Genomic DNA, 113,384 nt, shown 5'->3' with positions numbered 1-113,384 from the left:
CACGCCGGCAGCCCTGAGCCGTTCGGCGTCTCCATTCGGGATGATGCCACCGGCGATCACCGGGATGTCTGTGGCACCGGCCACACGCAGCCGTTCGAGGACGTCGGGCACCAGCTGGGCGTGCGAGCCGGAGAGGATGGACAGGCCCACGGCGTGCACGTCCTCCTCCAGCGAGGCGTCCACGATCTCCTCGGGCGTCAGCCGGATGCCCTGGTAGATCACCTCGAAGCCGGCGTCCCGGGCCCGCACCGCTATCTGCTCGGCGCCGTTGGAGTGCCCGTCCAGGCCCGGCTTGCCGACCAGGAAGCGCAGTTTGCCGACGCCCATGTCCTGGGCCGTCCGATCGACCTTGCGGCGGACCTCGGCCAGCGCCGAGCCCTCCTCGACGGGGACCGCGATCGGCGCCGACGACACGCCGGTCGGGGCACGGAACTCGCCGAACACCTCGCGCAGCGCCCCGGCCCACTCGCCGGTCGTGACCCCGGCGCGGGCGCACTCCAGGGTGGCCTCCATGAGGTTGGCGGTGCCCTTCGCCGCCTCCTTCAGCTTCTCCAGCGCCTTGCACGGGCGCGGGTGGTTGAAGGGCGGCTGGTAGCGCGTGTCGCGCCAGTGCTGGAGGGAGGCGATGACACGGGCCTCGACCGCCGGATCGACGGTCTGGATGGCCGTGTCGAGATCCGCGGTGAGCGGGTTGGGCTCGGTCGTCTCGAAGATGTTGACGCCGATGATCTTCTCCTGCCCGGACTCGATCCGGGCCCTGCGCTCGGCGTGCGAGGAGACGAGCTGCGACTTGAGGTAGCCGGACTCGACGGCGGCCATCGCGCCGCCCATCTCCTGGATCCGCTCGATCTCCGTGAAGGACTCCTCGACCAGCTCGCCCACCTTGGTCTCGATGACCTTCGAGCCCTCGAAGATGTCCTCGTACTCCAGCAGGTCGCTCTCCAGGGCGAGGACCTGCTGGATCCGCAGCGACCACTGCTGGTCCCAGGGGCGGGGCAGGCCCAGGGCCTCGTTCCAGGCGGGGAGCTGCACGGCACGCGCGCGTGCGTCCTTCGACAGCGTCACGGCGAGCATCTCGAGGACGATCCGCTGGACGTTGTTCTCCGGCTGCGCCTCCGTCAGGCCCAGGGAGTTGACCTGGACGCCGTAGCGGAAACGACGCTGCTTGGCGTCCTCGATGCCGTAGCGCTCCCGGGTGATCCGGTCCCAGATGCGGCCGAAGGCGCGCATCTTGCACATCTCCTCGACGAAGCGGACGCCCGCGTTGACGAAGAAGGAGATACGGGCGACGACATCGCCGAACTTCTCGGCCGGAACCTGTCCGGAGTCGCGGACGGCGTCCAGCACGGCGATCGCCGTGGACATCGCGTACGCGATCTCCTGGACCGGCGTGGCGCCCGCCTCCTGCAGGTGGTAGCTGCAGATGTTGATCGGGTTCCACTTCGGGATGTGGGAGACCGTGTACGCGATCATGTCCGTCGTGAGACGGAGGCTCGGCCCCGGCGGGAACACGTGCGTGCCGCGGGACAGGTACTCCTTGACGATGTCGTTCTGGGTCGTGCCCTGGAGCAGGGTGATGTCCACGCCCTGCTCCTCGGCGACGACCTGATAGAGCGCCAGCAGCCACATGGCGGTGGCGTTGATCGTCATCGAGGTGTTCATCTGGTCCAGGGGGATGTCCTGGAACAGCCTGCGCATGTCGCCGAGATGGGCCACCGGCACGCCGACCCGGCCGACCTCGCCGCGGGCGAGGACGTGGTCGGAGTCGTAGCCGGTCTGGGTGGGCAGGTCGAACGCGACCGACAGACCCGTCTGGCCCTTGGCGAGGTTGCGCCGGTACAGCTCGTTGGACGCCTCGGCCGTGGAGTGACCGGCGTACGTGCGCATGAGCCACGGCCGGTCCTTCTGACGCTCAGTCATCTATGACCCCGGGTGTCTCAGATGTTGCGGAAGCGGTTGATGGCGTCGATGTGCAGGGCGCGCTTCTCCTCGTCGCGCACGCCCAGCCCCTCCTCGGGCGCCAGCGCGAGGACGCCGACCTTGCCCTGGTGGAGGTTGCGGTGCACGTCGTAGGCGGCCTGGCCGGTCTCCTCCAGGGAGTAGACCTTCGACAGCGTCGGGTGGATCTTGCCCTTCGCGACCAGCCGGTTGGCCTCCCAGGCCTCGCGGTAGTTGGCGAAGTGCGAGCCGATGATCCGCTTCAGGGACATCCACAGGTAGCGGTTGTCGTACTCGTGGTTGTAGCCGGAGGTCGAGGCGCAGGTGACGATCGTGCCGCCCTTGCGCGTGACGTAGACGGAGGCGCCGAAGGTCTCCCGGCCGGGGTGCTCGAAGACGATGTCGACGTCCTCGCCGCCGGTGAGCTCGCGGATGCGCTTGCCGAAACGCTTCCACTCCTTCGGGTCCTGGTGGTGCTCGTCCTTCCAGAACCGGTAGTCCTCGGCGGTGCGGTCGATGATCGCCTCGGCGCCCATGGCCCGGCAGATCTCCGCCTTCTGGGGCGAGGACACGACACAGATGGGGTTGGCGCCGCCCGCCAGCGCGAACTGCGTGGCGTAGCTGCCGAGTCCGCCGCTGGCGCCCCAGATCAGGACGTTGTCGCCCTGCTTCATGCCGGCGCCGTTGCGGGAGACCAGCTGCCGGTAGGCGGTGGAGTTGACGAGCCCGGGGGCCGCCGCCTCCTCCCACGACAGGTGGTCCGGCTTCGGCATCAGCTGGTTGGACTTGACCAGGGCGATCTCCGCGAGGCCGCCGAAGTTGGTCTCGAAGCCCCAGATGCGCTGCTCGGGGTCGAGCATCGTGTCGTTGTGGCCGTCGGACGACTCCAGCTCGACGGACAGACAGTGCGCGACGACCTCGTCGCCCGGTTTCCAGGCGTTGACGCCCGGCCCGGTGCGCAGGACGACGCCCGCCAGGTCGGATCCGATGATGTGGTACGGCAGGTCGTGCCGCTTGGTGAGCTCGCTGAGCCTGCCGTAGCGCTCCAGGAAGGAGAACGTCGAGACCGGCTCGAAGATCGAGGTCCACACGGAGTTGTAGTTGACCGAGGAGGCCATGACGGCCACCAGGGCCTCACCCGGGCCGAGCTCGGGCAGGGCCACCTCGTCGAGGTGGATCGACTTACGGGGGTCCTTGTCACGGGTCTCGAGCCCGGAGAACATCTCCGTCTCGTCCTTGTGCACGGTGATCGCGCGGTACGACTCGGGGAGCGGCACAGCGGCGAAGTCGTCCGGGGTCGAGTCCGGCGACTGGATCGCGTCCAGGATCTTCTGCATGGTCACGGTGTTGCCTCCGGCGGTGAGCGCCCTGAGAGCGGGGCACTGAGGGTTACGTCGGTTGCTGCTGAGGGTGTGGGTGAACGTGCCGTCGGTTCGGCGGATGTGCTGTTCGGCAGCGCTTTGTGGCGCGGGAGGTTGCCTGTGACGCAGGCGTCCGGGCGCGCAGACCTTGAGTTTGCGGGGACAGCCGACGTACGAAAGGTCTCTGCACGCCGGCCGCCCGGACACCTTCAACGTATGACACCGCGTGTCACCCCGCAAGGCACTGAGTGCCAGAACTTGGTCTCAGCTGAAATCTTTACGTAACACATGAGCGATGATCGATCGAACGGCCTCTGAAATGTGCGTGAAAAGGGCCTCTGACATGCCAAAACGGCCACCCGGTGGGGTGGCCGTCGTCACAGCGTGAAAGGGGTTCCGCGGGCTGCTCAGCGCTCCTTGAGAGCCTGCTCGATGGTGCGCATGACCTCGTCCAGCGAGGCGTCGGTGCGGGCGACCGTCACCAGGACCTCGCCCTGTGCGGAGACCGCCGCCGGGGCGGGCTGAGGGGCGCCGGCGCTGCTGCGGCCGGCTCCGATGCCCGTCCCGAACGTCTTCCGCACGATCGCGAAGGCGTGGTCGAGCTGGGTCTCGACGTCGCCCTGGCCGCCGGCTCTGAGCCAGCGCCGCAGCACGTGGTTGTGGGCGGTGACCACGGCCGACGCGGCGACCTCGGCGAGCAGCGGATCGTCGTTGGCGTCGTCGTCGTGGGCGTGCTCGTCGAAGTGGCCGAGGAGGTAACGGGTGAAGAGGCGCTCGTAGCGGGCCACCGACGCGATCTCCGCCTCGCGCAGGGTGGGCACCTCGCGCGTCAGCTTGTAGCGGGCGACCGAGATCTCCGGCCGGGCCGCGTACATCTTCATGACCTCCTTGATGCCCCGGCACACCGTGTCGAGCGGATGCTCGTGCGCCGGGGCCGCGTTGAGCACGGCCTCCGCCCGGATCAAGGTGTCGTCGTGGTCGGGGAAAATCGCCTCTTCCTTGGAGCGGAAGTGACGGAAGAAGGTGCGACGAGCGACGCCGGCCGCGGCCGCGATCTCGTCGACGGTGGTCGCCTCGTACCCCTTGGTCGCGAACAGCTCCATCGCCGCGGCCGCCAGTTCTCGGCGCATCTTGAGTCGCTGGGCTGCCGCGCGGCTGCCCGCGGCACTCTCCGGCGCGTCGGGCGTGGCTGGCGTACGTGAGGACCTGGCGGGCTGGGGCATGACCCGAACGTACTGCATGTGCGCAGCTCGGTGCGCCTGTCCGGGGTTTCCCCCGCCCTGCGCGGGCGGGGGCCCGAGGACGGGGTCGAGCAGCCCGCCCCAGTCCTCGTCCGCGTGCAGCCGTTCGCCGGTCCCGTCAGCGGCGGGCATATTCGCGGAAGCCGCGGCCCGTCTTACGGCCGAGGCAGCCCGCGGCCACCAGGTGCTCCAGCAGCGGGGCCGGAGCCAGACCCGGGTCCCGGAACTCGCGGTGCAGCACCTTCTCGATCGCCAGCGAGACGTCGAGTCCGACGACGTCCAGCAGCTCGAAGGGGCCCATCGGGTAGCCGCCGCCCAGCTTCATCGCCGCGTCGATGTCGTCCAGGGACGCGTAGTGCTCCTGCACCATCTTGATCGCGTTGTTGAGGTACGGGAAGAGCAGCGCGTTCACGATGAAGCCCGCACGGTCTCCGCAGTCCACCGCGTGCTTCTTGATCCGCCCGCACACCTCGCGGACCGTCGCGTGGACGTCGTCGGCCGTCAGCACCGTGCGCACGACCTCGACCAGCTTCATCGCGGGCGCCGGGTTGAAGAAGTGCATCCCGATCACGTCCTGCGGGCGCGAGGTGGCGCGGGCGCAGGCGACGACCGGCAGCGAGGAGGTCGTCGTGGCGAGGACCGCGCCGGGCTTGCACACCTTGTCCAGCGTCGCGAACAGCTGCTGCTTGATCTCAAGGTCCTCGGCGACCGCCTCCAGCGCCAGGTCGACGTCGGCGAAGGCGTCGTAGGAGCCGGCCGGGGTGATCCGGTCCAGGATCTGGGCGGCGGCCTCCGCGGTCAGCCGGCCCTTGTCGACGGAGCGGGCGAGCGACTTGCCGATCCTCGCCTTGGCGGTCTGCGCCTTCTCCTCGCTGCGGGCGGCGAGGACGACGTCGTAGCCGGCCTTGGCGAAGACCTCGGCGATACCGGAGGCCATGGTGCCGGAGCCGGCGACGCCGACCGAGCCGACCGCACGGCCGGGCGTCCCGCCGGCGCCGGACAGGGGCGTCAGCGCGTCCGGGACGACCGTGGCGCTGCCCGGGGCGTCGTAGGTGTAGAAGCCGCGGCCCGACTTACGGCCGGTCAGGCCCGCCTCGCTGAGCTGCTTGAGGATCGGCGCGGGGGCGTGCAGCCGGTCGTGGGACTCGGAGTACATGGCCTCCAAGACCGTACGGGCCGTGTCCACGCCGATCAGGTCGAGCAGGGCGAGCGGGCCCATCGGCAGTCCGCAGCCCAGCCGCATCGCGGCGTCGATGTCCTCGCGGGAGGCGTACCGGGCCTCGTACATCGCGGCGGCCTGGTTGAGGTAGCCGAACAGCAGGCCGTCGGCGACGAAGCCGGGGCGGTCGCCGACCGCGACGGGCTCCTTGCCGAGGTCGAGGGCGAGGTTGGTGACGGCGGTGACCGCGGTGGGCGCGGTCAGCACCGAGGAGACGACCTCGACCAGCTTCATGGCCGGCGCCGGGTTGAAGAAGTGCAGGCCCAACACCCGTTCCGGACGCGCCGAGTCGGCGGCGAGCCGGGTCACGGAGAGCGCGTTGGTGCCGGTGGCGAGGATGGTCTCGGGCCGCACCAGCCCGTCCAGCTCGCGGAAGATCTGCTGCTTGATCTCGTACGACTCCGGCGCCACCTCGATGACGAGGTCGGCGTCGGCCGCCGTGCGCAGGTCGGTGGAGACGCGGACGCGGGCCAGGAGCGCCGTGCGCTCCTGCTCGGTGAGCCGCCCGCGCTGCACGGCACGGGCGGTGGAAGCCTCCACCGCGGCGAGGGACCGCGCGGCCTGGGCCTCGCTGATGTCGATGCCGATCACCTCGCGCCCGGCCTTCGCCAGGACCTCGGTGATGCCGGTGCCCATGGTGCCGAGGCCGATGACGGCGATCGTCTGGAGCGGGGACAGAGGGGTGTCGGACAGGGGAGCGGCCATCGCGGGACTCCAGGAATGAGTGACGACTGGGAACGCCCCCGGGTACGCCGAACGGCCTCTGCGAGGCCTGGGCGCACCGGGTGCGGTGAAGGAGTTGCGGGTGTTGCCGGGCTGACGAGCGCACACGCCCGGTGCCGTCGCCGAGGGCGTGCACACGCCCCGAGCGAACGGGAGATCCGACCGGCCCTGTCCCGTGGCCGGGTCGTACAGCGGTACCTGTGGCACCGAACCGACTTCTCGCGGCGACTGCGTCACCAGGCCACCGCGAGGAGGTGATGCGAGTGGGTAACTCGCTCGTATGAGCTTAACCGGTGGGTAACGAGCGCGCCAGCCCCTGGGGCTGTGACCTGTTTCGCTCGAACGTCCCCACCGGGCCGGGCGGACCGGGTGCCCGGTTTGCGCCTCCGGGCCCGGTCCAGCCCCTACGCTCGGCACATGGACGAAGAGTTGCGATCACTCACGGAGCGCTTACGGCGCGAGTCCGGCGCGACGGCGGCCTACGAGCGGCTGGCGCGCACCTCGGACCACGACGAACTGGCGGGCGTGCTCACCGAGTCGGGGCAGCCGCTCTGGGCCCGCGAGCTGGCCGCGTTCCGGCTGGGATGCGCCGGGGACCGCCGCGCCTTCGAGGCGCTCGTCCTGCTGCTCAACCACCGGGATCCGCCGCGTTGCGCCTCCGCCGCCCACGCGCTGACCCGGCTCGACGATCCCCGCACCGCCCGTGCCGCGGCCGCCCTGGCCACCAACGAACTGCGCGTCGCCTACGCCCTGCACCCCGTCCGGCTGCTGGTGGACCTGCGCGCACCCGAGTCCGTGCCCGCGCTGATCACGACCCTGCGGCGACGCCTGCGCCCGCACGATCCCCACCGCCGGGTGGCCCTCGCCTGCGTGGAAGGACTGGGCGCCCTGGCCGACGACCGCGCCCGACCGGTGCTCAACGACGCCCTGGCCCACCCGGCCCTGGCGGAGGCGGCGGTGCACGCACTGGCGCGCATCCCCGAACAGCGGTGAGGGGCACCGGCCGGCCCGAGGGCGGTCGCGGGAGTCATTCGCCCAGCACCGCGAAGGCCTCGATCTCCATCAGGAAGTCCGGGTGGACCAGGGCGGCGACCTGTACGGCCGAGGCGGCGGGGAGACGGTCGTCGGGTATGTGGGCGGCGCGGGCCGCCCGGATCGCGGGCATATGGGCCATGTCCGTGACGAAATAGGTGAGTTTGACGACGTCGTCGAAGGTCGCGCCGGCCGCGGCGAGGCAGCGGCGCAGGTTCTCGAAGACCTGTCGGGCCTGGGCCTGCGGATCGCCCTCGCCGACCAGCCTGCGGTGTTCGTCGAGCGGGAGCTGACCGGCGACGGCCACGAAACGGCCGCTGCCCATGACGACATGCGAGTACTGGGCCGCGGCGGCGACTCCGTCGGGGGCGGAGATCCTGGTCGGTTCGCTCATGTGCCCATGGTGGACCACGGGTCCGACAACGCCCCCGACGGGGTCGCCGCTCACCGCTCAGCCACGGAACCCCAGCAGCCCGTGCAGCGCCGAGCCGTGGGCGGTGCGTGCGGCGACCTTCGAGGCCGACGGCTTCGGGTCGGGCTGCGCCTTGCACACCGCGTCGACCCCGCCGGTCCCGCGCGGCACCGTGCCGTCGGCCAGGTACGCCGCCAGGTGCTTGTCCAGGCAGGTGTTCCCGCTCAGCGTGATGCCGTGGTTCTGGCCGCCCTCCTCGACGACGAGGCTCGAGCCGCGCAGCAGCGCGTGGACCGTCGCACCGCCCTCGTACGGGGTGGCCGCGTCGTCCGTCGCCTGGAACAGCAGGGCGGGCGGCAGTGCGCCGTTGATGAGGTTCACCGGCCCCACGGACCCGGTCGGCCAGAACGCGCACGGCGCGTTGTACCAGGCGTTGTTCCAGGTCATGAAGGGCGCCTTCGCGTACACCGACCAGTTGTCCGTGCGCCACTCGTCCCAGTCGCGCGGCCAGAGGGCGTCACGGCACTGCACCGCGGTGTAGATGCTGTAGCCGTTGTCGCCCGCGGCGTCGACGGCGGCGAAGTTCTCGTACGCCTCGACCAGCGGGCCGGTGTCCTTGCGGTGCACGTACGCCGCGAACGCCTCGGCGAGGTGCGGCCAGTAGCCGTTGTAGTAGCCGCCGGGCAGGAAGGTGTCCTCCAGCTCCGAGGCTCCCACCCGGCCGCCGGCCGGCTTCTCGCCGAGGGCCGCCCGCATCGCGTACCACTTGGTCTCGACCTGCTCCGGGTCGGTGCCGAGCCGGTACGTCGTGTCGTACCTGGCGATCCAGGCCATCAGGGCGCGGTGCCGGTCGTTGAAGGCCAGGTCCTGGGTGAGGTTGTCCTCGTACCAGACGCCCGTGGGGTCGACGATCGAGTCCAGGACCAGGCGCCGTACCCGCTGCGGGTAGAGCTTGGCGTACACCGCGCCGAGGTAGGTGCCGTACGAGTAGCCGAAGTAGTTCAGCCGCCGCGCGCCGACCGCGGCACGGATCGCGTCCATGTCCCGTACGGCGCTGACCGTGTCGATGTACGGCAGCACGCGCGCGTACTTCTTGGCGCAGGCCGTGGCGAAGGACCGCGCGCGGGCGACGTTCGCCTTCTCGATCGCCTCGGTGTCCGGCACCGAGTCCGGGCGCACGGAGGCGAAGTGGCCGGGCGCGCAGTCCAGCGCGGGCGTGCTCCTGCCCACCCCGCGCGGGTCGAAGCCGATGACGTCGTACTGGGCCGACACGGCCTTCGGCAGCGCCGAGGCGACGAAGGCGGCGAGGCTCAGCCCCCGGCCGCCGGGGCCGCCGGGGTTGACCAGCAGTGGGCCCTGGTACGTCTTCGCGGTGTGCGGGACGCGGGACAGCGTCAGCGTGATCTGCTCCCCGCTCGGCCGCGCGTGGTCGAGCGGCACCTTCAGGGACGCGCACTGGAGCGTCGGCTGCCCGGTGGTGGCACAGCTCTTCCAGACGGGCGCCGCCGCGCGGGTGGGCTCTGCGGGGTGCGAGGGGCTCGCGCCGGCGGGCGCGGCCGTGACCGTCCCGGCCACGACGAGGGCGGCAGCGCACAGCACGGCTGCGCGTGGGTTCATGGAGTGCTCCCGGAACGACGTGAGGGGCCGGAGGTGGTCGGACCGCACACGTCACGGCCCTTGCCGCATCGTCCCGAGAAGAGCGCCCGTCAGAACCCGTTCCGGCGTCGATTGACCCGTTCGGGTCGCCGGATGCGCTCGAACGCGCTCAGATCAGCGAGAGCTGGGTCGGCCCGGACCCGGCCGGCTCCTCCTCCGGCTCGGGCCGCGGGATCCGGCGGGGCATCCCCGCGCGCGTGGGGCCGATCCCGTACTCCTCGGCCAGTTCGTGGACCTGACGGGTGATCCGCCGCTGGTACCACTTCGGGGCGTAGGCGCCGTCCGCGTACAGCCGCTCGTACCGGCGCACCAGGTAGGGGTGGTGCTGCCCGAGCCAGGCCATGAACCACTCGCGGGCGCCGGGGCGCAGATGCAGCGCGAGCGGGGTGACGGAGGTCGCGCCGGCGGCCGCGATCGCCCGCACGGTGGCGCGCAGCTGCTCCGGCTCGTCGCCGAGGAACGGGATCACCGGCGCCATCAGCACCCCGCAGTCGATCCCGTGGTCGGTGAGGGTCCTGACGACGTCCAGGCGCCGCTGGGGGGCCGGCGTGCCCGGCTCCACGGTGCGCCACAGCTCGGTGTCGGTGAAGCCGACGGAGACCGAGACGCCGACGTCGGTCACCTCGGCGGACTGCCGCAGCAGGTCGAGGTCGCGCAGGATCAGGGTGCCCTTGGTCAGGATCGAGAAGGGGTTCGCCCGGTCGCGCAGGGCGGACAGGATGCCCGGCATCAGCCGGTAGCGGCCCTCGGCGCGCTGGTAGCAGTCGACGTTCGTGCCCATCGCGACGTGCTCCCCGTGCCAGCGCGGCGAGGCCAGCTGGCGCCGCAGCAGGTCCGGCGCGTTCACCTTGACGACGATCTGGGTGTCGAAGCCGGTCCCGGTGTCGAGGTCGAGATAGCTGTGCGTCTTGCGGGCGAAGCAGTAGACGCACGCGTGCGTGCAGCCCCGGTAGGGGTTCACCGTCCACTCGAACGGCATCCGGGAGGCCCCCGGCACCCGGTTGAGGATCGAGCGGGCCCGGATCTCGTGGAAGGTGATGCCGGCGAACTCGGGCGTGTCGAACGTCCTGGTCGTGACCGCGTCCGCGCCGAACAGCGCGGCATCGGCCGGCCGGTCGTGGCGGGTCTCCACGGTGAGGTTGTCCCAGCGCATGACGCCTCCTCGGTAGCACTGCCCCCACAATAGAACATGTGTTCCCATGATCGTGCGAGGGGCCTCTCGGCAGCCCTTTTCGATCGCCCCGCGATCGGTTCCGGGACCCCGATTTGGGCGGCCGTGGACCGGGGTGGTTGGCTTGCCCCGAACCTGAGGAACCCCGAACAACCCTGAGCAACACAGACGTGGAGGAACCCCATGGCGCAGGTCGAGGCCACCACCGAGCGGGTCGTCGCCGCTGACCCGGAGAAGGTGTTCGACACCATCGCCGACTACAGCGGCGCGCGCGGGAAGCTGCTGCCCGAGCACTTCAGCGAGTACGAGGTGCGCGAGGGCGGCGACGGCGAGGGCACCCTCGTCCACTGGAAGCTCCAGGCCACCAGCAAGCGCGTCCGCGACTGCCTCCTGGAGGTCGCCGAGCCGACCGACGGCGAGCTCGTCGAGAAGGACCGCAACTCCTCGATGGTCACCGTCTGGCGAGTCACCCCGGCGGGCGAGGGCCGGTCCCGCGTCGTCGTCACCACCACGTGGAACGGCGCCGGCGGCATCGGCGGCTTCTTCGAGAAGGCGTTCGCGCCCAAGGGCCTCAACCGGATCTACGACCTGATCCTCGCCAACCTCGCCACCGAGGTCGAGAAGTAGAGCAACACCCCTGCGCTCCGCGCGCGTTGTCTCCCTTCACCGGTTCGGGTGGATCTCACTTGTGACCGGGATGGCGGCGTAACTCGTCGCGCTTGCTCGTAGTTGTCGCTTTACGCGGGAATTGGGTGGCAGGCGCGACGAGGGGAACGGCACATGGGGCGGACCACGCCGGCACAGGACGAGCCGGTCACGGCACCCGTCGCGGAGGACCGGCCGCCGACGCCGGCCGGCACGACGGAACCCGCCCGCCCCCGGGTGCGGCTGATCTTCTTCTCCCTGATGCTCGCACTGCTCCTCTTCTCCCTGATGCTCGCACTGCTCCTCGCGGCCCTGGAGCAGATGATCGTCGCCACCGCCCTGCCGAAGATCGTCGGCGAACTGCACGGCCTGGACCGGATGTCCTGGGCGATCACCGCCTACCTGCTCACCGCCACCGTCGGACTGCCGGTCTACGGCAAGCTCGGCGACCTCCTCGGCCGCAAGGGCGTCTTCCAGTTCGCGATCGTCGTCTTCGTCATCGGCTCCGCGCTCGCCGGGCGGGCCCGGACCATGGACCAGCTGATCGCCTTCCGCGCCGTCCAGGGCGCGGGCGCGGGCGGACTCATGATCGGCGTGCAGGCGATCATCGCGGACATCGTGCCGCCGCGTCGGCGCGGCCGGTTCATGGGCCTCATCGGCGCCGCCTTCGGCCTCGCCTCGGTCGCCGGACCGCTGCTCGGCGGCTACTTCACCGACCACCTCTCCTGGCGCTGGTGCTTCTACGTCAACGTCCCCTTCGGCCTCGTCACCCTCGCCGTCGTCACCGTCGTGCTGAAGCTGCCGAAGCCGACGGCGAAGCCCCGATTCGACGTCCTCGGCGCCCTGTTGTTGGCCGCCGCCTCCACCTGCCTGGTCCTGCTCACCAGTTGGGGCGGCACCACCTACGCCTGGGACTCCGGCGTCATCCTCGGCCTCGGCGCGGGAGCGGCCGCCTCGGCCGTCCTGTTCCTCGCCGTGGAGCGCGCCGCCGCCGAACCCCTCATCCCGCCGAGGCTGTTCAGGGACTCCGTCTTCAACGTCACCGCACTGGTCGGCCTGGTGATCGGCGTCGCGCTGTTCGGCGCCGCGAGCTATCTGCCGACCTTCCTCCAGATGGTCGACGGGGCCACCGCCACCGAGTCGGGGCTGCTGATGCTGCCCATGATGGGCGGCATCGTCGGCGCCTCGGTGCTCTCCGGCCAGCTCATCACGCACACCGGCCGCTACCGGATCTATCCCGTCCTCGGCAGCGCCCTCGCCGCCCTCGGCATGTGGCTGCTGTCCCGGCTGGAGGTCGACACACCGCGGCTCCAGTACAGCCTGTGGATGGCCGTCCTCGGCGCCGGCATCGGGCTGGTCATGCCCGTCCTCGTCCTCGCCGTGCAGAACTCCGTGCGCCCCGCCGACCTCGGCACCGCCACCAGCGCCAACACCTACTTCCGGCAGATCGGCGGCAGTGTCGGCGCGGCGGTCTTCGGCACGCTCTTCGCCGACCGGCTCGCCGACGCCCTGCACACCCGCCTGCCCGCCCGCACCGGCGCCGGCCTGCCGGACCCCGAGTCCCTCACGCCGCAGCTCGTCCACGCCCTGCCACCGGAGCTGCGCGACGCCTACATCCGCGCCTACGCCGACGCGATGCCGAGGATCTTCCTCTACCTCGTGCCGGTGCTGGTCCTCGGCCTGCTCATCGCCTTCTTCCTCGAGGAGAAACCGCTGGCGTCCCACCCCGCCGCCGAGACGGAACCCGCGCCGGGGAGGACGGGGGTCCCGCAGACCCTCGCGCTGCACGTGCCGCACACCGTCGGCGTCCCCGTCCACGGCACGGTGCGGCACTCCGACAGGACCGCGGTGGCCCGCGCGGCGCTCACGCTCATCGACGTGAGCGGGCAGCAGATCGGCCGGGACGCCGGCGGCGAGGACGGACGGTTCGCGCTGGCCGCGCCCGGCCCCGGGGCGTACGTCCTGATCGCCGCCGCCGGCGGCCACCAGCCGCGGGCCGTCTCCGTCACCGTCGGCGAGTGTCCCGTCGAACTCGACGTCGTCCTCGGCGGCGCCGGACGCCTGGCCGGGAGCGTCGTGACCGTCGACGGCTCCCCGGTGCGGGAGGCCACCGTCACCCTCACCGATGTCCACGGCGAGGTCGTCGCCAGTACCCGCAGCGGCCGTGACGGCGACTACCTCATCACCGAGCTCGTCGCCGGGGAGTACACCCTCGCCGCCGGTGCGCCCGCCTTCCGCCCGGCCGCCGTCGCGGTCAGCGTCCAGGCCGCCCGCGAGACCCGCCAGGACGTCGAACTCGCCCACGGCGCCCTGCTGCGCGGCACCGTCCGGGCCACCGGCGGGCGGCCCGTCGAGGACGCGCGGGTGACCCTCCTGGACGCGGCGGGCAACGTCGTGGACACCCTCACCACGGGCCCCGACGGCACCTTCCGCTTCGTCGACCGCTCCTGCGGCGAGTACACCGTCATCGCCGCCGGTTACCCGCCGGTCGCCACGGCCTTCCAAGTGGCGGGCGGCGGACGCACGGAACGCGACCTCCAGCTCGGCCACGAGGGCTGATCCCGCCGGGAGCGGACGCCGGGACGTGCGGCGTACCCCGGCGCGCCCCGCCGAAACCAATTCCAGGATTGCCGCACATGCCGACCGACGTGCGCCGTACGGTGGTGACGGCGGGACAGATCTTGCACAGCTCTGGGGAGAGAGGGCCTGGGCCATGGACCGTGGCATCGAGAGGGACGTACCTCCCAGCCGCGGAGCCGGGAGCGGCGCGGCGAGCGAAGCGCGAGAGGCGTCCCCCCGCCCGGAGGGTGGGGTTGGGCCCGCCGACGCGGGGCGCGTCCCCCTGGCCGTGGTCGTGGTGGACCGTGAGGGACTCGTCTCCCACTGGAGCACCGGCGCACGCCGGCTCTTCGGCGTCGTCAAGGAGGAGGCGATCGGCCGGCCCGCGATCGACCTGCTCCCCGTCTCCGGCGCGCTTCCGGAGCCCGACGACGACCTTCCCGGCGGCGGATACGACGGCTACGGGGACTGGGCGGCCTACGACGGCCTCGGGCCCGGCCTCGACTCCTCGCTCGACCGGGGCCTCGGCTACCCGGCCGCCGGACGGGCCCGGCTGACCGTGCCCGGCCAGGACCGCGACCGTGGTCGGGTCGACGTGCTGTGGTGGGCGTACCCGTTGGTCGGGCCGGGCACGGAACGGCTGCTGGTGCTGGCTGCGGACGCGGCGGGACTGCACCAGGACGAACCGGTCGACCCGCTGGCCGTCGAACGCATCGCGCCCGCCTTCGCACTGCACACCGACTTCCCCGGCGCCGCGGACCTCGCCCGGCGGCTGCCCGAGATCCTGCCCAGCATGAGCGTCGGCGAAAGCGCCCGCATCGTCGCGCAGATCCTCGAACTCGGCTATCCCGTACTGGAGTTCAGCCAGAACGAGCGGGTGCCCGTGACCCCCGACTGGGGCGTGGCCCGGCGCGTCGAGCGCAGAGCGCGCCGCGAGCGGGCCGCCCGCGCCGTGGCCGAAGGGATGCCCCTACCGCAAGAGCTCGTCGACGAGGGCGAGGACCTCGAGTACGTCGCCGTCCGCGAGCGGCTGGAGTTCCTCAACGAGGTCAGCGGCAAGATCGGCACCTCCCTCGACCTCTCCCGCACGATCCACGAGGTCAGCAGAGCCGTCGTCCCGCGCTTCACCGACGTCGCCGGCACCTATCTGCGCGAACAGGTCGTCGCCGGCGAGGGCTTTCCCGACGGCGTGCCGGACACGACCACCATGTGGCACCGGGTCGCCCTCGAGCACACCGACGAACCCGGCCGCTGGGACGACGTCGTACCCGTCGGCGAGGCCATGCCGTTCCCCGCGCACACCCCGTTCTTCCAGTGCATGACGACCGGGCAGCCCGTGCTCGTGCCGCGCATCAGCGAGCAGATGGGCCACGCCATCGCCTCGCAGTTCGACAAGCGCGACATCCGGCCGCTGATCACCGGCCGGTCCATGCTGGTCGTCCCGCTGAAGGCCCGTAACGTCGTCCTCGGCTTCATGATCCTGCTGCGCCACCCCGAGCGCGCCCTCTTCAACGACATGGACCGCGTCACCGGCGCCGAACTCGCCGCCCGCGCGGGCCTCGTGCTCGACAACGCGCGCATGTACACCTACCAGGAGAGCGTCGCCGAGACCCTCCAGGACAGCATGCTGCCGCACATCCCGCCGCGCATGGCGGGCTGTGACATCGCCACCCGCTATCTGCCGGGCACGCTGCTCGGGCGGGTCGGCGGCGACTGGTTCGACTCGGTGAAGCTGCCCGGCGCCCGCACCGCCCTCGTCGTCGGCGACGTCATGGGACACGGGCTCAACTCCGCCGCCATGATGGGGCAGTTGCGGACGGCCGTGCAGACCATGGCCGCCCTCGACCTGCCACCCGCCCAACTCCTGCGCAACCTCGACGACTTGGCGCAACGGCTGGGCGACAGCTACCTCGCGACCTGCCTGTACGCCGTCTACGACCCGATCGTCGGCGAGCTGCACCTCGCCAACGCCGGCCACATCCCGCCCGTGCTGGTGCGTGCCCTCGACGGCCGCAGCGAACTCCTCGACCTGCCCACCGGCGCGCCCATCGGGGTCGGCGGGGTGCCCTTCGAGGCGGTACGCGTGCGCGTGGAGCCGGGCGACCGGCTGGTGATGTGCACCGACGGGCTGGTGGAGGTGCGCGGCGAGGACATCGGCGTGGGGCTCGCGACCCTCTGCGCATCCGCCGCCCACCCGGCCGCCTCCATGGACGACGCCTGCGACACCATCATCCGCGCCCTCGCCGTGACCTTCTCCAAGGCGGGCCGCGGCGACCGCAAGGACGACGTGGCCCTGCTCATGGCGCGTCTCAACGGCATCGAGCCGGACGACGTCGCCGAACGGCGGCTCCCCCTGGACCCGGCGGCGGTCGGCCGGGCCCGCGCGGTGGTGCGCGAACAGCTCCACGACTGGGGCCTGACGAAGCTTGCCGACGCCGCCGAGCTCATGGTGAGCGAGCTCGTCACCAACGCGGTACGGCACTCCCGCCGGAGCCCGGTGGCCCTGCGCCTCGTCCGCGGCGACACGCTGCGGTGCGAGGTCGAGGACGACGACCACGAACTGCCGACCCTGCTGAACGCCGGGCCCGGCGACGAAGCCGGCCGAGGGCTGCGCGTGGTGAGCGCGCTGGCCCGTGAGTGGGGCGCCAGCCGTACGGCCGCGGGGAAGTCCGTGTGGTTCGAGCTGACGCTCCCGCGCCGCCCCGCAGGGCGCTGAGCGCGACCGGCCGGGGTGCGCCGGGCGGCGGACGGATCTCGAACGCGGCGTGAAGGAATGCGCACCGCGCTTGTCGCGCCGACCCGGGAGCGATAGACCGTACTCGCCCGTCACTCACGACGGATCGGCCTTGCATCCTGGGGAGTTGTGCATGAGCGTGACGAGTCGGTACCGGGAGGCGTGGGAGGGCTTCTGGCGCGAGGCTCCGGAGGAACCGGGCGGGGTGTTCTGGGACGCGGACCCGAAGCTGACCGCCGCCCTCCACCTGGCCCTCTTCGAGCCCCATCTCGCCGACCCCGGACTGGCGTTGGTGGACCTCGGCTGCGGCAACGGCACCCAGACCCGGTACTTCGCCGACCGCTTCCCGCATGTCGTCGGCGCCGACCTGTCCGCGGCGGCGCTCGACCACGCCCGCCGCGCCGACCCCGCCGGACAGGCGACGTACCGGCTGCTGGACGCGGCCGAGAAGGGCGCGGCCGAGACGCTGCACGCCGAACTCGGGGACGCCAACGTCTACATGAGGGGCGTCCTGCACCAGTGCGAACCCGACGACCGGCAGTCGCTGGTGGACGGGATCGCCGCGCTGCTGGGGGAGCGCGGCCGGGTCTTCCTCGTCGAGCTGTCGGAAGCCGCCCGCCCCGTCCTCGGCGGTCTGGCGCAGAGCCCGGCCGGCCCGCCGCCGAAGCTCGCGCCGATCTTCCGGCACGGCATCGCCCCCGGCGAAGTGGCCGACGACGCGGTGCCCGCGTATCTGGCCGCCGCCGGTCTCACGATCCTGGCCTCCGGCGAACTTCCGCTCGTGACAACCGAGTTCGCCGCCGACGGCACCCGGATCGAGCTGCCGTCGAAGTGGCAGGTGGCCACCCGCGTGGAGTGACCGCCGTCACATCGAAAGCGGCTCGCGCGGCTGTCACACTTTTGCGGCACACCGTGTCAGGGGGGTGAAGGAACGCACGGAAACCCCTTGAGGAGCTGCTGAGATGTTCACCGACCACTCCACCGCCCACGTCGTCGTCACCGTCGTCGGAGCCGTCATGGCGGGCTTCTCGGCCGCCTCGATCTTCCTCGGCGCCGAGTGGACGGTGAAGCCGCTGGCCGACTACGGAGTGCCGCGCTCGTGGTGGCCGTGGCTCGGCGCGGCCAAGGCCGCGGGCGCGGCCGGTCTGCTGGCCGGACTGTTCGTGCCCGTGGTCGGTGTGCTCGCCGCGATCGGCCTGGTCCTGTACTTCCTCGGCGCCGCCGTCACCGTGCTGCGGGCCCGCTGGTTCGCGCACCTGCCGTTCCCGCTGGTCTACGCGGCGCCGGCGGTGGCCTCGCTGGTGCTGGCGTTCTGAGAACGGGCGCGGGACGGAGCGGGGGGTGGGGGACCACCGGAGTTCCCGGTCGCCCCCCCGCGCCGTCCGTCTGTCAGCCGTCGGCCCCCTCGGGTGCGGGGCCGACGAGCCCGGCGTCCATGGGGTCGGCGTCCATGGGGTCAAAGTCCATGGGCCCGGCGTCCATGGGCTCGGCCCCGATCGTGTCGAGCACCGCGATCTCGATGCCGTCCAGTCGCTCCCGATCCGCCACCACGTCGATCCGGGTGATCCCGCCTTCCGCGATCGTGAACAGCAGAACCAGCCGCAACCTGCCGTGCGGCGCCATCGCGAGGCCGATCCGGCCGTCGAGCAGGGCGAGGCCGGTGAACCGGGCCCGGCCGGTCGCCGCCATCGCTCCCTCGGCCACGGGACGGGCGCCGCTGACCGTGATCGACTCCGGCGTCGGGACGACGAACCGGTCGGCGGTGAGGACCACGTCCGGGTGCAGCAGGGCGAGCAGCGCCTCGAAGTCGCCGCGTCTCGTGGCGGCCAGGAACGCGTCGGCGACCCGGCGTTGCCGAGCCCGGTCGGCGGCGCCCGGAGCGTCCGGCCCGCCCGGAGCGTCCGGCCCGCCGCCCGTGACGCGGCGGCGGGCCCGGCTGGCCAGTTGCCGTGTCGTGGCCGGAGTCCGCTCGATCATCGGGGCGATCACGTCGAACGGCACGGCGAACAGATCGTGCAGCACGAACGCCAGCCGCTCGGCCGGGGCGAGCGTGTCCAGCACGACCAGGAGCGCCACCCCGACCGAGTCGGCGAGCAGCGCCTCCTCCTCGGGGTCGCCGTCCTCGGCCGTCCCGACCGCGGGCTCGGTCACCTGGGCGTCGAGCGGCACCTCGGGCCGCGTTCGTCGGGAGCGGAGCATGTTCAGGGACACCCGGCCCACGACCGTGGTGAGCCACCCGCTGAGGTTCTCCACGTCACCGACGTCGGCCCGGGTCGCCCTGAGCCAGGTCTCCTGCACGGCGTCCTCCGCCTCGCTGAGCGAGCCGAGCATGCGGTAGGCGACGGCCCGCAGACGAGGCCGGTCGGCCTCGAAGCGCTCCGGTGGCAGGGCGGTGTGCGTGGTCATGGAGCGGTCCCCGTTCGTGTCACTGCATGGCAGGCGTATGTGCCCAGATCACCACACGCCCGGGGTCGGCCGCACCCACGTCTCCTCGGACGAAGGGGACTGTCCGGGCGGGCGGTTGTGCGGCGGCCTGGCCAACAGGGCGCCCATGCCACAGGTGTGGGAGACCGCCGAGAGGACCAGGCCGGCGCCGATCGGCCCGGCCAGCAGGTGCCCGGCCAGCAGGTGCGCGGCCAGCAGGTGCCCGGACAGCCGGCGCGCGGCCAGGACGCGTGGGCCCCGGCCACCCGCGAGGCCGGGCGGGAGCGGCGGCGAGGGCGGCGGTCGAGGGCGGTGGGCGCCGTGGGGGAAGCTCCCGGGGGAGGGGAGTCGCTCCCCCGAGAACCGAGGTGCGGCCCGGTAGGCTCGGGTCTCCTTGAGAGGACGGGGGCCGGACGTGAAGATCCTCATCAGCGCCGACATGGAGGGCGCCACCGGCGTCACCTGGCCGGCCGACGTACTGCCCGGGACGCAGGAGTGGCAGCGGTGCCGGTCGATGTTCACCTCGGACGTCAACGCCGCCGTGCTCGGCTTCTTCGACGGCGGCGCGGACGAGGTCCTGGTCAACGAGGCCCACTGGACCATGCGCAACCTGCTCCTCGAACAGCTCGACGAGCGGGTGGAGATGCTCACCGGTCGGCACAAGTCCCTCTCCATGGTGGAGGGCGTCCAGCACGGGGACGTCGACGGCATCGCCTTCGTCGGCTACCACGCGGGCGCCGGCATGGAGGGCGTCCTCGCCCACACCTACCTGGCCAACTCCCTCACCGGCGTGTGGCTGAACGACGTACGGGCCAGTGAGGGGCTGCTCAACGCGCACGTCGTCGCCGAGTACGGGGTGCCGGTCGTCCTCGTCACCGGCGACGACATGGCCTGCGAGGACGCGCTCGGGTACGCGCCCGAGGCGCTGAAGGTCGCGGTCAAGGACCACGTCTCCCGGTACGCGGCCGTGTGCCGTACCCCGGCCCGCACCGCCGCCGACATCCGGGCGGCGGCGAAGGAGGCGACGCAGCTGGCGGTCCGTCAGGAGCCTTTGAGCGGCGGGCCGTTCACGGTCGCCGTGGAGTTCGATGCCGAGCACCTCGCGATGGCGGCCACCGTCGTGCCCGGCGTCGCCCGTGTCGGCGAGCGGAAGATCGCGTACACCAGCGGCACCATGTACGAGGGCATCCGTACCTTCAAGGCGGTCACCACGATCGTCTCGGCCGCGATCGAGGAGCAGTATGGCTGAGAAGCGGGATCGGGACCGGGGGCGGAATCCGGAGCGGCGGCAGAGGCGGGAGCGGCATGGCTGACGCGCAGGCGCGGGACGAGGTCGTCCGGTTCACCTCCGACCTCATCCGCATCGACACCACCAACCGGGGCGGCGGCGACTGCCGCGAACGGCCCGCCGCCGAGTACGCCGCCGCGCTGCTCGCCGAGGCGGGCATCGAGCCGACGCTCCTCGAACGCACCCCGGGGCGGACCAACGTCGTCGGGCGGATCGAGGGCGCCGACCCGGCCGCGGACGCGCTGCTGGTCCACGGCCACCTGGACGTGGTCCCCGCGGAAGCCGCCGACTGGAGCGTCCACCCCTTCTCGGGGGAGGTGCGGGACGGGGTCGTGTGGGGGCGCGGCGCCGTCGACATGAAGAACATGGACGCGATGATCCTGGCCGTGCTGCGGGCCTGGGCCCGGCAGGGCGTGCGGCCCCGGCGCGACCTCGTCATCGCCTTCACCGCCGACGAGGAGGCCAGCGCCGAGGACGGCTCCGGGTTCCTCGCCGACCGGCATCCGGGACTCTTCGAGGGCTGCACCGAGGCCATCGGCGAATCCGGGGCGTTCACCTTCCACGACGGCGCCGGGCGCGAGATCTATCCCATCGCCGCGGGCGAGCGCGGCACCGGCTGGCTGAAGCTCACCGCACGTGGCCGCGCCGGACACGGCTCCAAGGTCAACCGGGAGAACGCGGTGACCCGCCTGGCCGCCGCCGTCACGCGCATCGGCGAGTACGAATGGCCCCTGCGGCTCACCCCGACGGTGAGCGCCGCCCTCACCGAACTCGCCGCGCTGTACGGCGTCGACGCCGACCTCCACGACGTGGACGCTCTGCTGGCGAAGCTCGGCCCGGCGGCCTCCCTGGTCGAGGCGACCGTCCGCAACAGCGCCAACCCGACCATGCTGGGCGCCGGTTACAAGATCAACGTGATCCCCGGGGAGGCCGTCGCTCATGTCGACGGCCGCTATCTCCCGGGCGGCGAGGCCGAGTTCCGCGCGACACTCGACCAACTCACCGGCCCCGACGTCGACTGGGAGTTCCACCATCGCGAAGTCGCTCTCCAGGCACCCGTGGACGCCCCGCTCTTCGCCCGTATGCGCGCCGCCGTCGAGGAGTTCGCGCCCGAGGGGCACGTGGTGCCGTACTGCATGTCCGGCGGTACGGACGCCAAGCAGTTCTCGCGGCTCGGCATCACCGGCTACGGCTTCGCACCGCTGAAGCTACCGGAGGGCTTCGACTACCAGGCCCTCTTCCACGGCGTCGACGAGAGGGTCCCGGTGGAGGCGCTGCACTTCGGCGTCCGCGTGCTCGACCGGTTCCTGCGGACGGCCTAGGCGAACGGGGAGAACGTGCAGGTCCTGCCGTACGGTTCCTGGTCCTCACCCATCGACGCGACCCTCGCGGCGACCCACGACGGGCGCCCCGAGTACGTCGGGTTCGTCGGCGACGAGGTGTGGTGGACCGCCCCCCGGCCGGCCGAGCAGGGCCGCCGCACCCTCGTCCGGCGACGGCCCGACGGCACGGAGGAGTCCGTGCTGCCCGCCCCCTGGAACGTCCGCAGCCGGGTCGTCGAGTACGGCGGGCAGCCGTGGGCCGGTGCCGTGCACGACGGCCGGCTCCTCGTGGTGTTCGTGCACTTCGCCGACCAGCGCTTGTACGTGTACGAGCCCGGGTCCGCGCCCGACGGCGAGCCGCGCCCGCTCAGTCCCGTCTCGTCCGTGGGCGGCGGACTGCGCTGGGTGGAGCCGCAGTTGCTGCTGGAGCGCGGTGAAGTGTGGTGCGTGCTGGAGGAGTTCACGGGCGAGGGGCCGACCGACGTGCGCCGGGTGCTGGCCGCGGTGCCGCTGGACGGCTCGGCCGCCGACGATCGCGCCGCCGTGCGGGAACTCACCGACGACCGCCGCCGGTTCGTCACCGGAGCCCGCCTCTCGTCCGACGGCCGCCGGGCCGTCTGGCTGGCCTGGGACCATCCGCTGATGCCGTGGGAGGGCACGGAGGCGGTCGTCGCCGACGTGATGGGTGACGGCACTCTGAGCGACGCCCGGGTCGTGGCCGGCGGGCCGGGGGAGTCGATCGCCCAGGTCGACTGGATGCGGTCGGCGTACGACGGACAGCGGTCCGCAGGCGACTGCCTACTGTATACAAGCGACCGCAGCGGCTGGTGGAACCTGTACCGCGACCACCAGCCCCTCTGCCCCCGCGAGGAGGAGTTCGGCGGCGCCCTGTGGAAGCTCGGACAGCGCTGGTTCGCACCGCTGGAGAGCGGGCTCGTCGCCGTCGTGCACGGCCGGGGGGCCACCGTGCTCGGGATCCTCGATCCGGAGACCGGTGAGCTCGTCGACGCGGCCGGACCGTGGACGGAGTTCGCGTCCACCCTCGCGGTGCACGGTGAACGCGTCGTCGCCGTCGCGGCCAGTCCGCGCAGCGCGTACGAGGTGGTGGAGCTGGACGTCAGGACCGGCCGGACGCGGGTGATCGGCGCCGCGCACGACGACGCGGTGGATCCGGCCTACTACCCCGAGCCCCGGATCCGTACCTTCACCGGCCCCGACGGCCGTGACATCCACGCGCACGTCTACCCGCCCCACCACCCCGGGCAGGTCGCGCCCGGCCACGAACTCCCGCCCTACGTCGTCCGGGCGCACGGCGGGCCCACCGATCGCGCCCCGCTCGTACTGGATCTGGAGATCGCCTACTTCACCTCCCGGGGCATCGGGGTCGTCGAGGTCGACTACGGCGGCTCGACGGGGTACGGGCGGGAGTACCGGGAGCGGCTGCGCGAGCAGTGGGGCGTGGTCGACGTCGAGGACTGCGCGGCCGTGGCCCTGGCGCTCGCCGACGAGGGCACCGCCGACCGCCGGCGGCTGGCCGTCCGGGGCGGCAGCGCGGGCGGCTGGACCGCCGCGGTCTCGCTGGCCGGCACCGACGTCTACGCCTGCGGCACGATCCGCTACCCCGTGCTGGACCTGGTGGGCTGGGCGACGGGGGAGACGCACGACTTCGAGTCGCGCTACCCGGACAGTCTCGTCGGGCCCCTCGCTCAGGTGCCCGCCCGGTACGCGGAACGCTCGCCGATCGAGCACGCCGACCGGATCACCGTGCCGTTCCTGCTCCTTCAGGGGCTGGACGACGTGATCTGCCCGCCGGTCCAGTGCGAGCGGTTCCTGACCCGGCTCACCCGATCGGCCGGGCGGCCGGTGCCGCACGCGTACCTCGCGTTCGAGGGGGAGGGGCACGGCTTCCGGCAGGCGGCCACGACGGTGCGCGCGCTGGAGGCCGAGCTGTCGCTGTACGCTCAGGTCTTCGGGCTGCGCCCGCCCGGAATCCCCAGGTTGGAGCTTGTGCGGTGAAGGAACTCGTGCGGCCGTCCCGGCTCGCCCCCGGCGCCCGGGTCGCGGTCGTCGCGCCCAGCGGGCCGGTGGCGGAGGAGCGGCTACAGGCAGGCCTCGACCTGTTGCGCGGCTGGGACCTCGACCCGGTGGTCGCCCCTCATGTGCTGGACCGGCACGACCGGCTGCCGCACCTCGCGGGCACCGACGCCGACCGGGCCGCCGACCTCCAGCGCGCCTGGTGCGATCCGGGTGTCGACGCCGTGCTGTGCGCACGCGGCGGCTACGGCGCGCAGCGGATCGTCGACCTGCTCGACTGGGACGCGATGCGGGCGGCCGGACCGAAGGTGTTCGTCGGCTTCAGCGACAGCACCACCCTGCACGAGGCGTTCGCCGTCCGGCTGGGCCTGGTCACGCTGTACGGCCCCGCGGCCGCGGGCATCGACTTCATCAAGAGCGCCCGGGGACAGGAGCACCTCCGGGCCACCCTGTTCGCCCCGGAGACCGTCCGCACGCTCGCCTCCACCGGTACGCCCCTCGCCGCGGGCCGGGCGCGGGGCGTCACCCTGGGCGGCTGTCTGGCGCTGCTGGCCACCGGCTACGGCACCCCGCACACCCGGTCCGGGGCCCGCGGCGGGCTGCTGCTGATCGAGGACGTGGGAGAGCGGCCCTACAGCGTCGACCGGGCCCTCACCCAACTCCTGCGCACCGGATGGCTGGACGGCGTCGCGGGTGTCGCGCTCGGCTCCTGGGACGGGTGCGGCCCCTACGAGGAACTGCGCCCGGTCCTCGTGGACCGGCTCGGCGGCCTCGGCGTGCCCGTGGTCGAGGAGCTCGGGTTCGGGCACTGCGAGGGGGCGCTGACCGTGCCCTTCGGCGTGCCCGCCGTACTCGACGCCGACGAGGGCACACTGACCCTCGACATCCCCGCGCTGCGCTGAGCTCCCGGCCGCCTCACCCGGGGGCGCCTCTCACCGTGCGTGGGCGCGGCGCAGGGCTCACGCTGGTCGTATGAGCCCGAAGACCTCGAAGGCGTCCCGGAGCGGCGGCAGGAACGAAGCGCTGACGCCGGGCCGGATCGTCGTCCTGGCGCTCGCCGTCCTCACCCTGATCTTCATCTTCCAGAACACCCAGCCCACGAAGATCCGGCTGCTGATCCCCGAGGTGACGGTGCCGCTGTGGACGGCGCTCCTGGCGATGTGGGTCATCGGCGTCCTGTGCGGTGTCTCCTTCGCCTATTTCAGGAAACGGCGCAGGTGACCTCGTCGTAGGCTGTCCCGATGCCGCACACCGCATCCCGTTATCTCGCCGAGGGCCCCCGGGTGGGCATACGCCACTTCACCTACGAGGACGGGCCGGAGTTCACCGCCCGCGCGCGGGAGAGCAAGGACCTGCACCACCCGTGGCTGTTCCCGCCGGCCACCGCCGACGCGTACACGGCCTACGCGGGCCGACTGATCGAGGACCCGTCGAAGGCGGGCTTCCTGGTGTGCACCCTGGAGGACGGGGCGGTCGCCGGGTTCGTCAACATCAACAACATCGTCGAGGGCGGCTTCCGGTGCGGCGCCCTGGGCTACGGCGTCTTCGCGCACGCGGCCGGGCGCGGACTGATGCGCGAGGCGCTCGATCTGGTGGTGGGCCACGCGTTCGGACCGATGCGGCTGCACCGGCTGGAGATCAACGCGCAGCCCGGCAACGTCGCCTCGCTCGCCCTCGCCCGCGGCTGCGGCTTCCGCCGGGAGGGCTTCTCCCCGAAGATGATCTACATCGACGGGGAGTGGCGCGACCACGAGCGGTGGGCGATCACCGCCGAGATGCGGACTTGCGGTTGATCTTCATGGTGTCGAGGTCGGTGACCGTCGACCGCAGCCCGGTGAAGCCGTGGCCGAGTTCCCGCAGCGTCGCCTCGGCGCGCTCCTCGGCGAGCGCGCCCGCCATCTCCTCGCCGTCCGCCGCGTCCGACACCACCACGTAGCGCATCGAGAAGTGCTTCAGCGGCGACGGCTCGTACGACAGCGTGCCCTCCTCGGTGAACCGCATGCTCGTCAGACCGTGGTCGGCGGCCTCGGCGAGGAGACGGGCCCGGCCCTCGTCGCCGAGGCCGTCCCAGGTGCCCCGGACGATCACCCGGTAGGTGTGCTGCTCGGTCACTGCCACTCCTTCGTGCCTGCCGTCGAACGCCCGACTCTACGTCCGCGACGACCCACCGCACGCGGAATTTCGCCGCGCCCGACGCCTCACGATCCGCGCCGGTCGACGTACTCGTACACCGCTCCGTCCGGGTGCCGGGCGATCAGGTTGCGGCCCGCCGGCGTCGGCACCGGGCCGGCGATCACGTCCGCGCCCAGCTCGGTGAGGGTCCGGTGGGCCTCCTCGACGTCCGCGACGGCGATCGTCGCGGCCACCTTGCGCAGCAGCTCCAGCTCCGCCGGCGGTCCGCTCATCAGCAGGAAGCAGCCGACCGCGGCCACTTGTACGCCGCCCCGCTCGAAGCGGAGCGCGCCGGCGCCCGCCAGCCGCTCGTAGAAGGGGACCGAGGTCTCCAGATCGTCGACACAGACACGCAGTGTGGCTCCCAGAATGTCCATGCGGACGAGCGTAGTTGGGGCGGCCGCGGTGAGGTGATCCCTTCACCCGATCCCCGCCGCACCGCCGTTCCGGCGTGCCGGCGTGCCGGTCCGTGGAGTTAAGCGTCCATGACAGCGGGTACCCGAGGTCCATGGAGCGCATGGATCACCTGGAGCATCTGGACAAGCATCTGGTCGACGAGCTGGCGCAGGTGGCGCGCGAGACGATCCGCGAGGAACTGCGCGAGCAGACCCGCAAGCAGCGCCGTACGGCGATGCTCTACGCGGCGTCCGGCGCCGTCGCCCTCTACGCGGGCGCGGCCGTCGCCCTCGCGGTGGGGCTGGCCCTCGGCATCGGCCTGCCCGACTGGGCCGCGGCGCTGATCACCGCCGCGATCCTCGCAGTCGTGGCGTACCTGCTGCGCGGCGCCGCCAGGCCGCACGCCTCGTCCCCGCCCACGGCCGGACTCGAGGCCGCACCGGACAAGCACCCCGGGCGGGTCATCGGCGGTACGCCGCCGGCCGGGCCGCCCGGTGGTACCGGACTGCCCTACCCCCCGATGCCGCCGACCGCGCCCGGCGCCCATGTGCCGGCACCGGGCGATGCGCCGCGCGCCGACGACATCGATCCCGAGGGCCCGCACCGGGCCTGACAGGCGGAGCGCATCCGCCGAAGTGACGCACCCGCGTCACGTGTTCGGCATCCGGCCGGCCCCGCGGCACATGCTGCCGCGGGGCCGGCCGGTGTGCGCGGCCGTTCCCCGGTGCCGCCGGGGCGTCGCGCTCCGGACACCGGGCGGCCGCAGGGGACGCCGGCGCACGTTTGGCGGCTCCTGCCGGGGGGACGCGGAAACCTTCGTACGACAACCGCCCGCACCCCTTCGGAGGCCCACCGTGAGGCGTCCCCGCATCGTGATCGTCGGAGCCGGCTTCGCCGGGTACCGCACGGCCCGTACCCTGGCGCGGGCGGCCGGAGGACGGGCCGACATCACTCTGCTCAACCCGACCGACTACTTCCTGTACCTGCCCCTGCTGCCCCAGGTGGCGGCGGGCATCCTCGAACCGCGCCGGGTCACCGTCTCCCTGTCGGGGACCCTTCGTGAGGTGCGGCCGGTGCTCGGCGAGGCCGAACACGTCGACCTCGACGCGCGCACCGTCCACTACACGAACCCCGAGGGCGACCGGGGCACGCTCGGCTACGACCGGCTCGTGCTCGCCGCCGGCAGCGTGAACAAGCTGCTGCCCATCCCCGGGATCGCCGAGCACGCGCACGGGTTCCGCGGTCTGCCCGAAGCCCTCTACCTGCGCGATCACCTCACCCGGCAGGTGGAGTTGGCCTCTTCCGGCGACAACGCGGCCGAACGCGCGGCGCGTTGTACGTTCGTCGTGGTCGGCGCGGGCTACACCGGTACCGAGGTCGCCGCACAGGGACAGCTGTTCACCGACGCCCTGGTGCGAGCCCACCCCCTGCGCCGGGGCATCCGGCCGCGCTGGCTGCTCCTCGACGTCGCCTCGCGCGTCCTGCCCGAACTGGACGAACGGCTCTCCCGCACCGCCGACCGGGTGCTGCGCGAAAGGGGCGTCGAGGTGCGCATGGGTACCTCCGTCAAGGAGGCCACCCGTGACGGAGTCCTGCTGACCGACGGCGAGTTCGTCGACACCCGCACCCTGGCGTGGTGCGTGGGCGTACGGCCCGATCCGCTCGCGGAGTCGCTCGGGCTGCCCATGGAACGCGGGCGGCTGCTGGTCGAACCGACGCTTCAGGTGCCGGGCAGGCCCGAGGTGTTCGCGTGCGGCGACGCGGCCGCCGTGCCGGATCTGGAGAGGCCCGGGGAGTACACGCCGATGACCGCGCAGCACGCCTGGCGGCAGGGCAAGGTGGCCGGGCGGAACGTCGCCGGCTCTCTCGTCGCGGGCGGCGGTGCGACCGGTCTGCGGCCGTACCGGCACAAGGACATGGGGTTCGTCGTGGACCTGGGCGGGGTGCAGGCCGCCGCCAATCCGCTCGGCGTCCACCTGTCCGGCCCGGCGGCCGGCGCGGTCGCCCGCGGCTACCATCTCGCCGCCATGCCCGGCAACCGGGTGCGCGTCGCCGCCGACTGGCTGCTGGACGCCGTACTCCCGCGCCAGGACGTCCAGTTGGGCCTGGTCCGGTCCTGGTCTGTGCCGTTGGACACGGAGTCGCCGGAACTGGCACGGGTACCGGGAGACCACAGGCGCGATGCGGCGGCTTCCGGCCCCGGCGCGGCCACCGAGGAGGACGTGCACACCGGGAACGACGCGCATGACGCGGGCGGCATGAATCCGGACGACATGAATCCGGACGACATGAACACGGACCACAGGAACGAGGCGAACGACGTGAAGGACGTGAACGACGTGAAGGACGTGAACAAGGCGACCGGCGGGTCCGGCGAGAAGCACCCCGCCCCGGAGGACGGCTCCCAGTCGATCACCTCGCCGACACCCGAGGTGGGACGGCATTCGGGCGGTGGGAGCGGGTCCCGCGTGGGGCAGTCGTCGCCGGAGGAGGGCTCCCAGTCGATCGACTCGCCGACACCCGAGGTGGGCCGGCACAGTTCCGGACCGGCGACCCCGCACGACGACGAGTCCGCGGGCGAGCCGGGCGGGAACCGGCGGGACCCCGAGTCCGCGAGGAAGCAGTCCGGTCGGGGGGAAGCCGGGAACGAGCCCGGTGCCGCGGAACGCGGCGACAGCCGCGCAGAGGGAGACCGGTAGCCTGATGGACACCGTCGAACTCACCGAACTGGGACAGCAGTTGCGCGTCGACAGTGTGCGCGCCTCCGCCGCCGCGGGGTCCGGGCATCCGACGTCCTCGATGTCGGCCGCGGACCTGATGGCCGTACTGCTCGCGCACCACCTCCGCTACGACTTCGACCGCCCGGCGCACCCGGGCAACGACCGCTTCGTCCTCTCGAAGGGCCATGCCTCCCCCCTGCTGTACTCGGCCTACAAGGCCGCCGGGGCCATCGACGACGAGGAGCTCCTGACCTTCCGGCAACTCGGCAGCCGGCTCGAGGGACACCCCACCCCGCAGCGGCTGCCGTGGGTCGAGACGGCCACCGGCTCGCTCGGCCAGGGGCTCCCGGTGGGCGTCGGCATCGCGCTGGCCGGGAAGCGGCTGGACCGCACCGGGTACCGCGTGTGGGTGCTGTGCGGGGACAGTGAGATCGCCGAGGGCTCGGTGTGGGAGGCGGCCGAGCACGCGGGCCACGAACACCTCGACAACCTCACGGTGATCGTCGACGTCAATCGGCTCGGCCAGCGCGGCCCCACCCGGCACGGCCACGACCTCGGCGCCTACGCCCGCCGTTTCCAGGCGTTCGGCTGGCACACGATCGAGATCGACGGGCACGACGTGGACGCCGTCGACCGCGCCTACGGCGAGGCGGCCTCCACCCTGGGGCAGCCCACCGCGATCCTCGCCCGCACCCTCAAGGGCAAGGGCGTCCGGTCCGTCGAGGACCGTGAGGGCATGCACGGCAAGCCGCTGCCCGACGCCGACGAGGCGATCGAGGACCTGGGCGGCCTCCGCGACCTGCGGGTCCACGTGCACGAGCCGACCGACGCCCGCATGCTGCACTCCGTCCCGACCGCGCCCCTGGTGCTGCCCCGCTGGGAGGGGGAGGAGCGCGAGAAGGGCGTGGCGACCCGTGACGCCTACGGCAAGGCCCTCGCCGCCCTCGGCGCCGCCCGCGAGGACGTCGTCGCCCTCGACGGCGAGGTGAGCGACTCCACCCGCGCCGAGGCCTTCGCCAAGGAGCATCCCGACCGGTTCTTCGAGTGCTACATCGCCGAACAGCAGCTCGTCGCCGCCGCGGTCGGCCTCGCGACGCGCGGCTGGGTGCCGTACGCCTCGACGTTCGCCGCCTTCCTGACCCGGGCGCACGACTTCGTCCGGATGGCCGCGGTCAGCGGGGCCGGCATCAACCTCGTCGGCTCGCACGCGGGGGTCGCCATCGGACAGGACGGGCCCTCGCAGATGGGCCTGGAGGACCTGGCGATGTTCCGGGCCGTGCACGGTTCGACCGTGCTGTACCCGTGCGACCCCCACCAGACCGCCCGGCTCGTCGGCGCCATGGCAGGACTGGACGGCGTCCGCTATCTGCGCACCTCACGCGGGGCCTACCCGGTGCTCTACGGGCCGGACGAGGAGTTCCCCGTCGGCGGCAGCAAGGTGCTGCGCTCCTCCGACCGGGACCGGTTGACGATCGTCGCGGCCGGCGTCACCGTGCACGAGGCGCTGAAGGCCGCCGAGGCGCTCGACGGCGAGGGCATCGCGGTGCGGGTGATCGACCTGTACTCGGTCAAGCCCGTCGACCGGGCCACGCTGCGCCGGGCCGCCGAGGAGACCGGCCTGCTGCTGAGCGTGGAGGACCACCACGAGCAGGGCGGCCTCGGGGACGCGGTCCTCGATGCCTTCCTCGACGGGCGGCCGGTGCCCCGGCTGGTGCGGCTCGCCGTCCGGACGATGCCCGGTTCGGCGAGCCCGGCCGAGCAGCTGCACGCCGCGGGCATCGACGCCGAGTCGATCGCCGCGTCCGCCCGGCTGCTGGTGGAGCAGGCGATCGTGCCGTGAGCGGTGACGGCGTACGGAAGGTGCGGGTGGGCCGCCGCAGCGTCGAGATCCACCGGCCGGACAAGGTGCTCTTCCCCGGCGGCGGGGAGGCGAAGCAGTACACGAAGGGCGACCTCGTCGCGTACTACCGGTCGGTCGCCGCGTTCATGGTTCCGCAGCTGCGCGGCCGTCCGCTGATGCTGGAACGGCATCCGGACGGGATCGACGGGCCCCGCTTCATGCAGAAGAACACCCCCGAGCACTACCCGGAGTGGATCACGCGGGCCGAGGTGGCCAAGGAGGACGGCACCGTCCGCCACACCGTCTGCGACGACTCGGCCACCCTCGCCTACCTCGCCGACCAGGCGTGCCTCACCCTGCACCGCTGGCTGTCCCGGGTCGGCCGGGTCGACCGTCCGGACCTGATGGTCTTCGACCTCGACCCGGCCGACGGCTCCCGGTTCGCCGCGGTCGTGGACGCCGCCGAACGGCTCGGCGAGCTCCTCGACGAGCTGCGGCTGCCTTCGGCCCTGATGACGACGGGCTCGCGCGGACTGCACGTCGTCGTCCCGGTCGACGGGCACGACGACTTCGACGAGGTGCGCGGCTTCGCCCGGGACGCCGCCGAGCTGCTCGTCGCCGAGCACCCCGACCGGCTGACCACGGCCCCCCGTAAGAAGGACCGCGGCGACCGGCTCTACCTGGACGTCCAGCGCAACGGCTACGCGCAGACCGCCGTCGCCCCCTTCTCGGTGCGCGCGCTGCCGGGGGCGCCCGTCGCCACGCCCCTCACCTGGGAGCAACTGCGCGACCCGGAGCTCGGCCCGCGCCGCTGGACCATCGCCGACGCCGCCGAGCAGGCCCACGCCCGTCCCTGGTCGGCGCTGACGGGCCGCGGGCGCGCCCTGGGCCCGGCCCGGCGCCGGCTCGACGCACTCCGTTCCGCGTGAAGGTTTGACCAAGAGCCTTTGGGCCACCCGGAAGAAGAGGTGGCCATGGTGAACACAAAAAGCACATCACAGTCACATGCATCACGTAATTCACATGACACGCGTGAATCACGCGAATCGCCCGAATCCGGCGATACGCAAGGTTCACGAACTCGACAGACCTCACAGGTATCGAAGACGTCACAGGCATCAAAGACGTCGCAGACATCAAAGACTTCACAGAGACCGCAGAGACCGCAGAGATCGCGAAGTTCGCAGAGTCCGCAGAGCGCGCGGACTCCGACGAGCGAGGAAGGCAAGGACGACGTGGCGGACGACCGGCCGAGCCCCATGGAGGTGCTGCGCCAGGCGCGCGCCCAGCTCACGGAGCTGACGGGGATGACCGCCGAGAGCGTCTCCTCCTTCGAGCAGACGGAGGACGGCTGGTCCCTGGACGTCGAGGTCCTGGAGCTGTCCCGGGTGCCCGACACGATGAGCCTGATGGCGAGCTATCAGGTCGATCTCGATCCCGGGGGGCAGCTCACCGGATACCGGCGCGTTCGCCGCTACGAGCGTGGACGCTCCGACGCACACCGGCCGGGCGGCCGCTAGGCCGCCGGCCCGCAGACATTCCCGATCATCCAATCCCAGACAAGGAGGCGCGGTCGACATGACCGTTGTCCCGGCACAACAGTCCGGCGGTGGAGGCGGCTCCAGCGGCCTCTACGACGTGCTGGAGCTCGTCCTCGACAGGGGTCTCGTCATCGACGCGTTCATACGGGTCTCCCTGGTCGGAATCGAGATCCTCAAGATCGACGTACGCGTCGTGGTCGCCAGCGTCGACACCTACCTGCGCTTCGCCGAGGCGTGCAACCGGCTGGACCTGGAGGCGGGGCCGCGCAAGAGCCCGGGCCTGCCCGACCTGGTCGGCGAGATCACCGAGTCCGGCGCCCGCGGCAAGTCCAAGGGTGCGCTGTCCGGCGCCGCGGAGACCATCTCCGGCGCTTTCAAGCAGGCCCGTGACGAGGGCTCCTCCCAGGAGGAGCGGGAGTCCAGGCCGAGGGCGCGCAAGAGCACCACCGCGCGCAGGAAGGAGGAGCAGGAGTGAGCACCTACGTATACGGCATCGTCGCGAGCTCGCACCCCGACCTTCCGGAAAGCCTGGTCGGCGTCGGCGATCCGGCCCTGCCGGTGCGCGTCCTGAAGGAGGGCGCCCTGGCGGCGGTCGTCAGCGACGCCCCCGAGGGGCTGCGACCCAAACGCAGGGAGCTGCTCGCCCACCAGACCGTGCTCGCCGAGGCGGGCGCGGACGGCTGCGTGCTGCCCATGCGGTTCGGCAGCGTCGCCCCCGACGACAGTTCCGTCACCGGGGTCCTCGCCGAGCGCACCGAGCACTACGAGGAGCGCCTGCGGGCCCTCGACGGCAAGGTCGAGTACAACATCAAGGCCACGCACGTCGAGGAGGCCGTCCTGCACCAGGTGATGGCCGAGAGTCCCGAACTGCGGAGCCTCGCGGAGGCCAACCGGCAGTCGGGCGGCGGCAGTTACGAACAGAAGATCCAGCTCGGCGAGATGGTCGCCGCGGCGGTCAAGGCCAAGGAGGCCGAGGACGCGGCCGACGTGCAGCAGAACCTCGAGCCGCTGGCCGCGGCCACCAGTGTGGGCCCCGAGTCCACCGGCTGGCTGGTCAACGTCTCGTTCCTGGTGGACCGCGACTCGGCGGCCCGGTTCCTGGAGGCCGCGGAGGAGCTCCGCAAGGGCCGTCCGCACCTCGAACTGCGGGTCAACGGGCCGCTGCCGCCGTACAGCTTCGTCGAACCCGGCCCGGCCGAACCGGCGGGCACCACCACGGAGTAGGTGCGCCATGGGACTCATCTCAGAGGTGCTGTTGCTGCCGTTCGCCCCGGTGCGCGGTAGCGGCTGGGTGATCGGACAGGTGGTCCAGGAGGCCGAGCGGATCTACTACGACCCCGCCACGGTCCGGTCCGAACTCGCCCGTCTGGAAGAGCGGTTGGACGCCGGCGAGATCACTGCGGAGGAGTTCGACGAGCAGGAGGACGAACTCCTCGACCGGCTGGAGAGCGCGACGCGCAGAAGCACGGGAACGGACGACGGGTGGACAGGATGAACCGAACGGCATTGGGTCTCGCGGTCGGGGCCGGGTACTTCCTCGGACGTACCAAGAAACTGAAGCTGGCTTTCGCCGTCGGCTCCCTGGTGGCCGGCAAGCGGATGAACCTGACTCCCAAGGGCATCGCGGACCTGGTCTCCCAGCAGCTGAAGGACAATCCGCAGTTCAAGGAGATCGGGGACCAGCTGCGCCAGGACCTGCGCGGGGTCGGCAAGGCCGCCTCCGGCGCCATGGTCGAGCGGCAGATCGACGCGCTCGCTGACCGGCTGCACGGCCGCACCGCCGAGGTGCGCGACCAGCTCGAGGGCGTCGTGCCCGGCGGGCAGGACGCGGACGACGAGGCGGACGAGGAGTACGAGGAGCCTCAGGACGCCGAGGACGACGAGGACGCCGAGGACGACGAGGAGCCGCAGGACGCCTCCGAGGACGACGACGACGGCGAGGACGAGGGCGAGGACGAGGGGCCGCCGAAGAAGACGGCCAAGAAGGCGCCCGCGAAGAAGACGGCGAAGAAGGCGCCCGCCAAGAAGGCGCCCGCCAAGAAGGCTCCGGCCCGTGCCACGGCCGCGAAGAAGACCGCGTCCGCCGGCAAGCCGGGCGCGAGGACCGCATCGAGGGCCGCCTCGGGTACCACCTCCCGGGCCCGGCGGCCGAAGGGAGGCGGCGACCGATGACCGAAACCCTCGGATCCGCCAAGTCCGCGGCCGGCAAGGCGGCGGGCGGCAACCCGCTCTCCGGGGTCGCCCACAGCGACGCCGCGGACCGGCTCAAGGAAGAAGTGCAGGAGTACCTCGCCGCGCAGGCCACGCGTCTGCTGACCGGCGTCGGCCACAAGCTCGGGGACACCACGGCCAAGCTCAACGACATCGCCGAGGGCAACAGCCCGGGCTTCGCCAAACTCGCCCTCGAAGGCGGCCGCAAGGTCGCCGAGGGCAAGGGGCCGCTGCGCACCGCGCTGGAGCTCGGCGGGTCGCGGGTCAAGGACAAGGTGACCGGCGCGTTCAAGAACCTCGGTGGCAAGGGCGGCAAGGGCAAGAAGAGCGCGGGCAAGAAGCCGACCGTGATCATGGAGACGATCGACGTCGGCGTGTCGCTGCGCACCGCCTACGACCAGTGGACGCAGTACCAGGACTTCAGCACCTTCGCCAAGGGCGTCAAGAGCGCGAACCGCGCCGACGACACCACCAGCGACTGGCAGGCGAAGGTCTTCTGGTCCAACCGCAGCTGGAAGGCGAAGACCACCGAACAGGTGCCGGACGACCGGATCGCCTGGACCTCGGAGGGCGCCAAGGGCACGACGAAGGGCGTCGTCTCCTTCCATGAGCTCGCCGACAACCTCACCCGGATCCTGCTGGTCATCGAGTACTACCCGACCGGTCTCTTCGAGAAGACCGGCAACATCTGGCGTGCCCAGGGCCGCCGTGCCCGCCTCGACCTGAAGAACTTCGCCCGCTTCATCACCATCAAGGGGGAGGCGGAGGACAGCTGGCGCGGTGAGATCCGCGACGGCGAGGTCGTCAAGTCCCACGAGGACGCGGTCGCCGAGGAGGACGAAGAGAACGAGGAGAACGGCGAGCCCGAGGACGGCGAGCCCGAGGACGGCGCCGAGGCGCGGGATGCCGAGGACGACCGCCCGCAGGACGATGAGGAGTACGAGGACGAGGGCCCGTACGCCGAGGACGAGGAAGCGGAGGACGAGGAGGCGGAGCCCGAGGGCGAGTACGAGGAGGAGGAAGAGGAGGGCGAGCCGGAGGCCGCCGAGGACGAGTACGAGGAGTACGACGAGGAGGAGCCCGAGGAGGAGCCCCGGGCCGAGGACACGCGTGCCAAGGGCAGGAGCCGGCGATGAGCATGCCGAGCCGGATGCCGGAGCCGTACGGCCAGGGCGGCGGAGCCAACCTCGCCGACATCCTGGAGCGTGTCCTCGACAAGGGCATCGTCATCGCCGGCGACATCCGCATCAACCTGCTCGACATCGAACTGCTCACCATCAAGCTCCGCCTCATCGTCGCCTCGGTCGACAAGGCCAAGGAGATGGGCATCGACTGGTGGGAGGACGACCCGGCCCTCTCCTCCGGCGCCCGCCGCAACGAACTCGCGCGTGAGAACGCCGATCTGCGGGAGCGGCTGGCGCGGCTGGAGGAGCTGGAGCTGGGTCGCGCTCCGGAGGAGAGCCGGGCCCTGAAGGAGGGCCACACCCCGAGGGAGGGTCGCGCCCCGAGGGAGAGCCGCACCAAGGAGAGCCGCGCCCCCAAGGACGTCCGAGAGGAGTCACCATGACCGGACTGCGTTACGTGTACGCCGTCTGTCACCCCCTCGGCGCGCCCCTCCAGGCCGCCCTGTCGGGGGTGGCGGGCGATCCGCCCAGGCTGCTCACCCACCGCGGCCTCATCGCCGTGGTCAGCCATGTGCCGGAGCGGGACTTCGGTCAGGAGCCGCTCCGGCGCCGTCTGGAGGACCTGGACTGGCTGACGGAGACCGCCCGCGCCCATCAGCAGGTGATCGACGCCCTCACGGCCGTCACCACTCCGCTGCCGCTCCGGCTCGCCACGGTGTTCCGGGACGACAGCGGCGTCCGCGTGATGATGGAGGAGCGCGAGGAGGACTTCCGGCGCGTCCTGGACCGGCTCGCGGGGCGGGTCGAGTGGGGGGTGAAGGTGTACGTCGAGCCCGAGGCGCAGGAGGCCGGGCCGACGGCGAGCAAGCCCGCTTCGGGCCGGGACTACCTGATGCAGCGGCGCACGAAGGCGCGGGCCCACGACGACACCTGGCAGCGGGCCGAGCGGTTCGCGGGGAGTCTTCACGAGCGGTTGTCCGCGTACGCCGAGGACGCCCGCCTCCACCCGCCGCAGAACTCCGCCCTTTCCAAGGCGTCCGGACAGAATGTGCTGAACGCCGCCTATCTCGTTCCGCGCGCGGAGTCCGAGGAATTCGTGGAAATGGTGGACCGCACCAAGGGGGAGGAATCCGGAATGCGGGTGGAACTCACGGGGCCCTGGGCGGCCTATTCCTTCGTGGAGTCCGCCGGTGATCCGGGAGCCGTGGACCTGGGCGCCGTGCAGCCGGGGGAGGGCGTATGACCGTCGTGGAGCGCCGTGAGGTCGCCCTGGTCGACCTGCTCGACCGGCTGCTGGCCGGCGGGGTCGTCATCACGGGGGACATCACGCTGCGCATCGCGGACGTCGACCTCGTCCGCATCGACCTCAACGCGCTGATCAGCTCCGTCAACGAGCAGGTACCGTCGCCATGGGGGGAGTCGCTGTGACCGAACGCCGCAACCATCTCGACCTCGAACCCGACACCGTCGAGCGCGACCTGGTCAAACTCGTCCTGACCGTGGTGGAGTTGCTGCGCCAGCTGATGGAACGGCAGGCGCTGCGCCGCTTCGACACGGGGGATCTGAGCGAGGACCAGGAGGAGCGGATCGGGCTGACCCTGATGCTGCTCGACGACCGCATGGCCGAGCTGCGCGACCGCTACGGACTGCGGCCCGAGGACCTGAATCTGGACCTCGGGCCGCTGGGACCGCTGCTTCCCCGGGAGTGATAGCGCCCGCCCGGGGAAAGGCGGTGGTATGTCGTGGTCGTTGTTTCAGATCACCACCTGTACCAGCGCCCCCTGCCGCCCGCGGAATTGGTTCCGCGAGCCAGGAAGCCGATCAGCCAGATGACGAGAACCGCGAGGGCGATCCACCAGAGCAACTTCACCGCGAATCCGGCGCCGAAAAGAATCAGCACCAGGAGCAGAACCAGCAGAACGGGAACCATAGTGTCAACCTCCTGCACTGCGGGTTTCCCGGATTGCGGAAATCATTCGCAATTTTCATTGACGAACCACCCGAACCGCCCGCGGGTCAGGCGGCCTTTCGGCACAGGATCTCCGCGTGCAGGACGCTGAACCAGCCGTCCTCCCGCCGCCCCCACTCCCGCCAGGCCTCCGACACGGCGCGCAGTTCCGCCGCCGTGGCGTGCCCGCCCTGCGTGGCGCGCTCCGCGTACGCCGACGCCACGGTGCGGTCGGCCCACAGGCCGCTCCACCAGGCCCGCTCCTCCGCGGTGCTGAAGGTCCAGGTGGCCGAGGTGGCCGTGATGTCGGTGAGGCCGGCGGCCAGCGCCCAGGACTTCAGCCGGCGCCCGGCGTCCGGTTCGCCGCCGTTGGCCCGGGCCACCCGGCGGTACAGGTCCAGCCAGTCGTCCATCCCGGACGAGGCGGGATACCAGGTCATCGCCGCGTAGTCCGAGTCGCGGACCGCGATGTAGCCGCCCGGCCTCGTCACCCGCAGCATCTCGCGCAGCGCCTGCACCGGGTCGCCCACGTGCTGGAGCACCTGATGGGCGTGGACGACGCAGAAGGTGTCGTCCGGGTAGGCCAGGGCGTGTACGTCGGCGACCGCGAAGTCGACGTTGGTCAGACCCCGCTCGTCGGCCGTGGCCCGCGCCTGCTCCAGGATCCCCGGCGCGTGGTCGACGCCGGTGACGTGTCCGTCGGGGACCAGGGCGGCCAGGTCGGCGGTGATGGTGCCCGGGCCGCAGCCGATGTCCAGGACCTTCATATGGGGCTTCAGCGAACCGAGCAGGTAGGCCGCGGAGTTGGCGGCGGTCCGCCAGGTGTGCGAACGCAGCACCGACTCGTGGTGTCCGTGCGTGTAGACGGCCGTCTCCTGTGCTTTCGGCATGGCACTACCCCTTCTCGACGAACCGGGTCCCCGGTTCCCTCACCGTACGCCGATGCCCGGATCGTGAGACCATTCGTCTTGATATATGGGCTGACGGTGCGTCAGTCACCGTCCGTGTCCCGGTGGCTTCGCCGACGCAGGCGCGCAGCGTGCCGGACGGCGAACGCGGCGCCCACGCCCAGCGCCGCGCCCGCGAGCACGTCGCTCGGGAAGTGGACGCCCGTGTACACCCGGGACATCGCCACCGAGAACGCGACCGGCGCCACCACCGCGCCCCACGTCGGCGACTCCAGGGCGACCCCGGCCGCGAAGGCCGCCGCCGACGCGGAGTGACCGGACGGGAAGGAGGTGGTGATCGGCTGTCGCTTCAGCCGCCGCGCTCGGGGCACCGCGTCCAGCACGGGCCGGGACCGGCGCACCGAGCGCTTGCCGAGGGTGTTGATGGTGAGGGAGGCCAGGCCGAGGGAGGTCAGCCCGCGCACGGCGGCGCGGCGGGCCCGGGGCGTGCCGGACACGGCGAGGGCCGCCGCCGTCGCGAACCAGAGCACGCCGTGGTTCGCGCTGCGGCTCAGCCGCGGCAGGACCGGCTCGGCGGCCGGCCAGTGCCGCTCGGCGGCGAACGCGAACACCTGGTCGTCGAGGGCGAGGAACAGATCGCGCAGGCCGTGCCTGCCGGGCTTCAAGGCGGTGAGATCGACATCGGGCATCATGCGCTGCGGGTACCCTGAAGTGGCCGTTTCTTGTGCGGGGGCGGCACTCGACACCGGAGGGTCACTGCATGCGACTGCTGCTCGTCCGCCACGGCCAGACCCCCACGAACGTGGACTACCTGCTCGACACCGCCGTCCCCGGCCCCGGCCTCACCGAACTCGGCGCCCGGCAGGCCGCCGCCCTGCCGCAGGCCCTCGTCGACGAGGACGTCGAGACCCTCTACGCCTCCACCCTCGTGCGCACCCAGCTCACCGCCGCCCCGCTGGCCGCCGCCCGCGGCCTCGACGTCCTCGTCCGCGACGGCATCCGGGAGATCTCCGCGGGCGACCTGGAGATGGTGCCCGGCAACTCGGAGCGCGGCGAGCTCTACATGCGCACGGTGTTCGCCTGGGCGGCGGGCGACCTCGCACTGCGCATGCCGGGCGGGGAGAGCGGCGCCGAGTTCCTGGCGCGCTACGACGCCGTGGTCGCCGAGGCCGCGGCGAGCGGCGCGGGGACCGTCGCGATGGTCAGCCACGGCGCCGCGATCCGCGCCTGGGCGGCCGCCCGCGCCGTCAACGTCGACGTTCCCTACGCCGCCGCCCACCGCCTCGCCAACACCGGCACCGTCGTCCTCGACGGCTCCCCGGCCGACGGCTGGAAGGCCCTGTCCTGGGCGGGCGCGACGGTCGTGCCCGCGGGGGAGGGCGGCCCTGCGGGACAGCCGCTGGCCGGGGCCGGCGGCTGACGGGCGACGGCACGCCTGCCCCGGTCCCCGGCGCATAACGGTTTGCCGCATCCCGTGGGCGGCCCGCAGAATGCGTCCTCATGGGACACCTGGAAGCCGCGCACCTCGAGTACTACCTCCCCGACGGGAGGGCGTTGCTCGGCGACGTGTCCTTCCGGGTGGGCGAAGGGGCCGTGGTGGCGCTGGTCGGACCCAACGGCGCCGGCAAGACGACCCTGCTGCGGCTGATCTCGGCCGAGCTGAAACCGCACGGCGGGACCGTCACCGTGTCCGGCGGCCTCGGCGTGATGCGCCAGTTCGTGGGCTCCGTGCGGGACGAGACGACCGTCCGCGACCTGCTGGTGTCCGTGGCCCCGCCCCGCATCCGTGAGGTCGCGCAGGCCGTCGACAAGGCCGAGCACGCGCTGATGACGGTCGACGACGAGGCCGCGCAGCTCCAGTACGCGCAGGCCCTCGCCGACTGGGCCGAGGTGCGCGGGTACGAGGCCGAGACCCTGTGGGACATGTGCACGATGGCCGCGCTCGGCGTCCCCTACGACAAGGCGCAGTTCCGTCTCGTACGGACCCTCTCCGGCGGTGAGCAGAAGCGGCTCGTGCTGGAGGCGCTGCTGCGCGGCACCGACGAGGTGCTGCTGCTCGACGAGCCGGACAACTACCTCGACGTGCCCGGCAAGCGGTGGCTGGAGGAACGGCTGAAGGAGACCCGCAAGACGGTCCTCTTCGTCTCCCACGACCGCGAACTCCTCTCCCGCGCCGCCGAGAAGATCGTCTCCGTCGAGCCCGGCCCGGCCGGAGCCGACGCCTGGGTGCACGGCGGCGGCTTCGCCACCTACCACGAGGCCCGCCGCGAACGCTTCGCCCGCTTCGAGGAGCTGCGCCGGCGCTGGGACGAGAAGCACGCCCAGCTGAAGAAACTGGTCCTGAATCTCCGTCAGGCCGCTTCCATCAGCCATGAGTTGGCGTCCCGCTACCAGGCCGCCCAGACCCGGCTGCGCAAGTTCGAGGAGGCCGGCCCGCCGCCGGAGCCGCCCCGTGAGCAGGACATCACGATGCGCCTCAAGGGCGGCCGCACCGGCGTGCGGGCGGTCACCTGCAAGGGCCTGGAGCTCACCGGTCTGATGAAGCCCTTCGACCTGGAGGTCTTCTACGGCGAGCGGGTCGCCGTCCTCGGTTCCAACGGCTCGGGCAAGTCGCACTTCCTGCGGCTGCTGGCCGGCGACACCGTGACGCACACGGGGGAGTGGAAGCTCGGCGCGCGGGTGGTGCCGGGGCACTTCGCCCAGACCCACGCCCACCCCGAGCTGCTCGGCCGCACCCTCCTGGACATCCTGTGGAGCGAACACTCCCAGGACCGGGGAGCGGCCATGTCCCGGCTGCGCCGCTACGAGCTGACCCAGCAGGCCGAACAGAGTTTCGACCGGCTCTCCGGCGGCCAGCAGGCCCGGTTCCAGATCCTGCTGCTGGAACTTCAGGGCGTCACGGCCCTGCTCCTCGACGAGCCGACCGACAACCTCGACCTGGAGTCCGCCGAAGCCCTCCAGGAGGGCCTCGAGGCCTTCGACGGCACGGTCCTCGCCGTCACCCACGACCGCTGGTTCGCCCGCTCCTTCGACCGTTACCTGGTCTTCGGCAGCGACGGCCGGGTCCGGGAGACCGCGGAGCCCGTGTGGGACGAGCGGCGCGTGGAGCGGGCCAGGTAGGGATCCCGCTCAGGAGCCGGGCCGCACGGAGGCCCGGGGGCCCGAATGTTCGTACAGTGGATGCGGAGACGTGCTCCCGGGCGGGGTACCCGAACCGTATGGACGCACACGACGAGCGGGGCATGACCATGACCGGAGTCGACCCGGACCGGCTGGACGACCAGCAGCTGATGAAAGAGCTGGAGACGATCCACCGCACGCGCCACGACACCCTGCTGTACGGCTCGAACGACGCCCTGCGCGCCCACAACGGCCGCATGGCCCAGCTGGAGGGCGAGTACCTGCGCCGTAACCCGCGCCGCTTCGTCTCGCCGGGCCGCACCCGGGACGGGGCGAGGGAACGGGCCGTCGGTCCCGACGAGGTCCACGCGCGCCAGGCCCCGGCCGGGAGCCGGGCGGCCGGGGAGGGCGGCTCGGCGGGCGCTCCGGTCGGCAAGTGGGGCCCGGGAACGGGAAACGGCCCCGGCGGGGCCTGAGCCCACCGGAGCCGCCCTACCGCCGACCGGCGGTCAGCCCGCTTCTTGTGCGAACACGTCCAGGAACGTCTCGCGGAAGGCCTTCAGGTCGTCCGGCTTGCGGCTGGTGACGAGCTTGTTGGGTCCGTGGTCGCAGACCTTCACCTGCTCGTCGACCCAGGTGGCGCCCGCGTTGCGCAGATCCGTCGCGAGGCTCGGCCACGAGGTCAGGACACGGCCCCGTACGACGTCCGCCTCCACGAGGGTCCAGGGGGCGTGACAGATCGCGGCGACCGGGCGGCCCTGCTCGAAGAAGTCCTTGACGAACGCCACGGCCCTGCCGTCGGTGCGCAGGAAGTCGGGGTTGGCCACGCCGCCCGGCAGGACCAGCCCGCCGAAGGACTCCGCCGACGCCTCACCGACGACCTCGTTCACTTGGAACGTGTCGGCCTTGTCGAGATGGTTGAACGCCTGGACCTCGCCGGACTCGGTCGACACCAGGACGGGCTCGTGGCCCGCGTCCACCGCCGCCTGCCAGGGGTCGGTGAGCTCGACCTGTTCGACGCCTTCGGGCGCCGTCAGAAACGCGATGCGCATGAGGGTTCAACATCCTTTCCGTGTCGTTGCGGCCCTTGTGTCGGGGGGCCCGATCCCGTCGGCCGGGTCCCGCGCCGTCACCGGCCGCTCCCGACCAGTGCCTCGGCCAGCTCCTGGACCGTGGCGTAGCGGTCCTTGCCCGGCAGTCGCCGCACCGCTTCCACCAGCGCGTCCGGCGCGTTCTTGCGGCGCAGGCCCACGGCCAGCGCGCCCGCGCCCGCGGGGAAGGAACTCCGTCCCAGGGTCCGCGCCAGCTCCAGCCGCACGGTCTCCAGCGTCGCCCGGGGGCTCCCGGGCACCACCGGCCCGCCCCAGATCTCGGGGTCGTCCTCGGCGGACGGCTCGGGGTCGTGCCACTCCTCCACCCGCGTGGGGTGTCCGGACCTCAGCAGACCCTGCAATTCGTGCTTCATCTCGTCGTCCCGGTGCACGCTCAGCCGGTCGCTGCCTCGCTGCATGTCTCTCCCTCCGGGTCTTCTCTCGGCGTCGGTGGCCACCGCGTACCCGAGGACGGGGAGCCGACACGGGGTCCTCGCACTACTTCTCCTGCCGCCCCGGCAGGAACTCCTGCAGCTTCGCCCTGAAGCCCTGTTTGATCATGGATCCCCGGTCGGCGTCGCCCTTGAGGACCGAGGCGAGCGTGGCCTCGATCTGCTCCCAGGTGGCGTGCGGCGGGACCGGCGGCACGGCCGGGTCGGTGAGGAACTCGACGACCGCGGGGCCGTCAGCCTCCAGGGCCGCCCGCCAGCCCGGCTCCACGTCCTGCGGCGTCTCCACCCGCACCCCGGTCAGCCCCAGGGAGCGGGCGAACGCCGCGTACGGCACGTCCGGCAGCTCCTGCGAGGGCAGGAACGACGGGGCGCCGCCCATGGCGCGCATCTCCCACGTCACCTGGTTCAGATCGCGGTTGTTCCACACCGCCACCACCAGCCGCGGGTCGGACCAGCGGTCCTTGTACTTGGCGGCCGTGATCAGCTCCGCGAGCCCGTTCATCTGCATCGCCCCGTCCCCCACCAGCGCGATCACCGGCCGGTCCGGGTGGGCGAACTTCGCGCCGATCGCGTACGGCACACCGCAGCCCATCGTCGCCAGCGTGCCGGAGAGGGAGCCGCGCATGCCGGGGCGCAGCGCGAGGTGGCGGGCGTACCAGTTCGCCACCGAGCCCGAGTCCGAGGTGACCATCGCGTCGGGCGGGAGCAGCGGGGACAGCGCGCGGGCCACGTACTCCGGGTTGATCGGGTCGGCCGACAGCCGCGCCCGCCGGTCCAGCACGTCGTCCCAGCGCCGTACGTTGTCACAAACGGTTTCGAACCATTCCCGGCCGCGTTCCTCGCCCCTGATCATCGGGATCAGTCGGCGCAGGGTCTCGCGGGCGTCGCCGACGAGGTTCACCTCGTACGGGTAGCGCATCCCGATCATGTGCGCATCGACGTCGATCTGCACGCCCCGCGCCTTGCCGAACTCGGGCAGGAACTGTGTGTACGGGAAGGACGAGCCGATCGTCAGCAGGGTGTCGCAGTCGCGCATCAGCTCGTAGGACGGCCGGGTGCCGAGCAGGCCGATCGAGCCGGTGACGTAGGGGAGTTCGTCGCTCAGGACGTCCTTGCCGAGCAGCGCCTTCGCGACGCCCGCGCCGAGCAGTCCGGCGATCCGCTCCACCTCGGTCCGGGCCCCGGCGGCGCCCTGGCCGATCAGGATCGCCACCTTGTCGCCGGAGTTGAGGATGTCGGCGGCCCGCTCCAGGGACTCCTGCGACGGGACCGTCGTCCCACCGCTCAGGCCGAGACTGGAGGGCACCATCTTGAACTCGTGGGTGGGCGCCGCGTAGTCGAGCTCCTGCACGTCCCCGGGGATGATGACCGCGGTCGGGCAGCGGCGGGCGTAAGCGGTGCGGATCGCCCGGTCCAGGACGTTCGGCAACTGCTCGGGGACCGTCACCGTCTCCACGAACTCCGAGGCGACGTCCTTGAACAGCGAGTGCAGGTCCACCTCCTGCTGGTACGAGCCGCCCATCGCCGAGCGGTGCGTCTGGCCGACGATCGCGAGGACCGGCACATGGTCGAGCTTCGCGTCGTACAGGCCGTTGAGCAGGTGGATCGCGCCCGGCCCCGAGGTCGCCACGCACACCCCGAGGCGGCCGCTGAACTTGGCGTAGCCGACCGCCTGGAACGCGGACATCTCCTCGTGCCGCGACTGGACGAAACGCGGCTCGTCCCCGGCCCGCCCCCAGGCGGCGAGCAGGCCGTTGATGCCGTCGCCGGGATAGCCGAAGACCTGCTCCACCCCCCACTCCCGCAGGCGCTGAAGGACGTGGTCCGAGACCTTGACGCTCATGGGAAGTGACCTCCTGGGCAGGGGACATGGACACGGCGTGAAGGCCGTGTCGCGGTCCGGGTGACCCCCGGAGCCGCCGGAAAACCTGGGCGGGTGTTTGGAGGGGGGAGTCCGGGGCAGGCGCGTCACAGTGCTTCGGACCGGAGGCACGTCCGTGGGAGGGCGCGATCGCGCGACCCCGGCGGCCCGGTTCGGGCCGCTGTCGCGCCTCCCCGGTGACCGGCCAGCCCGAAGCACTGTCGAGGGAGTTGCCTCACCCCATGCCGAACCGAGCGAACACCAAGCGCCGTCCGCACGACGACGCCCCCGACACCGCCGACGCCTTCCGCAGGCTCGCCACCCTGCCCCCGGGGCCCCAGCGCGACACGCTCCGCTCCCAGATCGTGGAGGCCTGGCTGCCCATGGCCGACCGCCTCGCCGGCCGCTTTCGCAGCCGCGGCGAGGCCTTCGACGACCTGCGTCAGGTCGCCGCCCTCGGCCTGGTGAAGGCCGTCGACCGTTACGACCCGGAACTCGGAAACGCTTTCGAGAGCTACGCCGTCCCCACGGTCACCGGTGAGATCAAGCGGCACTTCCGCGACCACATGTGGACCCTGCACGTGCCGCGCCGGGTCCAGGAACTGCGCAACCGGGTGCGCTTCGCCGGCCAGGAGCTGGCCCAGACCGTCTCCGGGCGGCGGCCCACCGTCGCCGAGATCGCCGAGCGCGCGCAGCTGAGCGAGGAGGACGTCCGCACCGGGATGGAGGCGCTGGAGAGCTTCACCGCGCTGTCGCTGGACGCGGAGCTGCCGGGCAGCCAGGACGGCTACTCGCTGAGCGACGTGCTGGGGGCGGCGGACCCGGCGCTGGGCACGGTCGTCGACCGGGAGGCCGTCCGGGACCGGCTCGCCGCGCTGCCCGAGCGGGAGCGGGCGATCTTGTACATGAGGTTCTTCGAGGACATGACGCAGAGCCGGATCGCGGAGCGGCTGGGCATCTCGCAGATGCATGTGTCCCGGCTGATCAACCGCTGCTGCAATCGGTTGCGGGAACAGGTCCTGAACGACGCGGCGTAGCAGCCGCCGGCCGACGCGCGCAGGAGCCGGCGGTCACCCGGTCGGCGGCCTGTGTCCCGCCAATGGCGTCCGGCCGCGCGCGGGCGGCGGGCCCTCGGGCTCTGATGGCTGTGGGGCGGCAACGCCCCGCCCGCAGCCGTCGGCCGAAGGAACCGTCCCATGCGTCGCACCGCTCACCTCCTCTCCGCCCTCGCCGTGGTCGGCGCCGCTCTGGTCGCCGCAGCTCCGGCGGCGTTCGCGGACCCGGCGGCGGAGGTCAGCCCGGGCAGCGTCGCCCCGGGCGGCAGCGTCACCGTGTCCGTCTCCTGCGGTCCCCTCGGCACCACCGCGCCCGAGAGCCTCGACGCCACCTCGCAGGCCTTCGCCGAGGGCACCGTCAAACTGAGCAAGGTCCCGGGCGCGGACGGCGCGCAGTCCGGGTCCGCCTATCGGGGCACCGCCCGCATCGCGCCCGCCGCCGACCTCGAGGTGAGCCCGGAGGCGGTGGGGCCCGACGCGGCCTGGACCGTCGACGGCACCTGCCCGGCGGCGCCCGGCGGACAGGGCAAGCCGTGGAGCGCGACCCTGGACGTCGCGCGGGGCGTACCGCAGCCGTGCGGGTCGGCGGCCGTCGCGTCCTGCGCCACCGGCCGGCCGTGTCCGCAGGACCAGGGCGCCTCCACGGCGCACACCGACGCCTGCCGGACCGTCCAGCCGTGCGCCCCGCCCGAGCCCCAGCCCCGCGCCGCCCCGTCGCACCAGGCCGACTGCGCCCCCGCCACCGTCGAGCACGGCGTTCAGGCCGGTGAGGGCGGCGCCTTCACCGATTCCGTTCCCGCGCTCGCCGCCGGTGGCCTGCTGATCGCCGGCGCGCTCGGCGCCGCAGTGCACCGGCTGCGCCGCCGGGACCCCGAGGGCGGCGTCTGACCCGCCGCGGAGCCGGTCCGTCCGCGCTGTGACCGGCGCAACGCGCGGGGGCCGCCATGGGGCGCGGTCCCACGGGGTACTCAGAGCGCAGGGGCACGATCGGCCTCGTACGAGCGTCCGGCCCCGCAGGGCCGCCGGGCCCCGCGCGGGACGCGACGCCCCGCCCGGCCCACGACGACGTCCGACGGCCGGGCACGGCACCGCGCCCCGGGCGCACACCGGGCACGGCACCAGGACCAGGCAGGGCACCAGGGACGGACTGCGCGGAGGACGACATGCGGCGCACGGAAGCCGAGGACCACGGGCCCGTCCGCTACGGCCCGCCGCTGCCCTCGGACGGCCTGCCGGTGCTGCCGGAGCTCGTCTCGGTGCTCGCCGAGGCCGCCGGCCGCGCCGACGCCGAGCCGGTCGGCGGCGGCCCCGCCCTGCTCGACGCCGCCCGCGGCTACTGGGAGCGCCGCGGTGCCCCCGCCGAGCCGGGACGCGTCGTGGCCGGGCCCGGCGCCCCCGCCCTGCTGCTGGCGCTGACCGCCGCCCTGGGCGGCGACGTCCTGGTACCCCGGCCCTGCGCGGCCTGGTGGGCGCCGTACGCGCGCCTGTTGGGAAGGCCCGTCTTCCATGTGGCGACGCCCGCCGAGTGCGGCGGCGTCCCGGACCCCTACGCCCTGCTGGAGACGGTGCGCCGGGTGCGCGCCGAGGGCGGCGACCCGCGGCTGCTGGTGCTGTCCGTCGCCGACGACCCCACCGCGACCGTCGCGCCGCCCGAGGTGCTGCACGAGGCGGTGGAGGCCGCCGCGGGCGAGGGGCTGCACCTGGTCAGCGACGAGACCTGGCGCGACACCCTGCACACGCCGCAGGACACCGTGCTGGTCAGCCCCGCCGAGATGCTCCCGGAGCAGGTCACGGTCGTCAGCGATCTCGCCGGCGCGCTGCTGCCCACCGGCTGGCCCGCGGCCGTCGCCCGGTTCCCCGCCTCGGCCACCGGCGACGACCTGCACGCGCGCGTGCTCGACGTCCTCACCGCGCTCGGCGCGCGGGTGGCCGCTCCGGTCGCCGCCGCGGCCGGGTACGCGCTGGCCGAGCCCGAGCCGGTCACCGCGCGCGTCGCCGCCGCCGTACGCCTGCACGCGCGCGTGGCGGACGCCGTGCACGCCACCGTGGTCGCCGCGGGCGGCCTCGCCCTGCCGCCCCGGGCCGGCCGTCATCTGTACGTCGATCTCGGGCCGCTGCGCACCGCGCTCACCGCGTACGGCGTCGGCGACGCACAGGACCTGGAGGACTTCCTCGCCGCCCGGCTCGGGATGCCCGCGCCGGGCGGACACCGCTTCGGGGACGAGCTCGGCGCACTGCGCGTCCGGCTGTCCACCGGCATGCTGCTGGACGGTACGGACGCCCAGCGCGCGGCATGCCTCACGTCCCCCGCGCCGTTGGAACTGCCGCACGTGCAACGCGCGTTGATGCTCTTGAGGTCGGTCTTCGACGATCTCCGTGACGACGCTCAGCGATGGGAGCCTCCTCGATGACGCAGCAGTCCGAGTCGACCACCACCGGCACGGTGACCACGCAGGACGCCGACGCCCCGACCCCCCTGTCCCCGCTCGCACGCCCCGCCCCGCCGCTCGCCGAGCCCCGCCCCCTGGGGGAGCGACGGGTGTGGCCGCGGACCTTCCACGACCGGCTGACCTCGCCGCTGCCCGGCCTCAAGGCCCTCGCCCGGTTCGCCCGCGAAGGCTCCGTGCGGCCCGGCAGGGACGGACTCGCCGACATTCCCCGGCTGCCCTTCGCGCCCGCCCCGCTGCCCCGGGTGGACGCCCGTACCGTCGCCGTCTCCTGGGCGGGGCACGCCAGTTGGGTGGTGAGCGTCGGCGGCCTCACCGTGCTGACCGACCCGGTCTGGTCCCGTCGCATCCTCGGCACCCCGGCCCGGATCACCCCCGTCGGCGTCCCCTGGGAGGCGCTCCCGCGCGTCGACGCCGTCGTCATCAGCCACAACCACTACGACCACCTCGACGCCCCCACGCTGCGCCGACTCCCGCGCGACACGCCCGTGTTCGTGCCGGCCGGGCTCGGACGCTGGTTCCAGCGCCGCCGGTTCACCCGGGTCACCGAGCTGGACTGGTGGGAAGCGGCCGAACTCCGCGGCGTCCGCTTCGACTTCGTGCCGTCCCACCACTGGTCCAAGCGCTCCCTCACCGACACCTGTCACTCCCTCTGGGGCGGCTGGGTGCTCACCGCCCCCGACGGACAGCGCGTCTACTTCGCCGGGGACACCGGCTACGGCCACTGGTTCTCCCGCATCGGACAGCGCTACCCCGACATCGACCTCGCCCTGCTGCCCATCGGCGCCTACGACCCCCGCTGGTGGCTCAGTGACGTCCACTGCGACCCGGAGGAGGCGGTCCGCGCCACCCTCGACCTCGGGGCACGACGGATGGCCCCGATGCACTGGGGCACCTTCGTGCTGTCCGCCGAGCCGGTCCTGGAGCCCCTCACGCGCGTGCGTGCGGCCTGGGAGAAGGCGGGGCTGGACCGGGACGACCTGTGGGACCTGCCGGTGGGAGGCGCACGGGTGCTGGAGTAGTACGGGTACCGGAGCAGTACGGGTACGGGAGTAGTACGGGTACGGGAGTGGCGGTCCGGGTCCAACGCGCCACGGTCGCCCGTCCGTTGAAGCCTCCGGTCCGGCACGGCGGCCGGGGCTAGGCGGTCCTGGTTCCCCGGGCGCGGCGCCACAGGCTCGGGGCGGCGCCGATCACCACGGTCAGCGCGACCGCGGCGACCACGCCCTCCCAGGGCTCGGGGAACAGCGAACCGCCGAGTATCCCGATCAGCTGGTAGGTCAGCGTCCAGGCCAGACACGCCGGGAGATTGCCCCGCACGAAGCGGCGCAGCGGCCACTTCGCCATCAGACAGGCCAGCATCACCGGTATCCGGCCCGCCGGCACCAGCCGGGACAGCACCAGCACGGCCGTGCCGTGGTGGGCGAGCTTGTCCTGCGCCTGCTCCAGCCGCTCCTCGGGCGCCCGTGAGCGGATCGCCTCCAGCCAGCGCGAGCCGTTCTTCGACCGCATCCCGCGCCGCCCCAGCCAGTACAGCGTCGCGTCCCCGCAGAACGCCGCGAGCGACGCCGTCAGGAACACCATCGCCAGCGCGAACGGCACCGTCTGATGGACGGCGACCGCCGCCGCCGTACTCACCAGCGCCCCCGTCGGCACCACCGGCACCAGCGCCCCGATCAGCACCAGCAGGAACAACGACGGATAGCCGAGAGCCTGTTGCGTGGCCTCGGTCGGCACGACCGTCACGGTCGCGGCGAGCCACCATTTCACCGGAAGACCTCCGGGCGCACGCTCTCCCCGTGCCCGAGGCGGTGCACCGCCACGCCCGGCGCACGGTCCGCCGCGAGCCGTACGAACTCCTCGCCGGGAGCGTGGAATTCATGGGGGCGCACGGCGTCCATGCCGATCGGCCAGTACGTGCCGTAGTGCACCGGCACCGCGATGCGCGGCGCCAGCCGGACCAGCGCCTCGGCCGCGCGCCCGGCGTCCAGGTGCCCTTCGCCGAGATACGGCCCCCAGCCGCCCACCGGCAGCAGCGCCACGTCGACCGGACCGACCTCCTCGGCCATGGCGTCGAACAGGCCGGTGTCCCCGGCGAAGTACGTCCGGGCCTCGCCCTCGACGACGTACCCGAGCGCGGGGGAGTGGTGCCGTCCGACCGGCAGCCGCCGCCCGTCGTGGTGCGCGGGCACGGCCCGTATCCGCACGTCGCCGACGGTGGTCTCGTCCCCCGGCGCCATCTCGCTCAGCCGCAGATGCCGCAGGCGGCGCAGCCCGGGGACGGCGCGCGGCGCGCCCCGGGGCACCAGCAGGCGCGTGCCCGGCGCGAGGCGCGCCAGCGAGGGCACGTGCAGATGGTCGGCGTGCAGGTGGGAGACGAGCGCCACGTCCGCGCGCCAGGCGCCGGGCGGGGGCAGCGCGCCCCGGCGGCGGCGCAGATGCGCGAGGCGGCGCGCGAACAGGGGATCGGTGAGCACACGTACGTCCGAATCCTCGACCGTGCAGGTGGCGTGCCCCCACCACGTGATCTCCACCGCCACCTCTTTGCCTCCTTCGCGCGACTCCCCGAAGCCTACGGGCAGGAGTAGGGTCGGCGGCGAAACCCGGAGGTGAGGGGGACGCCATGGGACCGGTGCGGGTCATGCGGGTCACGGCGATCGCGAGTCTGACGCCGCTCGAGGAACTGGACGACGATCCCTTCCTGGTCGATTCCCGCAGCCAGCACGCGATGTGCGCGCGGTGGGCCGCGGAGCGCGGTTACGTCGTCGGCCGGGAACTGCTGGTCCGCGGGCTGCGCGCCGACCACTGCGTGCTGTGGGACGGGGTCCGGGCTGGCGTCGACCTGTTCGTCGCGCCGAGCCACCGGGTCCTCGAGAGCGCGCTGTCGTCCGTGGAGGAGTTCTCCGCGGAGTGCGCCCGGCGCGGCGTGCGGGTGGAGACGGTCGGCAGCGCCGAGCCCGCCTACGACGCGCAGATGAAGGCCCGGGTGCACCGGAGGCTGTCGATGCCGACGGCCGGCTACGACGGGCGATAGCCGGGGGACGGCCGGGCGATAGCCGGGGGACGGCCGGGCGATAGTCGGGGGACGGCCGGGGGACAGCCGGGGGATGGCCTTCACCGCGGTGTGACAGGGTGGAGGGCGGCCCCCGCGGGCGTCGGGGCCGGAACGTGAGGTGTACGGGGCGTGCGTGGGGTGCGTTGGCGGCGGGCCGCCAGTCAGATCGGGCGGAGCGTCGCGGTGTGGGCCGTCTCCACGCTCACGATGCTGGTGCTCGCGGGCATCCTGCCCGACTTCCGGCTCCAGTCCGCCGACGGGGACAGCGCCACCACCATAGCCAGGACCGCCGCCGTCGGCGCCGGGGTGTTCGGGGTGCTGTCGGCCCTGGTCTGGCCGCTGCTGGTGCGTCTGCTGCTGCTCGTACCCGCGCTGGTCCTCGGTCTGCTGGTGTTCTTCCTCAACGGCTCGCTGCTGCTGCTCGCCCTGCGTCTGAACCCCTCCGGGCAGAGCGAGGTGGCCCCCGAGACCGCCGTGATCGTCGCCGCCGTGATGTCCGCCGTCGCCTCCGCGACGGGCGGCGCCCTGGCCGTACGCGACGACGACGCCTACCGCCGCCGCCTGTACCGGCTCGCCGACCGCCGGCGAAGAGGCGGCGCCGCCTGCCCCGCCACGCCGGGCACCGTCTTCCTCCAGCTCGACGGCGTCGGCCACGACGTGCTGGCCGCTGCGGTGCGCAAGGGACTGGTGCCGACCGTCGCCAGATGGCTGGGCAGCGCCCCCGACCAGGACCGCGCGCAGAGCCGCGCGGCGAGCGCCGCCCCCCGCCCCAGCCACCGGCTCATCCCCTGGCACACCGACTGGTCCAGTCAGACCGGCGCCAGCCAGCTCGGCATCCTGCACGGCAGCAACCACGACGTGCCCGCCTTCCGCTGGTACGAGAAGGACACCGGGGAGGTAATGGTCTGCAACCGCCCCACCAGCGCCGCCGAACTCCAGCGCCGCGCGGTCGAACGCACCGGCGACGGCGGGCTGCTCTCCGCCGACGGCGCCAGCCGCGGCAACCTCTTCAGCGGCGGCGCCGACGAGCAGGCCCTCGTGCTGTCCATCGCCACCCGCCGGCGCAGCCGGGAGACGCGGTCCCGGGCCGGCTACTTCGCCTACTTCTCCGACCCGGCCAACGCCGTGCGCACCGCCCTGTCGTTCGTCGCCGAGGTCGTCCGCGAGACGGTCCAGTCCACCCGCGCCCGGCTGCGCAGGGAACGCCCACGCGTCGGACGCGGCGGCCTCTACCCGCTGGTCCGCGCCTTCGCGACGGTCGTCGAACGCGACGTCGTGGTGGCCGCCGTGACCGGCGACATGCTCGCCGGCCGCACCGCCGTCTACGCCGACCTGGTGGCGTACGACGAGGTCGCGCACCACTCCGGGCCGCTCGGCCGGGACACCGAGCAGGTCCTCGGCCGCCTCGACCGGGCGCTCGCGCTGCTCGAGAACGTGGCCGAGCACGCACCCCGCCCCTACCGGATCGTCGTGCTGTCCGACCACGGTCAGAGCCCCGGCGAAACGTTCCACGCCCGCTACGGCCTCACCCTCAACAATCTGGTGCGGGCCGGCTGCGGGCTGCCCGTGCCGCGCAGGGCCGAACGCACCCACAGCGGCGCCGAGGCACGGGCGGCCGTCCGCGCGGCGCTGCGCCGGCCCGTCGAGGAGGGCGGCGAACGCCACCACCCGTCCGGCCGCCGCTCGGAACCGATCGTGCTGGCCTCGGGCAACCTCGGCCTGATCTCCTTCCCGGACGTCCCGCACCGGATGAGCAAGGAGGAGATCGACGCCCGCCACCCCGCCCTGCTGACCACCCTCGCCAACCACGCCGGCATCGGGTTCCTCCTCGTCCGCAGCGAGGAGCACGGCGGGGTCGTCCTCGGCGCGTACGGCGCGGAGATACCGCTGGACCGACTCGACCGGACACCGGGCCCGCTGGCCGCCTTCGGGCCCGGCGCCGCCGACGCCGTACGCCGCACCCACTCCTTCCCGCACACCGCCGACATCATGGTCAACTCCTTCCACGACCCGGCCGACGGCGAGGTCCTCGCCTTCGAGGAGCAGATCGGCTCCCACGGCGGCCTCGGCGGCGCCCAGGCCAGACCGTTCCTGCTGTCCCCGCTGGCGCTGTCCGCGGCCGTCCAGGACGACGAGGAGCTGACCGGCGCGGAGCACGTGCACCGCGTCCTGCGCCGCTGGCTGCGCGAGTCCGACGGGCCCCAGGTGCCGCTCGAGACGGCGCCGGAGGAGCGCGCCGCCTGAAAATCGGCTGCGCCGCGGGAGCCGTACGCACACACTGTCCGTACCGGTCCGGTCGTCCGGATCCCGCGCGCTCGCGCCCCTTCCACATCCCTTGAGGAGCCTCTGTCTTGCAGGCTGCCGTCACCGTCACGCCCTCCCGTATCCCCGAACTGCTCCTCGGCCTCGCCACCGTGCGGCCGGTGTTCCTCTGGGGCGCCCCCGGCATCGGAAAGTCCTCCCTGGTCAGGGACTTCGCCGAGTCGCTGGGACTGGAGTGCGTGAGCCTGCTCGGCACCCAGCTCGCGCCCGAGGACCTGATCGGCGTCCCCCAGATCCGGGACGGACGGTCGGTGTTCTGCCCGCCGGAGGCCATCGCCCGTGACGAGCCGTACTGCCTGTTCCTGGACGAGCTCAACGCGGCGACGCCCGACGTCCAGAAGGCGTTCTACTCCCTCATCCTCGACCGGCGGATCGGTAACTACGAGCTCCCCAAGGGCTCGATCGTCATCGGCGCCGGGAACCGGGCCACGGACAACGCGCTCGCCCGGCCCATCGCCTCCGCGCTCGTCAACCGCCTCACCCACGTCCACCTCGAGGCGTCCGCGAAGGACTGGCTGAAGTGGGCCGCGGGCAACGACATCCACCCGTGGATCCTCGACCACCTCACCGACCGGCCCGACCACCTGTGGTCCAAGCCGCCGAAAACCGAGGAACCGTTTTCCACCCCCCGCTCCTGGCACATGCTCTCCGACGCGCTGCATTCCTTCGGGCCCGACCTCGACGAGGACACCCTCACGGTGCTCGCGCACGGCACGCTGACGCCCGCGCACGCCACCGCCTTCCGCGGCTACGTCAAGATCGTGCGCAGCCGGTACGGCATCGAGGCCATCCTCAAGGGCGAGGCCCCCTGGCCGCGCCGCGTCGAGGACCGCGACCTGCTCTACTACCTCGCCGACTCGTTCCGCGGCCGGCTCGTCAAGGAACTCCCCGCCGTCAGGGAGCACATGTCGCCGAAGGGCCGGCAGACCGCCTACCGCGCCAAGTCGCTGCTCGTACAGCTCGCCGAGATCTCCGTCGAGGTCGCCCAGACCGTCATCGCCTCCGACGCCGACGGCAACCCGGTGCTGCCCGCCTGGTTCCTGGTCGAGGCGGCCCGGGACATGCCCCGCCTGGTGGAGGCGCGCCGGTGAAGCGGGAGGACCGCGACAAGAAGAAGCGGGACCTCGCCGCGGAGGCGTTCGAGGCCGGGAGGCTGGCGCTGCGCGGCAACCCGGCGCTGGCCGCCGTCGACTTCGACATCTGCCGCCGCGAGGAGTGCACCATGGCCCCCCGCGACGGACTCGTCCGCGTCGACTCCAACGGCACCCTGCACGCCCATCCCACCCGGATCGCCGATCCCGCCGCCTGGGCCTGGTCCCTCGCGCACGCCGCCCTCCATCTCGGCTTCGGACACCTCCCGGCGTCCCCGACCGAGCGCGCTCAGCCCGACCGGTACGACCTCGCCGCGCGCTGCATGGTCGTCAACCGTTTTCTGCTGACGTTTCCGGTCGGCCGCGCCCCCGACGAGCTGCCGCCGTCGTACCCGGGCGGTGACGAGGAGCAGCTCTCCGCCCGCTGGCGGCGCACCGGGATCCCGGCCGCCTACGAGCACTGCGGCACCGCGGGGACGGCCGCCGACCAGGTGCTCGTGCGGTGGACCTGGTCCGGGCGCCCGATGCCGGACTGGCCGCTGGCCTTCGCCACCGCCCTGACCCGGACCGTGTCCGCCGCGATGGACATGGCGGGCGGCCGCCGCGAGTCCCTCACCGGCCAGGTGACCCCCCTGCGTCCCTGGGAGCGGGCGCTGAGCTGGTTCGTCTCGTCCTACCCGCTGCTCGGCGGCCTGGCGGCCGGCATCAAGCTCGTCGCCGACGCCGAACTCGCCCGCGCGCACGGCATCTCGATCGCCGCCGTGAACGCGGAGGCGGGCGAGATCTACATCAACCCGCTGCGCCGCTACGACGACGAGGAGTGGCGCTTCGTCCTCGCCCACGAGATGCTGCACGCCGCCCTGCGTCACGGCGACCGCTGCGGCACCCGCGACCCCTACCTCTTCAACGTCGCCTGCGACTACGTCGTCAACGGCTGGCTGCGCGAGATGCAGGTCGGCACCATGCCCGAAGGGCTGCTGTACGACGCCGAACTGGCAGGCCTGTCCGCCGAGGAGGTCTACGACCGCATCACCGTGGACCTGCGCCGGATGCGACGCCTGGCCACCCTGCGCGGCAAGGGCCTCGGCGACATTCTCGGCGCCCCGCTCGGGCCGTCCCGCGACTACGTCGACCTCGACGGCTTCTACCGCCGCGGTCTCGCCCAGGGCCTCGACCTGCACCAGCGCCAGGAACGCGGTTTCCTGCCCGGCGGGTTGGTGGAGGAGATCCGCGCGCTCAGCCACCCGCCGCTGCCCTGGGACGCCCGACTGGCGCGCTGGTTCGACGAGTTCGTGCAGCGCCCCGAGCCGGTGCGGACCTACGCCCGGCCCGCGCGCCGACAGGCCTCCACTCCCGACATCCCGCGCGCCGGCCGCTGGTTCCCGCCCGAGGAGATAGCCCGCTGCACCTTCGGCGTCGTCCTGGACACCTCCGGCTCCATGGACCGCACCCTGCTCGGCAAGGCGCTCGGCGCCATCGCCTCGTACGCCGAGGCCCGCGACGTCCCGGCCGCCCGGGTCGTGTTCTGCGACGCGGCCGCGCACGACGCGGGCTATCTGCCGGTCGCCGAGATCGCCGGCCGGGTCCGCGTGCACGGCCGCGGCGGCACGGTCCTCCAGCCCGGCATCGACCTGCTGCACCGCGCCGACGACTTCCCGCCGGGCGCGCCGCTGCTCGTGATCACCGACGGCTGGTGCGATGTGCTGCGCGTACGGCGTGAGCACGCGTACCTGATCCCGCAGGGTCGTCGACTGCCGTTCACCGCGCGGGGGCCGGTGTTCCGGGTGCGGTGACGCGGAGTGTGATCGGATGGGGCACGGAAACCCGTGCAACGGAATCCCGTGTGACGGGACCCCCTGCAGAACCCCATGCGAAAGGAAGAACCGTGGCTACCACGCGCTCCGCACACACGGTCTGGGAAGGCAACCTGCTCGAGGGCAACGGGGTCGTGACCTTCGACTCCTCCGGCATCGGTCAGCAGCCGGTGTCGTGGCCGTCGCGCGCCGAGCAGGCGAACGGCAAGACCAGCCCGGAGGAGCTGATCGCCGCCGCCCACTCCAGCTGCTTCTCCATGGCGCTGTCGCACGGCCTGGCCGGCGCCGGCACCCCGCCCACCAAGCTGGTCACGTCCGCGGACGTCACCTTCCAGCCGGGAGAGGGCATCACCGGCATCCACCTGACCGTGGAGGGCACCGTCCCCGGCCTCGACGACGACGCGTTCGCCGCCGCCGCCGAGGACGCGAAGAAGAACTGCCCGGTCAGCCAGGCGCTCACCGGCACGACCATCACCCTGTCGGCCAAGCTCGCCTGAGTCCGCCGCGTCGGGTCCGGGGCGCGGGAGCCGCACGCGGCCCCCGTGCCCCGTCGTGCCGTCCGGCCCTCGCCGGGCCGGGCCGCCCCGGCTCAGACGAGTCCCGTCAGCCCCCTGATCGCGGACTGCGCCCACTCCTGCGCCCCGACCGCCGTCCCGGCCGCGAGGCCGGTCGCGACGGGCGCCAGGGCTCCCTTGAGCATGGTCACCGAGCGGCGGAGCCTGCCCGGCTCGGCCGACTCCGGGCCGGTGATCTCCGCGAGGACCTCCTGGGCGGCGCTCTCGGCGTCCTCGCGCTCCCGGTCGCCGAGACCGGCCGCGGGCAGCTGCCGGAGCAGCTCGGTCACCAGCGTGGCGAGCGCCTCGTGCTCCGGGGCGACCGTGCTGTTGAGCTGCTGGTTCTGGGTGACCGTCTCGTTGTTCCAGGCGAACTGGGAGCCCGACACGGCCCCTTGGAACACCGGTCCGTCGTAGTGGTGCTCCTGCTGCGGGTCGTTCATCGGCCGGCTCCGTCCTGATCGCTCTCGCTGGTCTCGTTGGCCTGGTTGCTCTGCTGCTGGATGACGTTGGTGTTGTTCCACGCCAACTGGGCGCTGTGGACCGCCTCGACGAAGACCGGGCCGTGGTAGTGGTTGACGATCGTCGGCGGCGGGGCCGGCTCGGTGATCTCCCGGACCGGCAGCGACGACCGGAGCGAGTCCAGCTTGACGCGGCCGTTGTGCTGCACGGCCACCGCGGTCGTCCCGGTCACGGCGCAGCCCGCGAGCCGCCCGCCGCACGCGTCGTCGCAGCGCACGCCCGTGGCCGCACAGTCCTCGAACCGGCTGTCGGCGACGTCCAGATACGCGGAGCCCGTCCCGCACAGGCCGTACGACTCCGCACCGGTGACGGTGAGGTTCCTCGCGACGAGCCGCGCCGTGCCGAACGCCAGGGCCCCACCGGTGCTGACGGCCGAGACCTCGCAGTCGTGCACATGCAGCTGCGCCTCCTCACCGGCGCCGAACCCCAGCAGCCCGCGCTGCGCCGACACGCCTCGCAGCGTCACCCGGGACTGACCGACCGCGGCCACGGCCGCCATGTCGAAGTCGCGGATCCTGGCGTCGGTGAGCTCGGCCGTCGTGCCGCCGTTGCCCCGCGTCTCCAGGCCGAACGGGCAGCGCTCGACGGTGACCTGCTCGAACTCGGCCTTGCTCTCGTCCCAGACCCGCAGCGCGACGCCGGTCAGATCGTGCACGTCGACGCGGGTGAAGTGGCCTCGGGCCTTGTCGGTGACGGCGATGCCGACATTGCCCGCCGAGACGCGGCAGCCGGTCACCCGCGGGGCGCCGCCCCGGGTCGACAGCACGCCGACGTTGCCCGCGCCGGTGATCTCACAGTCCTCGAACGTGCCACGGCCCGAGTCCTGGACGTGGATGCCGGTGTCGCGGCAGTCGGCGAACACACAGCCGCGCACCGACGGGTCGGCGCCGCTCGCCACCAGGATCCCGTTCTCGGCGTCGGTGACGCGGGTGCCCCGCACGGAGCCCCGGGACTGCTCGACGAAGGCCAGGCCCGCCAGGTGCGTGGCGACGACCGTGCACCCCTCGACGGTCAGCTCCGCCCGGGTGTCCGCCATGACGGCCGCCTTCTCAGCGCCGGTGACCTCGCACCCGACGAGGTGGGCCCAGGCGTCGCTGACGCGTACGCCGTGGATCCGGCTGCCGTCGAACCGGCTGTCCCGGACCAGCACCCGGGCGTTCTCGATCACCGCGACCGCGTTGTCGGCGGCGTCGACGAACCGGCACCGCTCGATCTGCCCGGCGGCACCGGCGAAGACGGTCCGGCCGTAGCGGAACTCACTGTCCTTCAGCGCCACGGAGGTGCCCGGCCGGGCGTGAACACAGACCCCGTTGTGCGCCCGGATCGCCACCCGGTCCAGGGTGAGGGTCCCCGCGTGGCAGTCGACGACGCCGGCATCGGCGTTCCGGCCGACCAGCGCCAGACCGCGGACCACGACCGACCCCGAGGCGTCGAGCACGGTGCCCCCGGGAGCGCTCACCACCACCGAGCCGGCGTCACCGAGCGCGGCCAGCTCGATCTCGCCCTGGACGGTGAGCCGTTCCTCGTAGCGGCCGGGAGTGATCTCCACCCGGGCGGCCCGGCCCCGGGCGCTCGCGGCGCGCAGCGCGGACCCGATGTCGGGGTGGGTGCCACGACCCCCGTGCGGCGCGACCAGGTACCTCTTGACCATGCCCGCTTCCCCCGCAGCGCCCGCCCGTGACGAACCGTCGACTCCCGGTCACCGATGCTACCGGAGGGGGCGGTGGCGCCGGGGGTGCGGTCAGTGGCCTTCACCGGACCTCCCACCGGCCGGGGACGTGCCCCGCCACCGGCTCAGGGCTTGCGGGCGACTCCCGCGTACACCGGCACGATGCCCTCCGCCTGGACCGCCACGTCCTCCGGCTCCGGACGCCAGCCGGACACCGGGATCACACCCGGCCCGAGCAGCTCCAGACCCTCGAAGAAACGGGCGAACTCCGCCAGGGAACGCGGGTAGAAAGGGGTTCCACTGCGCCGGAAGCTCTCCGCGGCCTTCTCGATGGCCGCGGGGTTCAGGTCGGGGGTGACCTGGGAGAGGATCAGCCAGCTGCCCGGCGCGAGCGCGGCGACGTACTTCTTCAACAGGCCGTGCACGTCGTCGCCCGCCGGGTCGTCGCTCAGGTAGTGCGTGAGCGCCACCAGCGACAGCGCGACCGGTTGGGTGAGGTCCAGGGTGTCGGCGGCCCGGTGCAGCAGCGTGTCGAGGTCGCGGACATCGGCGTGCGCGTACCGGGTGGTGCCCTCCGCCGAACCGTGCAGCAGCGCCTCCGCGTGCCGCAGCACGATCGGGTCGTTGTCCGCGTACACGACCCTGGACTCAGGGGCCACGCCCTGCGCCACCTGGTGCAGGTTGGGTTGGGTGGGGATCCCGGTGCCGATGTCGAGGAACTGGCGTATCCCGGCCTCGGCGGCCGTGCGGACGGCCCGCTGCATGAACCGGCGGTTGGCCCGCGCCCCGCGCAGCACCGTGCCGTCCACGGCGAGGATCCTGCGGGCCAGCTCCTCGTCCACGGGGTAGTTGTCCTTGCCGCCCAGCCACCAGTCGTACACGCGGGCCGGATGCGGCCTGCTGGTGTCGATGCGGGCGGGTGCCTGCTCGGCCTCGGATCCGGTCATGCGGGTCTCGCCTCCAGGAGCGTCAGGGGGTCAGGGTCGGAAGTCGGAAGTGGGAACTCAGGCGACGGAAGTCACGGGTCGGAAGCCAGGAGTCGGAAGTCAGGCGTCAGGGAGAAGTCCAGGTGGCGGGGCGTGCTCACAGGCTTGCGCGAGCGTCCCGCAGGATCTTCTTGGTGTGCTGCGCGGACGCGGCGTGCGTCGTCATGTGGTCGAGGACCTCCAGGTGCCCGGAGACCTCCTTGCGGTCGTCGAGGTACAGAGCGCCGGTCAGGTACTCCGTGACGACCATGTCGGGCAGCTCGGGCTCGGCGAAACGGAACAGGGAGAAGGGCGCGGACGTACCCGGATGCGGGCCGGCCGCGAACTCGGAGACCTGCAAGGTGATCCGGTCGCGCTCGGCGAACTCCATCAGCCTGTCCAGCTGTTCGGACATGACGGCGGCGTCCACGCTCACCGGGCGACGCAGCACCGTCTCGTCCATCACCACCCACAGATGCGGCGGGTCGCCGGCCTCCAGCAGCCGCTGGCGGGCGAGGCGCAGCGCCACATGCCGCTCGATCGACTCCGGGGTCGTCTGCCCGACCGTCCCGGCCTCCAGCACGGCGCGCGCGTAGGCCTCCGTCTGGAGCAGCCCGGGCACGAAGTGCGGTTCGTACGAGCGGATCAGCCGGGCCGCGCCCTCCAGGCTCACGTACAGGCTGAACCACTCCGGCAGCACGTCGTGGTAGCGCTGCCACCAGCCGGGCCGGTTCGCCTCCTCGGTGAGCGAGACGAACGCCTCGGCCTCCTCGTCGCCGACGCCGTAGGTCTCCAACAGCACCTGCACATAGGGAACCTTCAGCGCGACGTCGGCCGTCTCCATGCGTCGCACGGTCGCCGGGGCCACACGCAGGGCGCGGGCCGCCTCCTCGCGGCCGAGGCCCGCCGCCTCACGCAACTCCTGCAGCCGCCGGCCCAGTACCACCTGGCCCACCGTGGGTGCGGGCCGTCGCTCACTCACCCCACGTCTCCCCTACGCGTCGCACGCGGGTCAGTGTGCCACGTTCGGGCTTCGTTGCCACAGGAACGGAGTCGAACGTTCATCTGAAAACGTCGGCCGGCCGGTCATCAGCCGATCAGCGAGTGCAGGTACTTGACCGTGGCCGGATCCGCCGGGAGGAACGTCTCGACGGCCAGCTCGGCGACCGTCACGTCCATGGGGGTGTTGAACGTGGAGACGGACGAGATGAAGGAGAGCACCCGCCCCTCGTGCTCGATCAGCATCGGCAGCGCGAAGTGCGGCACGGGCTCCTCCGGTTCGTCCGCTACCCCGCCCTCCGTCGCCCGCCCGCCTTCCGCCATCGGATACGCGGCGACCTCCTCGTACAACTCCCGCAGCGGCGCCGAGCGGTACAGGGCGATCTGCCGTTCCATCTGCGCGAGCAGATGACCGCGCCACTCACGCAGGTTGCGGATACGCGGGGCCAGACCCTGCGGGTGGAGGGTGAGACGCATCGCGTTGAGCGGGGGCGCGAGCAACGACTCCGGGACGCCGTCCAGCAGCATCGTGATCCCCCGGTTGGCCGCCACCACGTCGTACCGCGCGTCCATCACCAGCGCCGGATACGGCTCGTAGCCCTGGAGCAGCCGCTCCAGACCCGCGCGCAGCGCGTCCAGCGCCGGGTCGTCCAGCGGGGTCTGCGGGTAGCGCGGCGCGTAACCGGCCGCCAGGAGCAGCGCGTTGCGCTCACGCACCGGCACCTCCAGGTGCTCGGCCAGCCGCAGCACCATGTCCTCGCTGGGCCGGGACCGGCCCGTCTCGACGAAGCTGATGTGCCGGGCCGAGGAGTCGGCGCGCAGTGCCAGCTCCAGCTGACTCATCCGCCGCCGCTCCCGCCAGACCCGCAACAGCGGGCCGGCGCCCCGGTCGGCGGGGGCGGCGACAGCGGCGTTCGTACCGGTCGGGACAATGCTCATACGCACGACCGTAGTTGAGGAGCGCTTGGATGAACGACCGGCGGAAGTCTTCCCTGGAGTCGACGGCGGTGTACCGCGCCCGGGTGCGGGGCTGCCTCCTCGGCGGGGCGCTCGGCGACGCCCTCGGCTACGCGGTCGAGTTCTCCTCCCTCGACCAGATCCGCGCGGCCCACGGACCCAGGGGCCTCACCCGGCTCGTGCCCGACGGCGAGGGTGTGATCGGCCGCGTCAGCGACGACACCCAGATGACCCTGTTCACCGTCGAGGGCCTCCGTACGGCGGCCAGGAGGGCCCGGCTCAAGGGGATCGACGGGGCGGAGACCGCCCTGGTGCGCCAGGCGTACGGGCGCTGGCTCGAGACCCAGCAGCGGCCGGGGCCGGCCGAGGGAGTCGAGGGCGGCCTCCTCGCCGAGCGCTGGCTGTACGCCCGCCGCGCCCCCGGAAACGCCTGCCTGTCCGGGCTCGCCCAGAGCCACGTTCCCGACCCGTGGGCCGAGCTGAGCGGGGCGCCCGGGCCGGTCAACCCCGGCTCCAAGGGCTGCGGCACCGTGATGCGCTCGGCGCCCTTCGGCCTCGCCCACCCGTCCGCCGACATCGCCTTCGGCATGGCAGCCCGCTGCGCGCAGACGACCCACGGCCACCCGACCGGCTACTACGCGGCCGGAGCGCTGGCCGCGATCGTGGCGTACCTGACGCAAGGGGAGTCCGTCGAGGGCGCCACGCTGCGCGCCCTGCGGCTGCTCGGCCGCCACCCGGGCCACGAGGAGACCTCCGCCGCCCTGAACCAGGCCCTCGATCTGGCCGCCGAGCGCGATCCGAGCCCCGAGAAGGTGGAGCGGCTGGGCGCCGGCTGGGTCGCCGAGGAGGCCCTCGCCATCGCGGTCTACGCGGCACTGGCCACGCACCGGGTGGAGGACGCCCTGCTCCTGTCCGTGAACCACTCCGGCGACAGCGACTCCACGGGATCCGTCTGCGGCAACATCCTGGGCGCGCTGCACGGCGACGTCGGGCTGCCGCACGAGTGGCTGGAGCAGGTGGAGGGCCGTGCCGTGATCGCCGCGCTGGCCGACGACCTGGCGGCCGAGTGCCTCCGCGACTGAACCGGGAGCCGCCCTTGTGACCAGGGTCGTCGCGGCTTTCCTGTGGCACGCTGGACAGGTACGCGACATCAGGAAGGGAGCCGTGCCATGGCCGTGGAACCGCTGTCGCAGAAGGAGATCGAGGACCGTCTGACCGACTTGCCCGGCTGGTCCCTGGACGGCGACCGCCTCACCCGCGCCTACCGGCTCGACTCCCATTTCGCCGCGGCCTCCCTGGTCGTCCATGTCGCGCGCATCCAGGACGAGCTCGATCACCACTCCGAGCTCACTCTCGGCTACCACACGGTGTCCCTCGCCGTGAACACCCACAGCGCCGGCGGCTCCGTCACCGACCTCGACGTCGAACTCGCCCGCCGGGTGGAGGCCGTGGCCCCCGCCCACGGAGCGAGTTGACCGGCGCTCACCCGAGCCGACCCGCACTGATCCGTGCTGACCTCGCGCTGACCCGCCCTGACTCGTCCGACGGACGGAGCGGACGGTACGGACGGTACGGGCAGGGCGGCACGGTAGAGGCGGTGCGGTAAAGGCGGGCGCGGGACCGTACGGGCCGGGCGGAGCGGGTACGAGCAAGGGTGCGGCGGTCGACGAACGGGGAGCGCGGGTGCTGGACTACGACGAGGAAGCCGAACGCTACGACGCCTGGCGCGGCGGCGAGCCCAGGGCGGCGGCCGCCGCGGAGGGCGTCCTCGGTCTCGTACCGGACCGGGCGCGCAGCCTGCTCGACGTGGCCTGCGGCACGGGCATCGTCACCCGGCGTCTCGCGGCCGGGCGGCCCGGCCTGCGGGTGACGGGGCTCGACCGGGCGCCCGCCATGGTCAGACACGCGGCCGACCGGATGCCCGGAACGGTCGTCCTCGCCGACGGCCGCCGACTCCCCTTCAGGGACGGGGAGTTCGACGCCGTGACCAGCGTGTGGCTGTTGCACCTCGTCGAGGACGCCGGGGACGCGCGGCGGATCGTCGCCGAGTGCGCCCGGGTGTTACGGCCCGGCGGGACGTACGTCACCACGGTCGACAAGGGCGCCTCGCACAACGTGGGCAGCGACATCGATGTCGTGCTGGCCTCGCGCCCGCAACGGCCGGCCTCCGACACCGCGGCGCTGGTGGCGTCGTACGCCGTCGAAGCCGGCCTGGTCCCAGCCGGGCAGGCCCGTTTCACCGGGCGGGGGCAGGGCCGCAGCCCGCGCCGGGCCATCGCGGACCTGCGCCGCGGCTGGTTCGTCACCCTGCCGCCCGGTCACCCCCGGGCCGACGAGTTCGCCGACCGTCTCGCGGCCCTGCCCGACCAGGACCGGCCCCGCCCGGACCCCGCGTTCACCCTGAGAGCGTTTCGGAAACCACTTCCGGGTCCGCTTCCGGACGGGAAACCGCTTCCGGGCCCGTTTCCGGACCGGTAACCGCTTTCGGGCGGGGAACCGCTTCCCGGTCCGTTCCCGGACGAGTGAAGTCCATGATCCAGTTGGTCAGCCAGGTCTCCCCGCCGTCCAGCGAGAAGGCCTGCTCCCAGCGGGCGGAGGTGTCGCTCACCCCCGACCAGACGAACCGGGCCCGCACGTCCTTGCCGTCGTGCGTGTCGTCGCCGTAGAACTCGCCGCGGTCACGGCGGCCGTCGTGTTGTTCGTCGGCGTCGCCGAAGCCCCCGATCACCGGTGGGAAGAGCCTCCCGCTCCGGCTGGACGACCAGTTCAGCGACCACCGGCCGCTCTCCGGGTCGAAGAGTCTCAGCGTCAGCCCCTTCGTGCCGAGGTGCGGCATGTCGATCTCGTCGATGTTCGCGGCCCCGTCGAACAGCGGCCGGCAGCGGGCCGTGGACGGGAACTCCTCCCAGTCGCTGTCGGGGTCGAGGAACGCGGTGCGCCGACGGTGGTGGACCTCCCACGCACCGTGCAGGAAGTCGAAGTCGTGCGGGCTGCTCATGAGCGGTCTCCCGTCGTTCCCTCGGTCAGGGAATCCGTCAAGTAGGCGTCGAGATCGGGGACTTCGGGTGCACGGCGGGCAAGTAGGTGCCGTACCCACGCGTCCCGTTCGTGCAGGATCGGCGGCAGTTCCCAGACGCAGCCGATCCAGGGCCGGTCGGTCGTGACGAAGTGGCTCGGGTCGTCGTCCGGGCAGTCGAGCACCGGCTGGCCCGCGGCCGCGCCCCGGAAGTGCAGGACGTTGTCCCACACCCAGCTGTAGGCGTTGAGGTAGGCGCCGTCGTCGCCGCCCCGGTGCAGCACGACGAAGGTGGCGGGCGGTGTCCCGTCCGGCGCCGGCAGCAGTTCGGGAAGGATCGCGTACGCCGCACTCTGCACCTCGGGTGCGATGCCCGCCGGGTCGGAGGTGACGTGGTAACGCTTGATCCACCGTCCCGCCATCTCGATCGGCGGGTGCACGGTCAGCAGCTTCTCCGCGAACGGGGGCGTGGCGGAGGGGGAGAGGGAGGGAGAGGGGGAGGGGGCGGAGGAACGATGATCGTGGGAAACAGAGGTCATGGGCAGGACGCTAGGCCCGCTTCACTGACATCCTGTGTCAGTGAAGTCCAGCCGACTCGTGTCGATCCTGCTGCTGCTCCAGACCCGGGGGCGGATGACCGCCGCCCAGCTCGCGGAGGAGCTGGAGGTGTCGGTGCGCACCGTCTACCGGGATGTGGAGGCGCTGGGCGCGGCGGGCGTCCCGCTCTACGGCGACGCCGGTCATGCCGGCGGATACCGCTTGCTCGACGGTTACCGCACCCGGCTGACGGGACTGACCGCCGACGAGGCGGAGGCCCTGTTCCTCGCCGGGGTCCCGGGCCCGGCCGCCCAACTGGGCCTCGGTCCGGTCCTGGCCGCCGCGCAGCTCAAGGTCCGCGCCGCGCTGCCGTCGGAACTGCGGGTGCACGCGGACCGGATCAGCGGCCGCTTCCATCTGGACGCACCCGGCTGGTACACGGACGCGGGGGCGGACGAGGTGCCGTATCTGTCGGCGGTCGCCGACGCGGTGTGGAACAACAGGATCCTGCATGTCGTATACCGTCGTTGGCGGGAGCCCACCGATGTCGAACGCCGGCTGGAGCCCTACGGCCTGGTGCTGAAGGCGGGACGCTGGTACGTCGTCGCCGGCCCCGGCCCACGTACCTTCCGCGTCGACCAGATCCTCGAACTCACCTTGTCCGACGAGGTGTTCACCCGGCCGGACGACTTCGACCTGGCCGCCCACTGGACGGCGTACCAGCGGGGGTTCCACGAGCGGTTGTACAAGGACAGGGCGGAGGCCGTGGTGCGACTGGCGCCGGGAGTGACCCTCGCCCGTGCGGTGCGACGCGACGAGCCCGCCGGGGCGGACGGCTGGACGGTGGCCAGGGTCCCCATCGAGTCCGTGGAGCACGCCCACGCCGACTTCCTGCGCCTGGGCGCGGACATCGAGGTGCTCCAGCCGCCGGAGTTGCGTGAGCGGATCGCCCGGACGGTGGCGGAACTGGCCGCGTTGTACGGCAACTCGCCTGTCCGCGGCGGCAACTGAGAGGCGGAACCCATCCGTCCCTCCCAGGAGGTACGTCCCGTGCAGCACCCGCACCCGCAGCCGCATTCCCCTTCCCGTCCGCATGCGGAGCCTCATCCGCACTCGGATCCCTCTCCGCGCAAGCGCCGCGGGCGAAGGGCCGTCCTCTCCGCGCTGGCCGCGACCACGGCCCTGGTCGGCGCCGGACTGACCACACTCGGCGCCGGTACGGCCGAGGCCGCCACCGCCCGCCAGGTCGAAGCCCTCGACCGGGGCGTCGTCAGCGTGCACACCGACAGCGGCAACCTGGTCACCTGGCGCTGGCTCGGCACCGACCCCGACAGCGTCTCCTTCAACGTCTACCGGGCCGGCACCAAGGTCAACTCGGCGCCGGTCACCGGCTCCACGAACTACTTCCACTCCGGCGCCCCGGCGCAGGCCGACTACACGGTCCGCGCGATCGTGAACGGCGTCGAACAGGCCGACTCCGTCCACGCGATCCAGTTCCGCACCGGCTACAAGGACGTCCCCATCACCCCGCCGGCCGGCGGCACGACCCCGGACGGCGTCGCCTACACCTACGAGGCCAACGACGCCTCCGTCGGCGACCTGGACGGCGACGGCGCCCTGGACATCGTCCTGAAGTGGCAGCCGACCAACGCGAAGGACAACTCCCAGTCGGGCTACACGGGCAACACGATCGTCGACGGCGTCAAGCTCGACGGCACCCGCCTGTGGCGCGTCGACCTGGGCCGCAACATCCGCTCCGGCGCCCACTACACACAGTTCCAGGTGTACGACTACGACGGCGACGGCAAGGCCGAGATCGCCATGAAGACCGCCGACGCGACGGTGGACGGCACGGGCACGGTCATCGGCAGTTCCTCCGCCGACTACCGCAACTCCAGCGGCTATGTGCTGTCCGGCCCCGAGTACCTGACGATGTTCAACGGCCAGACCGGCAAGGCGATGAGTTCCGTCGACTACGTCCCGGCCCGCGGCACGGTCTCGTCCTGGGGCGACTCGTACGGCAACCGCGTCGACCGTTTCCTCGCGGGAACCGCTTACCTGGACGGTTCCCGCCCCTCGCTGATCATGGCACGCGGTTACTACACGCGTACCGTGATCGCCGCCTGGGACTGGCGGAACGGCGCCTTCACCCGCCGTTGGACCTTCGACACCAGCTCCTCCACCAACACCGGCAAGGGCTACGACGGCCAGGGCTCGCACAGCCTCTCCGTCGGGGACGTGGACGGCGACGGCAAGGACGAGATCGTCTACGGCGCGATGGCGGTCGACGACAACGGAAACGGCCTGTGGACCACGAAGACGGGACACGGCGACGCCCAGCACCTCGGCGACCTCGACCCGTCGCACGCCGGCCTCGAGTACTTCAAGGTCTCGGAGGGGACCGGTCAACCCGCCGAGCTGTACATCGACCCGGCGAACGGCACGGTCGACTGGCAACTGGCCGCCTGCTGCGACAACGGCCGCGGGGTCGCCGGTGACATCTGGGCGGGCAACGACGGAGCCGAGGTCTGGTCGGCCTCCGACACCTCGATCCGCGACGAGGCGGGCGCGACGAAGGGGCGGGAACCCTCCTCCGTCAACTTCCTCTCCTGGTGGGACGCCGACCCCGTCCGCGAACTCCTCGACGGCACCCACATCGACAAGTACGGCACGTCCTCGGACACCCGCCTCCTGACCGGCTCGGGCGTCCACTCCAACAACAGCACCAAGGCCACCCCGTCGCTGTCCGGCGACATCCTCGGCGACTGGCGCGAAGAGGTCGTCTGGCCGACCAGCGACAACACGTCCCTGCGCATCTACTCGACGCCGTACGAGACGACGACACGCATCACGACCCTGCTCCACGACACGATGTACCGCACCGGCCTGGCCTGGCAGAACACCGCATACAACCAACCGCCGCACCCGAGTTACTTCCTCGGCAACGGAATGCCGACCGCACCCCGCCCGACGGTCTACACGCCCTGAGCGAGCGAAGGGTGCGCGTTCCGGTCCCCCGGGGCGCGCACCCACCGTCGTCAGCTCACCGTGCAGCTCTGGTCGCCCAGCTTGAACGCCGCCGGTTTCGCGTTCGACCCCGACCAACCCCCCGTGAAGCCGAAACTGACGGACGAGCCGGCCGCCACATTGGCGTTCCAGCCGAGGTTCTTCGCCGTCACCGTCGAACCCGACTGGGTGTAGTCGGCGTTCCACAGCTGGGAGACGGTCTGGCCGTTCGGGAAGGCCCAGTTGAGGCTCCAGCCGGACCAGGCACTCGTCCCCGTGTTGGCGAGCTTGACGTCCGCCTGGAAACCGCCCGACCACTGGTTGGTGATGGTGTACGTCACCGCGCAGGCGCCGGTCGGCGTGGGGTCGGTGGGATCCGTCGGGTCCGTACCGCCGCCTCCGCCGCTGGTGTCGGAGCTGTCGCCGTAGACGACACCCCGCCCGTTCGTCGAGACGTAGACCCGCCCGTACACCCTCGGGTCACCCGTGATCGCCCCGCCTGTCCAACCCCACTGGTGGGCGTCGTCGTTGACGCGGGTCCAGGTCACGCCCTTGTCCGTCGAGCGGAAGATGCCCCGGACACCGGCGATCTTCGCGCTGGTGTACAGGGTCTGGTAGGACGCGCCCGTCGCCGCCTTGCCGAACCCGATCGTGTCGGCCTGCTCGACCCCCGACAGCTTGGTGAAGGTCGCACCCGAATCGGTGGAGTGCCAGAGCCCGTACGCCCCGTCGCTCGCCCCGCCCGCCAGCCAGACATCGCCCTTCGTGCCCGGCAGCGCCTTGAAGCGCACGCTGTCCCCACTGGGCAGACCGGTCGCCGCGGACCCTGTGAAGGTCGCTCCGCCGTCCGAACTCACGTAGAACTTGCCCGACTTGAAGCCGTAGAAGGTCTTGGGGTCGACCCGGTCGGACTCGACGATCGCACCGGACGGGATCCCGCTCGACGCCTGCCACGAAGTGCCGAAACCGGTGGTGTACTGCACACCGGCGCCGGCCGGGCTCCATACGAAGCGGCTGCCGTCCGCCGCCGAGGCGACCGTTCCGCCACCGCTGACCCCCGAAGGGTCCGTCCCGGCGAACCAGTTGGCGCCGTTGTCCGTCGAGAACGCCACATGCGGACCCGCGTCCAGGTCGCCGACGCGCACCACGGTGTTCGGGTTCGTCTCGGCGTAGTCCAGGCTCGTCGTCGATGTGAAGTTCGGGGAGGTGAACATCATCGACGGCACCTTCGTCAGGTCCGTGTGGCGGAAGCCGCCGATGTCACCCAGCGCGCTGAGCAGCGGTGCGCCGGACGGTGGAGAGGCGATGTCCAGGACCGCCGTCTCCTCCAGCCCCTGCACCATCGGCTTGATGGTGAACTGGCCCCCGCTGTCCCAGTTGGCCAGGTTCTCCGTGCCGTAGACCGTCGCGCCGGTGCCGTACATCATGCGGCTGGAGTTGAACGGGTCGATCTCCAACGCCTCGGTCATCCAGCCGAGTTTGGGCGACTGCTCCGGCGGCGACGGGTTCGCGCCCCAGGTCAGCCACGGCGACGACGAGACGTCCATCGTGTACCGGTTCGCACGGTTGGGGTACGACGTGTAGTCCCATGCCTTCGGCCAGGTGCCGCCGCTGTCCGTCGAGCGGAAGATCTGGGTGTCCGGCCACCAGGAACTGTAGGCGGTGGCCATGACGGTGCCGGGCTTCTGCCGGTCGATCGTCAGCCCGCTGAAGCCGTAGTAGGTGTCCGCCTCCGCCACCGGACTGATGTCCGTCCAGGTCCCGGTCGCCGTCGCGTACCGCCACAGCCGGCCCTTGCCGCCGTCGTACGGTCCACCCTTGTCGCTGTATGCGAGATACAGATAGCCGTTGACGGTATCCAGTACACCCTTGTGCGCCAGGTATCCCGTCGGCTGTCCGGCCAGCCGGGTCCAGGTCGCGCCCGCGTCCGTCGACCGGTACACCGCGTTGTCCTTGTCCGCCACGCCGACGTAGATCGTCTTCGTCGCGGTGCCGGACGTCCCGGTGGACTCGTCGAAGGTGACCCAGACGATGCCCTGGTTGTCGGAGGCGTACCCGCTGGTGTCGGTCGGATCCTGCTGGTAGTTGCCGACGTTGGGGAAGTTCGTCACCTGCGACCAGGTGACTCCCGAGTCCGTCGACCGCCACAGGCCCTTGCCGCTCGGCGCGCCCAGATACAGCACGCTGTTCCTGTTCGGGTCGACCGCCAGGCGCTCGCCCATGCCGCGGCCGGGCATGTTGCCGCCGAGCTTGTAGGGCAGGTCCGTCTTCTGCCAGCTCGCGCCCCGGTCGGCGGAGCGCAGCACGGCTCCGTTGCCCGGATCCCAGCTGTTGGTGTACGTGCCGACCGCCGCGTACACCTTGTTCGGGTCGACGGAGTCGGAGGCCAGGCTCACCACTCCCGTGTGCCCCCAGTCCGCCCAGCCGACCGAGTCCAGCAGGGGCGTCCAGGTCTTGCTCGACTCCTGCCAGCGGTACGCGCCGCCGATGTCGGTGCGGGCGTAGGCGAGGTTCTTCTCCTTGCGGTTGAAGACGATGCCGGGCACGAAGCCGCCGCCGTCGATCCGGGCGTTCTTCCAGGTGTACGACTCCGCGGCCAGCGTCGTCCGCGGGCTGCCGTCCGCGGCCAGTACGGGCGGACTGCCCGCGATCAGTCCGGCGGCCAGCGCCAGAACGGCGGTGAGAATACGGGTTCTTCGCACGGTGGGGGTCCTTCCGTGAAGAGGAGCGCGCGAGGGCCGGGCGGCCCCCTGTGCGGGTGGGGGCCGCCCGGCCGGGTGGCCTCGTCGTCAGGTGACGAGGCCGCGCACGCGGAGCCTTCGAGCGGTCCGCCGACGAGCGGTGCCACCCCGCGCCCCCGAGCCCCGAAGGGGCGACCAGGGGGCGCGGGGAGCTGCGTGACCGGCCACGTCCGGCCCGCAGACGAACACCGTCCGACCCGCGGAGCGCTCAGCGGGGGACTATTCGAGAAGCTCCGCGTACGAGCCCATGGCCAGGGCGATGTCCGCCTGGGCCCAGAAGCGGTGGTACGTGAACACGGGCGCGGCTCCGCCCGCGAGATAGCCCTCGATCTTCGACCAGGCCGGGTCGTTCTTGTAGAAGGACCGCAGCGAGGCGAAGGTCGAGGAGGAGTTGATCGCGTCGCCGTTCGGCATCTTGCCGCTGAAGGTGCTCGGGATGTACACACCGTCGTCGAAGCGGTTGTAGTCGGCGCGGGTCTCCGGCACCGCGATGCCCAGGGCGTCCTGGTTGTTCGCCCACATACCGTCCAGGAGCGCCTTGGCGGTCGTCCTGGCCTCCGTGTCACCGGATTTGGCGGCGTAGTACGTCAGGGTCTTGGCGTACGCGGCGGCCACCCCTACGTCGTTGGTGTAGTCGGCGACCGTGACGTGAAGTCCCGTGTTCGCGCCGGGACTTGACGCGTTCCAGGTGTCGGGCTGACCCGACCACTGGAGTGTGGAGGGGATCAGGAAGGTGCCGTCCGGGTTGATCGTGGTCTTGGACAGCGCCCAGTCGACCCACTTGTCGAGGACCGCCTTGGCGCTCGCGTTCCCCGTCTGCTGGTAGTACTCGGCGACCCGCTCCATCGACCACGCCTGGAAGCCGAACCACTGGTTGGACGGCGGGTCGTGGTAGACGGGCTGCTGGTCGTAGTACATGCCGTAGAAGGTCGACGTGCCGGTCGGGGGAGTCGCGTAACGGCCCGCCCAACTGTTCGTCGCCCCGCCCGCGATGGCGCCTTCGCTGGACTGCAGCCAGCGGTAGAACTCCAGCTGCCGGGTCAGCGACTTCGCCCAGTCCGCCTGGCCCGTCGCCGACTTGGGCTTCAGGTCGGCGTAACTGCTGAGCGCGTAGGCGGCCAGCGGGTTCTGGTAACCGCCGTGGGTGTGGCTGGAGCCGATGCGCCAGGCCCAGCCGGCGCTGGTGTCCGTGGCGCCGCCCCAGGCGTAGTACCAGGACATCAGGTAGTGCGAGGCGTCCTTGCCGGTGCCGGCCGCGCAGGCCGTCGGTCCGACGCAGTTGCCGATCTTCTTGAAGTACTTGTCGTACATCGAGTAGCGCAGGTAGTCGCCCATCTTCGCGGCCTTGCCGACGGTCGCGGAGACCTCACTGCCCTTGCCCTGCGCCCCGGCCCAGACGTCCGCCCAGTACGCGGCCTGCACGGCCCGCGCGTCGGCGTCCGGGGCGTTGGTGAACTTCCACTGCTTCGCGTAGGAGGCGTCGCCGGTGAACAGGTCCAGGTACCCGTTCGTGCCGCCGTACTTGAAGGCGTCGCAGGTCGGCTGCGGCACCGTCTCCCACACCGACTCCTGCGAGCCGCGCTGGAAGGTGTTGATGTACGACGGGCCGGTGTCGGTCGGGCCGGCCTCGCACTTGCCGGGCGCGTTGCCGTAGCCGTAGGTGTTGTCGACGTCCTGAAGCCAGTGCATACCGTAGACGTCGTCCGTACCGTATGCAGTCTTCAGTTCACCGGCTATGGGATCCGATCCCACGGACACACCGGTGTCCAGCTTCGCCGGGTACTCGTTCGGAGTGTCCAGCTCGGGCGCGTACGTCGCCGGCTTGGAGGCGTTGTAGAACGAGTTGGTCGGCTGGTCGGCGTGGGTGGGGATCATGTACTTCTCCATGATGTCCCAGGCGCCGTTGAACTTGGTCCAGTCGCCGGTGATCTTCCCGTACATCGCCTGAAGCCACAGAAGGTAGCTGTACGCCTCGGAGGTCGTCTCATGCCCCTGGTCCGGGGCCTCGACGATCAGTGTCTCGACCGAGTGGTACGGGATGCCCTCGGGGGAGAAGTAACCGCTTGCAGGGTTGGTGATCTTGCCGTAGAGCTCCAGGAACCGGGCGTCGTACGCCTTGGTGCCCGCGATCTCGGTGGCCGTGACCGAGGCCTTCGCGTGTCCGGTGGCCGTCGACTCGAAGGTCGCGGCCCCCGTGCCGGAGGCGTTGGCCGTGACGGTCACGTTCTGGGCGGTGCTCCAGTTCGACGGCGTGAAGGTCAGGCTCGCGCCGCCCGTCACCGTCAGGCCGGTGTTGCCGGTGGTGCGGGCGGTCGTGACGGTCACGTTGGCCGACGGCTGGGTCGACAGCTTCAGCGAGTAGGTGCCCGTCTTGCCCTGCTGCACGGCCAGTTGGTTCGTGGAGGCGACCACGGCCGGTCCCGAGGCGACCGTGATGCCGACCGGGGTCGACGACGCCGAAGCGCCCAGGCTGTCGTACGCCTTGGCGACCAGGGAGTGACTGCCCACGGACAACCCGGTGGCGGACAGGGTGTACGGCGAGCTCGTGTCCGTGCCCAGCAGGGTCGTGTCGTCATAGAACTCGACCTTGCTGATGGTCGCGTTGTCGGCGGCCGCGGCGGTCGCCGCGAGCGGCACCGCGTTCCCCTGCGTGTAGACGGCGCCCGCGGTCGGGCTGGTCAGCACGGCGACCGGCGGCTGGTGAGCGCCGACGCAGGTGGTGCCGTTGACCGCGAAGCCGACGGGAGCGGCGTTCGTCCCGCTGTAGGTGAACTGCGCGCCCGTGCCGACCGCGGCACCGGCGGCGATCGTCCCGTTGTACGAGGCGTTGTTCACCGTGATCTGCTGACCGGACTGCGACCAGCTGCCGTTCCATCCGTTCGTCAGCTTCTGGTTGCCCGTGTAGGAGTACGTCAGGGCCCAGCCGCTGATCGGGTCGGTGCCCCGGTTGGTGAGAGTCAGGTCCGCGGTGAACCCTGACCCCCAGTCATTGGTCTTGTAGTCGACGCTGCACTGAAGTGCCGTTGCCTGTGCGGGAGTTGTGCTCGTACTCAGCATGGCGAGGGGGAGCGCGAGGGCCGCCAGAGCGGCGGTCCACAGGCGCCGCGCCCCGCGGCGTCTGCGTGAGGGATCCATGGTGCTGGTTCCTCCTTGCGGCTCGGAGAAGTGGGGGAGGAGCAACAAGCCTTGAACCAGTGGGAGCGCTCCCATAGTGGGGATGGGGGTGTGCACGGTCAAGGTGCTTGAAGAGTCGAAAAGATTCGACGACAGATGTTGAGGGAAAGTCAGTGACGCCTCTGTTCTTTGCCAGCACTTGGCGCTAGCTTCGAGACACCAGTGGGAGCGGTTCCATCAGTCGACGCGTCTGCTCACGACGCGCCTGAGCTGCAAGGAGTCGCTCATGCGACACCCCCCGCGTTCAGTACTTTTAGCCGTCGCCGGCACGGTCGCCCTCGTTGCGGGCGCCCTGTTGCCGGTCGTCACGGCGCAGGGAGCCGTGCCCGCGTGCACGGTGGAGTACTCGGTCACCGGTCAGTGGGACGCCGGCTTCCAGGGCGCCGTGAAGATCACCAACAATGCGGCAACCCTGAGCAGTTGGACCCTCACCTTCGACTTCGCGAACGGCCAGAAGGTCACCCAGGGCTGGAGTGCCAAGTGGTCCCAGTCCGGCACCACCGTCACCGCCGCGAACGAGAGCTGGAACGGCTCCCTGGGCACCGGCGCAAGCGTCAGCGCGGGCTTCATCGCCTCTGCCTCGAAGACGAACGCCGTCCCGACGACGTTCAAGCTCAACGGCACGACCTGCAACGCCGACGCCGCACCGACCCCCACACCCACCACACCGCCCACGACGGACCCGCCCGACACCGGTGACGAGCCGCCCGCACTGCACGTCTCGGGAAACAAGCTCGTGGACGCCGACGGGAACACCCGCCGTCTGCTCGGCGTCAACCGTTCCGGCGGCGAGTTCATGTGCGTACAGGGGCGCGGCATCTGGGACGGGCCGGTCGACGACGCCGCCGTCAAGGCGATCGCCGACTGGAACGTCGACACCGTGCGCATCCCGCTCAACGAGGAGTGCTGGCTGGGCCTTTCGAACATCAACTCCGCCTACGGCGGCGCCAACTACGTCAACGCCGTCAAGGACCTGGTGACCCGCGTCGAGGCGCACGGCATGACGCCGATCGTCGAACTGCACTGGAACTACGGTCAGTACACAGGCAATTCGGCCGGTTGCTCGGATGTGCACGCCAGCTGCCAGAAGCCGATGCCCGACATGCAGTACACCCCGTCGTTCTGGACCTCGGTGGCCAACACCTTCAAGAACGACCAGGCCGTCGTGTTCGACCTGTTCAACGAGCCCTACCCGGACCGCGCCACCTCCACGACCACCCAGGCGTGGCAGTGCTGGCGGGACGGCGGCACCTGTCCCGGCATCGGGTACGAGGTCGCCGGTATGCAGGATCTCGTCGACTCCATACGGGCGACCGGCGCCAGGAACGTGATCCTGGCCGGCGGACTCGCGTACTCCAACGACCTGAGCCAGTGGCTGACGTACAAGCCCACCGACCCGACCGGCAATCTCGCCGCCGCGTACCACGTCTACAACTTCAACACCTGCGCGAACGAGAGCTGCTGGAACTCCACCCTCGCCCCCGTCGCGGCCCAAGTGCCGCTCGTGGCAGGGGAGATCGGGGAGAACACCTGCTCACACGGTTTCGTCGATCAGGTCATGAAGTGGTTCGACGACCGCGGCCTGTCGTACCTGGGCTGGACCTGGAACACCTGGGACTGCTCCACCGGTCCGTCCCTGATCTCCGGCTACGACGGAACGCCCACGGCGTACGGCGCCGGCCTGCGCGACCATCTGCGCGCACTCGACGGATAGGCGCCACCGGACCGATCAGCCGGTCGATCGACCGGGCCGGAAGCCGGGCCGACCCACCGTGACTGACGATCCATCAGAACCATCGAACGAACGAAACGGACAACACCCGCAACCGAGAAGGAAACCCGCACTCATGAGCCGTAGCAGAACAGCGGTACTCGCCGCGCTGGCGCTGGTCGCCGGCGCCTCCGGGACGGCGCTCGCGGTCGTCCCCGGCGATCCGGGCCTCGCCGCCATCCCGTGCAGCGTCGACTACAAGGTGCAGAACGACTGGGGCACCGGCTTCACCGCCGCCGTAACCGTCACCAACAACAGCGCCGCGAAGTCGAGTTGGTCGGTGAAGTGGGCGTACGCCGGCACTCAGAAGGTCACCAACGGGTGGAACGCGAAGATCACCCAGTCCGGTACGGCCGTCACCGCCAACAACGAGACCTACAACGGGACGCTCGCGACCGGAGGTTCGGTCAGCTTCGGATTCCAGGGCACCTACAGCGGGACCAACGCGATCCCGACCACGTTCACCCTCGACGGCGTGACCTGCAACGTCGACGGCGGTACCGGCACCCCGACCGACCCCGGCACGCCGACGGACCCCGGAACCCCGTCCACCAAGGTCGACAACCCCTACTCCGGCGCCAAGGTGTACGTGAACCCCGAATGGTCGGCGAAGGCCGCCGCCGAGACGGGCGGCAGCCGCATCTCCAACCAGCCGACCGGCGTCTGGCTGGACCGCATCGCCGCCATCAACGGTGTCAACGGCGGCATGGGTCTGCGCGCCCACCTGGACGCGGCCCTCGCTCAGAAGGGCAGCGGCGAGGAAGTCGTCCAACTGGTCGTCTACGACCTCCCCGGACGTGACTGCGCCGCCCTCGCCTCCAACGGCGAGCTCGGCCCGACGGAGATCGACAAGTACAAGACGCAGTTCATCGACCCGATCGCGACGATCCTCGCGGACAGCAAGTACGCCGGCCTGCGGATCGTCACCACCATCGAGATCGACTCGCTGCCCAACCTGGTGACCAACACCGGCAGCCGGGTTACCGCCACCCCGGCCTGCGACACCATGAAGGCCAACGGAAACTACGTGAAGGGCGTCGGGTACGCGCTGAACAAGCTCGGCGCGATCCCCAACGTCTACAACTACATCGACGCCGGTCACCACGGCTGGCTCGGCTGGGACGACAACTTCGCCCCGTCCGCCCAGCTCTTCTACCAGGCGGCGACCGCCGAGGGCGCGACCGTCGACGACGTGCACGGCTTCATCACCAACACGGCGAACTACAGCGCCCTGAAGGAGAACAACTTCACCATCAACGACACCGTGGCCGGCAAGTCGGTCCGCGAGTCCAAGTGGGTGGACTGGAACCGCTACGTCGACGAGCAGTCGTACGCCCAGGCCTTCCGCAACCAGCTGATCACCAGCGGCTTCAAGTCGGACATCGGCATGCTGATCGACACCTCCCGCAACGGCTGGGGCGGCACCGCCCGGCCCGCCGGACCGGGAGCCACGACCAGCGTGGACACCTACGTCGACGGCGGCCGCTACGACCGCCGCTTCAACACCGGCAACTGGTGCAACCAGTCCGGCGCCGGTCTCGGCGAGCGCCCGAAGGCCGCACCGGCCGCCGGGATCGACGCGTACGTGTGGATGAAGCCGCCGGGTGAGTCCGACGGCTCCAGCACCGCCATCGCGAACGACGAGGGCAAGGGCTTCGACCGGATGTGCGACCCGACCTACACGGGCAACCCCCGCAACAACAACAACCTGTCGGGCGCCCTGCCGAACGCGCCGCTGTCCGGACACTGGTTCTCGGCCCAGTTCCAGCAGCTGATGCAGAACGCCTACCCGCCGCTGTAGAGCTGCGGGGCGGTAGGCCGGCGGACCGGCGGGCGAGTCGGTCCGCACGGCGGTGAGCCGGGGCGACGGCGATCCGTCGAGGTCGGTGGCCAGCACTCCCGGGCCGGTCCGACCCCGGCGGTCGCCGGTCGCGACCTCCACCGGCGAGCAGTTTCCGTCCGGCCGCTCCCGTCCCTCGGGAGCGGCCGGACAGGCGCGATCCGGCTTGCCGTAGGCATCCCGTTTTTTGCCGCACCGGCAACAAAGGTGGCCCTGGACCGGAGCGTCGGCGCACGCTGACGGCACACCGGACGAGAGGCTGACACCATGGCGCACCACCCGCACGAGTCCCACGGCGACCAGCACGCCCCGGGCCGAGGTCACGCCCCCGGCCATACGGACGGCCACGGCCACGGCCACGGTCACGGCCACGGCACCGACATCGACTGGGCCGAGATGGCTCCGCACCTCGAAGCCCAGGCCGAACTGTTCACGCCCCTGTACGAGCGCGCGCTGGCGTGGCTGGGGAAGGAGGTGACCGAGCCGGGGCTGATCGTGGACGTGGGCAGTGGCCCCGGGGTCGTCTCCTGTCTGTTCGCCGAGACGTTCCCCGGTGCGCGCATCACGGCGGTCGACGGTTCCGCGCCACTGCTGGAGCGGGCGCAGCAGCGAGCCGACCGGCTCGGGTACGGCGACCGATTCGACACCTTGGCCGGCGAACTGCCCGATGTCCTGACCGAGTTGGACTACCCGGCCGATCTGCTGTGGGCCGGCCGCAGTCTGCACCACCTGGGCGACCAGCGCGCCGCCCTGGCCGCCTTCGCGGAGCGCCTCGCGCCCGGCGGCACGTTGGCGATCATGGAGGGCGGTCTGCCGGCCCGGTTCCTGCCGCGAGACCTCGGCTTCGGGCGACCCGGCCTGGAGGCACGGCTCGACGCGCTGCAGGAGGAGTGGTTCGCGCGGATGAGGGCCGAGCTGCCCGGCTCGGTCGAGGAGACGGAGGACTGGGCGGCGCTGCTCGGTGAGGCCGGTCTGAAGCACGCCCGCACCCGCAGCTTCCTGCTCGATCTGCCGGCGCCCGCCTCCGACCGGGCCCGCGCCTACATCGCCGCGTCCCTGTCGCGGTTGCGGGACGTCTTCGGAGACACCCTCGGCCCCGACGACCGCGCCATGCTGGACCGGCTGCTCGACCCGCAGGACGAGGCGGGCGTGCACCGCAGGGCGGACGTGTTCGTGCTCGCGGCGCACACCGTGCACACGGCGGTGAAGCCGGTCCGGTAGCCGTCCCCGGAGCCAAGTCGGCCTGACGGGGCTTGACTTGGAGAGTGCTCCAAGTGATGGACTGCGTGCCGCGCGACGTAGGTCGTGCAACGGGCGACTATCCGACGAGCGGCGCGACGCAGCATCCGGCGTACGCAGCCGACGCGCGCGGCCGACGCAATGGGGGGTACACCATGAGCGACGTGACGGACACTTCGGAGTCTCGGGTCGCACTGATCACCGGGGGTGGCAGCGGCATCGGCGCCGCCGTCGCGCGGCAGCTGCTGGACGCCGGGTACCGGGTCACGGTCACGGGTCGCGGCGAGGAGCAGCTGCGCGCTTTCGCCGCGGAACTCGGTGAACCGAAGAGGCTGCTGACCCTGGCCGGGAACGCCGCCGACTACGACTGTGTACAGTCCGCCGTCGACCGTACGCTCGAGGCATACGGTCGACTGGATACGGTCGTCGCCAACGCGGGGACGGCCACCCACGACTCGGTCGCCGAGGGTGACCCCGCCGGGTGGACCGACATGGTCCTGACGAACGTACTCGGCCCCGCGCTCCTCATCCGGGCGTCGATCGACGCGCTCAAGGAGACCCGGGGACGGATCGTGCTGGTCGGCAGTGTCGCCGGCTTCGTGCCCACCCCGGGCAACATCTACGGGGCGACGAAGTGGGCGGTGACCGGCCTCGCGGAGAACACCCGTCGCCAGGTCACCGAGTGGGGTGTCGGCGTCACGCTGATCGCGCCGGGGCGGGTGGAGACCCCCTTCTGGGACAGCTACGGCAGCCTGCCGCCCGGGCAGCTGCTGACCGCCGACCAGATCGCCGACTCCGTCGTGTGGGCCCTCGGGCAGCCGGCGGGCGTCGACGTCAACACCGTCGTCGTACGGCCGATCGGGCAGCCCAACTGACGAGCCCGCAGACGCGTCGAGGGCGCCCCCCCGGCCCGGGGGGGCGCCCTCGACGCGTCTGCGGGGAACCTCAGCCGACGTCGAACGTCGCCGGGTCCGGACCGATGCGCCGGTCCTCGTTGAGGGCGCTGATCGCCGCCAGGTCCTCGGTGTCCAGGCTGAAGTCGAACACGTCGATGTTCTCCTTGATCCGCGACGGCGTCACGGACTTCGGGATCACGACGTTGCCGAGCTGGAGGTGCCAGCGCAGCACGACCTGGGCCGGGGTGCGCTCGTGCTTGCGGGCGATGGCCACGACCGCCGGGACCTCGAGGAGGCCCTTGCCCTGGCCGAGCGGGGACCAGGCCTCGGTGGCGATGCCCTGCTCCGCGTGGAACTCGCGCGAGGCACCCTGCTGGAGGTGCGGGTGCAGCTCGATCTGGTTGACGGCCGGGACGACCGACGTCTCGCCGATCAGTCGCTCCAGATGCTCCGGCAGGAAGTTGGACACGCCGATGGCTCGCACCCGGCCGTCCGCGAGGAGCTTCTCGAACGCCTTGTATGAGTCCACGTAGCCGTCCCGGGAGGGCAGCGGCCAGTGGATGAGGTACAGGTCCAGGTAGTCCAGGCCGAGCTTCTCCAGCGAGGTGTCGAACGCGCGGAGCGTCGAGTCGTACCCCTGGTCGCTGTTCCAGAGCTTGGTGGTGACGAAGATGTCCTTGCGGGGCACGCCGGAGGAGGTGATGGCCTTGCCGGTGCCCTCCTCGTTGCCGTAGATCGCCGCTGTGTCGATGCTGCGGTACCCGGCCTCCAGCGCGGTGGAGACCGCCTGCTCCGCCTCGTCGTCCGGCACCTGCCAGACACCGAAGCCCAGCTGGGGCATCTCCACGCCGTTGTTGAGGATGATCGGGGGGACCTTGCTGCTCACGAGCTCTTGATCCTTCGGTTGTCCGTCAGTTGGTACTCCCATCGTCAACGATCACGGCGAGTGATGCATTCCTGACCCCCGAATTCGTCTCGGGAGTCCGACTCGACAGCTCGCCGGAAACGAGTTTCACGCCGTTGTCGGAGACCTTACGAGCGGTACAGCGCGTCGACCTCGTTCGCGTAAGCGTTTTCGATGGCCTTGCGCTTCAGCTTCAGCGACGGAGTCAGCAGTCCGTGCTCCTCCGTGAACGGCTGGGCCAGGATGCGGAAGGTGCGGATCGACTCGGCCTTCGAGACCAGCGTGTTGGCCGCTACGACGGATCGGCGCACCTCCGCCTCCAGATCCGGGTCGCTCACCAGCTCGACCGGCGTCAGCTGCGGTTTGTTGCGCATCTGGAGCCAGTGCTCGACGGCCTCCTGGTCGAGGGTGACCAGGGCGGCCACGAACGGCCGGTCGTTGCCGACGACGATGCACTGGTTGACGAGCGGATGATCACGCACCCGCTCCTCCAGCAGCCCCGGCGAGACGCTCTTGCCGCCGGAGGTCACCAGGATCTCCTTCTTGCGGCCGGTAATGGTGAGGTAACCGTCTTCGTCGAGCGTTCCCAGGTCGCCGGTGGCCAGCCAGCCGTCGTGCAGGGTCTCGTCGGTGGCCTTGGGGTTGTTGAGATAGCCCTGGAACACGTTTCCGCCGCGCAGCCAGATCTCGCTGTCGTCCGCGATGTGCACGGTCATGCCGGGGATGGCCTGGCCGACCGTGCCGTACCTGGTACGTCCGGGCGGGTTGGCGGTCGCCGCCGCCGTCGTCTCGGTCAGGCCGTAGCCCTCGTAGATCTGCACGCCCGCGCCGGCGAAGAACAGGCCGAGCCTGCGGTCCATGGCCGAGCCGCCGGACATGGCGTGCCGCACCCGGCCGCCCATCGCCGCGCGCACCTTGGAGTAGACGAGCTTGTCGAACACCTGGTGCTGCATGCGCAGGCCCGCCGAGGGTCCGGGCCCGATGCCCCACGCCTTCGCCTCGATCGCCTCGGCGTAGTTCACGGCCACGTCCACCGCCTTCGCGAAGGGTCCCCCCTTGCCTTCCCGCTCCGCCTTGCGGCGGGCCGCGTTGAAGACCTTCTCGAAGATGTACGGCACGGCCAGGAAGAAGGAAGGTCTGAAAGCGGCCAGGTCGGGAAGCAGGGCGGCCGCGTGCAGCTGGGGCTGGTGGCCGAAACGGACCTTGCCGCGGATCGCGGCGATCTGGACCATCCGTCCGAAGACGTGCGCGAGCGGCAGGAACAGCAGGGTCGCCGCCTCGTCGCCCTTCTTGGAGTGGAAGACCGGCTCCCAGCGCTCGATGACGGTGTCCGCCTCGAACATGAAGTTGCCGTGCGAGATGACACAGCCCTTGGGCCGGCCCGTCGTGCCCGAGGTGTAGATGATCGTCGCGGTCGAGTCGGGGGTAACCGCTTCCCGGTGCCGGTGCACCACGTCGTCCTCGATGGCGGCGCCGGCGTCGTACAGCTCCTGCACGCAGCCCGAATCCAGCTGCCACAGCTGCCGCAGCCGGGGGAGACGGTCGATGACGGTGGCGATCGTCATCGCGTGGTCCTCGTGCTCGACGACCGCGGCCGTGCACTCGGCGTCGTAGAGCATCCAGAAACACTGCTCCGCCGAGGAGGTCGAGTAGACCGGCACCACCTGGGCGCCGATCGTCCACAGGGCGAAGTCGAAGAGCGTCCATTCGTAGCGGGTGCGGGACATGATCGCGACACGGTCGCCGAACCGGATGCCCTGTGCGAGGAGACCCTTGGCCAGGGCGAGAACCTCGTCGCGGAACTCACCGGCGGTCACATCCCGCCACTCGCCCCCCTCGTCCTTGCGACCGAGAGCGACGTACTGCGGGTCCTCTTGGGCGTACTGGAAGACGACGTCGGCCAGACCGCCCACCGGCGGTGCCAACGCCAACGGAGGGTTGGTGAACTCGCGCAAGTCCGCACCCCGCTTCTCATGGCCCCTCAGCGCCGTGAAAGCTACCCCACCAAACGACGGGAGGGGAGGGGGGCGGAAAACGAGCGATGCTTTCGTCTGCGCTGGTCAGTGCCGGAAAATGGGCTCACATGGGGAAGGGTCGGACAGAAAACTGACGGAAGAGTAAGTTTCGGCACCGTAATCTCCACCGAATCTGCCCGTACCGATTACCCTGCCCGCCCCTTTCGCGGCCGATCATGGCCCGCGCCACTCAGGCCCTGCTCTCAAGCTGTGCTCTCAAGCTCTGCTCTCAAGCCATGCTTTTCAAGCCCTGCTCTGGAGACCACGGGCGAGGGTGCCGTCACGGCCGGGTGGCCGCCCCTTCCTTCGACAGCGCGGTCGTGTCCGTTTCCGTCGCTCCGGCCGCAGCCGCGCGCGGCGGCCTGACCAGGACGAGGACGAGCGCCGCGGCGACCACGCCCGCGCAGCCGGCCGCCACCAGCGCCGCGTCGAGCCCGGAGGCGAACGCGGACCGCAGGGCGTGCTCGGAGAACGTGCCGCGCAGCGCACCGGCACCGCCGCCCGCCAGGGCGTGGGAAGCGTCGTGCGGCAGGGTGTCGGTCATCCGGGAGGTCACCACGGTGCCGAAGACGGCGACCCCGAACGCGTACCCGAGCTGCCGCACGGTGTTCACGGCTCCGCCCGCCATCCCGGCCCGCGCCGGCTCGACCGCGGCCAGCGCCGCCCCGGCGACGGTAGGAGCGACGAAACCGGTTCCTATCCCGACCAGCACGAACCCGGGGACCAGCGCCGTCCAGTCCGAACCGGCGCCGAGCACGGCCTGGCAGAAACAGCCCGCGCCGATCAGCAGGAGTCCGCCGCCGATGGTCAGCCGGGCAGGAACGCCGTGGAACCGCTTACCCACCACGACCGCCGTGACCATGGCCGCCATCGTCATCGGCAGCAGCGTGAGTCCACCGCGCACCGGGCTCATGCCCAGCAGCGTCTGCATCCAGATGGACAGGTACGGCGTCACGCCGAACGCCACGCCGTTGAAGGCGAGAGCACCCACCATCACCCCCACGAACGCGGGCCGGCGCAGCAGCGACAGGTCGAGCAGCGGATGTGCCGCCCGACGCTCCGCCAGCACGAAGCACACCAGCGCGAGCGCGGCGAGCCCGAACGAGGTGAGCGTCGCCGACGCCGTCCAGCCGTCCTCACCGGCCCGTACGACGGCGTACGCCGTCCCGCCGGCGAAGACCGCGAAGGTCGCCGTGCCCGCCCAGTCGACCCGCATCCCGCGCGGCCCCCTGGACTCCGGCACGGCCTTCAGCGTCAGCCACACCGCGACCACGCTCACCGGCAGGTTCACGTAGAAGATCCAGCGCCAGCCCGGCCCCTCGGTCAGCAGCCCGCCCAGCACCGGCCCGACCGCCGCGGCCGCGCCGCTCACCGCGCCCCACACCCCGAGCGCAGCCGACCGCTGTCGGCCCTCGTAGACCGAGCCGAGCAGCGGCAACGTCGTCGCCAGCATCGCGGCCGCTCCCACCCCCTGAAGGGCCCGGGCGGCGACGAGGGTGTCCGGCCCGCTCGCCAGCCCGCACAGCAGCGACGCCGTCGCGAACACCACCACGCCCACCACGTGCACCCGGCGGCGCCCCAGGATGTCGGCGGTGGCCCCCGCCCCCAACAGCAGCGCGGCCAGCGCGAGCGCGTACCCGTCGACGACCCATTGCAGATCGCTCAGCGAGGCGTGCAGCGCCCGCGCCATGTCCGGCAGCGCCACGATCACGATCGTCACGTCCAGCAACAACATGAACGTCCCCAGGCACACCGCTGTCAGCGGCCCCCATGTGCGCATGTCCCACTCCTCGATCTTTCCTCTGCGATGAATTCCTAGCGCTCCGTACGATGGACGAGACGCGGCTGATCACCGTGGTATACGGTGTTCTGTCGACGGAATCCGACGGGGGAGAGGTAGATGGAGATGGAATTCCACGCCCAAGGCAAGCTTGACGGACTGGATCTCCAGTTGCTCTCGGCGCTGGAGGTGGACGGGCGGGCCTCCTTCAGCAAACTCGGCGGTGTCCTGGGCGTCTCCGACCAGACGGTCGCCCGCCGCTATCGCAGGCTCAGCGCCGAGGCCGGCCTGAGGGTCGTCGCCGTCCGGGACGCGGAACGCCTCGGCCAGGACCAGTGGATGCTGCGGCTGCGCTGCGTTCCCGACAGCGCCACGGTCATCGCCGACGCGCTCGCCAAACGCCCCGACACGTACTGGATAGGCCTGGGCGCCGGCGGCACCGAGATCGTCTGCATGACCCGGCCCCGCCATCCCGGCGACCACGACGACCTGCTTCTCGGCAAGCTCCCGCGCACCCCGAGCGTCGTGGAGATCCGCGCCCAGCAACTCCTCCACCGCTTCTACGGCGGGCCGACCGGCTGGTTGCGGAAGTTCGGCACCCTGGACGAGGAGCAGATCGCCGTCCTCACACCGCGCCACGACGCGAACGCGACGGCGGGGCCGGCCCGGATCGATCCCGAGGACGAACCCCTGCTCGCCGTCCTGGAACGCGACGGCCGCGCCACCTATCCCGAGCTCCAACGCGCCACCGGACGATCCGAGTCCGCCGTCAAACGCCGCCTCGCCGCCCTGCTCGCCTCGGGCGCCGTCTACATCGACGTCGAGTACCACTCCGAGTTCCTCGGCTATCCCCTGGCCGCTGTCCTGTGGATCACCACGGCGCCCTCCGCCATGCACGCGGTCGGGGAAGCGCTCGCCACCCACGACGAGATCGCCTTCGCCTCGGCCACGGCCGGCCCCTCCCACATCGTCGTCACGGCGGTGGTCCGGGGCACGGCCGGCCTCTACGCCTACCTCAGCGGGCCCCTGGGGCGCCTGGAGGGCGTCCAGCACGTGGAGGCGACGCCGTTCATGCGCCGGGTGAAGCAGCTGACGTATCAGCATGCTGGGCGGTAGGCGGTAGGCAGTGGGATCGGGCTGACGTAGGCGGTATGGCATTGTCGGTATGCAATATGTCGCACACCGCACACGGTGTGCCGGCGTTCAGCCTGCGCCGCCTCCCGGCAGGTCCCGTCGACCGGGTCCCGCCACCCGTCGGTGCAGCCGGTCGCCGCCCGCCAGGATCGCCGCCGCCAGCGCGTCCGCGGCGCCCTGGGCCGAGGGGCGTCTGCGTCCGTGCACCAGTACGAAGTCGACCTGCCCCAGTTCCGGCAGTCCGGCGCGTTCCGGGATCCGCACCAGGCCGGGCGGGATCAGGCCTCGCGAGTGGGCCATCACGCCCAGGCCGGCCCGGGCCGCAGCGATGAGGCCGTTGAGGCTGCCGCTCGTGCAGACGATCCGCCAGGCCCGCCCCTGCCGCTCCAGCGCTTCCAGGGCCAGGGCGCGGGTGATGCCAGGGGGCGGGAACACGATGAGCGGGACCGGACGGTCGGCGTCCAGCCGTAGCCGCTCCGCGCCGATCCACACCAGCCCGTCGTGCCACACCAGCTCCCCCCGCGGATCCTCGGGGCGTCTCTTGGCCAGCACCAGGTCCAGTTTCCCGGCGGCGAGTTGCTCGTGCAGGGTGCCCGACAGTTCCACCGTCAGCTCGAGGTCGACCTCGGGATGGTCGTAGCGGAAGCCTTCCAGGATCTCTGGCAGCCGGGTCAGCACGAAGTCCTCGGAGGCGCCGAAACGCAGTCGGCCGCGCAGCCGGGTGCCGGTGAAGAACGCCGAGGCCTGCTCGTGGACGTCCAGGAGCCGACGCGCGAACCCGAGCATCGCCTCGCCGTCCTCCGTCAGCTCCACGGAGTGCGTGTCCCGGGTGAACAGCGCCCGCCCGGTCGCGTCCTCGAGGCGTCGTACGTGCTGGCTGACCGTGGACTGACGTAGCCCGAGCCGCCGCGCGGCCTGCGTGAAGCTCAGGGTCTGGGCGACGGCGAGGAAAGTACGCAGGTGGGAGGGCTCGTACACGCCCGCCACAGTAGCCTCTCCGCAGTTTGTCATCGCGATACGTGATGACAGTGAGAGCGGTATACCGGATTCCCGATCACGATCCGGAGGAGGACGATGGGGAGGGGCTCTCGGAGCCCGGACGCCAGCCCATCGAACAGCACGTGGAGCACCGTGAAACGCCTGCACTGGCCGAGTTGGATGCCGGTCGACCCCTACATCCTGCTGTTGCTCGGCACCGTCGGGTTCGCGGCGCTGCTCCCGGCGCGCGGTGCCGCCGCCGACGTGGCCTCGGGCGCTTCGACGGCCGCGATCGCGTTCCTCTTCTTCCTCTACGGCGCCCGGCTCTCCACCCGTGAGGCACTGGACGGGCTGAAGCACTGGCGGCTCCACGTGACCGTCCTGGCCTGTACCTTCCTGGTCTTTCCGCTGCTGGGCCTGGCCGCGCGGGGCCTCGTCCCGGTGTTCCTGACTCACCCGCTCTACCAGGGGCTGCTCTTCCTCGCTCTCGTGCCGTCGACGATTCAGTCGTCGATCGCCTTCACCTCCATCGCCCGGGGCAACGTGCCCGCCGCGATCTGTGCGGGCTCCTTCTCCTCGCTGGTCGGCATCGTCGTCACCCCGCTGCTCGCGGCAGCCCTGCTCGGCAGCAGCGGCGGCGGCTTTTCCGCGGACTCGCTGGTCGAGATCGTGGTGCAGCTGCTCGTGCCGTTCCTCGCGGGTCAGCTGTTGCGCCGGTGGATCGGCGGGTTCGTCACCCGGCACAAGAAGGTGCTCCGGCTCGTCGACAGGGGCTCGATCCTCCTGGTCGTCTACACGGCGTTCAGCGAGGGCATGGTCCAGGGCATCTGGCACCAGGTCAGCGCCGTACGGCTGGGTGGGCTGCTCATCGTCGAGGCCGTTCTGCTCGCCGTGATGCTCGTCCTGACCTGGTACGGCGGGAAGGCTCTGCGGTTCAACCGCGAGGATCGCATCGCCATCCAGTTCGCGGGCTCCAAGAAGTCCCTCGCTTCCGGGCTGCCGATGGCGAGCGTTCTGTTCGGCGCGCATGCGTCCCTGGCGGTGCTGCCGCTGATGCTCTTCCATCAGATGCAGCTGATGGTGTGTGCCGTCATCGCCAAACGCCGAGCGAAGGACCCGCTGGAGGCGTCGCGGGGACCTGTCGACGAGAGGACAGCGGCTGCGGCGTGAGATCGTCGCCGGTCGCCGGGTTGCCCGTGCACAGTCGGCGGCCGCCTGTAGACAGTCGACGGCGGTCCGCCGAGTGGTCGCGGGGTGACGGTATGCAATGTGCGGTCGACCGCATCCGGGCTTCCGTCGATCTCCGACTCACGGCACCAAGACGACCTTGCCTGAATTGGCCCGTGACTCGATCGTCGCGTGCGCCTCGGCCGCGTCCTCCAGGGCGAACTTCCTTTGCACGGCCGGCTTCAGTGTCCCGTCCTCGAAGAGGTGCCACAGCTCTCGGCGCCATCGCTCGTACAAACCCGGCTTCCCACGCGCGATGTGGGCCATCTGGAAGCCGATCACGGATTTGGCGCCCACCAGCAGGTCGTACGCCCGGATCGTCCCGCCGCCGGAGCTGTACGCCACGAGGCGTCCGCCGGGTGCGAGCGCCGCCATGCAGGGCGTGAGCAGCTCGCCGCCGACCGCGTCGAGGGCGTAGTCGGCGCGGACGCCCCAGTCGTCCTGGTCGTAGGTGATGACGTCGTCGGCGCCCAGTGCCCTCACGAAGGCGGACTTCGCGGGGTCGGACACGGCGCCCACGACGCGGGTCGCGCCGCGCGTTCGTGCGAGCTGTACGGCGAGGTGCCCGACCCCGCTTGCCGCGGCGGTGACAAGGGCCGCCTCGCCGGGTTCGGGCCGCGCGGCGGTGAGGGCGCCCAGCGCGACCAGGCCGCTGCGCACCAGGGCCACCGCGTCGACCGCGTCGGCGTGGCCTGGGACGGGGGAGGCCATGGCCTCGTGCAGGAGTGCGAAGTCGGCGTAGCCGTGGCCGAAACACAGGCCGGTCACGCGCTCGCCGACCCGGAAGCGGGTGACTCCCTCCCCCACGGCCACGATCTCCCCGGCGATCTCGCCCCCGAGGGGAATCGGTTCCGCGGCCTCCGTGACCTTGCGGACAACGGGGAGGGTGACGCCGATCGCCTCGCAGCGCACGAGGAGGTCGTCGAGGCCCGGTTCGGGGGCAGGCGCCTCCTCCAGGAACAGGGGGCCGCCGGTGCGGTCGTATCGGACGCGGCGCATTGCACCTCCAGAACTCGTTGGGAGTCCCAACGGTATCGGCAAGTTCGTTGGGGCGTCCAATGAATAATCGATAGGGTGCGGCCATGTCCGAAGCGCCCCTCTCCGCCATTCGCTCGCTGCCCAGCTGGCTCCTGGGCCGGGCCGCCGCCCGTGGTCGTGCCCTGGTGGCCGAAGCCCTCTCCGTCGAGGGCATCAAGATGTGGCACCACGTGGTGCTTTCCGCCGTCCGTGACCTCGGCCCCGTCGCCCAGGCCGACCTGGGCCGCAGCGTCGGACTCGACCCCAAGGACCTGGTCGGCGTTCTCAACGACCTCCAGTCCGCGGGACTCGCCGTGCGCGAACCGGATCCGAACGACCGCCGGAAGAACGCGGTGTCCCTCACCGGGGAGGGGCAACGGCTGCTCCGGCGCTGCGAGAAGTCCGCCCGGGAGGCGAACGAGGTACTCCTCGCCCCGCTCTCCGCCGCCGAACGCGACCACTTCATGAGCATGTTGATCCGGATTTCCGGTACGGAGGGCTGACGGCGGATAACGTTCCGTCATGACCGCAGCTCTCCCACTCGTCCCCGCGCGCAGCGCCCTCGTCCTCGTCGACCTGATGGACCGCATCGTCGCGTTGCCCCTGGAGCCCCACAAGGGAACCGAAGTACTGACTGCCGCGGAGGAGTTGACGGCGGCGTTCCGCTCGGCCGGCGCGCTCGTCGTCCTCGTCCGCGTCGAGCGTCCCGGCGTCGCCGAGCAGCCGCCCGGCAGCGGATTGGTCCAAGGGCTCTACCAGGACGGTGACTTGGAGATCGTCAAGCGGACCATCGGCGCGTTCCAGGGGACCGGCCTGGACGATCGGCTCCGCGAACACGGCGTGACGACCCTTGTGTTCGGCGGTATCGCCACCAACCTCGGCGTCGAGTCCACCGCCCGTGCCGCCGGCGACCTCGGCTACGACCTGGTCTTCGTCGAGGACGCGATGTCCGCGCTCACCCGGGCCGAACACGAGGCTTCGGTGAGGCTGGACTTCCCCCGACTCGGGACCGTGACCCGCGTGAGCGACGTGCGATTCACGAGCGGCTGAGGCGGGGCCCCTGCGGCGCAGGGGGCGCTCCCCGCCGGTCGGGGCCCCGCCGCCGTGCCGCGGGGAACCGGGTCAGCCCTGGGCGGCCGCGGTCCGCAGGGTGATGCGGTCCTCACCCGCGTACACGTTCATGGAGCTGCCCCGCAGGAAGCCCACCAGCGTCAGCCCGGTCTCCACGGCCAGATCCACGGCCAGGGAGGAGGGCGCCGAGACCGCCGCGAGCATCGGGATGCCCGCCATCACGGCTTTCTGCGCCAGTTCGAACGAGGCCCGGCCCGACACCAGCAGAATCGTCCGCGACAGGGGCAGCTCCCCGTTCTGGAGGGCACGGCCGACCAGCTTGTCGACCGCGTTGTGCCGTCCCACGTCCTCACGGACGTCCAGCAGCTCGCCGTCCTCGGAGAACAGGGCCGCCGCGTGGAGCCCCCCGGTCCGGTCGAAGACCCGCTGGGCCGCGCGAAGCCGGTCGGGGAGGCTCGCGAGCAGTTCGGGTTCGATCCGGAGCGGGGGAGTGTCGGCGATGGGCCAGCGTGCCGTCGTGCGGACCGCGTCCAGGCTCGCTTTGCCGCACAGGCCGCAGGAGGAGGTGGTGTAGACGTTCCGCTCGAGGGTGATGTCGGGCATCTTCACGTCGGGGGCCGTCCGGACGTCCACCACGTTGTAGGTGTTGGACCCGTCGACGGTCGCGCCCGCACAGTAGACGATATTCAGTAGATCGGATGCGGCGGCCAGTACCCCTTCGCTGACCAGGAAGCCGGCCGCCAGCGCGAAGTCGTCACCGGGTGTGCGCATGGTGATGGCCAGCGGCTTGCCGTTGAGCCGGATCTCCAGGGGCTCCTCGGCGACCAGGGTGTCCGGCCGGGCCGAGACCACCCCGTCCCTGATGCGGACCACCTTGCGTCGTTCGGTGACTCGTCCCATGTCGTGATCAGCCCCGGTTCTGTACGTGCTGGTAGCCGAAGCGGCCCTTGATGCAGAGATTCCCGTGGGTCACGGGGTTGTCGTGCGGTGACGTGACCTTCACGATCTCATTGTCCTGCACATGGAGCGTGAGGTTGCAGCCCACCCCGCAGTAAGCGCATACGGTCGTGGTCTGCGTCTGTGCCGATTCGTCCCAGTTCCCGGCCGCTCGCCGGTCGTACTCGGACTTGAACGACAGCGCTCCGGTCGGACACACCTCGATGCAGTTTCCGCAGTACACGCACGCCGAGTCGGTGAGCGGAGCGTCGTGCTCGACGGCGATCCGGGCATCGAAACCACGCCCCGACACGGAGATCGCGAAGGTGTTCTGCCACTGGTCACCGCAGGCGTCCACGCACTTGTAGCAGAGGATGCACTTGTCGTAATCGCGTACATACAGATCGTTGTCGATCTTCGGTTCCTCGTTCAGCCGGGCCGCGTCGGGGCCGAAACGATCCGGCTTCGCGTCGTACTCCTTGATCCATTCCGCAACCATGGGTGTCGTGGAAAGGTCGACCGAGGAAGCGAGCAGCTCGAGAACGATCTTGCGGCTGTGCCGGGCACGCTCGGTGTCGGTGCGGATCTCCATGCCGGGCTCCGCCCCGCGCGAGCACGCCGGCACCAGGGTCCGGGAGCCCTCGACCTCCACGACGCAGACCCGGCAGGCGTTCTTCGGGGTGAGCGTGTCGCCCTGGCACAGGGTCGGCACGTCCTTGCCGGCGGCCCGGCAGGCATCGAGGATCGTCGATCCCTCGGGCGCCCTGGCCTCCTGCCCGTCGATCGTGAACTCCACCAGCCGACGCGGCACTCCCAGCGGTATCGCGGTCATACGGCGGATCCTGTGCGGACGGTCACGGTCATTCGTACGCCCCCAGACGGTCGATGGCGGATTCCACGGCGTTCCACGCGGTCTGGCCCAGTCCGCAGATCGAGGCGTCCCGCATGGCGCGGCCGACCTCGCGCAGCAGGGCGATGTCGTCGGCGGCGTCGGCGCCGGTCCGTTCCACGATCCGGCGCAGTGCCTCCTCCTGCCGCACGGTCCCGACCCGGCAGGGCACGCACTGCCCGCACGACTCGTCCCGGAAGAACTCGGCGATGCGCAACAGCAGCCGGGGCATCGGCACGGTGTCGTCGAAGGCCATCACCACGCCCGAACCGAGCGTCGTGCCCGCGGCCCGGGTGCCCTCGAAAGTCAGCGGGACGTCCAGTTCGTCGGGCCGTACGAAGCCGCCGGCCGCGCCGCCGAGCAGTACGGCGCGCAGGCCTCCGCCGACCCCGGCGAGGGCGAGGAGTTCGCCCAGCGTCGTGCCGAAGGGGAGTTCGTACACCCCGGGTCGGTCGACGGTCCCGGACACGCAGAACAGCTTGGGCCCGGTGGACCCGGACGTGCCGATCGCCGCGTAGGCCGGTGCGCCCATGGTGAGGATCGGCAGGACGTTGACCAGCGTCTCCACGTTGTTCTCGACCGTCGGCTTGCCGAACAGGCCCTTCTCCACGGGAAACGGCGGCTTCGAGCGAGGCTCGCCCCGGTACCCCTCGATGGAGTTGAACAGGGCCGTCTCCTCGCCGCAGATGTACGCGCCGGCGCCTCGTCGGATCTCGATGTCGAAGGCGTAGCCCTGACCGAGGACGTCGTCGCCGAGGAGACCGCGAGCGCGTGCACGGTCGACCGCATATTGCATACGGTGGACGGCGCGCGGATACTCGCCGCGGAGGTACAGATGTCCCTGGTGCGCGCCGACCGCATACGCCGCCACCGTCATCGCCTCCACCAGCGCGTACGGGTCGCCCTCCATGAGTACGCGGTCCTTGAAGGTGCCCGGCTCGGACTCGTCCGCGTTGCACACCAGGTAGTGCGGATGGTCGGGCTGGGACGCCGCGGCCTGCCACTTGCGGCCGGTGGGGAAGGCGGCGCCGCCACGCCCGAGCAGACCGGAGTCGGTGACCTCGCGGATGACCCCGGCGGGACCGAGCGCGAAGGCGCGGCGCAGGGCCGTGTAGCCGCCGTGAGCGCGGTAGTCGTCGAGCGACGACGGGTCGACCACGCCGACCCGGTTCAGCAGGATCAGCGATCGGTCCCCGGCCTGGGGTACCGCGCTCGCCGCCGGCCGTTCCTCGGGCGCCGAGTCGGGGGCGCTCGCGGCGAGAACGGCCGCCTCGACGCTCGTCGGCGCCGACACCGCCGTACGCACCGGATCACCCGCCTTCACCGCGAGCGCGGCCGGGGCGCGCTCGCACAGGCCGAGGCAGGGGCTGCGCTCGACGGCCACCCCGCTGCCCGGGCCCAGGCGTGACTCGATCCCGGCGCACAGGGCGGGGGCGCCCGCGGCGGCGCAGGCGAGGTCCGTGCACACGTGGAGCACGGTGGCCGGCCGTGGCTCGACCGAGAACATCGCGTAGAAGGTGGCGACGCCGTAGGCCTCCGCCGGGGGCACGGTCAGGCGGCGGCACAGGTAGCCGAGTGCGCCCTCGCTGATCCAGCCGATGCGGTCGTTGATCGCGTGCAGCCCCGGCAGCAGCAGGTCGCGGCGGTCCCGGGCCTCGCGTCCGCCCCGTGCCCACCGCAGGTCCGCGCCAAAACGGTCGGCGCCCTCCCACGAGGAATCCGGTGGGCCGAACAGGGCGTCCACGGCGGCCCGTTCGTCGTCCGTCGGTTCGCTGTCGCCGAAGTGCAGGTCCACGACGTCACCTCACGTAGGTCGGGGCCGGGAGCTTCTCGATCCGGATCGCCGATGCCTTGAACTCCGCTGTCCCCGCGATCGGGCAGTTCGCCTCGATCGTCAGCTGGTTGGTGTCCACCTCGTCGGGAAAGTGCATGGTCATGAAGGCGAGCCCGGGGCGCAGGGCGGTGTCGATCCACACCGGCGCGACCACGGATCCGCGCCGTGAGCTCACCCGCACCTCCTCGCCGACGACGATCCCGTAGTGCTCCGCGTCCTCCGGGCACAGCTCGACGTACTCGCCGCGACGCAATGGAGAGGCGTAACTCCCGCTCTGCACACCGGTGTTGTAGGAGTCGAGTCGTCGCCCGGTCGTCAGCCGGATCGGGTACTCCTCGTCCGTGAGGTCGACCGGCGGGTCGTGCTGGACGAGCCCGAACGGTGCCCGCCTGCCACGCCGTTGCGGCTCCTTCTCCCACAACCTGCCGTGCAGATAGGAGGGTTCGAGGTCCTCGGTGCTCGGGCAGGGCCACTGGATGCCCTGGTGCGTCGCGAGCCGGTCGTACGTCATCCCGTGGTGCTGCGGTGACACCGACCTGAGTTCGTTCCACACGGCCTCGGCGTCCGCGTACTTCCATTCGTGGCCGAGCCGCGTCGCCAGGTCGCAGAGGATGTCGATGTCCTCGCGCGCCTCGCCGGGCGGCAACACGGCGCGCCGCACCCGCTGAACTCGCCTTTCGCTGTTGGTCGTTGTCCCGTCGGTCTCCGCCCAGCCGGCCGTGGCGGGCAGCACCACGTCCGCCAGCTCGGCGGTCCTGGTGAGGAAGATGTCCTGCACGACGAGGAAGTCGAGGGACCGCATACGGCGTACGGCCTGCTCGCTGTCCGCCTCCGACTGGGCGGGGTTCTCGCCGATGCAGTAGACGGCCTTCAGCGAGCCCTCCTCCATCGCCTCGAACATCTCCGTGAGGTTCAGTCCGTAGTGCGGCTGGATGACGGTGTCCCAGGCCGACTCGAACCGCAGCCGGGCATCGGGGTCGAGGATGTCCTGGAACCCGGGGAGGCGGTTGGGGATCGCGCCCATGTCGCCGCCGCCCTGGACGTTGTTCTGCCCGCGCAGGGGCTGGAGGCCGGAACCGTAGCGGCCCACGTGCCCGGTCAGCAGCGAGAGATTGATGAGCGCGCGCACGTTGTCCGTGCCGTTGTGGTGTTCGGTGATGCCCAGGGTCCAGCACAGTTGGGCACGCTCGGCGCGGGCGTAGGCATGCGCCAACTCCCTTATGGCGACGGCCGGTACGCCCGTCACCTTTTCCGCCAGGGAAAGCGTCCAGGGCTCCACGAGCGCCTTGTACGCCTCGAAGTCGCTGGTCGCCCGTTCCGTGAATGCCTCGTTGGCGAGGCCCACGTGGATGATCTCGCGGCCGATCGCGTGCGCCATCGGGATGTCCGTGCCGACGTTGAGGCCGAGCCAGCTGTCCGCCCACTCGGCGGTGGACGTCCGGCGCGGGTCGACCGCGTACAGGCGAGCGCCGTTCCTGACCCCCTTCAGCACGTGCTGGAAGAAGATCGGATGCGCGAAACGCGCGTTTGACCCCCACATCACGATGACGTCGGTGTGCTCGATCTCCTCGTACGACGACGTCCCGCCGCCGGAGCCGAAGGCGGCCGACAGGCCGGCGACGCTCGGCGCGTGACAGGTCCGGTTGCACGAGTCGACGTTGTTGGTGCCCATGACGACCCGGGCGAACTTCTGCGCCACGTAGTTCATCTCGTTGGTGGCGCGGGCGCAGGAGAACATGCCGAACGCACCACGGTTGCGCTGGAGTCCCTGAGCGGTGCGCGCCAGCGCCTCGTCCCAACTCGCCTCACGAAAGGGCTCGTCGCGGGAGTCCCTGACGAGCGGTCGGGTGAGCCGGGTGTAGGTCTTCGGAGTCCGGTCGCGTTTCCTCATACGTGCTCCCCCAGCGATCATGCGGCGCTCCTCAGCGCGAGCAGGCCCGAGATGGCGTGCACGGTGCGCAGGGTGGGCACGTCCACGCCGGTGATCTCCGCCAACTCGACGACGGCCGCCAGGAGTACGTCGAGTTCGAGCGGCTTGCCACGCTCCAGGTCCTGGAGCGTGGAGGTGCGGTGGTCGCCGACCTTCTCCGCGCCCGCGAGCCGACGCTCGATGGAGACGCCCACCTCGCAGCCCAGGACCTCGGCGACCGCGAGCGTCTCGCGCATCATCGTCTCGATGACCTGGCGGGTGCCGCCGTGCAGACACATCTGCCGCATGGTGGCGCGGGCCAGCGCGCTGATCGGATTGAAGGAGATGTTGCCCAGCAGCTTGAGCCAGATGTCGTTGCGCAGGGCCGGTTCCACCGGGCATTTCAGCCCACCGGCCCGCATGGCCTCGCTGAAGTCCAGACAGCGGGTCGAGACACTGCGGTCGGGCTCGCCGACGGAGAACCGGGTGCCTTCCAAGTGCCGTACGACGCCAGGCCCTTCGAGCTCGGTGGCCGCGTAGACCACACAGCCGACGGCCCGTTCGGGCGCGAGCACCGCACTGACCGCGCCGTGCGGGTCCACACTCTCGACACGCAGTCCGTCGTAGGGGCCGTCGTGGCGGTGGAAGTACCACCAGGGGATGCCGTTCTGGGCGGCTACCACCGCGGTGGAGTCGTGCAGCAGAGGCTCGATCAGCGGCCCGCACGCCGCGTACGAGTGGGCCTTGAGGCCCAGGAACACGAAGTCGACCGGGCCGATCTCGCCCGGGTCGTCGGTGGCGTGGGCGCGGGCGGTGAAATCGCCGCGCGGACTGAGCACCCGCACCCCGTCCCGCCTCATGGCCGCGAGATGCGGTCCACGGGCGACGAGATGCACGTCGGCGCCGGCGCGGTGCAGCGCCGCACCGACGTAGGCGCCGATCGCACCGGCGCCGAGGACTGCGACTTTCATTGCGAGGGAGCTCCGTCCGGTCGAGGGTACCGAGGAACTGTCGAATCCTGTCGACGAAATATTGTCTACAGTATGGAGGTTGGAGCGGCAAGAGTGCGCGCAGCGTCCGACGGAGTTCCACGCAAGCCGAGGGAGGGGCGCCGAACCGACGGCGACCCGGGAACGGCCTTGGAAGCGGTTACGGAAACCGGTCGGTCCGACCGTTCGGCGCATCCTGGATACCGTTCACCGCATACTGTCGACGCGCCGCCTTTTCAACGCCCGCGCCGGTTCCTACCGTCCAGGACTCATGAGTCCCCCTGTCGCACCGGCCGGATGGAGCCGCTGGCTCGTCCCCCCTGCCGCTCTCTCGGTCCATCTCTCCATCGGCCAGGCCTACGCGTGGTCCGTGTTCAAGCCGCCGCTCGAATCCGCGCTCGGTCTCAGCGGTACCGAGAGCGCGCTCCCGTTCCAGCTCGCCATCGTCATGCTCGGCCTTTCCGCCGCGTTCGGCGGCACGCTGGTCGAGCGCAACGGGCCGCGTTGGGCGATGACCGTCGCCCTGATCTGCTTCTCGTCCGGATTCCTGATCTCCGCGCTCGGGGCCGCCACCGAGCAGTACTGGCTGATCGTCCTCGGCTACGGCTTCGTCGGTGGAATCGGCCTCGGAATCGGTTACATCTCACCCGTCTCCACATTGATCAAGTGGTTCCCGGACCGGCCCGGCATGGCCACCGGCATCGCCATCATGGGCTTCGGCGGCGGCGCGCTCATCGCGTCGCCCTGGTCGGCGCAGATGCTGGAGTCGTTCGGATCCGACAGCTCCGGCATCGCCCTCGCGTTTCTCGTGCACGGGCTTTCGTATGCGGTATTCATGACGCTGGGCGTCCTGCTGGTGCGGGTACCGCGCAGCACGCAGCCGGTCGCGGGCGGGCCCAGCGCCGTAGAGGGCGTGCAGGTCTCGGCGAGCAGGGCGGTGCGCACTCCGCAGTTCTGGTGTCTGTGGGTCGTGCTCTGCATGAACGTGACCGCGGGCATAGGCATCCTGGAGAAGGCCGCCCCGATGATCACGGACTTCTTCGCCGACACCTCCACCCCGGTCTCGGTGTCCGCGGCCGCGGGCTTCGTCGCCCTGCTGTCCGCGGCGAACATGGCGGGCCGGATCGGTTGGTCGTCGACCTCCGACCTGATCGGACGCAAGAACATCTACCGGGTGTACCTGGGCGTCGGCGCCCTGATGTACGCCTTCATCGCGTTGATCGGCGACTCGTCGAAGCCCCTGTTCGTGCTGTGCGCGCTGGTGATCCTCTCCTTCTACGGCGGCGGCTTCGCGACGATCCCCGCGTATCTCAAGGACCTGTTCGGCGCCTACCAGGTCGGCGCGATCCACGGGCGGCTGCTCACCGCCTGGTCCACCGCCGGCGTGCTCGGTCCGCTGATCGTCAACTGGATCGCCGACCGGCAGGAGGACGCCGGAAAGCACGGCTCGTCCCTGTACACCCTGTCCCTGTTCATCATGATCGGGCTGCTGGCCGTCGGCTTCGTCGCCAATGAACTCGTCCGGCCGGTCCACGCCCGCCACCACCACGTCCCCGCCCAGAGGGAGGCCGCTGATGTCGAACGACAGCAGCCCGAGTCCGCAGCCTGACAGGCGGCCGTTGATCGCCTTCGCCTGGCTGTGGGTGGGGGCACCGCTCGCCTACGGGCTGTACGAGCTGGTACAGAAGGCGACGCAGCTGTTCACCAAGTAACCGGGTAGCGGTGTTTCTCGGGGGGCTGGTGTTCGGCGGGTAGGCGTTCGGCGGCTGCTCGGGCGTCCGAGAGCTATGGGGAAGCCGACAACCCGGGAACCGGTTTCCTGTCGCTTCACGCGCCCTCGTACCCGCGAGTCACTGATCAGACTGGTGGATCCCGCTACCCAAGGCAACGAGGGGACCCCCCAATGAACGGCTCGCGCATCGCCGCCGTCGGCCACTACCAGCCCGCCAAGGTGCTCACCAACGAGGATCTGGCGGGCCTGGTCGACACCAGTGACGAGTGGATCAGGAGCCGGGTGGGCATCCGCACGCGTCACATCGCCGGCCCCGACGAGCCCGTGGACGAGCTGGCCGCGCACGCCGCCGCCAAGGCGCTTGCGGCGGCCGGCCTCGCGCCGAGCGACATCGACCTGGTGCTGGTCGCGACCTCCACGGCCGTCGACCGTTCGCCGAACATGGCCGCCCGGGTCGCCGCCCGCCTCGGCATCCCGCAGCCGGCCGCCATGGACGTCAACGTCGTCTGCGCCGGTTTCACCCACGCGCTGGCCACCGCCGACCACACCCTCCGCGCGGGCGCCGCGACCCGTGCTCTGGTCATCGGCGCCGACAAGATGTCCGAGGTGACCGACTGGAGCGACCGCACGACCTGCGTGCTCGTGGGCGACGGAGCGGGCGCCGCCGTGATCGAGGCCTGTCCCGACGGCGTGGAGCCCGGCATCTCACCGGTGCTGTGGGGCTCACTGCCCGAGATGGGGCACGCGGTGCGCATCGAGGGGCAGCCGGCACGGTTCGCGCAGGAGGGGCAGAGCGTCTACCGCTGGGCCACCACCCAGTTGCCACCGCTGGCGCGCCAGGCCTGCGAGCGGGCCGGCCTCACCCCCGCGGACCTCGCCGCCGTCGTCCTGCACCAGGCGAACCTGCGCATCATCGAACCCCTCGCGCAGAAGATCGGCGCCGTCAACGCGGTGGTCGCGCGGGACGTCACCGAATCGGGTAACACCTCCGCCGCCAGCATCCCGCTCGCCTTCTCCAAGCTCGTCGAGCAGGGCGCCGTCTCCACGGGGGACCCGGTACTGCTGTTCGGGTTCGGCGGCAATCTGTCGTACGCGGGACAGGTCGTCCGCTGCCCGTGAGCGGGGGCGGGGCGCGGCCGCGGGTGGATTTCTGCGGGTGGGGCGCGGCGTAGTGTGACGCGATCGACTGTGCCCGGCTCTGGCTACTGTGCGCCGTAGACTGTAGACGAAAGACAATCGATACTCGGCTGTAGACAGTCGATCGGCTGCGGACAGCCGAGGACGTCAATCGATATGTGGCTTTCCGGTTGCAGTTGCCCGGTGTTGCCCAGGAGGGGGACCGACCGATGTTGTCGACAGGACTGCCGCAGGGCGCGGTGCCCAAACTCGAACGCCCCGGACCGCTGCGCGACCGCGTCTATGAGGCCCTGCTCGAACTCATCACCACCCGCGCCCTCCAGCCCGGCCAGCATCTCGTGGAGAGCGAACTCGCCACGCACCTCGGTGTCTCACGGCAGCCGGTGCGCGAGGCGCTCCAGCGGCTGAACACCGAGGGCTGGGTGGACCTCAGGCCCGCCCAGGGCGCGTTCGTGCATGAGCCGACCGAGGACGAGGCCGACCAACTCCTCACCGTGCGCACGCTGTTGGAGGCGGAGGCCGCGCGGCTCGCGGCAGCGCACGCGGACAAGGCCGGCATCGAGGCCCTGGACGAGATCCTGGCCCAGGGCATGCTGGCCGTGGCTCGTGACGACGTGGACAAAGCGGTCGCCCTGAACGCCCGCTTTCACGCCAAGGTCATCGAGCTCGCGGGCAACACGGTGCTCGCCGAGCTCGCGGCCCAGGTGGACCGTCGGGTGCGCTGGTACTACACGCCGATCGCCCGGCAGCGCGGCCACAAGTCCTGGATCGAGCACCGCGACCTGATCGCCGCGATCGCCGCCCACGACGAGCAGTTGGCCACCCGGCTGATGCGTGAACACACCGAGCACACCCGGCGCTCGTACCACGACCGCCCCAAGTCCTGAACCCACTCGGTATAGGCGTCTCACCGGGCCTCGATCGGTTTCAGGTGCGTCGGTTCCGCTCTTTGTCCTGTGAGTGGAGAAAGTTGACGGCAATCCGTGCACAGCTTCTTCCCAGGTTCGGCAGGCGCTGCTACGTTCCCTTCGAAAGCCCGACACTGGTGGCCGAACCGAGGCGGGGAGGGGCTCGTGAGACGTATGACGGCGCGACCCGCGAACGCTCACCAGGCCCGTCTGCTCAAGCTGTTGCGGGACGGCGGCCCCAACTCCCGTGCCCAACTGGGTGATCGGATCGACCTGTCACGGTCCAAGCTGGCCGTGGAGGTGGACCGGCTCCTGGAGACGGGGTTGGTCGTGGCCGACGGACTCGCCGCCTCGCGCGGCGGCCGCCGTTCCCACAACGTCAGGCTCAACCCGGGGTTGCGCTTCCTAGGCGTCGACATCGGCGCGACCTCGGTCGACGTCGCCGTCACCAACGCCGAACTGGAGACCCTCGGACACCTCAACCAGCCCCTCGACGTACGTGAGGGTCCGGTCGCGGTCTTCGAACAAGTCCTGTCCATGGCCGCGAAGTTGAGGGCGACGGGACTCGCCGAGGGCTTCGACGGCGCCGGCATCGGCGTACCCGGTCCGGTTCGTTTCCCCGAAGGCGTGCCGGTGGCGCCGCCGATCATGCCCGGCTGGGACGGCTTCCCCGTGCGGGAGGCGCTCAGTCAGGACCTGGGCTGCCCGGTGATGGTCGACAACGACGTGAACCTCATGGCGATGGGGGAGCAGCACGCGGGCGTGGCCCGCACCGTCGCCGACTTCCTCTGCGTCAAGATCGGCACCGGGATCGGCTGCGGCATCGTCGTCGGCGGCCATGTGTACCGCGGTACGACCGGCAGTGCGGGCGACATCGGGCATATCCAGGCCGTGCCCGACGGCCGTCCGTGCGCCTGTGGCAACCGGGGTTGCCTGGAGGCCTACTTCAGCGGCGCGGCCCTGGCCCGCGACGCGGTGGAGGCGGCCCAGCAGGGCCTCTCGGCGGAACTCGCGGCACGGCTGGCGACGAACGGCGGCCTCACCGCCGTCGATGTCGCCGCCGCGGCCGCCGCGGGCGACGCCACCTCCCTGGAGATGATCCGCGAGGGCGGCAACCGGGTCGGCCAGGTCATCGCCGGACTCGTCTCGTTCTTCAACCCCGGCCTGGTGGTGATCGGCGGCGGGGTGACCGGCCTCGGTCACACCCTGCTCGCCGCGATCCGCACCCAGGTGTACCGCCAGTCGCTGCCGCTGGCGACCGGCAACCTACCCATCGTGCTGGGGGAGTTGGGCCCCACCGCCGGTGTCATCGGCGCGGCCCGACTGATCAGCGACCACCTTTTCTCACCCGCGTAAGCCGCAGTCCGACACGGTCTCACCCGCACAGCGTGTCGCTCCGCCCTGCCCAGCTCCGCCTTGCCCCGCGCCGCCCTGTCTCCTCCTGCTCCGCCTCGTCCTGCTCCTCCCCGTTCTGCTCTGCCCTGAGAACACGACTTGTTCTGCCCTGACTCCGGCCCGCACGTCCGCCGAGGGGAACCCACATGGCAACAGCACCACCCCTGCTCAGCATGTCCGGCATCACCAAGTCCTTCCCCGGAGTACGGGCGTTGGACGGAGTCGACCTCGCCGTCCAGGCCGGTGAGGTGCACTGCCTGCTCGGCCAGAACGGCGCCGGGAAGTCCACCCTCATCAAGGTCCTGGCCGGCGCCCACCAACCCGACGACGGTGTCATCCGCTGGCAGGGCGACCCCGTCACCCTGCGCTCCCCGATCGCCGCCATGCGCCTCGGCATCGCCACCATCTACCAGGAACTCGACCTGGTGGAGCACTTGTCGGTGGCCGAGAACGTCCACCTGGGACATGAACCCACCACCGCCGGATTCGTCGTACGAGGCAAAGTGGCGCGTGCCGCAACGTGCGCTCTGCTGAAACGACTTGGGCACGCTGAGATCGAACCTGCGCGGCTGGTCGGGGAGTTGTCGGCGGCGCAGCGGCAGATCGTCTCCATGGCGCGGGCGCTCTCCCACGATGTGCGGCTGATCGTGATGGACGAACCGTCGGCCGCGCTCGACCCCGACGAGGTCGACAACCTGTTCCGCATCGTCGGCGACCTGACCGCCGACGGCGTGGCCGTCGTCTACATCTCGCACCGGCTGGAGGAGATCCGCCGCATCGGTGACCGCGTGACCGTGCTGAAGGACGGCCGCGCGGTGGCGGGTGGGCTCCCGGCGAAGACGACGCCGACCCGCGAGGTCGTCGCGTTGATGACGGGACGCAACGTCGAGTACGTCTTCCCCCCGCGCCCGGGTGACGTGGTCGCGGCCACGGACGGCGTCGGGGGCGTGGCCGACGCCGGGCCCGCGAGCGGGACGCCGGTGCTGGAAGTGCGCGGGCTCGCCAGACCGGGTGAGTTCGCGTCCCTCGACCTGACCGTACGGCCCGGAGAGATCGTCGGGCTCGCCGGACTGGTCGGCTCGGGGCGCTCGGAGATCCTGGAGACGATCTACGGGGCGCGCAAGCCGAGCGCCGGTCAAGTTCTCGTCGACGGACGGCCGTTGCGTCCCGGCAACGTGCGGGCGGCCGTGCGGGCAGGCCTCGGGCTCGCCCCCGAGGAACGCAAGGCGCAGGCCCTGCTGATGCTGGAGTCCGTCACCCGCAACGTCTCCGTCTCTTCGATGTCCCGTTTCTCGCGCGGGGGTTGGATCGACCGGCGGGCCGAGCGGGACGCGGCGCGGGCCGCGACGCGTGAGCTGTCGCTGCGCCCCGACAATCCGTCCGTCCCCGTGCGCACGCTGTCCGGCGGCAATCAGCAGAAGGCGGTCCTGGCCCGCTGGCTGCTGCGTGGCTGCCGCGTCCTGCTCCTCGACGAGCCGACGCGCGGTGTCGACGTCGGCGCCCGCGCCGAACTGTATGCAGTCGTCCGTCGACTGGCTGACGAAGGCCTCGCCGTGCTGCTGGTCTCCAGTGAGGTGCCCGAGGTGCTAGGCCTCGCCGACCGCGTGCTGGTGCTCCGCGAAGGCCGCGTCGTCCACACGGCGCCGGCTCGTGAGCTGGACGAACACCGCGTACTCGATCTCGTCATGGAAGGAAGCCCGGCGTCATGACGCAGCCCGTCTCCCCACCGCGGGACAGCACCGACAAGGTGCCGCAGATCCCGCGCCCCGCCTGGCGCACCGTATGGGCCCGCGCCGACATCCGTACCCTCTCCCTGCTCGGTGTGCTCGCCGCGCTCATAGTGATCGGCGGAATCACCAAACCGGACGAGTTCCTCGACACCCGCAACCTGCAACTCGTCCTCACCCAGGGGTCCGTGATCGGCGTCGTCACCGTCGGCATGACCTTCGTCATCACCTCCGGGGGCATCGACCTCTCGGTCGGTGCGATCGTCGCGCTGGCCTCGGTGTGGGCGACCACGGTCGCCACCCAGGAATACGGTTTCGCGGGCATCCTCTTCACGGCGATGATCGTCGGAGTGGGCTGTGGCCTGGTCAACGGTCTGCTCGTCGCGTACGGGGGGATGGTGCCGTTCATCGCGACGCTCGCCATGCTGGCCTCCGCCCGCGGACTGGCCCTGCAGATCACGGACGGCCGGACGCAGATCGTGACCGTGGACGGCGTTCTCGACCTGGGCGAGCGCGACGCGTACGTGCTCGGGGTCCCGCCGCTCGTGATCGTCTTCGCGATCGTGACGGTCATCGGCTGGTTGGTGCTCAACCGCACCACGTTCGGTCGCCGCACGGTGGCCGTCGGCGGCAACGCGGAGGCCGCCCGGCTCGCCGGCATCGACGTACGCCGCCAGCGGCTGTACCTCTACCTTTTGTCCGGCCTGTGCTGCGGCATCGCGGCCTTCCTGCTGATCATCCTGTCCGGCTCGGGTCAGAACACCAACGGCAACCTCTATGAACTCGACGCCATCGCGGCCGCGATCATCGGCGGCACGCTGCTCACCGGGGGGCGTGGCACCATCACCGGCTCCGTGCTGGGCGTACTGATCTTCACCACGATCACCAACATCTTCGCCCTGAACAACCTGCAGAGCGACGTCCAGCAGATCGCCAAGGGCGCGATCATCGTCGCCGCCGTGCTGGTCCAGCGCCGTACCGCGAGCACGACCTGAGGAAAGGGTTCACCGCCATGCCAGAGCCGACACCGTTCACGAACCGCTTCACCAGTCGTAGAGGAATGCTCTTCGGGGCCGCCGCCGTCTCGGCCGGAACTTTCCTCGCAGGTTGCACCAGCAACGACTCCAAGGACGAGGAGCCGGCCGCGAACGACCAGCCCGCCGCCGACGACAAGCCCGGTAAGCAGGTCACCATCGGCTTCGCCGGACCGCAGGCCGACCACGGCTGGCTCAACGCCATCAACGACAACGCCGAGAAGCGCGCGAAGAAGTACTCCGACGTGACGCTGGAGATCACCGAGGGCTCCAACGACACCGCCCAGCAGATCGGCCAGATCGAGACCCTCATCAACAAGAAGGTCGACGTCCTGGTAGTGCTGCCCGCCGACGGCAAGGCACTCACCCAGGTCGGCCTGAAGGCCATGCGTGCGGGCATCCCCGTCGTCAACCTGGACCGGATCTTCAACACACCGCAGGCGTACCGCTGTTGGGTCGGTGGCGACAACTACGGGATGGGTCTCAGCGCTGGGCACTACATCGGGGAGAAGCTCAAGGGCAAGTCCGGCGCCCGTGTGATCGAGCTCGCCGGCCTGGACAACCTGGAGCTCACCAAACAGCGCACCCAGGGCTTCGACGACGCCCTGAAGAACTACCCCGACATCAAGAAGGTCGCCCGTCAGGCCGCTGAGTTCACGGTCGAGTCGGGGCAGGCCAAGATGGCTCAACTGCTCCAGGCTCAGCCGAAGTTCGACGCGCTGTGGAACCACGACGACGACCAGGGCGTGGGTGCGCTGCGCGCCATCGAGCAGGCTGGACGTGACGACTTCCTGATGGTCGGCGGCGCGGGCGCCCTCGCCGCCTTCCAGGCGATCAAGCAGGACGACGGAGTCCTGAAAGCAACCGTTCTCTACCCGCCGACCATGGCCGCCTCCGCCATCGATCTGGCCCGTGCGCTCGGCCAGGGCAAGGGTGTCGGTGGTCTCGCCGAGTACGAGATCCCCGCCTCGATCACCCTCTACTCGGCGGTCGTCGACAAGACCAACGTCGACCAGTACATGTCCACCGGCTTCAAGTAGGGCGTGCCTTGTCCGGGGGACGGGCGCACGCCATCCGGTTCGGCCACGGGGAAACGGACCCTCGGCTATCGGCTATCGGCTATCGGATGCGGGATACGAAGTACGGGACGAAGTGCGGGATACGGGCGACTGCGCAGCGGCCGTCAGGCTCTGTGCGCCGGGTGCTCTGCCGAGTGGCCTGAACCGCGGGCGTGGGGCAGGGGCCACCGACTTCCGGCACGCTCGCCCCGGCTCCGTACGGCGCGCTGTCGCAGCCGTCGGCTCCAGGTCCAGGCATCCACCGGTCCTGGCGGTGTCACTGCCCGATGGGTCGCATCCGCCCATCGACCAGGAAGGCCCGCCTCCGACGAGCCTCCGTGCCCGAGCGAGCCCCGTCCGCGCCGAACCCGCACGCCGGGCGGGATCTGCCCCGTCCGGCGGCACCAGCTCCCCCTGGGCGTCCGCCGGACGGCCCGGGCTCTCGTGCCCGACGGCGTCCCACCCCCCACCGTGCCACGACGACGAGGAGGACAACCGTATGGAACAGCCGCAGCAGTCAGCGGGACCGGAGGCGGGCAAGCAGCCGCTCCGGGTGGGGATGGTCGGCTACGCGTTCATGGGCGCCGCCCACTCCCAGGGCTGGCGCACCGCGGGCCGCGTCTTCGATCTTCCCCGCCGTCCGGTCCTCGCCGTGATCTGCGGCCGTGACCCCTCCGCCGTGCGGGCGGCGGCCGACCGGCACGGCTGGGCGGCGACCGAGACCGACTGGCGTGCCCTGATCGCCCGGGACGACGTCGACCTCGTCGACATCTGCACCCCCGGCGACTCCCACGCCGAGATCGCCGTGGCGGCGCTGGCCGCGGGGAAGCACGTCCTCTGCGAGAAGCCCCTCGCCAACACCGTGGAGGAGGCCGAGACCATGACCCGCGCGGCCGAAGCCGCTCACGCACGGGGTCAGGTGGCGATGGTGGGTTTCAACTACCGCAGGGTCCCGGCCACCGCCCTGGCCCGGCGGATGGTCGCCGAGGGCCGGCTGGGCACGCTGCGCCACGTTCGCGTGACGTACCTTCAGGACTGGTTGGTCGACCCCGAGTTCCCGTTGACCTGGCGACTGCGCAGGGAGCTGGCCGGTTCCGGCTCGCTCGGCGACCTCGGCGCGCACATCGTGGACCTCGCTCAACACCTGGCGGGGGAACGGCTCGCGGGAGTCTCCGCGATCACCGAGACGTTCGTACGGCAGCGGCCGCTGCCCGGTGGCCCGACGAGCGGCCTGAGCGCGGCCGCCGCCGGCGGCACCGGCACGGTCACCGTGGACGACGCCGCCCTGTTCACCGGTCGCTTCACCTCCGGCGCGCTCGCATCCTTCGAGGCGACCCGGTTCGCCACCGGACGGAAGAACGCCCTGCGACTCGAACTCAACGGTGAACGCGGCTCGTTGGCCTTCGATCTGGAACGCCTCAACGAACTCTGGTTCCACGACGCCACCGAACCCGACACGCACGCCGGCTTTCGCCGCATCCTCGTCACCGAACCCGACCACCCCTATCTGAACGCCTGGTGGCCGCCGGGCCACGGGCTCGGCTACGAGCACACCTTCGTCCACCAGGCCCGCGACCTGGTGCACGCCGTCGCCGAGGGCAGCCGCCCCGAACCCTCCTTCGCCGACGGACTCCAGGTCCAGCGCGTCCTGGCGGCGGTCGAGGAGAGCGCCGAGAAGAACTCCGTCTACACCCCGATAGCGGACTGAGGACCAAGGAGGGCCTGGAGCATGCCGCGTACGTTCACACTCTTCACCGGCCAATGGGCCGACCTGCCCCTGGAGGAGGTCTGCCGCCTCGCCCGCGACTTCGGGTACGACGGGCTCGAACTCGCCTGCTGGGGCGACCACTTCGAGGTCGACAAGGCCCTCGCGGACCCCGGATACGTGGCGTCCCGCCACCAACTCCTCGACAAGTACGGGCTGAAGTGCTGGGCCATCTCCAACCACCTGGTGGGGCAGGCGGTCTGTGACGCGATCATCGACGAGCGCCACCAGGCCATCCTGCCCGCCCGCATCTGGGGCGACGGCGAACCGGAGGGCGTTCGGCAGCGGGCCGCCGCCGAGATCGCGGACACCGCCAGGGCCGCGGCCGCCCTCGGCGTCGACACGGTGATCGGTTTCACCGGCTCCGCCATCTGGCATCTGGTCGCCATGTTCCCGCCCGCGCCCGAGTCGATGATCGAGCGGGGCTACGAGGACTTCGCCGAGCGTTGGAATCCGATCCTCGACGTCTTCGACGCGCAGGGAGTGCGGTTCGCGCACGAGGTTCACCCCAGCGAGATCGCATACGACTACTGGACGACCGTACGCACCCTGGATGCGGTCGACCGTCGGCCGGCTTTCGGCCTCAACTTCGACCCGAGCCACTTCGTGTGGCAGGACCTCGACCCGGTCGGTTTCCTGTGGGACTTCCGCGACCGCATCTACCACGTGGACTGCAAGGAGGCCCGCAAGCGTCTGGACGGCCGCAACGGACGCCTCGGCTCCCATCTGCCCTGGGGCGACCCGCGACGCGGATGGGACTTCGTCTCCGCCGGTCACGGCGACGTGCCCTGGGAGGACGTCTTCCGCATGCTGCGCTCCATCGACTACCGGGGCCCGATCTCCGTGGAGTGGGAGGACGCCGGAATGGACCGGCTCCAAGGCGCTCCCGAGGCCCTCACTCACCTCCGGGCCTACGACTTCGAGCCGCCGTCCGCTTCCTTCGACGCGGCGTTCGGCAACTGAGCCCGCCGGCCGGCTGGCCGAACCGAGCTAACCGAGCCCCCCACAGGCTCATCTGACTGCCCGTCCGTCACCGGGATGACGGCGCATCCCGGCGTTCGCGCACCCGCCCGTACAACCAGCCCCACTCTGGAGGCATCCGTGCACGGGAACGACCCCACCACCGGCACCCGCAGAGCCGAGACCCGCAGACGACGTCCATCGCTGCGCAGAGCCGTCGCCCTTCTGAGCGGCGCCCTGCTGGCCGGCGCGTCGCTCACCCTCGCCGCACCCCGGGTCGGCGCAGCCGTCGCCGACCCGGTGGCCGCGGCAGCCGAGGACTTTCAGCAGGTCACCCTCGCCAAGGGCGAGGCTGAGGTAGGCGAGCCCATGTCGCTCGCCGTGCTGCCCGACCGCTCCGTCCTGCACACCTCACGCGACGGCGAACTCCGGCTCACCGACGCCGCAGGCAACACACGACTGGCGGGCAAACTCGACGTGTACTCCCACGACGAGGAAGGCCTCCAAGGCATAGGAGTGGACCCGGAGTTCGCGCAAAACCGCTTCATCTACCTCTACTACGCGCCTCCGTTGAACACTCCGCCGGGCGACGCTCCCGAGACCGGGACGGCTGCCGACTTCGCTCCCTTCGACGGGGTCAACCGTCTCTCCCGTTTCGTGCTCGGGACGGACGGGACGCTCGATGCGTCAAGCGAGACGAAGATCCTCGACGTACCCGCCTCGCGCGGTCTGTGCTGCCACGTCGGCGGCGACATCGACTTCGACGCGGCGGGGAACCTCTACCTGTCCACCGGCGACGACAGCAACCCCTTCCAGTCGGACGGCTTCACGCCCATCGACGCGCGTGACGGCCGCAACCCCGCCTTCGACGCCCGCCGTTCCTCCGGCAATACCAACGACCTGCGCGGCAAGATCCTGCGCATCACGGTCAACGCCGATGGCTCGTACGCCGTCCCGGACGGCAATCTGTTCGCGCCCGGTACGGACAGGACGCGACCCGAGATCTACGCGATGGGCTTCCGCAACCCGTTCCGCTTCAGCGTCGACAAGGCCACCGGCATCCTGTACGTCGGCGACTACGGCCCCGACGCCGGTGCGGCCGACCCCGCCCGGGGGCCGGCCGGGCAGGTCGAGTTCGCACGTGTCACCGGCCCCGGCAATTTCGGGTGGCCTTTCTGCACGGGCGACAATGATCCGTATATCGCATACGATTTCGCGACGGGTGTATCCGGTGCGCCCTTCGACTGCGCGGCCCCGAAGAACACCTCACCGCACAACACCGGCCTCACCGACCTGCCCCCGGCCCAGCCCGCCTGGATCCCGTACGACGGCCCGTCGGTGCCCGAGTTCGGCGACGGTTCCGAGTCCCCGATGGGCGGCCCCGTCTACCACTACGACGCCTCGCTCGATTCGCCGGTGAAGTTCCCGGAAGCGTATGACGGGAACTTCTTCGCAGGGGAGTTCGGGCGACGCTGGATCAAGCGCGTCGTCAGCGACGCGAGCGGCGCGGTGCAGTCGATCAACGCGGTCCCGTGGACCGGCACCCAGGTGATGGACATGGCGTTCGGACCCGACGGGGCGCTGTACGTCCTCGACTACGGCACCGCATGGTTCGGCGGCGACGAGCACTCCGGTCTGTACCGCATCGAGAACGCCACTGACGGCCACTCCCCGGTCGCCCAGGCCGCAGCCGACCGCACCTCGGGACAGGCCCCTCTGAAGGTACGTTTCTCCTCCGCCGGAACGACCGACCAGGACGGGGACGCGCTCACCCACAGCTGGGACTTCGGTGACGGCGGCACCTCGACGGCGGCCAACCCCACGCACAAGTACAAGAGGAACGGCACGTACACCGCGACCCTGACCGCCGAGGACGCGTCCGGCCGTACCGGCAGCTCGAGCGTGCAGATCGTGGTGGGGAACACGGCGCCGAAGGTGGTGCTGGAATCGCCGAAGAACGGTCAGTTGTTCGGTTTCGGTGACGCGATCCCGTTCAAGGTGAAGGTCACCGACCCGGAGGACGGCAGGACGATCGACTGCTCCAAGGTCGAGGTCACGTTCATCCTCGGCCACGACAGTCACGGCCATCCGGTGACCTCGGTAAACGGTTGCACCGGCACCCTGCAGACCAGCGCCGACGGCGGCCACGACGAGGACGCCGACATCTTCGGAGTCCTCGACGCCGAGTACACCGACGGCGGAGGCGGCGGCCAGGCCCCGCTCACCTCGCACGACCAGAACGTCCTTCAGCCCCGCCACCGGCAGGCCGAGCACTTCGGCGACTCGTCCGGCGTCACGGTCATCACCAAGGACACCGCCCACGGCGGCAGGACGGTCGGCGACATCGACGACGGCGACTGGATCTCCTTCACGCCGTACGCCCTCGGCAACGCCGACAAGATCACCGCACGAGTCTCCTCGGGCGGCGCGGGCGGAACGCTGGAGATCCGCGCCGGCTCACCGACCGGCACCCTGCTCGGCAAGGCCACCGTCCCGGTGACCGGCGGCTGGGAGACCTTCCAGGAGATCAGCGCCGACCTGTCCCGTGCCCCGCGAGGTACCACCACGCTCCACCTCGTCTTCAAGGGCGGCTCCGGCGCCCTCTTCGACGTGGACGACTTCACCTTCACGACCGGCTGAGAGGAGGGCACGCGATGCATGCAACTCGCCGACTGGCGACCATGGTTGTAGGTGCGGCGCTGCTCCTCGGCAGTGTGTCGGGCCCGGCCGCCTCGCACTCCGGGAACAACGGGAAACGGGTGCTGGTCTTCTCCAAGACGGCCGGTTTCCGGCACGACTCGATCCCGGACGGCGTCGCCGCGGTGCGGGAGCTCGGCGCCACGAGTGGCTTCGGAGTCGACGCCACCGAAGACGCCGGTGCGTTCACGTCGGGGAACCTGCGGCGCTACGACGCCGTCGTCTTCCTGTCGACGACCGGAGATGTCCTGGACGCCACCCAACAGGCCGCCTTCGAGGGCTACATCCGGCATGGCGGCGGCTATGTCGGGGTCCACGCGGCGGCCGACACCGAGTACGACTGGGAGTTCTACGGCGGCCTCGCCGGAGCCTGGTTCCAGTCGCACCCGGCGATCCAGCCGGCGGCGGTCGACGTCGAGGACCGGGCCCACCCGGCCACCTCGGGACTCGCCCGCACCTGGAACCGCACCGACGAGTGGTACAACTACCGCTCCAACCCGCGTGAGCGGGCCCACGTCCTGGCCTCGCTCGACGAGCAGTCGTACGCGGGCGGCGCCATGAACGGCGACCACCCGATCGCCTGGTGCCAGAACTACCAGGGCGGCCGCGCCTTCTACACCGGGGGCGGTCACACGAAGGAGTCCTACGCGGATCCTGCATTCCGTAGACACCTCCTGGGCGGGATACTGTATGCGGTCGCCGATGTCCAGGCCGACTGTCGACCGGAGAACGGATACCGTCCACTCTTCGACGGCACGTCCCTGGACGGCTGGCAGCAGGCCGGACCCGGCTCCTTCACCCTCTCCGACGACGGCACGCTGACGTCGACGGGCGGAATGGGTCTGCTCTGGCACGCCGGCTGGAGCTTCACGGCGTACTCCGTCAAGCTCGACTGGCGGACCACAACCGCCGGTCCGGGCGACCCCGGTGACGACAACTCCGGTGTGTTCGTGGGCTTCCCGCCCTCGGACGACCCGTGGTCCGCCGTGGACAACGGCTACGAGATCCAGATCGACGCCACCGACGTCCCCGAGAAGACCACCGGTTCGGTCTACGGCTTCCGGTCCGCCGACCTGAAGAAGCGGGACCGCGCGCTGAACCCGCCGGGGGAGTGGAACACGTACGAGATCCGGGTGGAGGGCGAACGTCTGCGCGTCTGGCTCAACGGCGTGAAGATCAACGACTTCACCAACACCGACCCGGCGCGGAGTCTGCGCGACGGACACCTCGGCCTGCAGAACCACGGAGCCGACGACCAGGTGTCCTTCCGTGACGTCCGGATCAAGGAACTGCCCGTCCAGGGCGACTGAACGGCGGCGGGCGGGGGGGGGCCGGGCCCCCCCCCCCCCGGGGGGCGGGGGGGGGGGGGGGGGGGGGGCGGGGGGGGGGGGGGGGGGGGGGGGGGGGGGGGGGGGGGGGGGGGGGGGGGGGGGGGGGGGGGGGGGGGGGGGGGGGGGGGGGGGGGGGGGGGGGGG

General features: G+C 71.4%; 97 protein-coding genes and 4 pseudogenes (1 of these 101 running past the window's edge). 63 read left to right on the top strand and 38 right to left on the bottom strand.

All coding sequences use genetic code 11. The features are described 5' to 3' along the window. The 4 genes from ACIRPU_RS35315 to ACIRPU_RS35300 form a co-directional block, all read right to left on the bottom strand. On the bottom strand, positions 1–1,920 hold the 5' portion of the coding sequence (locus tag ACIRPU_RS35315; protein ID WP_403874716.1) for a protein meaA. Its footprint begins 108 nt before the window's first position; 1,920 of the gene's 2,028 nt are visible here — the first part of the coding sequence; its start codon is at positions 1,918–1,920; its stop codon lies beyond the left edge, outside the window. A 17-nt stretch (positions 1,921–1,937) separates the two neighbouring features. Continuing rightward, positions 1,938–3,275: a crotonyl-CoA carboxylase/reductase gene (gene ccrA, locus ACIRPU_RS35310; RefSeq protein ID WP_384121271.1), complete on the bottom strand. Its 1,338-nt coding sequence runs from the start codon at positions 3,273–3,275 to the stop codon at positions 1,938–1,940. 431 nt (positions 3,276–3,706) lie between these two features. Beyond that, positions 3,707–4,522 carry a TetR family transcriptional regulator gene (locus ACIRPU_RS35305; RefSeq protein WP_200839964.1) on the bottom strand — a complete coding sequence of 272 codons (816 nt, stop codon included), beginning with the start codon at positions 4,520–4,522 and terminating at the stop codon, positions 3,707–3,709. 136 nt (positions 4,523–4,658) lie between these two features. Next, positions 4,659–6,464 carry a 3-hydroxyacyl-CoA dehydrogenase family protein gene (locus ACIRPU_RS35300; RefSeq protein WP_403874713.1) on the bottom strand — a complete coding sequence of 602 codons (1,806 nt, stop codon included), beginning with the start codon at positions 6,462–6,464 and terminating at the stop codon, positions 4,659–4,661. 435 nt (positions 6,465–6,899) lie between these two features. Between ACIRPU_RS35300 and ACIRPU_RS35295 the strand changes: the two genes are divergently transcribed. Continuing rightward, entirely contained in the window at positions 6,900–7,475 is a 576-nt protein-coding gene (locus ACIRPU_RS35295) for an adenylosuccinate lyase (protein ID WP_403874711.1), read from the top strand. A gap of 34 nt (positions 7,476–7,509) precedes the next feature. Here the strand turns inward: ACIRPU_RS35295 and ACIRPU_RS35290 are convergent, their stop codons facing one another. The 3 genes from ACIRPU_RS35290 to ACIRPU_RS35280 all read right to left on the bottom strand — a co-directional run bounded on the left by ACIRPU_RS35290 (position 7,510) and on the right by ACIRPU_RS35280 (position 10,735). After that, entirely contained in the window at positions 7,510–7,908 is a 399-nt protein-coding gene (locus tag ACIRPU_RS35290; protein WP_403874709.1) for a RidA family protein, read from the bottom strand. Positions 7,909–7,965: 57 nt separating this feature from the next. Beyond that, entirely contained in the window at positions 7,966–9,543 is a 1,578-nt protein-coding gene (locus ACIRPU_RS35285) for an alpha/beta hydrolase (protein ID WP_403874707.1), read from the bottom strand. Positions 9,544–9,691: 148 nt separating this feature from the next. Further along, a complete protein-coding gene (locus ACIRPU_RS35280) occupies positions 9,692–10,735 on the bottom strand; it encodes an Rv2578c family radical SAM protein (protein ID WP_384121260.1) in 1,044 nt (347 codons plus the stop codon). Between the two features lie 201 nt (positions 10,736–10,936). Here ACIRPU_RS35280 and ACIRPU_RS35275 point away from each other — a divergent pair, with 201 nt between their 5' ends. The 5 genes from ACIRPU_RS35275 (at position 10,937) to ACIRPU_RS35255 (ending at position 18,007) form a co-directional block, all read left to right on the top strand. Further along, entirely contained in the window at positions 10,937–11,380 is a 444-nt protein-coding gene (locus tag ACIRPU_RS35275; protein ID WP_384121258.1) for an SRPBCC family protein, read from the top strand. A gap of 153 nt (positions 11,381–11,533) precedes the next feature. Continuing rightward, positions 11,534–13,957 carry an MFS transporter gene (locus ACIRPU_RS35270; RefSeq protein ID WP_403874704.1) on the top strand — a complete coding sequence of 808 codons (2,424 nt, stop codon included), beginning with the start codon at positions 11,534–11,536 and terminating at the stop codon, positions 13,955–13,957. Positions 13,958–14,111: 154 nt separating this feature from the next. Further along, positions 14,112–16,673: a SpoIIE family protein phosphatase gene (locus ACIRPU_RS35265; RefSeq protein ID WP_403874702.1), complete on the top strand. Its 2,562-nt coding sequence runs from the start codon at positions 14,112–14,114 to the stop codon at positions 16,671–16,673. Between the two features lie 151 nt (positions 16,674–16,824). After that, positions 16,825–17,550 (top strand): class I SAM-dependent methyltransferase, encoded by a 726-nt coding sequence (locus ACIRPU_RS35260; RefSeq protein ID WP_403874700.1) that lies wholly within the window; start codon positions 16,825–16,827, stop codon positions 17,548–17,550. A gap of 103 nt (positions 17,551–17,653) precedes the next feature. Beyond that, positions 17,654–18,007: a DoxX family protein gene (locus ACIRPU_RS35255; protein ID WP_385568657.1), complete on the top strand. Its 354-nt coding sequence runs from the start codon at positions 17,654–17,656 to the stop codon at positions 18,005–18,007. Positions 18,008–18,080: 73 nt separating this feature from the next. Here the strand turns inward: ACIRPU_RS35255 and ACIRPU_RS35250 are convergent, their stop codons facing one another. Then, positions 18,081–19,097, bottom strand: a complete 1,017-nt coding sequence (locus ACIRPU_RS35250) for a sigma-70 family RNA polymerase sigma factor (protein WP_403874698.1) — start codon at positions 19,095–19,097, stop codon at positions 18,081–18,083. 48 nt (positions 19,098–19,145) lie between these two features. Beyond that, positions 19,146–19,544 carry a hypothetical protein gene (locus ACIRPU_RS35245; protein WP_403874696.1) on the bottom strand — a complete coding sequence of 133 codons (399 nt, stop codon included), beginning with the start codon at positions 19,542–19,544 and terminating at the stop codon, positions 19,146–19,148. Here ACIRPU_RS35245 and ACIRPU_RS35240 point away from each other — a divergent pair. The 6 genes from ACIRPU_RS35240 (at position 19,531) to ACIRPU_RS35215 (ending at position 25,552) form a co-directional block, all read left to right on the top strand. Continuing rightward, entirely contained in the window at positions 19,531–20,364 is an 834-nt protein-coding gene (locus ACIRPU_RS35240) for a M55 family metallopeptidase (RefSeq protein ID WP_403874694.1), read from the top strand. The two genes, ACIRPU_RS35245 and ACIRPU_RS35240, sit on opposite strands and share 14 nt — an antisense overlap. Positions 20,365–20,420: 56 nt before the next feature. Further along, positions 20,421–21,725, top strand: a complete 1,305-nt coding sequence (locus ACIRPU_RS35235) for a M20/M25/M40 family metallo-hydrolase (RefSeq protein WP_403874692.1) — start codon at positions 20,421–20,423, stop codon at positions 21,723–21,725. 15 nt (positions 21,726–21,740) lie between these two features. Beyond that, a complete protein-coding gene (locus ACIRPU_RS35230; RefSeq protein ID WP_403874690.1) occupies positions 21,741–23,741 on the top strand; it encodes a S9 family peptidase in 2,001 nt (666 codons plus the stop codon). Continuing rightward, positions 23,738–24,661 carry an LD-carboxypeptidase gene (locus ACIRPU_RS35225; protein WP_403874687.1) on the top strand — a complete coding sequence of 308 codons (924 nt, stop codon included), beginning with the start codon at positions 23,738–23,740 and terminating at the stop codon, positions 24,659–24,661. The genes ACIRPU_RS35230 and ACIRPU_RS35225 overlap by 4 nt, the downstream gene beginning before the upstream one ends. Positions 24,662–24,731: 70 nt before the next feature. Further along, positions 24,732–24,980, top strand: coding sequence for a lipopolysaccharide assembly protein LapA domain-containing protein (locus ACIRPU_RS35220; RefSeq protein WP_403874685.1), 249 nt, complete (start codon positions 24,732–24,734; stop codon positions 24,978–24,980). Between the two features lie 20 nt (positions 24,981–25,000). Further along, complete coding sequence (locus tag ACIRPU_RS35215; RefSeq protein WP_403874683.1) at positions 25,001–25,552, top strand: GNAT family N-acetyltransferase; 552 nt, start codon at positions 25,001–25,003, stop codon at positions 25,550–25,552. On the opposite strand, the gene ACIRPU_RS35210 is transcribed toward ACIRPU_RS35215, so the two are convergent. Beyond that, the gene (locus ACIRPU_RS35210; protein WP_355705819.1) at positions 25,524–25,871 is read right to left on the bottom strand and encodes a DUF6204 family protein; all 348 of its coding nucleotides are present in this window, start codon (positions 25,869–25,871) and stop codon (positions 25,524–25,526) included. The genes ACIRPU_RS35215 and ACIRPU_RS35210 overlap by 29 nt on opposite strands. Positions 25,872–25,957: 86 nt before the next feature. After that, on the bottom strand, positions 25,958–26,308 hold the full coding sequence (locus tag ACIRPU_RS35205) for a VOC family protein (RefSeq protein ID WP_403874680.1): 351 nt from the start codon (positions 26,306–26,308) through the stop codon (positions 25,958–25,960). Positions 26,309–26,439: 131 nt separating this feature from the next. Between ACIRPU_RS35205 and ACIRPU_RS35200 the strand changes: the two genes are divergently transcribed. The 14 genes and pseudogenes from ACIRPU_RS35200 (at position 26,440) to ACIRPU_RS35135 (ending at position 37,472) form a co-directional block, all read left to right on the top strand. Continuing rightward, positions 26,440–26,940 carry a phage holin family protein gene (locus tag ACIRPU_RS35200; RefSeq protein WP_355705821.1) on the top strand — a complete coding sequence of 167 codons (501 nt, stop codon included), beginning with the start codon at positions 26,440–26,442 and terminating at the stop codon, positions 26,938–26,940. A gap of 241 nt (positions 26,941–27,181) precedes the next feature. Further along, entirely contained in the window at positions 27,182–29,026 is a 1,845-nt protein-coding gene (locus ACIRPU_RS35195; RefSeq protein ID WP_403874677.1) for an FAD-dependent oxidoreductase, read from the top strand. A gap of 4 nt (positions 29,027–29,030) precedes the next feature. Continuing rightward, a complete protein-coding gene (locus tag ACIRPU_RS35190; protein ID WP_403874675.1) occupies positions 29,031–30,887 on the top strand; it encodes a transketolase in 1,857 nt (618 codons plus the stop codon). Continuing rightward, positions 30,884–31,816 (top strand): non-homologous end-joining DNA ligase, encoded by a 933-nt coding sequence (ligD, locus tag ACIRPU_RS35185; RefSeq protein ID WP_403874673.1) that lies wholly within the window; start codon positions 30,884–30,886, stop codon positions 31,814–31,816. Before ACIRPU_RS35190 ends, ligD begins: the two co-directional genes overlap by 4 nt. A gap of 264 nt (positions 31,817–32,080) precedes the next feature. Then, positions 32,081–32,407 (top strand): annotated as a pseudogene (locus ACIRPU_RS35180) (gas vesicle protein); the annotation flags it as partial. A gap of 58 nt (positions 32,408–32,465) precedes the next feature. Beyond that, on the top strand, positions 32,466–32,903 hold the full coding sequence (locus ACIRPU_RS35175; protein WP_384118818.1) for a gas vesicle structural protein GvpA: 438 nt from the start codon (positions 32,466–32,468) through the stop codon (positions 32,901–32,903). Next, positions 32,900–33,652 carry a GvpL/GvpF family gas vesicle protein gene (locus tag ACIRPU_RS35170; protein WP_403874671.1) on the top strand — a complete coding sequence of 251 codons (753 nt, stop codon included), beginning with the start codon at positions 32,900–32,902 and terminating at the stop codon, positions 33,650–33,652. Before ACIRPU_RS35175 ends, ACIRPU_RS35170 begins: the two co-directional genes overlap by 4 nt. 7 nt (positions 33,653–33,659) lie before the next feature. Continuing rightward, positions 33,660–33,923, top strand: a complete 264-nt coding sequence (locus tag ACIRPU_RS35165) for a gas vesicle protein GvpG (RefSeq protein ID WP_403874669.1) — start codon at positions 33,660–33,662, stop codon at positions 33,921–33,923. Further along, positions 33,920–34,600 (top strand): DNA primase, encoded by a 681-nt coding sequence (locus ACIRPU_RS35160; RefSeq protein ID WP_403874667.1) that lies wholly within the window; start codon positions 33,920–33,922, stop codon positions 34,598–34,600. Before ACIRPU_RS35165 ends, ACIRPU_RS35160 begins: the two co-directional genes overlap by 4 nt. After that, positions 34,597–35,775 (top strand): SRPBCC family protein, encoded by a 1,179-nt coding sequence (locus ACIRPU_RS35155; RefSeq protein ID WP_403874665.1) that lies wholly within the window; start codon positions 34,597–34,599, stop codon positions 35,773–35,775. Before ACIRPU_RS35160 ends, ACIRPU_RS35155 begins: the two co-directional genes overlap by 4 nt. After that, positions 35,772–36,206 (top strand): gas vesicle protein, encoded by a 435-nt coding sequence (locus tag ACIRPU_RS35150; protein ID WP_384118828.1) that lies wholly within the window; start codon positions 35,772–35,774, stop codon positions 36,204–36,206. The genes ACIRPU_RS35155 and ACIRPU_RS35150 overlap by 4 nt, the downstream gene beginning before the upstream one ends. Then, complete coding sequence (locus tag ACIRPU_RS35145) at positions 36,203–37,006, top strand: GvpL/GvpF family gas vesicle protein (protein WP_403874664.1); 804 nt, start codon at positions 36,203–36,205, stop codon at positions 37,004–37,006. The genes ACIRPU_RS35150 and ACIRPU_RS35145 overlap by 4 nt, the downstream gene beginning before the upstream one ends. Further along, the gene (locus ACIRPU_RS35140; protein ID WP_057602494.1) at positions 37,003–37,191 is read left to right on the top strand and encodes a gas vesicle protein; all 189 of its coding nucleotides are present in this window, start codon (positions 37,003–37,005) and stop codon (positions 37,189–37,191) included. Before ACIRPU_RS35145 ends, ACIRPU_RS35140 begins: the two co-directional genes overlap by 4 nt. Next, positions 37,188–37,472 carry a gas vesicle protein K gene (locus ACIRPU_RS35135; protein WP_355705832.1) on the top strand — a complete coding sequence of 95 codons (285 nt, stop codon included), beginning with the start codon at positions 37,188–37,190 and terminating at the stop codon, positions 37,470–37,472. The genes ACIRPU_RS35140 and ACIRPU_RS35135 overlap by 4 nt, the downstream gene beginning before the upstream one ends. Positions 37,473–37,522: 50 nt before the next feature. Here ACIRPU_RS35135 and ACIRPU_RS35130 read toward each other — a convergent pair whose 3' ends face one another. The 3 genes from ACIRPU_RS35130 to ACIRPU_RS35120 all read right to left on the bottom strand — a co-directional run bounded on the left by ACIRPU_RS35130 (position 37,523) and on the right by ACIRPU_RS35120 (position 39,311). Then, positions 37,523–37,693 (bottom strand): hydrophobic protein, encoded by a 171-nt coding sequence (locus ACIRPU_RS35130; RefSeq protein WP_403874662.1) that lies wholly within the window; start codon positions 37,691–37,693, stop codon positions 37,523–37,525. Positions 37,694–37,779: 86 nt separating this feature from the next. Beyond that, positions 37,780–38,601: a class I SAM-dependent methyltransferase gene (locus tag ACIRPU_RS35125; RefSeq protein ID WP_403874660.1), complete on the bottom strand. Its 822-nt coding sequence runs from the start codon at positions 38,599–38,601 to the stop codon at positions 37,780–37,782. Between the two features lie 101 nt (positions 38,602–38,702). Then, on the bottom strand, positions 38,703–39,311 hold the full coding sequence (locus ACIRPU_RS35120; RefSeq protein WP_403874658.1) for a phosphatase PAP2 family protein: 609 nt from the start codon (positions 39,309–39,311) through the stop codon (positions 38,703–38,705). Between the two features lie 68 nt (positions 39,312–39,379). On the opposite strand from ACIRPU_RS35120, the gene ACIRPU_RS35115 reads away from it, so the two are divergent. The 3 genes and pseudogenes from ACIRPU_RS35115 to ACIRPU_RS35105 all read left to right on the top strand — a co-directional run. Further along, positions 39,380–40,039, top strand: coding sequence for a histidine phosphatase family protein (locus tag ACIRPU_RS35115; protein WP_403874656.1), 660 nt, complete (start codon positions 39,380–39,382; stop codon positions 40,037–40,039). 80 nt (positions 40,040–40,119) lie between these two features. After that, a complete protein-coding gene (locus ACIRPU_RS35110; RefSeq protein ID WP_384118839.1) occupies positions 40,120–41,739 on the top strand; it encodes an ABC-F family ATP-binding cassette domain-containing protein in 1,620 nt (539 codons plus the stop codon). Between the two features lie 98 nt (positions 41,740–41,837). Continuing rightward, positions 41,838–42,092 (top strand): annotated as a pseudogene (locus tag ACIRPU_RS35105) (DUF6158 family protein); the annotation flags it as partial. A 156-nt stretch (positions 42,093–42,248) separates the two neighbouring features. Here ACIRPU_RS35105 and ACIRPU_RS35100 read toward each other — a convergent pair. From ACIRPU_RS35100 to ACIRPU_RS35090, 3 genes are all read right to left on the bottom strand, one after another. After that, positions 42,249–42,791 carry a type 1 glutamine amidotransferase domain-containing protein gene (locus tag ACIRPU_RS35100; protein ID WP_403874653.1) on the bottom strand — a complete coding sequence of 181 codons (543 nt, stop codon included), beginning with the start codon at positions 42,789–42,791 and terminating at the stop codon, positions 42,249–42,251. A gap of 77 nt (positions 42,792–42,868) precedes the next feature. Continuing rightward, positions 42,869–43,249: a DUF2795 domain-containing protein gene (locus ACIRPU_RS35095; protein ID WP_355705838.1), complete on the bottom strand. Its 381-nt coding sequence runs from the start codon at positions 43,247–43,249 to the stop codon at positions 42,869–42,871. Positions 43,250–43,328: 79 nt separating this feature from the next. Then, a complete protein-coding gene (locus ACIRPU_RS35090; RefSeq protein ID WP_403874651.1) occupies positions 43,329–45,125 on the bottom strand; it encodes a thiamine pyrophosphate-requiring protein in 1,797 nt (598 codons plus the stop codon). 260 nt (positions 45,126–45,385) lie between these two features. Here ACIRPU_RS35090 and ACIRPU_RS35085 point away from each other — a divergent pair, with 260 nt between their 5' ends. The 4 genes from ACIRPU_RS35085 to ACIRPU_RS35070 all read left to right on the top strand — a co-directional run bounded on the left by ACIRPU_RS35085 (position 45,386) and on the right by ACIRPU_RS35070 (position 49,667). Next, complete coding sequence (locus tag ACIRPU_RS35085) at positions 45,386–46,180, top strand: RNA polymerase sigma factor SigF (RefSeq protein ID WP_403874649.1); 795 nt, start codon at positions 45,386–45,388, stop codon at positions 46,178–46,180. Between the two features lie 159 nt (positions 46,181–46,339). Beyond that, entirely contained in the window at positions 46,340–47,086 is a 747-nt protein-coding gene (locus ACIRPU_RS35080; RefSeq protein WP_403874647.1) for a hypothetical protein, read from the top strand. A gap of 275 nt (positions 47,087–47,361) precedes the next feature. Then, on the top strand, positions 47,362–48,609 hold the full coding sequence (locus ACIRPU_RS35075; RefSeq protein ID WP_403874645.1) for an aminotransferase class I/II-fold pyridoxal phosphate-dependent enzyme: 1,248 nt from the start codon (positions 47,362–47,364) through the stop codon (positions 48,607–48,609). After that, positions 48,606–49,667, top strand: a complete 1,062-nt coding sequence (locus ACIRPU_RS35070) for an MBL fold metallo-hydrolase (protein ID WP_403874643.1) — start codon at positions 48,606–48,608, stop codon at positions 49,665–49,667. Before ACIRPU_RS35075 ends, ACIRPU_RS35070 begins: the two co-directional genes overlap by 4 nt. A gap of 301 nt (positions 49,668–49,968) precedes the next feature. Here the strand turns inward: ACIRPU_RS35070 and ACIRPU_RS35065 are convergent. Beyond that, positions 49,969–50,229, bottom strand: a pseudogene (locus tag ACIRPU_RS35065) (DedA family protein); the annotation flags it as partial. 182 nt (positions 50,230–50,411) lie between these two features. Then, positions 50,412–51,185 (bottom strand): MBL fold metallo-hydrolase, encoded by a 774-nt coding sequence (locus tag ACIRPU_RS35060; RefSeq protein ID WP_403874641.1) that lies wholly within the window; start codon positions 51,183–51,185, stop codon positions 50,412–50,414. Positions 51,186–51,268: 83 nt separating this feature from the next. Between ACIRPU_RS35060 and ACIRPU_RS35055 the strand changes: the two genes are divergently transcribed. The 5 genes from ACIRPU_RS35055 to ACIRPU_RS35035 all read left to right on the top strand — a co-directional run bounded on the left by ACIRPU_RS35055 (position 51,269) and on the right by ACIRPU_RS35035 (position 57,424). After that, complete coding sequence (locus ACIRPU_RS35055; protein WP_355705846.1) at positions 51,269–51,679, top strand: hypothetical protein; 411 nt, start codon at positions 51,269–51,271, stop codon at positions 51,677–51,679. A 150-nt stretch (positions 51,680–51,829) separates the two neighbouring features. Next, positions 51,830–53,944: a phage holin family protein gene (locus ACIRPU_RS35050; RefSeq protein WP_403874638.1), complete on the top strand. Its 2,115-nt coding sequence runs from the start codon at positions 51,830–51,832 to the stop codon at positions 53,942–53,944. Between the two features lie 107 nt (positions 53,945–54,051). Beyond that, the gene (locus tag ACIRPU_RS35045; protein WP_403874636.1) at positions 54,052–55,113 is read left to right on the top strand and encodes an ATP-binding protein; all 1,062 of its coding nucleotides are present in this window, start codon (positions 54,052–54,054) and stop codon (positions 55,111–55,113) included. Continuing rightward, complete coding sequence (locus tag ACIRPU_RS35040) at positions 55,110–56,906, top strand: hypothetical protein (RefSeq protein ID WP_403874634.1); 1,797 nt, start codon at positions 55,110–55,112, stop codon at positions 56,904–56,906. Before ACIRPU_RS35045 ends, ACIRPU_RS35040 begins: the two co-directional genes overlap by 4 nt. Positions 56,907–56,998: 92 nt before the next feature. After that, complete coding sequence (locus ACIRPU_RS35035; protein ID WP_020125610.1) at positions 56,999–57,424, top strand: OsmC family peroxiredoxin; 426 nt, start codon at positions 56,999–57,001, stop codon at positions 57,422–57,424. A gap of 92 nt (positions 57,425–57,516) precedes the next feature. Here the strand turns inward: ACIRPU_RS35035 and ACIRPU_RS35030 are convergent, their stop codons facing one another. From ACIRPU_RS35030 to ACIRPU_RS35010, 5 genes are all read right to left on the bottom strand, one after another. Further along, on the bottom strand, positions 57,517–57,924 hold the full coding sequence (locus tag ACIRPU_RS35030; protein ID WP_384118859.1) for a hypothetical protein: 408 nt from the start codon (positions 57,922–57,924) through the stop codon (positions 57,517–57,519). Beyond that, positions 57,921–59,654 (bottom strand): right-handed parallel beta-helix repeat-containing protein, encoded by a 1,734-nt coding sequence (locus tag ACIRPU_RS35025; RefSeq protein ID WP_403874631.1) that lies wholly within the window; start codon positions 59,652–59,654, stop codon positions 57,921–57,923. The genes ACIRPU_RS35030 and ACIRPU_RS35025 overlap by 4 nt, the downstream gene beginning before the upstream one ends. Before the next feature lie 143 nt (positions 59,655–59,797). After that, a complete protein-coding gene (locus ACIRPU_RS35020; protein ID WP_403874629.1) occupies positions 59,798–60,619 on the bottom strand; it encodes an SAM-dependent methyltransferase in 822 nt (273 codons plus the stop codon). A gap of 136 nt (positions 60,620–60,755) precedes the next feature. Next, the gene (locus ACIRPU_RS35015; RefSeq protein WP_403874627.1) at positions 60,756–61,619 is read right to left on the bottom strand and encodes a helix-turn-helix domain-containing protein; all 864 of its coding nucleotides are present in this window, start codon (positions 61,617–61,619) and stop codon (positions 60,756–60,758) included. 107 nt (positions 61,620–61,726) lie between these two features. Further along, entirely contained in the window at positions 61,727–62,575 is an 849-nt protein-coding gene (locus ACIRPU_RS35010) for a helix-turn-helix domain-containing protein (RefSeq protein ID WP_403874625.1), read from the bottom strand. Positions 62,576–62,604: 29 nt separating this feature from the next. On the opposite strand from ACIRPU_RS35010, the gene ACIRPU_RS35005 reads away from it, so the two are divergent. The 3 genes from ACIRPU_RS35005 to ACIRPU_RS34995 all read left to right on the top strand — a co-directional run bounded on the left by ACIRPU_RS35005 (position 62,605) and on the right by ACIRPU_RS34995 (position 65,071). Next, positions 62,605–63,675 (top strand): ADP-ribosylglycohydrolase family protein, encoded by a 1,071-nt coding sequence (locus ACIRPU_RS35005; RefSeq protein ID WP_403874623.1) that lies wholly within the window; start codon positions 62,605–62,607, stop codon positions 63,673–63,675. Positions 63,676–63,762: 87 nt separating this feature from the next. Next, positions 63,763–64,068: a 4a-hydroxytetrahydrobiopterin dehydratase gene (locus ACIRPU_RS35000; RefSeq protein ID WP_403874621.1), complete on the top strand. Its 306-nt coding sequence runs from the start codon at positions 63,763–63,765 to the stop codon at positions 64,066–64,068. Positions 64,069–64,276: 208 nt separating this feature from the next. Beyond that, positions 64,277–65,071: a class I SAM-dependent methyltransferase gene (locus ACIRPU_RS34995; RefSeq protein ID WP_403874619.1), complete on the top strand. Its 795-nt coding sequence runs from the start codon at positions 64,277–64,279 to the stop codon at positions 65,069–65,071. A gap of 37 nt (positions 65,072–65,108) precedes the next feature. On the opposite strand, the pseudogene ACIRPU_RS34990 reads toward ACIRPU_RS34995, so the two are convergent. Together ACIRPU_RS34990 and ACIRPU_RS34985 are read right to left on the bottom strand one after the other, a co-directional pair. Next, a pseudogene (locus ACIRPU_RS34990) lies at positions 65,109–65,591 on the bottom strand (hypothetical protein); the annotation flags it as partial. After that, a complete protein-coding gene (locus ACIRPU_RS34985) occupies positions 65,588–66,031 on the bottom strand; it encodes a hypothetical protein (protein ID WP_403874757.1) in 444 nt (147 codons plus the stop codon). The pseudogene ACIRPU_RS34990 and the gene ACIRPU_RS34985, both read right to left, overlap by 4 nt. A gap of 157 nt (positions 66,032–66,188) precedes the next feature. On the opposite strand from ACIRPU_RS34985, the gene ACIRPU_RS34980 reads away from it, so the two are divergent. Together ACIRPU_RS34980 and ACIRPU_RS34975 are read left to right on the top strand one after the other, a co-directional pair. Continuing rightward, positions 66,189–67,157 (top strand): helix-turn-helix transcriptional regulator, encoded by a 969-nt coding sequence (locus ACIRPU_RS34980; protein ID WP_403874617.1) that lies wholly within the window; start codon positions 66,189–66,191, stop codon positions 67,155–67,157. A gap of 39 nt (positions 67,158–67,196) precedes the next feature. Next, positions 67,197–69,134: a rhamnogalacturonan lyase gene (locus tag ACIRPU_RS34975; protein WP_403874615.1), complete on the top strand. Its 1,938-nt coding sequence runs from the start codon at positions 67,197–67,199 to the stop codon at positions 69,132–69,134. Between the two features lie 50 nt (positions 69,135–69,184). Here ACIRPU_RS34975 and ACIRPU_RS34970 read toward each other — a convergent pair whose 3' ends face one another. Both ACIRPU_RS34970 and ACIRPU_RS34965 read right to left on the bottom strand, forming a co-directional pair. After that, the gene (locus ACIRPU_RS34970) at positions 69,185–71,854 is read right to left on the bottom strand and encodes a cellulose binding domain-containing protein (protein WP_403874613.1); all 2,670 of its coding nucleotides are present in this window, start codon (positions 71,852–71,854) and stop codon (positions 69,185–69,187) included. Between the two features lie 258 nt (positions 71,855–72,112). Next, complete coding sequence (locus tag ACIRPU_RS34965) at positions 72,113–75,028, bottom strand: glycoside hydrolase family 48 protein (RefSeq protein ID WP_403874611.1); 2,916 nt, start codon at positions 75,026–75,028, stop codon at positions 72,113–72,115. A gap of 265 nt (positions 75,029–75,293) precedes the next feature. On the opposite strand from ACIRPU_RS34965, the gene ACIRPU_RS34960 reads away from it, so the two are divergent. The 4 genes from ACIRPU_RS34960 (at position 75,294) to ACIRPU_RS34945 (ending at position 80,792) form a co-directional block, all read left to right on the top strand. Further along, complete coding sequence (locus ACIRPU_RS34960) at positions 75,294–76,781, top strand: cellulase family glycosylhydrolase (RefSeq protein ID WP_403874609.1); 1,488 nt, start codon at positions 75,294–75,296, stop codon at positions 76,779–76,781. A 133-nt stretch (positions 76,782–76,914) separates the two neighbouring features. Then, complete coding sequence (locus ACIRPU_RS34955; protein WP_403874607.1) at positions 76,915–78,639, top strand: glycoside hydrolase family 6 protein; 1,725 nt, start codon at positions 76,915–76,917, stop codon at positions 78,637–78,639. 306 nt (positions 78,640–78,945) lie between these two features. Continuing rightward, positions 78,946–79,899 carry a class I SAM-dependent methyltransferase gene (locus ACIRPU_RS34950; protein WP_403874605.1) on the top strand — a complete coding sequence of 318 codons (954 nt, stop codon included), beginning with the start codon at positions 78,946–78,948 and terminating at the stop codon, positions 79,897–79,899. A gap of 173 nt (positions 79,900–80,072) precedes the next feature. Further along, the gene (locus tag ACIRPU_RS34945; RefSeq protein ID WP_403874603.1) at positions 80,073–80,792 is read left to right on the top strand and encodes an SDR family oxidoreductase; all 720 of its coding nucleotides are present in this window, start codon (positions 80,073–80,075) and stop codon (positions 80,790–80,792) included. 70 nt (positions 80,793–80,862) lie between these two features. On the opposite strand, the gene ACIRPU_RS34940 is transcribed toward ACIRPU_RS34945, so the two are convergent. The 3 genes from ACIRPU_RS34940 to ACIRPU_RS34930 form a co-directional block, all read right to left on the bottom strand. Next, positions 80,863–81,699, bottom strand: a complete 837-nt coding sequence (locus ACIRPU_RS34940; RefSeq protein WP_403874601.1) for an aldo/keto reductase — start codon at positions 81,697–81,699, stop codon at positions 80,863–80,865. A 146-nt stretch (positions 81,700–81,845) separates the two neighbouring features. Next, the gene (locus tag ACIRPU_RS34935) at positions 81,846–83,672 is read right to left on the bottom strand and encodes an AMP-dependent synthetase/ligase (RefSeq protein ID WP_403874599.1); all 1,827 of its coding nucleotides are present in this window, start codon (positions 83,670–83,672) and stop codon (positions 81,846–81,848) included. Positions 83,673–84,012: 340 nt separating this feature from the next. Then, on the bottom strand, positions 84,013–85,512 hold the full coding sequence (locus ACIRPU_RS34930; RefSeq protein ID WP_403874597.1) for an MFS transporter: 1,500 nt from the start codon (positions 85,510–85,512) through the stop codon (positions 84,013–84,015). 120 nt (positions 85,513–85,632) lie between these two features. Here ACIRPU_RS34930 and ACIRPU_RS34925 point away from each other — a divergent pair, with 120 nt between their 5' ends. Then, positions 85,633–86,628, top strand: a complete 996-nt coding sequence (locus ACIRPU_RS34925) for an Lrp/AsnC family transcriptional regulator (protein ID WP_403874595.1) — start codon at positions 85,633–85,635, stop codon at positions 86,626–86,628. 87 nt (positions 86,629–86,715) lie between these two features. On the opposite strand, the gene ACIRPU_RS34920 is transcribed toward ACIRPU_RS34925, so the two are convergent. Continuing rightward, complete coding sequence (locus ACIRPU_RS34920; RefSeq protein ID WP_385563054.1) at positions 86,716–87,624, bottom strand: LysR substrate-binding domain-containing protein; 909 nt, start codon at positions 87,622–87,624, stop codon at positions 86,716–86,718. 153 nt (positions 87,625–87,777) lie between these two features. Here ACIRPU_RS34920 and ACIRPU_RS34915 point away from each other — a divergent pair, with 153 nt between their 5' ends. After that, positions 87,778–88,794, top strand: a complete 1,017-nt coding sequence (locus ACIRPU_RS34915) for a bile acid:sodium symporter family protein (protein WP_403874593.1) — start codon at positions 87,778–87,780, stop codon at positions 88,792–88,794. 138 nt (positions 88,795–88,932) lie between these two features. On the opposite strand, the gene ACIRPU_RS34910 is transcribed toward ACIRPU_RS34915, so the two are convergent. After that, entirely contained in the window at positions 88,933–89,850 is a 918-nt protein-coding gene (locus ACIRPU_RS34910; RefSeq protein ID WP_403874591.1) for a zinc-binding alcohol dehydrogenase family protein, read from the bottom strand. A gap of 83 nt (positions 89,851–89,933) precedes the next feature. On the opposite strand from ACIRPU_RS34910, the gene ACIRPU_RS34905 reads away from it, so the two are divergent. Both ACIRPU_RS34905 and ACIRPU_RS34900 read left to right on the top strand, forming a co-directional pair. Next, on the top strand, positions 89,934–90,371 hold the full coding sequence (locus ACIRPU_RS34905; RefSeq protein WP_403874589.1) for a MarR family winged helix-turn-helix transcriptional regulator: 438 nt from the start codon (positions 89,934–89,936) through the stop codon (positions 90,369–90,371). 19 nt (positions 90,372–90,390) lie between these two features. Further along, the gene (locus ACIRPU_RS34900; RefSeq protein ID WP_403874587.1) at positions 90,391–90,918 is read left to right on the top strand and encodes an isochorismatase family protein; all 528 of its coding nucleotides are present in this window, start codon (positions 90,391–90,393) and stop codon (positions 90,916–90,918) included. A 72-nt stretch (positions 90,919–90,990) separates the two neighbouring features. Here ACIRPU_RS34900 and fdhD read toward each other — a convergent pair whose 3' ends face one another. Genes fdhD through ACIRPU_RS34875 form a run of 5 tightly spaced genes read right to left on the bottom strand, consistent with a single transcriptional unit; the run spans position 90,991 to position 97,478 of the window. After that, the gene (gene fdhD, locus ACIRPU_RS34895; RefSeq protein WP_355705871.1) at positions 90,991–91,839 is read right to left on the bottom strand and encodes a formate dehydrogenase accessory sulfurtransferase FdhD; all 849 of its coding nucleotides are present in this window, start codon (positions 91,837–91,839) and stop codon (positions 90,991–90,993) included. Between the two features lie 7 nt (positions 91,840–91,846). Beyond that, the gene (locus ACIRPU_RS34890) at positions 91,847–92,707 is read right to left on the bottom strand and encodes a 2Fe-2S iron-sulfur cluster-binding protein (RefSeq protein ID WP_403874584.1); all 861 of its coding nucleotides are present in this window, start codon (positions 92,705–92,707) and stop codon (positions 91,847–91,849) included. Between the two features lie 28 nt (positions 92,708–92,735). Then, positions 92,736–94,559 carry an NADH-ubiquinone oxidoreductase-F iron-sulfur binding region domain-containing protein gene (locus tag ACIRPU_RS34885; protein WP_403874582.1) on the bottom strand — a complete coding sequence of 608 codons (1,824 nt, stop codon included), beginning with the start codon at positions 94,557–94,559 and terminating at the stop codon, positions 92,736–92,738. Between the two features lie 4 nt (positions 94,560–94,563). Continuing rightward, positions 94,564–96,489, bottom strand: a complete 1,926-nt coding sequence (locus ACIRPU_RS34880) for a molybdopterin oxidoreductase family protein (RefSeq protein ID WP_403874580.1) — start codon at positions 96,487–96,489, stop codon at positions 94,564–94,566. A gap of 17 nt (positions 96,490–96,506) precedes the next feature. Further along, on the bottom strand, positions 96,507–97,478 hold the full coding sequence (locus ACIRPU_RS34875; RefSeq protein WP_403874578.1) for a 2-dehydropantoate 2-reductase: 972 nt from the start codon (positions 97,476–97,478) through the stop codon (positions 96,507–96,509). Positions 97,479–97,767: 289 nt separating this feature from the next. Between ACIRPU_RS34875 and ACIRPU_RS34870 the strand changes: the two genes are divergently transcribed. From ACIRPU_RS34870 to ACIRPU_RS34815, 12 genes are all read left to right on the top strand, one after another. Then, positions 97,768–99,105, top strand: coding sequence for an OFA family MFS transporter (locus ACIRPU_RS34870; protein ID WP_403874576.1), 1,338 nt, complete (start codon positions 97,768–97,770; stop codon positions 99,103–99,105). Continuing rightward, positions 99,071–99,208, top strand: coding sequence for a hypothetical protein (locus ACIRPU_RS34865; RefSeq protein ID WP_020125643.1), 138 nt, complete (start codon positions 99,071–99,073; stop codon positions 99,206–99,208). Before ACIRPU_RS34870 ends, ACIRPU_RS34865 begins: the two co-directional genes overlap by 35 nt. 191 nt (positions 99,209–99,399) lie before the next feature. Next, positions 99,400–100,347, top strand: a complete 948-nt coding sequence (locus ACIRPU_RS34860) for a beta-ketoacyl-ACP synthase III (RefSeq protein WP_384113361.1) — start codon at positions 99,400–99,402, stop codon at positions 100,345–100,347. A 227-nt stretch (positions 100,348–100,574) separates the two neighbouring features. Continuing rightward, the gene (locus tag ACIRPU_RS34855) at positions 100,575–101,252 is read left to right on the top strand and encodes a GntR family transcriptional regulator (RefSeq protein ID WP_403874573.1); all 678 of its coding nucleotides are present in this window, start codon (positions 100,575–100,577) and stop codon (positions 101,250–101,252) included. A 195-nt stretch (positions 101,253–101,447) separates the two neighbouring features. Beyond that, on the top strand, positions 101,448–102,629 hold the full coding sequence (locus tag ACIRPU_RS34850; RefSeq protein ID WP_403874755.1) for an ROK family protein: 1,182 nt from the start codon (positions 101,448–101,450) through the stop codon (positions 102,627–102,629). A 185-nt stretch (positions 102,630–102,814) separates the two neighbouring features. Further along, complete coding sequence (locus ACIRPU_RS34845; protein ID WP_403874571.1) at positions 102,815–104,377, top strand: sugar ABC transporter ATP-binding protein; 1,563 nt, start codon at positions 102,815–102,817, stop codon at positions 104,375–104,377. Further along, entirely contained in the window at positions 104,374–105,390 is a 1,017-nt protein-coding gene (locus ACIRPU_RS34840; RefSeq protein WP_403874569.1) for an ABC transporter permease, read from the top strand. Before ACIRPU_RS34845 ends, ACIRPU_RS34840 begins: the two co-directional genes overlap by 4 nt. A 17-nt stretch (positions 105,391–105,407) precedes the next feature. After that, positions 105,408–106,469 (top strand): substrate-binding domain-containing protein, encoded by a 1,062-nt coding sequence (locus ACIRPU_RS34835; RefSeq protein WP_403874567.1) that lies wholly within the window; start codon positions 105,408–105,410, stop codon positions 106,467–106,469. A gap of 517 nt (positions 106,470–106,986) precedes the next feature. Continuing rightward, the gene (locus tag ACIRPU_RS34830) at positions 106,987–108,195 is read left to right on the top strand and encodes a Gfo/Idh/MocA family protein (RefSeq protein WP_403874565.1); all 1,209 of its coding nucleotides are present in this window, start codon (positions 106,987–106,989) and stop codon (positions 108,193–108,195) included. A gap of 21 nt (positions 108,196–108,216) precedes the next feature. Further along, entirely contained in the window at positions 108,217–109,215 is a 999-nt protein-coding gene (locus ACIRPU_RS34825) for a sugar phosphate isomerase/epimerase family protein (RefSeq protein WP_403874563.1), read from the top strand. A gap of 138 nt (positions 109,216–109,353) precedes the next feature. After that, positions 109,354–111,852 (top strand): carbohydrate-binding protein, encoded by a 2,499-nt coding sequence (locus ACIRPU_RS34820; RefSeq protein WP_403874561.1) that lies wholly within the window; start codon positions 109,354–109,356, stop codon positions 111,850–111,852. A gap of 14 nt (positions 111,853–111,866) precedes the next feature. Beyond that, on the top strand, positions 111,867–113,219 hold the full coding sequence (locus ACIRPU_RS34815) for a ThuA domain-containing protein (protein WP_403874559.1): 1,353 nt from the start codon (positions 111,867–111,869) through the stop codon (positions 113,217–113,219). The last annotated feature ends 165 nt before the right edge of the window (positions 113,220–113,384 follow it).

Origin of the sequence: Streptomyces sp. NPDC102259 (assembly GCF_044766465.1) — a bacterium.
In the GTDB taxonomy this organism is placed as follows: Bacteria; Actinomycetota; Actinomycetes; order Streptomycetales; family Streptomycetaceae; genus Streptomyces.
This window is presented reverse-complemented; position numbering and strand designations above follow the sequence as displayed.

What these genes read in the sequence shown, in the direction of transcription:
- ACIRPU_RS35215 (WP_403874683.1), top strand. Translation starts at nt 25,001, where the DNA reads ATGCCGCACACCGCATCCCGTTATCTCGCCGAGGGCCCCCGGGTGGGC.
- ACIRPU_RS35130 (WP_403874662.1), bottom strand. Translation starts at nt 37,693, where the DNA reads ATGGTTCCCGTTCTGCTGGTTCTGCTCCTGGTGCTGATTCTTTTCGGC.
- ACIRPU_RS35120 (WP_403874658.1), bottom strand. Translation starts at nt 39,311, where the DNA reads ATGATGCCCGATGTCGATCTCACCGCCTTGAAGCCCGGCAGGCACGGC.
- ACIRPU_RS35290 (WP_403874709.1), bottom strand. Translation starts at nt 7,908, where the DNA reads ATGAGCGAACCGACCAGGATCTCCGCCCCCGACGGAGTCGCCGCCGCG.
- ACIRPU_RS34985 (WP_403874757.1), bottom strand. Translation starts at nt 66,031, where the DNA reads ATGGCGGGACGGTGGATCAAGCGTTACCACGTCACCTCCGACCCGGCG.
- ccrA (WP_384121271.1), bottom strand. Translation starts at nt 3,275, where the DNA reads ATGCAGAAGATCCTGGACGCGATCCAGTCGCCGGACTCGACCCCGGAC.
- ACIRPU_RS35080 (WP_403874647.1), top strand. Translation starts at nt 46,340, where the DNA reads ATGCGTCGCACCGCTCACCTCCTCTCCGCCCTCGCCGTGGTCGGCGCC.
- ACIRPU_RS35165 (WP_403874669.1), top strand. Translation starts at nt 33,660, where the DNA reads ATGGGACTCATCTCAGAGGTGCTGTTGCTGCCGTTCGCCCCGGTGCGC.
- ACIRPU_RS35155 (WP_403874665.1), top strand. Translation starts at nt 34,597, where the DNA reads ATGACCGAAACCCTCGGATCCGCCAAGTCCGCGGCCGGCAAGGCGGCG.
- ACIRPU_RS35175 (WP_384118818.1), top strand. Translation starts at nt 32,466, where the DNA reads ATGACCGTTGTCCCGGCACAACAGTCCGGCGGTGGAGGCGGCTCCAGC.
- ACIRPU_RS35150 (WP_384118828.1), top strand. Translation starts at nt 35,772, where the DNA reads ATGAGCATGCCGAGCCGGATGCCGGAGCCGTACGGCCAGGGCGGCGGA.
- ACIRPU_RS35285 (WP_403874707.1), bottom strand. Translation starts at nt 9,543, where the DNA reads ATGAACCCACGCGCAGCCGTGCTGTGCGCTGCCGCCCTCGTCGTGGCC.
- ACIRPU_RS34955 (WP_403874607.1), top strand. Translation starts at nt 76,915, where the DNA reads ATGAGCCGTAGCAGAACAGCGGTACTCGCCGCGCTGGCGCTGGTCGCC.
- ACIRPU_RS35110 (WP_384118839.1), top strand. Translation starts at nt 40,120, where the DNA reads ATGGGACACCTGGAAGCCGCGCACCTCGAGTACTACCTCCCCGACGGG.
- ACIRPU_RS34960 (WP_403874609.1), top strand. Translation starts at nt 75,294, where the DNA reads ATGCGACACCCCCCGCGTTCAGTACTTTTAGCCGTCGCCGGCACGGTC.
- ACIRPU_RS35090 (WP_403874651.1), bottom strand. Translation starts at nt 45,125, where the DNA reads ATGAGCGTCAAGGTCTCGGACCACGTCCTTCAGCGCCTGCGGGAGTGG.
- ACIRPU_RS35125 (WP_403874660.1), bottom strand. Translation starts at nt 38,601, where the DNA reads ATGCCGAAAGCACAGGAGACGGCCGTCTACACGCACGGACACCACGAG.
- ACIRPU_RS35245 (WP_403874696.1), bottom strand. Translation starts at nt 19,544, where the DNA reads ATGAGGATCTTCACGTCCGGCCCCCGTCCTCTCAAGGAGACCCGAGCC.
- ACIRPU_RS34870 (WP_403874576.1), top strand. Translation starts at nt 97,768, where the DNA reads ATGAGTCCCCCTGTCGCACCGGCCGGATGGAGCCGCTGGCTCGTCCCC.
- ACIRPU_RS34875 (WP_403874578.1), bottom strand. Translation starts at nt 97,478, where the DNA reads ATGAAAGTCGCAGTCCTCGGCGCCGGTGCGATCGGCGCCTACGTCGGT.
- ACIRPU_RS34930 (WP_403874597.1), bottom strand. Translation starts at nt 85,512, where the DNA reads ATGCGCACATGGGGGCCGCTGACAGCGGTGTGCCTGGGGACGTTCATG.
- ACIRPU_RS35095 (WP_355705838.1), bottom strand. Translation starts at nt 43,249, where the DNA reads ATGCAGCGAGGCAGCGACCGGCTGAGCGTGCACCGGGACGACGAGATG.
- ACIRPU_RS35140 (WP_057602494.1), top strand. Translation starts at nt 37,003, where the DNA reads ATGACCGTCGTGGAGCGCCGTGAGGTCGCCCTGGTCGACCTGCTCGAC.
- ACIRPU_RS35305 (WP_200839964.1), bottom strand. Translation starts at nt 4,522, where the DNA reads ATGCCCCAGCCCGCCAGGTCCTCACGTACGCCAGCCACGCCCGACGCG.
- ACIRPU_RS34965 (WP_403874611.1), bottom strand. Translation starts at nt 75,028, where the DNA reads ATGGATCCCTCACGCAGACGCCGCGGGGCGCGGCGCCTGTGGACCGCC.
- ACIRPU_RS35025 (WP_403874631.1), bottom strand. Translation starts at nt 59,654, where the DNA reads ATGGTCAAGAGGTACCTGGTCGCGCCGCACGGGGGTCGTGGCACCCAC.
- ACIRPU_RS35295 (WP_403874711.1), top strand. Translation starts at nt 6,900, where the DNA reads ATGGACGAAGAGTTGCGATCACTCACGGAGCGCTTACGGCGCGAGTCC.
- ACIRPU_RS35190 (WP_403874675.1), top strand. Translation starts at nt 29,031, where the DNA reads ATGGACACCGTCGAACTCACCGAACTGGGACAGCAGTTGCGCGTCGAC.
- ACIRPU_RS35075 (WP_403874645.1), top strand. Translation starts at nt 47,362, where the DNA reads ATGCGGCGCACGGAAGCCGAGGACCACGGGCCCGTCCGCTACGGCCCG.
- ACIRPU_RS34840 (WP_403874569.1), top strand. Translation starts at nt 104,374, where the DNA reads ATGACGCAGCCCGTCTCCCCACCGCGGGACAGCACCGACAAGGTGCCG.
- ACIRPU_RS35235 (WP_403874692.1), top strand. Translation starts at nt 20,421, where the DNA reads ATGGCTGACGCGCAGGCGCGGGACGAGGTCGTCCGGTTCACCTCCGAC.
- ACIRPU_RS35220 (WP_403874685.1), top strand. Translation starts at nt 24,732, where the DNA reads ATGAGCCCGAAGACCTCGAAGGCGTCCCGGAGCGGCGGCAGGAACGAA.
- ACIRPU_RS35055 (WP_355705846.1), top strand. Translation starts at nt 51,269, where the DNA reads ATGGGACCGGTGCGGGTCATGCGGGTCACGGCGATCGCGAGTCTGACG.
- ACIRPU_RS35030 (WP_384118859.1), bottom strand. Translation starts at nt 57,924, where the DNA reads ATGAACGACCCGCAGCAGGAGCACCACTACGACGGACCGGTGTTCCAA.
- ACIRPU_RS34890 (WP_403874584.1), bottom strand. Translation starts at nt 92,707, where the DNA reads ATGACCGCGATACCGCTGGGAGTGCCGCGTCGGCTGGTGGAGTTCACG.
- ACIRPU_RS34860 (WP_384113361.1), top strand. Translation starts at nt 99,400, where the DNA reads ATGAACGGCTCGCGCATCGCCGCCGTCGGCCACTACCAGCCCGCCAAG.
- ACIRPU_RS35010 (WP_403874625.1), bottom strand. Translation starts at nt 62,575, where the DNA reads ATGAGCATTGTCCCGACCGGTACGAACGCCGCTGTCGCCGCCCCCGCC.
- ACIRPU_RS35255 (WP_385568657.1), top strand. Translation starts at nt 17,654, where the DNA reads ATGTTCACCGACCACTCCACCGCCCACGTCGTCGTCACCGTCGTCGGA.
- ACIRPU_RS34880 (WP_403874580.1), bottom strand. Translation starts at nt 96,489, where the DNA reads ATGAGGAAACGCGACCGGACTCCGAAGACCTACACCCGGCTCACCCGA.
- ACIRPU_RS35085 (WP_403874649.1), top strand. Translation starts at nt 45,386, where the DNA reads ATGCCGAACCGAGCGAACACCAAGCGCCGTCCGCACGACGACGCCCCC.
- ACIRPU_RS35275 (WP_384121258.1), top strand. Translation starts at nt 10,937, where the DNA reads ATGGCGCAGGTCGAGGCCACCACCGAGCGGGTCGTCGCCGCTGACCCG.
- ACIRPU_RS35270 (WP_403874704.1), top strand. Translation starts at nt 11,534, where the DNA reads ATGGGGCGGACCACGCCGGCACAGGACGAGCCGGTCACGGCACCCGTC.
- ACIRPU_RS35205 (WP_403874680.1), bottom strand. Translation starts at nt 26,308, where the DNA reads ATGGACATTCTGGGAGCCACACTGCGTGTCTGTGTCGACGATCTGGAG.
- ACIRPU_RS34900 (WP_403874587.1), top strand. Translation starts at nt 90,391, where the DNA reads ATGACCGCAGCTCTCCCACTCGTCCCCGCGCGCAGCGCCCTCGTCCTC.
- ACIRPU_RS35005 (WP_403874623.1), top strand. Translation starts at nt 62,605, where the DNA reads ATGAACGACCGGCGGAAGTCTTCCCTGGAGTCGACGGCGGTGTACCGC.
- ACIRPU_RS34905 (WP_403874589.1), top strand. Translation starts at nt 89,934, where the DNA reads ATGTCCGAAGCGCCCCTCTCCGCCATTCGCTCGCTGCCCAGCTGGCTC.
- ACIRPU_RS34925 (WP_403874595.1), top strand. Translation starts at nt 85,633, where the DNA reads ATGGAGATGGAATTCCACGCCCAAGGCAAGCTTGACGGACTGGATCTC.
- ACIRPU_RS35300 (WP_403874713.1), bottom strand. Translation starts at nt 6,464, where the DNA reads ATGGCCGCTCCCCTGTCCGACACCCCTCTGTCCCCGCTCCAGACGATC.
- ACIRPU_RS34815 (WP_403874559.1), top strand. Translation starts at nt 111,867, where the DNA reads ATGCATGCAACTCGCCGACTGGCGACCATGGTTGTAGGTGCGGCGCTG.
- ACIRPU_RS34855 (WP_403874573.1), top strand. Translation starts at nt 100,575, where the DNA reads ATGTTGTCGACAGGACTGCCGCAGGGCGCGGTGCCCAAACTCGAACGC.
- ACIRPU_RS34830 (WP_403874565.1), top strand. Translation starts at nt 106,987, where the DNA reads ATGGAACAGCCGCAGCAGTCAGCGGGACCGGAGGCGGGCAAGCAGCCG.
- ACIRPU_RS34945 (WP_403874603.1), top strand. Translation starts at nt 80,073, where the DNA reads ATGAGCGACGTGACGGACACTTCGGAGTCTCGGGTCGCACTGATCACC.
- ACIRPU_RS35000 (WP_403874621.1), top strand. Translation starts at nt 63,763, where the DNA reads ATGGCCGTGGAACCGCTGTCGCAGAAGGAGATCGAGGACCGTCTGACC.
- ACIRPU_RS35100 (WP_403874653.1), bottom strand. Translation starts at nt 42,791, where the DNA reads ATGCGCATCGCGTTTCTGACGGCGCCCGAAGGCGTCGAACAGGTCGAG.
- ACIRPU_RS34910 (WP_403874591.1), bottom strand. Translation starts at nt 89,850, where the DNA reads ATGCGCCGCGTCCGATACGACCGCACCGGCGGCCCCCTGTTCCTGGAG.
- ACIRPU_RS35160 (WP_403874667.1), top strand. Translation starts at nt 33,920, where the DNA reads ATGAACCGAACGGCATTGGGTCTCGCGGTCGGGGCCGGGTACTTCCTC.
- ACIRPU_RS34850 (WP_403874755.1), top strand. Translation starts at nt 101,448, where the DNA reads ATGACGGCGCGACCCGCGAACGCTCACCAGGCCCGTCTGCTCAAGCTG.
- ACIRPU_RS35020 (WP_403874629.1), bottom strand. Translation starts at nt 60,619, where the DNA reads ATGACCGGATCCGAGGCCGAGCAGGCACCCGCCCGCATCGACACCAGC.
- ACIRPU_RS34845 (WP_403874571.1), top strand. Translation starts at nt 102,815, where the DNA reads ATGGCAACAGCACCACCCCTGCTCAGCATGTCCGGCATCACCAAGTCC.
- ACIRPU_RS35115 (WP_403874656.1), top strand. Translation starts at nt 39,380, where the DNA reads ATGCGACTGCTGCTCGTCCGCCACGGCCAGACCCCCACGAACGTGGAC.
- ACIRPU_RS35145 (WP_403874664.1), top strand. Translation starts at nt 36,203, where the DNA reads ATGACCGGACTGCGTTACGTGTACGCCGTCTGTCACCCCCTCGGCGCG.
- ACIRPU_RS35250 (WP_403874698.1), bottom strand. Translation starts at nt 19,097, where the DNA reads ATGACCACGCACACCGCCCTGCCACCGGAGCGCTTCGAGGCCGACCGG.
- ACIRPU_RS34835 (WP_403874567.1), top strand. Translation starts at nt 105,408, where the DNA reads ATGCCAGAGCCGACACCGTTCACGAACCGCTTCACCAGTCGTAGAGGA.
- ACIRPU_RS34950 (WP_403874605.1), top strand. Translation starts at nt 78,946, where the DNA reads ATGGCGCACCACCCGCACGAGTCCCACGGCGACCAGCACGCCCCGGGC.
- ACIRPU_RS35200 (WP_355705821.1), top strand. Translation starts at nt 26,440, where the DNA reads ATGGAGCGCATGGATCACCTGGAGCATCTGGACAAGCATCTGGTCGAC.
- ACIRPU_RS35265 (WP_403874702.1), top strand. Translation starts at nt 14,112, where the DNA reads ATGGACCGTGGCATCGAGAGGGACGTACCTCCCAGCCGCGGAGCCGGG.
- ACIRPU_RS35280 (WP_384121260.1), bottom strand. Translation starts at nt 10,735, where the DNA reads ATGCGCTGGGACAACCTCACCGTGGAGACCCGCCACGACCGGCCGGCC.
- ACIRPU_RS34865 (WP_020125643.1), top strand. Translation starts at nt 99,071, where the DNA reads ATGTCGAACGACAGCAGCCCGAGTCCGCAGCCTGACAGGCGGCCGTTG.
- ACIRPU_RS35260 (WP_403874700.1), top strand. Translation starts at nt 16,825, where the DNA reads ATGAGCGTGACGAGTCGGTACCGGGAGGCGTGGGAGGGCTTCTGGCGC.
- ACIRPU_RS35070 (WP_403874643.1), top strand. Translation starts at nt 48,606, where the DNA reads ATGACGCAGCAGTCCGAGTCGACCACCACCGGCACGGTGACCACGCAG.
- fdhD (WP_355705871.1), bottom strand. Translation starts at nt 91,839, where the DNA reads ATGGGACGAGTCACCGAACGACGCAAGGTGGTCCGCATCAGGGACGGG.
- ACIRPU_RS34825 (WP_403874563.1), top strand. Translation starts at nt 108,217, where the DNA reads ATGCCGCGTACGTTCACACTCTTCACCGGCCAATGGGCCGACCTGCCC.